We start from the raw sequence: 112,580 nt of genomic DNA, 5'->3' as shown, positions 1-112,580 counted from the left end.
GCGGCTGGCGTCCGGACAGCAGATCGGCCCCGTCCATGTCGCGTACGAGGTCTACGGGGAGCTCAACGAGGCGCGGGACAACGCCGTCTTCGTCTGCCACGCGCTGACCGGGGACTCGCACGTCACCCGGCACCACGCCGACGACACGCCCGGCTGGTGGGAACACATGGTGGGGCCCGGCAGACCGGTCGACACCGACCACCACCTGGTGATCTGCGCGAATGTGCTGGGCGGCTGCGCGGGGAGCGAAGGCCCCCGCTCCGCGGGCCCCGACGGCCGGCCCTACGGGCCCGACTTCCCCCGGATCGCCGTCGCCGACATGGTGAGCGCGCACCGCGCGCTGCTGGCCCGGCTCGGCGTCGACCGGCTGCGCGCCGTGGTCGGCGGATCGCTCGGCGGCATGCAGGCACTGGAGTGGCTGCTGCGCCACCCGCGCGACGCCGACGGCTTCCTGATCGTGGCCGCCACCAGCCGGCAGAGCGCGGACAACCTCGCGTGGAACGCGATCGCCCGGTTCGCGATCCGCAACGACGCGGAGTTCCGCGACGGCGGCTACGACCCGGGCGACGGCCCCGGGGCCGGACTGGGCACCGCGCGGATGGTCGCGCACCTGACGTATCTCTCCGAGCGGTCCCTGGAGCGCAAGTTCGGGCGGCAGCCACGCCGGGAGGGAACACGCCTGCACCCCTCGCCCCTGGTCCAGGGCGACTTCTCCGTGGAGAGCTACCTCGAACACCAGGCGGAGAAGTTCCTGCGCCGCTTCGACGCCCACAGCTACCTCCGCCTCATCGACGCCATGGACAGGTTCGACGCCTTCGCCGTGGCCGACCGGCTCGCCCTGGCCGAACCACCGCCCGAGGTCCTGCTCCACAGCTTCGAACACGACCGGCTCTTCGGCCCGGCGCACAGCGACCGCATCCAGGCCGAGCTGGCGGTACGCGGCCTGGCGGCCCGGCACGAAGTGGACCACTCCTGTGATGTCGGGCATGACGCGTTCCTGCTCGACGTACCCCCGTTCCTCGACACGGCACGGGACTTTCTGGACCGACTGGGCGACACCGGCCGGCGCGCGGACGCCGGCGCACTCCTCTCCCGGTGAGCACCGAAACACCACAGCAAAGGAAGAACACACATGAGTAGCACGCACCGGATCGGTGTGGCCCAGGGGACCGCACTGTACGTGGGCGCGGTCCTGGGCGGCGGCGTGCTCGCGCTGCCCGCCATGACCGCGCGTGAGGCGGGCCCGGCCTCCCTGGTCGCCTGGGGTCTGATGGTGGCCCTGTGCGTCCCGATCGCCGGCGCCTTCGCCTCGCTCGGCATGCGCTACCCCGACGGCGGCGGCGTCGCCACCTACGCCGCCAAGGCGTTCGGCTCCAAGGCGTCGGCCCCCGTGGGCTGGCTGTTCTACTTCGCCGTCCCGGTCGGCACCGCCAGCGCCGCCATCGTCGGCGGCGCCTACGTCGCCGACGCGCTCGGCGGCGGCTACCGGATGTCGCTGGCGATCGCGGCGGTGCTGCTGCTGGGCGCGTACATCAGCAACTGGCTCGGCCTGAAGCTGTCCGGAGGGCTGCAACTGCTCCTCGTCGGCCTGCTGGCCGCCCTCATGCTCGTGGCCATCGTGATCGCCGCCCCCGACTCCCGGGCCGAGAACTTCACCCCGTTCGCCCCGCACGGCTGGCTCGCCGTGGGACACGCCGCCACCCTGCTGTTCTTCGCCTTCTCCGGCTGGGAGGCCGTCTCCCACCTGTCCGGTGAGTTCTCCAACCCGCGCCGCCAGCTGCCCATCGTGACGGGCCTGACGGTCATCACCGTCGCCGTGCTGTACCTGGGCGTGGCCGGCACCTCGGTCGCCGTCCTCGGCTCCGACCCGGAGCGCGGCGCCGTGCCCCTGACCCTGCTGCTCGAACGGGGCATCGGCGACTCGGCACGGGCGGTCACCGCGGTCGCGGCGGCCCTGCTCACCTTCGCCACCGTCAACGCCTACATCGCCGGCGGCTCCCGCCTGGGCGCCGCGCTCGGACGCGACGGCGACCTGCCCGGCTGGCTGGCCAAGGGCAACAAGGCCGGCGAGATCCCCAAGCGCAGCCTGGTCGTCCTCGCCATCCTGACCACCTTGCTGCTCACCGCCGCCTTCATCCTGGACATCCGGCTCGACCCGATCATGACCGCCGCTTCCGCGTGCTTCGTCGCGGTGTACGTTGCGGGCCTGTCGGCGGCCGTGAAGCTGCTGCGCGGCAGCACCGCCGGCTGGCTCGGCGCGATCGTCTCGCTCATCGCCGTCCTCGTCGTCCTGGGCTTCTTCGGCTGGTACCTGCTGCTCCCCGCGGGCCTGTTCATCGGCGCGAAGATCTTCCAGCGGTGCACGGCCAACAGCCGCCCCGGGGGCCCGACCGCCCTGCCCGACGAGACGTCCACCACGGCCCCTGCCGACCCGGCGGCACCCGCGGCCATGACCGAGGAGCCCGCTCCGGCCACCGCCGCCGCCCACACCGTCGCCAACTGAACCCGCCCACACCGTCGCCGACTGACCCGCGCCACCGCCACCACTGACCGCGCCACAAGGGGGAACCCACATGAGCCACCACGAGCCCACGAATGCCGACGCCCGTCCCAAACGCCTCCAGGGCCGCCCGCTGCGGGTCGCGGTCCTGGGACACGGAGCCGTCGGCTCCCAGACGGTCCGGGCACTGACCGACCACAACGCCGCACTCGCGGCGAAGATCGGTGCCCCCGTGGACATCGCCGGTATCGCCGTGCGCAGCCCGCGCTCCGGTGTCCCCGGCGTCGACGACCGGCTGTTCACCCAGGACGCCGAAGCCCTGGTGACCCGTGGGGACGTCGATGTGGTCGTGGAGCTGATGGGCGGCATCGAACCCGCCCGGTCGCTCATCGTGGCCGCCATGGAGTCCGGCGCCTCGGTGGTGAGCGCCAACAAGGCGCTCATCGCCGAGGACGGCGTCGACCTGCACCGCATGGCCGAGAAGCAGGGCGTCGACCTCGCGTACGAGGCCGCCGTCGCCGGAGCCGTACCCCTGCTGCGTCCGCTGCGGCAGTCGCTCGCCGGGGATCGTGTGCTGCGGCTGATGGGCATCGTCAACGGCACGACGAACTTCATCCTCGACCGGATGACCGCCTTCGGCGGCACCTTCCAGGCCGCCCTGAGCGAGGCGCAGCAGCTGGGGTACGCGGAGGCCGATCCCCACGCGGACGTCTCCGGGGCGGACGCCGCCGCCAAGATGGCGATTCTGGCGCGGCTCGCCTTCGACACCGAGCTGGCGGCCGACGAGGTCCACTACGAGGGCATCGAACACATCACGGCCGCCGACATCGCCCACGCCGCCTCCAACGGCTCCGTGATCAAGCTGATCGGCATCTGTGACCGCACGCCCGACGGGGTGAGCGCCCGCGTCCACCCCATGCTGCTGCCCGCGGGCCACACACTGGCGTCGGTGCGCGGCTCGTACAACGGCATCCTCGTCGAGGCCGAGGCCGCCGGCGAACTGCTCTTCCACGGCCGGGGAGCGGGCGGACCGGCCACCTCCAGCGCCGTCCTCGGCGACCTCGTCGAAGTGGGCCGCAACCGGGTCGCCGGGCTGACCGGGGCACACCAGCCGCCCGCCGCCTACCTGCCCGTCAGGACGATGGAGCACGTCAGCAACCGCCACCACCTCAGCATGCTGGTCACCGACCGGCCGGGCGTGCTCTCGGAGATCACCGCGGTCTTCGGCCGGCACGGCATCTCCCTCGCCACCGTGCGCCAGGAGGGGCTGGGCGCGGAAGCGCAGCTGTCGGTCTCCACCCACCTCGCCACCGACGCCGCGCTCGCCGCCGTCCTGTCCGAGCTCCGGTCCGTCGACGCCGTACGCGAGATCACCCGCAGCATCCGCATGCTGAGCGGCACCACACCGGACAAGGACGCCGGCCGATGACCACCGACACCAAGAACAGTCCCCCGGCCGGGCTGACCTCACGGGCCGCCGGGCCGGTGACCGGCCCGGCGCGGGGCCGCTGGATCGAACACTGGGAGCCGGGCGACCCCGCCTTCTGGCACGGGACCGGTCGGCGGGTCGCCCGCCGCAACCTCGTGTGGTCCATCGCCTCGGAACACCTGGGCTTCACCATCTGGACCCTGTGGAGCGTCGTCGCGGTCGAGCTCGGCGACCGCCACTTCACCGCTGACCAGCTGTTCTGGCTGGTCGCGCTGCCCAGCCTCGTCGGTGCCGCGCTCCGCGTCCCCTACACCTTCGCGCCCGCGCGCTTCGGCGGCCGCAACTGGACGGTGGTCAGCACCCTGCTGCTGCTCGTGCCGGCCGTCCTGCTCGCCCTCGCGGTCGACGACCCGGACGCCCCGTACTGGTTCTTCCTGCTGTGCGCGGCGACCGCCGGTCTCGGCGGCGGCAACTTCGCCTCCAGCATGGCCAACATCACCCACTTCTACCCCGACTCCAAGCAGGGCGTCGCCCTCGGCCTGAACGCCGCCGGAGGCAACATCGGCGTCAGCTCCGTCCAGCTCGTCGTCCCGCTGGTCATCGCGACGCTGGGCGTCGCGGCAGCCGGACTTTTCTGGGTCCCGCTGATCCTGCTGTGCGCCACCGGCGCGCTCCTGCGCATGGACAACCTCCGCGGCGCCGCGTCCCACCCCGCCGAGCAGCTGCGCGTGGTGAAGGTCCCCCAGACGTGGATCGTCGCCCTGCTGTACGTCGGCACCTTCGGTTCCTTCGTCGGTTACGCCACCGCCCTCCCGCTGCTGCTCACGCTGGAGTTCCCCCAGTCCGCGGCCCTGCACCACACCTTCCTCGGCGCCCTCGCCGGCTCCTGCGCACGACCGCTGGGAGGCATGCTGGCGGACCGCTGGGGCGGGGCCCGGGTGACCCACCTGAACTTCACCGTCATGGCCGCCGCGGCCGTGGGCGCTTGGGCGTCGATCGCCGCCCACCGGCAACCGGCGTTCCTGCTCTGCTTCCTGCTGCTGTTCGTCACCGCGGGCATCGGCAACGGCTCCACGTACCACATGGTCCCGGTGATCTTCCGGATTCGGGCGCTGCGCGCCGCCGGGCACGGCACGTCCGCCGACCACCGGTCCGCGCTGGCCGCCGGCCGGCGCAGCGCCGCCGCCGCCCTCGGCATCATCTCCGCCATCGGCGCCCTCGGGGGCTTCCTGATCAACCGCGCCTTCGGGTACTCCGTCGGGGCCACCGGGGACGCGGGCGCGGCCATGCTCACCTTCACCGGCTTCTACGTGCTGTGCGCCGCGGTGACCTGGTGGTGCTACGCGCGCAGCGGCTCGGCCGTGGCACGCGCGCGGCGGGCGGCGGACGTGAAGGAATCGGCATCCGCGAGGGAATCGGCATCCGCGACGGAGTCGTCATCCGCGACGGAGCCGGCACGCGCACAGGAACCGGCGGGCGCCGATGTCTGAGACCGCTCACCCCCGCACCACCCTCCCCGTGCCGTCACCGGCGACCCCGGGCCCGCCGGCCGAGCCCGCGGACGTGGCCACGCACTGCCCGTACTGCTCGCTGCAGTGCGGCATGTGGCTGCGGCGCGAACCGGCAGGACACCTCACCGTCCACCCGCGTGACTTCCCCACCAACCGCGGCCGGCTGTGCCAGAAGGGGTGGACCGCCGCCGACCTGCTCACCTCCCCGCGGCGGCTCACCACACCCCTGGTGCGCCGGCACAAGGGCGGCAGCCTCGAACCGGCCACCTGGGACGAGGCCATGGAGCGGATCGCCCAGGGCGTCACCGCCCTCCAGGACCGCGCCGGGCGCGACGCCGTGGCGGTCTTCGGAGGTGGTGGCCTGACCAACGAGAAGGCGTACCTGCTGGGCAAGTTCGCCCGGGTGGTGCTGGGCACCTCGCAGATCGACTACAACGGCCGGTTCTGCATGTCCTCGGCCGCCGCGGCGGGTCTGCGCGCCTTCGGCATCGACCGCGGCATGCCCTTCCCGCTCGCCGACATCGCCGACGCCCGGGCGCTGATGCTCGTCGGCGCCAACCCGGCCGAGACCATGCCGCCCTTCGCCCAGTACCTCGACGCGCAGCGCGCCGCGGGCGGCAGCCTCATCGTCGTCGACCCTCGCAGCACCCCCACGGCGCAGCGGGCGACCCTGCACCTGCGGCCCGCGCCCGGCACCGACCTGGCGCTGGCCAACGCGCTGCTGCACATCGCCGTCGCGGAGGGGATCGTCGACCGGCCGTACATCGCCAAGCGCACCCACGGCTTCGACGAGGTGTGCCGCAGCGTGGCCGAGTACTGGCCGGAACGGGCCGAACGCCTCACCGGCGTGCCCGTCGCCGACCAGTACCGCGCCGTGCGGATCCTCGCCGACGCCCCACGCTCCATGGTGTTCACGGCGCGCGGCGCCGAACAGCACAGCAACGGCACCGACACGGTGTCCGGCTTCATCAACCTGGCCCTCGCGCTCGGGCTGCCCGGCACGCCCGGCTCGGGCTACGCCTGCCTGACCGGCCAGGGCAACGGCCAGGGCGGCCGGGAGCACGGGCAGAAGGCGGACCAGCTCCCCGGTTACCGGCGTATCGACGACCCGGCGGCCCGGGAACACATCGCACGCATCTGGGAGGTGCCCGCCGAATCCCTGCCGGGCCCCGGACGCAGCGCGTACGAACTGCTGACCGCACTCGGGACCCCCGCCGGCCCGCAGGGCCTGCTGCTCCTCGGCTCCAACCCGGTGGTCTCCGCGCCCAACGCCCGCCTGGTGGAACGCCACCTGCGCGCCCTGGACCTGCTCGTGGTCTGCGACCTCGTCCTCAGCGAGACGGCCGAGCTCGCCGATGTGGTGCTGCCGACCGCCCAATGGGCGGAGGAGGACGGAACCATGACCAACCTCGAGGGCAGGGTGCTGCGCCGCCGCAAGGCGCAGGACCCGCCGCCCGGCGTCCGCACCGACCTTCAGGTGCTGGCCGAGCTGAGCCGCCGGCTCGGCGTCCCCTCCGGCTTCTCCGACGTGCCGCAGGAGGTCTTCGCGGAGCTGCGCCGCGCCAGCAGCGGCGGCCCGGCGGACTACTCGGGCATCACCTACGACCGGATCGACGACCGGGACGGCGTCTTCTGGCCCTGCCCGGACACGGCGGGCGCCCCGGCACCGCGCCGGTCCGATCCGGCCGGGGCCGCACACGACACGCGGACGCGGGACGGCACGCCCCGGATGTTCCTCGACGCCTTCGCGCACCCGGACGGCCGGGCCCGCTTCGTCCCGGTGCGGCACACGCCCCCGGCGGAGGAGCCCGACGAGGACTACCCCCTCCACCTCACCACCGGCCGGATCACGGCGCACTACCAGAGCGGCGCCCAGACCCGCCGGATCACCGACCTGATGGCGCGGGCGGCGGAGCCCTTCGTGGAGATCCACCCGGACCTGGCGGCCCGGCACGGGATCGGGGCGGGGGACCGGGTGCGGGTGGTCAGCCGGCGCGGCAGCGCCGAGGCGCAGGCGCGGCTCACCGCGTCCGTGACCCCCGACACGCTGTTCATGCCCTTCCACTGGGGCGGTGCCGGGCGGGCCAACTCGGTGGTGGGCGATGCCCTCGACCCGGTGTCCCGCATGCCGGAGTTCAAGGTGTCCGCGGTGCGTCTGGAGCGTATGACATGAAGCGCGTAGTGATCATCGGCAATGGCATGGCCGGACACCGGGTGGCCGCGGAGGTGCACAGCCGCCGTCCCGAGTGGGGCATCACCGTCATCGGGGCCGAGACCCATCCCGCGTACAACCGGGTGCTCCTGACCAACCTACTGGCCGGGCGGGCCACGGAGCGGTCCATCGTGCTGCCCGAGCACGGCCCGGGCGTCACCGTGCTGACCGGGCGCCGCGTCCACTCCATCGACCGGGCCGGGCGTACGGTCTCGCTCGGGACGGGACTGACGCTCGGTTACGACCGGCTGGTCCTGGCCACCGGCGGACTGCCCTTCATGCCGCCCATCAAGGGCATGGTCGCCGACGACGGCCGCACCCACCCGGGCGTCGTCGCGTTCCGCACCCTGGAGGACTGCGCCGCCATCGTCGGGCTGGCCGAGAAGGGCCGCCGTGCCCTCGTCCTGGGGGGCGGACTGCTGGGCCTGGAGGCCGCCAGAGGTCTCGCCGAACGCGGTCTCGACGTCCATGTGCTGCACGCCGCCTCCCACCTGATGGAACGCCAACTCGACGCGCCGGGCGGGAAGATGCTGGCCCGTGCCCTCGCGGGCATGGGCATCACCACCTGGACCGACGCCGGGGTCACCAAGGTGCTGGGGGAGGCCCGGCCCCCGCGGTCCACCGACAGTGAGCCGGACGCCATCGGGCCGGCCGACACCGGGTCGGCCGACACCGGGACCCGGTCCCCGCGGCTGACCGGCGTCGAGTTGGCCGACGGGCGGCGCGTCCCGGGCGACCTGCTCGTGGTGGCCTGCGGCACCCGCCCCGACACCGACCTCGCCGCGGCCGCGGGGCTGGAGACCGGCAGAGGCGTCCTGGTCGACGACTGGCTGCGCACCAGCGACCCGGACATCCACGCCGTCGGTGACTGCGCGGAGCACCGCGGGGTGGTCCACGGCCTGGTCGCCCCGGCCTGGGAGCAGGCCCGCGTCGCGGCCGAGACGCTCACCGGCGCGAACCGTCCGGCTCCGTACGAGGGCTCGCGGCTGGTGGCCCGGCTCAAGGCCAAGGGCGTCGACCTCGCGGCGATGGGCGAGACGCAGATCGACGAGGCGGACGGCGGCGCGGACACCGCCGACACGACCGCGGACACCATGAACGGGGCCGGGGGCGGTACCGAGGTGATCCGCTACCTCGACAGCGGGCGGGGCACCTACCAGAAGGTCGTCCTGCGCGACAACCGGGTGATCGGCGCCCTCCTCCTCGGTGACACCTCCACGGCCGGCACGGTGACCCGGCTGTTCGACCAGGGCGCACCCGCGCCGCGGGACCGGCGCCTGCTCCTGTTCCCGGAGCTGGCCGAGAGCGGCGCCAAGGACGCCGGCGCGCTGCCCGGAGACACCGTGATCTGCCAGTGCAACGGCGTGACGAAGGACGCGGTCATGGCGTGCCGCGAGGCCGGCGCGAAGAGCGTGGAGGCCGTGGCCGCACGGACCCGGGCCACCACGGGGTGCGGCGGTTGCCGCCCACTGGTCGAGGAACTGCTCGACGCGCAGAGCTCGTAGAGCTCCCGCAACCCCCTTACGAAAGGACAAGTCATGGCGCTCATCGTGCAGAAGTACGGTGGTTCCTCGGTCGCCGACGCCGACTGCATCAAGCGTGTCGCCCGCCGAGTGGCGGAAACCCGGCAGGGCGGTGACGACGTCGTCGTGGTGGTCTCCGCCATGGGCGACACCACGGACGAACTCCTCCAGCTCGCCGAAGGCATCAGCGAGCGCCCCGGGCCCCGTGAGCTCGACATGCTGCTCACCGCGGGCGAACGGATATCGATGGCCCTGCTCGCCATGGCCGTCGAGGAACTCGGCCACCTGGCCTGCTCGTTCACCGGTTCCCAGGCGGGCGTGATCACGGACGCCGCCCACGGCCGAGCCAAGATCATCGACGTGGCGCCGGGCCGTATCCGCTCCGCCCTCGACGAGGGCGCGGTCGTCATCGTGGCCGGCTTCCAGGGGGTCTCCCAGGAGACCGACGACGTCACCACGCTGGGGCGCGGCGGCTCCGACACCACAGCGGTGGCCCTGGCCGCGGCCCTGGGCGCCGACCTGTGCGAGATCTACACGGATGTCGACGGCGTCTTCACCGCCGATCCGAGGATCGTTCCGGCCGCGCGCCGGATCCCCGCCATCTCCTACGAGGAGATGCTCGAACTGGCCGCCAACGGAGCGAAGATCCTGCATCTGCGCTGCGTCGAGTACGCCAGACGGTTCTCCATCCCCCTCCACGTGCGCTCCTCCTTCAGCAGGAACGAGGGCACCTACGTCACAGCCGATGCAGAAGGGAACGTCATGGAAGACGCGATCGTCTCCGGCGTCACGCACGACCGCAGCGAAGCGAAGATCACCATCGAGGGGGTGCCGGACAAGACCGGCGAGGCCGCCGCGGTCTTCACCGCCCTCGCCGAGTCCGGCATCAACATCGACATGATCGTGCAGAACGTGTCCGCGGGCGACACCGGGCTCACCGACATCTCGTTCACCCTCCCCGCCGCCGACAGCGCGACCGCCCTGCACACCCTCGAAGGCATCAAGGACCGCATCGGCTTCCGCGGGCTGCGCCACGACGACCGGATCGGCAAGCTCTCGGTGGTGGGCGCCGGCATGCGCTCCAATCCCGGGGTGTCGGCCACCCTGTTCTCCGCGCTGGCGGCCGCCGGCGTCAACATCGAGATGATCTCCACCTCGGAGATCCGCATCTCGGTCGTTGTCCACATCCACGACCTCGAGGCCGCCGCGCGCGCCGCGCACAGCGCTTTCGGTCTGGACGGCGACCAGATCGAGGCCGTGGTGTACGGGGGTACGGGCCGATGAACGCGTGCAGTTCCCTGGCGGCCGGTACGGTCCGCGAGGCCGCGATCGCCGCGCGGTCGGCGGCCGACCGGCTTGCCGCCCTCCGCGGCGCCGACCGTGACGGGGCGCTCACGGCGATCGCCGACGCCCTGACGGACCACGCGGAATACATCCTGTCCGCCAACCGCCGGGACGTGCAGGCGGCGACCGCCGCGGGCGGGTCCGAGGGCGTCCTGGACCGGCTGCGGATGGACGCCGACCAGATCGCCGCCCTGGCGGCGACCGTGCGCCACGTCGCCTCCCTGCCCAGCCCCATCGGGGAGGTGATCAGCGGCTCGCGGCTGCCCAGCGGCATGGACGTACGGTGCGAACGTGTGCCCCTCGGAGTGATCGCCATGATCTACGAGGGCCGCCCCAACGTCACCGTGGACGCGGCCGTGCTCTGCCTCAAGAGCGGCAACGCGGTGCTGTTGCGCGGCTCCTCCGTCGCCCGGCGCACCGACTCCGCCCTCATCGACGTGATGCGGGGCGCGCTGATGGGCTCGGCGGTGCACGTGGACGCCGTCCAGCTCGTCCCCGGCACCACCCATGAATCCGCGCGGGAACTGATGTCGCTCAGGGGACTGGTCGACCTGCTCATCCCGCGCGGCAGCCGGCGGCTGATCGAGTCCACGGTGCGGGAATCGGTCATCCCGGTCATCGAGACCGGCGAGGGCAACTGCCACCTGTACGTCGACAAGGACGCCGACATCCCCATGGCGCTGGAGGTCCTGCTCAACGCCAAGGCCCAGCGGCCCTCCGTCTGCAACGCCGCCGAATCCCTCCTGGTCCACGCGGACATCGCCCCCGCCTTCCTGCCGCCCGCGCTCGCCGCCCTCCGGGAGGCCGGAGTGACCGTGCACGGCGACGCGCGCGTCCGTGCCTACGACGACACGGTCGTGCCCGCCACCGACGAGGACTGGGGCAGGGAGTACCTGTCCCTGGACATCTCGGCCGCCGTGGTCGACTCGATGGAAGCCGCCGTCAACCACATCCACCGGCACGGCAGCGGCCACACCGAGGCCATCATCACCGACTCCCAGTCCACCGCCCGCGCCTTCGCGGCGTCCGTCGACACCGGGATCGTGGCCGTCAACGTCTCGACGCGGCTGATCGACGGCGCGGAGATGGGGCTCGGCTCCGAACTGGGCATCTCCACGCAGAAGACGCACGCCCGGGGTCCGATGGGCCTGGCCGCGCTGACGACGACCAAGTACGTCCTGACCGGCGACGGACACATCCGGGGCGGTAGCACCGCCGCCCCCGGGCTCAGCTGCGACGCCCTGGCCGGCCCCGGCGACTGACACCCCGCGCCCCGCCCGGCGCCGGCCCCTCGGGGTCGGCGCCGCGGACGACCGGGCCGCGCGGAGCGGCGGGTGCCGGGCGATCCCGGGGCTCCGGCCGGGTACGCGTCACCCGGCGGGCCAGCCCGCCGCCGCGCCGATCCCGGGGCACTGACGGCTGACGGCTCACGGCTGTCGGCCGACGGCTCTCCGGCGACGCGACGTCCTCCTCAGGGCTCACCAGGGGACAGGGGTGCCGCGCGGAACCCTACCGGCCGGAAACATCACGCTTCGGCTGAGATCTCACCCACGGACAAGCGACCCATAAGCGACTGCTTAGCATGTGAGGTCCCGGGAGGCCTGCGACGAAGGCAGGTCGCACGGTGTTCTGGCACGCACCGTCCACCTGGAGGGTCCATGCACAACAGTCCCGTCCTCGGCACCGCCGCGGATTCCGCCTCACTCCGGCTCTCCGGGAACGCATGCCGCCGTCTCCTCGGCCACGGTGCGGAACTCACCGACACCGTGGTGGGCAGGATCCGCGCGGAGGTGCCGTACTACGCCGACCCGGTGCTGGCACCACCCGACGTGCGGACCACCGTGGACACCGGTGTCCGCCATGGGCTCGAAGCCGGGGTCGATCCGGACCGGATCGTGGACGTCGAGCGGTAGACCAGGGAGCTGGGAACGAACCGCGCCGAACAGGGCCGCCCCCTCGACGAGGTGCTGCGCGCCTTCCGCGTCGCCGGCGCCGAGGTGTGGAACGGGATCGTCGGTGTCGTGGAGCGCGACGGACTCGGCGACACGCGCCGACTCGTCCACGTCGCCGAGCTGGTGTGGAAGAGCAACGACCGCGACGCCGCCCTGGTCGCCGACGCCTACCGGCAGGTCGCCGAAGGCCTCGCCAGCCGGCACGGCGAACGCGTCCGACTGGTCCTCGCGGCCCTGCTGGAGACCCGCGACGACCCCTCCCGGCGGCAACGGCACACTGCTGATGCTCACCGGCGAACTGGCGGGCGGCCCGGCCACCCACACCGGCGGCGCGCTTCTCGTGGTCCTGGTCTCGTCCGCCGTGTTCCTCACCACGCTCGCCGTCGTCGCGAGTGTCACACTGGCGGCGGCGGGAGCGATCGCCCACGACGTGTACACGCACGTGCTCCGCCGTGGGCGTACGACCGAGGGCCGGGAAGTGGCCGCCGCGCGCCGGGCGTCCAGCGGGGTGGGCCTGGTGAGCATCGCGCTGGCGGTCCTGGTCCAGGGAGGGAACGTACTGTTCCTGTCGGCCCTCTCCCTGGCGGTCGCCGCCTCCTGCCTCCTGCCGGCGCTCGGGTACTCCCTCTTCTGGCGCCGCTACACCCGAAGAGGGCTGCTGTGGACGCTGTACGGCGGACTGGTCTGCGCCGTCGGCCTGCAGCCGTCGGGACCCGCCTTCTCGGGAACGCCGTTGGCGCTCTTCCCCGACCTGCACCTCAACTGGTTCCCGCTCCAAACGGTCGTCCTCATATCGCTGCCCGCCGCCCTCCTGCTCGGCCGGCTGGGAAGCACCCTCGGCCGGCGGCGTACGCCCGTGCGCCCGCCGGACCGGCCGGACCCGGTGCCCGACTGGCGGGGACGGACGGACAGCGGGGGCCGGTGACGGCGAGCCGGCCGGAACCGGCGCGTGAGCGGCCCCGGCGGCGACGCGCTGTTTCCGCCCCCCCTCGCCGGGCATCCGGGGAGCGGGAGGTCCGACGTGAGCATGCGGAGCAAGGCACGGAGCACGGCGCAGGGCAAGGGCGGCAGAACCACCCTGGAGGTCGCCGGGCGTTGGGGATTCGCCGCACGGGGAGTGATCTACCTGCTGGTCGGCGTGCTGGCCCTGCGGATCGCGTTCGGCGGCGGCGGGGGCGAACAGGCCGACCGGGGAGGCGCCCTCTCAGAAGTCGCCGAGAAACCCCTGGGGTCGGTCCTGCTGTGGCTCTTGGGGATCGGGCTCGCGGGCATGGCGCTCTGGCAGCTCTCCGAGGCACTGTGGGACCGGAAGACGTCACGGCGGCTGGCGTCGGCCGGCCGGACCGTGTTCTACGCCGTGGTGGCCTGGTCCGTCTTCGTCTTCGCCGCGGGTGACCACAGCCGCGACGGCGGGGAGAGCGACCGGCAGTCCCACGACATGACGTCACGGGCGCTGGAACTGCCCGCCGGACAGTGGCTCGTCGCGGCGGTCGGCGTCGCCATCGCGGTCACCGGCGTGGTCGGCGGCGTGAAGGCAGCCCGGCGCACCTACCACAAGCACCTGAAACTGGGCGAGTTGACGCCCCGCGACCGCAGGGCCGTCGATGTGACGGGCGTGGCCGGGGGAGTGGCCCGGGGAGCGGTCTTCGTGGTGGCGGGCGCGTTCGCGCTGCGCGCCGCGATCACCTACCGGCCGAGCGAGGCCAAGGGCGTCGACGACACGCTCCGCTCCTTCGCCGGCACGCCGGTCGGCCCCTGGCTGCTCGCGGCGATAGCGCTGGGGCTCGCGCTGTACGGGTTGTTCTCCTTCGCGATGGCCCGGTGGCGCCGCGTGTGACCCGGCGGTCGGGGCGCACCGCGCCCCGGGAGGACCCTGGGGGGCTTCCCCGGGGTCCACGAGCCCGATGGCGCCGTACCCCCGGCGCCGGCCAGCGGGCCCTGTCGCCCGGGAGCCCGGCGCGTCCGAGCGCCGGGTCCGGCGAGAGGTGGCCGCCCCGGACGACGACGCAGGGCTCGCCGGCGAGCAGGGCCCGGGATTGCAGGACCCCGGGAGCGGCCCCGGCGGGCGGTACCGAGTGAGCCGGCTGCGGCCTTCGCCCGCGCCGGCGAACCGACCGAGGGAAGCGATGCGGGTCCGCGGCCATGGGAACCGCGGGGCGTCCGGAGGGAGTCATGAGGGCGTACGCATACGCGGCCCCCATCGGACAGGGCCGCCACCGATGACCCGAAAGCCCACCATGACCGCCTCCTTCAGTGAACAGTTCCGCAACCTCGCCCGGCCCCACCTCGCCTGGGTGTGCGAGCAGCTCGACCTCTTCGACACGCTCGTCCCCGCGGGTGTGGTCTCCTTCGACCTGGACGAGCCGTCCGTGACGCGCTCGGGGGTCACCCTGCGCGCCCACGTCCTCGGCACCTACGCCCTGGACGGCACCTGGATGTGGGCCTGGGCCAACGAGTCGTACCGGGACACCCCCGCGGCGGCCCGTTCACTGGAGCTGCGCGCGCTGGGTGAGCGCGCCGGCGTGCCGGAGCTGACCGAGCCGATGCCGGACCTCAACCACTTCCACGACCCCCGGCTGGCCGCCGACCACCTCCTGCTCGCGTGCATGGGGCTGCTCGACGCCCGCGGCGGTGTGATCTGCGCCGTCAACGAACGCGGCCGGCTGTTCATGGCCGTCGACGACCCGGCCGTACCGCGCGCCGAACCCCGTGCGGCCCGCCTCACCACAGCGCTGAACAACGGCGCCGCGCTCCTTCCCGGCCCCGCCCTCGAGCCGGTCCGGGGATGGTTCGCCCGGCACGGCGTCGAGCCGTCCTACGGGCCCGGCCACGTGGAGGGCACCCTTGAGGGCGGCGACCGCGTCGTCGTGCGGCTGGACGGGGAGGCCGTCTCCCGCATCGAGGTCAGCGGCCCCGGTGGCGGCGCGCCCACGTCGGACGCCGCTCCCGAGCAGGAGCTCATCGAGCCGAGGCTCTCCCCGGACGCGCCGCGCCGCCTCTTCCCGCAGCCACTGCTCGCGGTGGCCGTGCGCGAGATGGCGTACTCGATCCTGCGGACGAGGGCCATGGTGGAGTACGCCGGGGAGCACCTGGAGTTCGCGGGAAGAGCGCCCCTGTGGGACGAGGCGTCCGGCGAACTGCGCTTCCCCGGCGGCGGTCTGAAGGCGCGCCGCCTCGGCGCCTTCGACGCGGACGAGGGCTGGTTCGTCTGGGCGCCCGGCACGGAGGACATCAGGGAGCGGTGCAAGGAGGCCGCTGGCCTGGCCGCGGGCGACGACGACCTGCCGGAGCTGTCCGGCGAGCGGCTCGACCTGACCGCCTACGCGGCGCGGGAGTCGGCCGCGGTAACCCTCGCCCGCACCGCGGCCGGCGTGGCGGGCCACACCTTCACCTCCATCGGCAAGCACGTGTGGGCCGTCACGGACGAACGCCTCACCGGCACAGGGGTGATCGACCTCGACGCGGCCGGCCCGGACATCCGGGGCGCCGCCGGCTGGCTCCACGGGCTCGTCGAACACAAGGCGCGCCCGGAGACCATGCGGACCCTGGCCCAGTCGTACTTCGAGCGCACGGGCCTCCAGGTGTGGCACTACGGGCAGCCGGACTTCATCAGCGGCGTGATGGGTGTGTACGAGGTACGGGTGTACTTCGCACCCGACGGCACCATCACGGACGTCGCGCCCGGGATGCTCATGGGCGCGCCCATGTGACGCCCAGCGGCGGAAGCGGCACGCCGCTTCGAGGGCGGCCACGCTCAGGTCACCGTCCGACGCCGAGGTCACCGTCCGACGCCGAGGTCACCGTCCGACGCCGAGGGCGCCGCACGGCGCCTGGCGGTGACGCACGACCCGAGGGGCCGGCGCGGTGGGCCGGCCCCTCCGTCGTACGGTCAGCCGGAGACGGCCTGGTAGAGGCCCCGGCCGGCACGGTGGGCGCGCGAGGTCGCGACAAGCCGGTCCAGCGTGCTGCGCACGGTGTTGATGCTGTTCAGCGAAGTGTCCCGGCCGAGCGCGTGCGCCACGTCGCGGGCGCGCATGGGACTGTCCGGCTTCTGCCCCAGCACCGTGACGACCTGCTCGGTCAGGCCACCTTCGGGCTGGACCGGCTCAACCGGTGCCTTGCTCCGCGCCGAGGACGCCGCCGTGGACTTCCGCGTGGTGCGGGTGGCGGCCTTGGCCGGTCGGCGGCGCTTGGGTGCCTTCTTGCCCGCGGCCTTGTCCCGGGTCCGGCCCTTCGCCGCGGGGGCCGCGCTCGCCGTGTCGGTGTCGGTGTCGGTGGTGTCGGTGTCGGGCGTCGTAGCGGTGCCGCCGTCGACCGCCTCGGGCTGTTCGACCGCCTCGGGCTCGGGCTGCTCGACGGCCACGGCGTCGGTGGGCTCGTCCGCGGTGGTGCCGGTGCCGGTGCCGGTGCCGCTGTCGGTGGGAGTGGCGGTGACGTCGGGCGCAGTGGCGTCCTTCTCGACGGCACGCGGCCGGGGAATCGTGGTGGTGGCCAGCGTGCTGAGCGCGGACAGCGCGCCGCGCACCGATTCGAGCCGGGCGGAGACCGCCGACAACTCTGCCTGCAACCTCTGCTGGTGCTTCTCCAGTTCGGGAAGCTCCGCCTGCAGCAGCGCGGTGGTGGTGTCGATGCTGTTCGTCGGGTGGGGCGTCGGTGTCATGAGGTTGCTCTCCCGGTCTGTTCAGTGTGAGTGTGCTGTGAGACTGCCGGAGTGGTGTGATGCATGGTACGGCCGGATCGCGCCCCGGTGTTGCGGGCGGAGGCACCCCTCCCGCGTGGGCTGTTGCGTCGGCCGACGCACCACCTGCGCCAACTGCTCTCGCGTACAGGGCCTTTCGAGGCCCCTGTCCCACTGCGAAAGGTGCCCGATGTGCTCTGCGCCGGTACCGAAACGGGATGTCCCATCCGTCATCATGCGCTCCGAGGACGGGGACTTCGCCGTGAGCGTGGACGGCGCCGAAGGCGGCGCCGCCCCCCTGCGCGCCTCGGGCGCACGGCGCTCACGGGGAGGACCGGGCCGGGCCACCCGGCATGTCAGTGGTGGGTGCCATGCTTCCGGTATGGACGAGCAGATCATGCGCAGGCGGGTCTACGGAGCCGACCACGACGACCCGGACCCCGGCCCCCGGCCGGGACACGCCTACGTCGAACTGGTCGGCGGCCCGCTCGACGGCCTGCTCCTGGACGTCACCGGATGGACCGAGACGCGTCGACGGGAAGGCGCCGCTCTGCACACCGAGATCGGCCGCTACGGGCCGGGTGGGCGGGCGCTGTACGGGCCGAGGGACGGAGATCCGGAGCGGTTCGACTGGGAGGGCGACACACCATGAGCGCGCTGCCCTCCACGAACCCGTTCAGCGCCGTCTGGTGCGACCGGCCCTCCCGGGTCAGTCCACGGACGCCGTGAGTGATCCGGGCGTACGGCATTCGGGGTGACCCCAGCCCTTGTCCAGCTTGGTGATCGACGTCCCCGCCGCGTACGACGTGCCGCAGGGGCAGCGCCCGGGGAACTTCGCCTTGATCGACGCGCCGGCTCCACCGGATCCACCGGTGCTCTTCTTCGCGGTCGCACCCCGGCCGCGTGACCCGACGGCCTTCGGGCGTGCCGGAGTGGCCCGGGCGGGGTCCGGCACGGGCATCGTCGGCTGCCCGAGCGCCGTCCCGGCGGGCTGCTGGGTGGAGGCCGCGTCGCTCGCCGCCTGGTCCGCGATGGCGTTGAGAAGATCACCGTCCGCCTGGTGAGCGCGTACGTGCACGAACTCCACGTCCCTGCCGGCCAGCAGGTCGTCGATGCGCTCGATCAGCTCCCGGTTGGCGACCGGCTTCCCGCTCGCCGTCTTCCACCCGTTGCGCTTCCAGCCGGGAAGCCACTGCGTGACGGCCTTCATGGCGTACTGCGAGTCCATACGCACTTCCAGTGCCGTCGCCGGGGCGACGGACTCCAGCAGCCTGAGCAGTGCGGTCAGCTCGCCGACGTTGTTGGTGGAAGTGCCCAGCCCTCCCGACTCCCAACGCTCCGGTCTCCCCTCGCCATCGGCGATGACCCAGGCCCAGCCGGCCGGGCCGGGATTCCCCTTGGCGGCCCCGTCACATGCAGCAATGATCCGTACAGACATCCCTCGATCATGCCACCGCGTGGTGTGTGGTCCGGCCACGCGGTGGCCGTACGACAGGATCGGGACCGGGGGTCACGCACCCCCCGGCCGATCCGGCGCCGGGCCGTCGGACGCGGCGAGTGCGACGGTTGTGGTGACGCGTACGAGGGCCGGGCGGCGGGGGACGGAGCCGAAACCGAAGCCGACGGGCGGGTCGACCGGTGCGAGCACTCCGAGATCGGCGTCGCCGAACGCGGCGCGCGCCGTGACCACCGGCCGCAGGTCCCGGGCGCCGTACCACTCGCGGTGACCGGGGCCCGTGCGTCCGCGGGTGCGGACGCCGGGAAGCAGGCGCGCGGGAACACCGGTCACCGCCGCCCAGGCCGGCCGGGCGGCCACCGCGCGCGGCACCACACGCAGCGCCATCCCCAGCGGGGACCGCCGGCCGACGCCGAAGTCCAGCGTGAGCGGCCCGGCGGTGACCCGCCAGGCGGCGCCCTCCACGCGGACCACGACGGGCACGACCAGCACACGCTCGAAGCGGTAGACGTCGGCGATGAACGCGGCTGTACGTTCCGTGGGCGCCAGCAGCAGCCGCTCACCGTCCGGCCGTTGCACCATCACGTCGCTGAACGGCCCGAACGGCGAACGCGGCCAGTGCCCCAGCACCAGACGGGTGCCGGAGGACGTGCCGATCCCCGCGATCCACCCGTCGAACCGCAACAGCTCCTGTCTCATATGCGCAGTATGCGATGGCCCCCGGGAGCCCGGCGCACGCACGGCGCGGCGACCGCTGGTAACGGCCGCCGCGCGATGGGTTGCCGCGTGATCGATTGCTGCGGATCAACTGCTGCGGATCAACGGGTGACGAGGCCGTCCCACTGGCCGGCGAGGTCGGGGCTGGGCTGGGGGATGGGGCCGAAGTCGTCCAGCTGGGTGACGTCGAGTTCCTCGACGGCACCCTTGACGGCTGCCTCGGGAACGGTGACGTCGGCCGTGGGGAGTTCGTAGCGCACGCTGAGCCCGATCGCGGAGGCGGCGGACGCACCGACTTCGGTGGGAACGGGCGCGTACTGGCACGGCTCGTGTTCCAGGGCGGTGATCTGCGTGGCCCAGTAGTGGGCGTCACGCAGTTCGCCGCGCCGCAGGTGCAGGAGGTACAGGCACAGGGCACTGGTGGCGTTTCCGGCACCGGCGGCGAACTGCCACCAGAACTGCGCGCCTTCCTCCCTGTCCGCCAGGACGAGAAGGCAGGCGAAGGCGAGCGCTCCGCCCGGATCGCGGACGGTGTCGAAGCGCGCGATACGGCGGGCGGCGTCGTCGTCGTGGATGATGCCCCGGCACAGGGCGCGCAGGTCGTGCGCGGCCCGCTCGTGCAGGGCGGTGGGCAGCCGGCCGGTCCCGGGGGTGGTGGCCGGGGCGGGGTCGGCGAGGAGCTGCATCCAGCGGAACTCGTGCAGTTCCTGGGCGATGCGGGCCCGGGAGGCCTCCAGGTCGGCGCTGGTGTAGTCGCCTTCGAAGACGCGGGCGCGGCTCAGGGCCCGGTCGATGCTGCGCGGTGCGCGGGGCATCCGTGGATCACTCCTCATCGTGGGCGTCCTCGTCGAACCCGTATCCCAGATCCGCCGCGAGCCGCCGCTTGGCGGTGCGGCGGGTGGAACGGACGGTGGCCTCGCTGATGCCCATGACGAGGGCGGTGCGCCTGGTGTCGAAACCGAGCGCGCAGTGCAGGACCATGACGTCGAACTGTCGCTCGGGCAGGCGCGCCATTGCGCCGTACAGGCCCATGCTTTCCTCCAGTTCGGCGATCTGCTGGGCGTACTGCGCCTTGAAGCCGGTGCGGAAGCTGTCGAGGAGCGGGGCGGTGGCGGCGCGTATGGCGCGGGCGAAGGCGAGGGTCTCCGTGGCGGCCGGGTCACGGCCCTGGAGGGTCAGCTCCGTGGCCACGCGCTCCTTGAGCAGGGCCCAGGCGTACGAGCCGACGCTCGCCCTGGCGGTGACGTACGGCCAGATGACGGCGAGGTGGACGAAAGTGCCGTCGACGAGCGCGCGGGCCGCCGCGTTGTCGCCGAGCTGGATGCGGGTGTACTCGTAGTACGGCCGGTGGTAAAGGGCGTGGAAGGCCCAGAAGGCGGGCGGCATCTCGTCGCTGGGTTCGCGTGTGGTGTGTCCTGCGGGGTCGTGGGGCGGTCGGCCGGTCAACGGTGCCCTCCCTCGTCCAGTGGGGCGGCGCTGCGGTGTGCCATGGGCGGTTGCCGCCGCTCCATCAGGGTGGCGGCGCCGACCCGGACCCCGGCGCTGAGCACGCGCCGCACTAAGAACCACACGTCGGGCGCGAACGCTCGCGCCGCGGCTGCGAGGGCCAGCAGGAAGCCGGCTACGTCGTAGTTCACAGCGGTTGGATTCCTTCACGTTTCGGTCAGCACCCTGCCGACCCCTCCCCGCGCGGGAGCGGCTGGTGCCTGGAGCCTCGTTGCTCTGCGGACAGAAAACCGGGTGGGGGTACCGAAACGTGCAGCGCTCCGGGCACGGGTTTTTAACGGAAAGTAATATTCCACTTAGTGCAAACGCCGGGCGGGGCCGGGTGGCCCGTTCCCCGCGGCACGCCACTCCGTCCGTGGTGTTCACCTCGCACCGGACCTGCGGTTTTTTCGGGACAGGTGACGAGTGGTCGTTATTTGCGCAAACGGTCGGTTACGTTCCGACCAATTTGACTGTGATGCAGATCACTTTCGAGCGTTGAACGTCCCTTGTTGTCCGCTCGTGGTGGTGCGTCGTCCGGGTGGGAGGTCGGCCCGCTCAGGGGAGGCGTTCGCCCGTACCACGGCTGCAGACGCGAACGCCGGGCACGGTACGCAGCCCCACGGCTGACGAGGAACGCCGGGCCGACGCCGGGCACCCGGCGCGTGCGCCCGTACGGGGGCGGGTCACCGCGCGGACAGCAGCGCGGCGGCCGGGCGTATCGGGTACCGGCCCAAAGCCCGATCGGTGAGCCGGGCGAAGCCCCCGCCAGGCCGGGGCGTCGCGCGCGATCCGCTACCGGCCGGAGCCCGCCTGACCCGGTCGCCCGGCACGGTGGCGCACCAGGTGCGCGCCCGTGGCGGCGACGAGCACCGTCACGCACGTGGTGAACGTCAGTCCCGCCTCCTCCAGCCCCAGCCACATCGTCATGGCTCCCACACCCACCACAGGCAGGGAGATTCCGGTGTAGGCCACCACGAAGAACGACGAGATGGTGCCGGCCCGGTGAGCGGCGGGCGCGGCGGCGCCGAGCGCGGTCACCGCCGCCCGGAACGACAGGCCCTGGCCGAGCCCTCCGCAGACGGCGCCGGCCACCAGCAAAGGCATCGACCGCGCCCACAGCGACGCGCCGACGAGGACGAGGCCCACGACGAGCATCAGGCAGCCGAGCGGCGCCGCGACATCCAGGGCCAGCCGGCCCGTGAGTGACTGTCCCACGGTCGAGGAGAGGAACACCGAGAAGACCACCAGGCCGGCCACCGCGAGATCGGTCACGCCCAGCGCCCGGGAGAGGAAGGCCGGAGCCACCGCGGTGAACAGCCCCAGGAGTGAGAACCCGGCGAACGCGACCAGCGCCGAGGGCGCGAAGACTCCGCGCACCTCGGGCGGCACGTGGAGCCCCCGCGGCCTGAGGGGAGTCCGGCGCCGCGCCCCGCCGACCGTCTCCGGCAGCAGCAGGACGATCACGCAGGCCACCGCCACCAAGGCGAGGTGGACCAGAAACGGCGTCCGCAACGGCAGTGGCGCGTACTCCGCGAGAAGTCCGGCCAGCAGGGGCCCGCAGCCCAGGCCGCCCATGTTCGCCGCGGTCGCGGCGAGGCCCGCGCGTGACCTGTGCTCAGGTGCCGCCAGCTCCATGACGGTGACCGTGCCGACCCCACTCAGCAGCCCGGCCGAGAAGCCCGACAGCAGCCGCCCGGCGAAGAGCAGCGGAAGCCCGCCCTGCGCCAGGAAACACACGGCGCTCGCGGCGGCCAGCCCCAGGGCGTACAACAGCACGGGGCGGCGCCCCGCCCGGTCGGAGTGGTCACCGGCCACCAGGAGGGTGGCGATCACCCCGACCGCGTAGACGGCGAAGACGACCGTCACCATGAGTTCCGAGAAGCCGAGCTCCTCGCGATACAGCCCGTACAGAGGTGTGGGCAGCGTCGTGCCCGCCATGCCGATGGCGAAGACCGTGGCCGCCGCCAGGTACCCGAGGCGTCGGCTGCGGTGGGGGCTGTGTCCGGTTCGGCGGGCCGTACGGGTCATGCCCGTCACCCTAGGCGCGCGGGGGCCGCGCCCCCCGGATGCCGTGGCGGAGAGAACGCTCCCCTCGCCGACTCTCGCCTGATCGGCGGCGCGAGAGCACGGCCGATCCCCGTCAGGGCCCCGCTGCCCTCGCGTCCGGCCCAAGTCGAGGACGACTCTCGCGGTCGGCGCGATGCCGCCCACCGCGTGGGCGACCATGCCTTCGACATGCGGCTGCCCGAGGGAGAAGCGGGTGACGGGGGAGCGAAAAGTCGGTCTCCCCGGACACGAAGGGCCGGTCGTCCTCCCACGCGATGCCCATGTGGACCTGGGCGTGGACCCGCTCGTCGCGCATCACTTCGCCGAGCTCGTGCAGACCGACACGCGGATCGACGGCCTGGAAGGCCGGTTGCGGGACAGCGCCTGCCGACGCACACGGCTCCGCTGGAGCCGACGGTCGGGTGATGGTGCGTCACACCTCGCTTCCGGGGTACACGCGGGACATGACACGCACATCACTCCAGTCGCCGGCGCACAGCGGTGCGCCGGCGTGGCCCTCAATGTTCTCCACCCGCAAGGGGCGGCGGATATCAGGCTCGGCAGGGCGTGATGACACGGACGACGTCCACGACGTCTCGATCAGGAGGTTGTTACGGTGCACTGGATGACAACGGCTGCCGGGGACGCCGCGGGCGCTCCCGCCTGGCTCCATGTGATCGTCATGGCCACCGCTGTGCTGGTACTCGTCTACAGCCTGGCCAGGCACAGCAACTGACCCGCGTACCACCCCGGAACGGCGGCTCCACCGGCAGTCAGCCGCTGACGTGCCCCGCACGGGCCCACAGGGTGCCGTTCCGTCAGCAGACACATGCCATTCCAGCGGCTGCACAACTTCCGTGACCTGGGCGGCTATCGCACTTTGGGACGGTCGTACGGTGCGGTGGGGAGAGCTGTTCCGTTCCGACTTCCCGGGCAGACTCCGGGGCGAGGACTGGAACCGCTTCCTGAGCACCGGCATCAGGGCGGTCATCGTCGACCCGCGCCACCCCCTGGGAGAACGACGCCGAGGGACGGGTGCCCGAACACCGTTCCACCGCGCCTCCGGCAAGGACCGCACCGGCCTGCTCGCCGCGCTCGTTCCGGCACTGCTGGACGTCGCCGGGGCCGACATCATCGACGACTTCACCCTCACCGAGCGTGCCACCGGGCGGCTGATCGCCGACTGGCGGGGCGGACCACGCCGACCGCGCGCTCACCTCACCCGGGTACGGTCGAGCGCCCTCCGACGTGATGCGCCTGTTCCTGGCCGACCTGGCCGGCCTCGCCGAACACCACGGGACCGTGCGCGGGTACGCCTCAGGTGTGCCGGGCGTCGGCGGCGACCTGGTCGCCGCCCTGCGCGGAAGGCTGCTGAACCCGGCCGCGGTGCCACCCCTGTCCTTCCGGCGCGCGGCAGCGCCCGCCCTGACCGAACTCGTCCGGCTCCGCGACGACGCGGCACGATGGCAGATCGCTCGCGGCATCGACCAATGGGCACCCGGTGAGCTCGGCGAGGACCACTTCCCGAGCGCCTGAGGGACGGCGAGGTCTGGATCGCCGCCCTCGGCGCCCAGGGTCCGATCGCCGGCGCCTGCGAACTGTGGTGGGACGACCCGGCGGCCTGGGGCCCCCAGCCCCCGACCGCCGGCTATGCGCACCGGCTGATGAGCGACCACCGCGTCACACCCCCGGCACCGGCCACCGGATGCCGTCCGAAGCGCAACGCCGCATCGCCTCCGCCGGCCGGGCGCTGTGCCGACTGGACTGCCTGGCCGGCAACGCGAAGCTGCGGACCTACTACGAAGCCGCCGGTTACACGGTCGTCGGCGAGCAGGTGTCGAAGGCCGGGAACGCCGGGAGCACGTAAGCCGTCACCCTGCTGGAGAAACGTCCCTCACCCCGCGCTCCACGTGCAGCCGTGGCCGCGCGCCCTCCTGGATGCGCGCGTCCCCCGTACCGTTCATCAGTCGGAAGGTACGCGGCTGACCGAGCCGACCGAAGGCGTTTTCCGGTGCCGAGCAGGAGGGCCGCTCCCGCTCGGCACCGTGCCGCTTCGCCGGTCAGGTGCCCGGCTTGCGGCCCTGGACGAACACGTCGTCACCGTCGCGCAGCAGGTTCCAGTACGCCTTGGCGTCGCTCCGCCGCAGGTTGACGCAGCCGTGCGAGCCGGGCGGCGCCCACACGCTGATGCCCACGGAATGGAAGGCCTGCCCGCCGTCGAAGAACTGGGCGTAGGGCATCGGGACCTTGTAGATCGACGAGACGTGGTCGATGTTCCGCCAGTAGATCTTCTTCAGCCCCGTCCGGGTCTCGTACCCGTCGCGGCCGGTACGGACGGGGACCGGCCCGTAGACCAGCTTGCCGCCGTCCTGGATCCAGCTGAGCTGGAGGGTCAGGTCGACGCAGGCGATACGGCCCTTGTTGACCGGGCAGGTGCCGGCCCGGTTCGGGTTCTTGCCCACGGCCTTCTGCTTGTTCATCAGGTCCATTACGCCCCAGGTGACCGGACCCGCGTACCCGATGTTCGGCGTGATCGAGTGCGTGGTCTGGAAGGCGCGGATCGCCTGGCAGTCGGCCGTGGACTGCCGCCCGTCGACCGGCCGGCCGAGGAACTTCTCGACCTGCTTCTGGTACGGCCCGGCTGTGGTGGAACAGCTTGCCGCCTGTGCGTTCGTGGTTCCCGTGGCGATCGCGAGCGGGGTCACCAGAGCGGTTATCCCGAGCGCGACAAAGCCCTTTTTGCGTTGATTCATCACGATTGTCGGTTCCTTCTGCGCGTCTGCTGGTGCCACTTGGTAGACCACCCGGGCGCGCCGACGGTTGTGCTCGGTACGGAACGGTTGGGTAACGGCGGCATGCGCGGCGCGGACGGTGTTCGCGGCCTCGTTCCGGACCCGAACGCCCATCCGGAGTCACTGGCCGTCCGTTCAGCCGCGTGACGTCCGGGCGGGGGAGAGGCTCCCGTCCGGCGGCGTCGAGCGCCGGGGCGATGAGCGCGAAGGCCCGCTCGGTCAGGTCGGCGGGGTCCTCGGCGCCGTCGCTCCACCGCTGCCGCACCGCGTCGAAGGCGGCCGGCGCCATCCCGGCGGCCGGCCGCGGTACAGGTCGGGGGCGCGATCGAGGCCCAGGCGGCGCGCCGACTCGGAGCGGCCCCCGCGTGGTCACCGTGAGCTCGCTCAGCCACGGCAAGGGGCGTCTCCGCTTGGACGACCTCCGACGACCTCCGTCGACCTTCGACGACCTCACCGGCGAGCGCGCCCACCAGGCGGCCGGTTCATCGGGCCGGACGGCCCGGGCGAGCTGCGGGGCGGGCCGACACGCGTGCGGCTGCCCCCCTGCGGCGGCCGATGTCGAGACCGGCCGCCGCCCGTGGGAGCTGTCGGAACGAGCGACCGGCGTACGCTTCACGTTCCCGGCCCCCGCCTGACCCGGCGGGCACGGGGCGAGGGCGACCGGCGGGGCGACGATCAGCTCGCCGACGTCACCTTGGCCACGAAGGCATCCAGGTTGCCCCACATGCGATCGACGCGCTCCTCCAGGCCGAGCGCCTCCTCGTGGCGTCCGAAACGCAACTTCGGTTGGCGCTTGCCGCGCAGATACAGGGAGCAGGCGAGGTCGGCGCAGATGTAGGTACCCACCGTGCTGCCCTCGCGGCCCCGCGCGCCGACCAGGGGAGCGGTGAGCAGGGCCACCCCGGAGGCAGCGTGTCCCGTCAGACAGATCTGGCACAGACTCGACTGCACCGCACTGGTACGGGTCAGGGCCGGCACCCGCAGGGCGATTCCCAGCGGACCGTTCGGACGCGGCAGCACCAGATAGGCCCGCAACGGCGCGCCCGGATCCACCCACCCCAGGAAGTCCAGGTCCTCCCAGGGGAGTTCGGCGAAGCCGAGCGGCAGTCGGAGGCGTGCCGCCTCGCCCTTGGTGCAGTTCACGAAGGACGAGCGGATGTGTTTGTCACTGAGCGGTTCCACGGTCGGGAACCCTACGTACCTCCGTACCGCCCCGCATCCGAATATGCGACGCCAGGGCGGTGGGCGGGGTTCCCGTTCGCCGGGTGCGGGGCTCCGCCGAGCGCTTGCTACGCTGCGGGTGCGTCCCGTGGGGGAAGTCCGGTGAGAATCCGGCGCTGACCCGCAACGGTAAGCGCCAACGCCCAGCGGGCGGTCGCGCGAGCCCGATCACCCAGGGGACGGCATCCATTCCCGACCACTCGCCGCGGACTGCGAGGGGGATGCGCGTGGGTCCCGCCGTCCGCCGGCGGGCCGCGGGCCGTTCCTCGTGTGCGCATACGGACGCGGCCCGAAGGCGAAGGACCCGCCCTGTGACGACGATCGCGGCCGTGGAGACCGGTCCCGCTCCGCCGCGCCGGATCCCGCCGGCGCCCCTGACCGCCGTACTGGCCGCCGCACTGCTGGTCTCGCTGGTGTGCGGAGTGGGACTCGGTGCGTCCGGACTGCCGTGGGGGGAGGTGCTGCGCCTTCTGTGGGCGGGGCTGACCGGCGGCACGATCGGCCCCGACGAGGTCGCCGCGTACACCATCGTGTGGGACATCCGGCTGCCGCGCGCCGTACTGGCGGCCGTCGTCGGCGCCGGGCTCGCCGCGACCGGTGTCGCCGTGCAGGCCATGGTGCGCAACGCGCTGGCCGACCCCTTCGTACTGGGCATCTCCTCCGGGGCGGCTGTCGGCGCGAACGCCGTCATGCTGCTGGGGGCGTTCTCCGCGCTGGGCGTATGGGCGCTGTCGCTCTCGGCGTTCGGCTCGGCACTCGCCGCCATGGTGCTGGTCTACGCGGTCGCCCGTACCGCGCACGGGCTGACACCGCTGCGCCTCGTCCTGACCGGGACGGCGATGGGGTACGGGTTCTCCGCGGTCACCACGCTCATGGTCTTCGGCGCGGACCGCGGAGAGGCGGCCCGGGCGGCGATGATGTGGCTGCTGGGGAGCCTCGGCGGCGCGACGTGGGGCTCGGTGCCCATCGCGGCCGCGGCCGTCCTCGGAGGAACCGTCCATCTCGCCCTGTCGGCAGGGAGACTCAACGCCCTGGCCATGGGCGACGAGACAGCCGCCGCGCTGGGCGTCGACGCCGGACGGCTGCGCCGGGAGCTGTTCGTCGTCACGGCGGCGGTCACCGGGACGGTCGTGGCGGTCAGCGGGGCAATCGGCTTCGTCGGCCTGATGGTGCCGCATCTCGTACGGATGCTGGTGGGAGCGGACCACCGGCGGGTACTGACCGTGGCGCCCCTGGCGGGCGCGGTGCTCCTGGTGTGGGTGGACATCGTCTCGCGGATCCTGCTCGCGCCCGTGGAGCTGCCGGTGGGCGTCATCACCGCGGTGGTGGGAGTGCCGTGCTTCCTGCTGCTGATGCGGCGGCGCGGTGACGCGTTCGGGGGCCGCTGATGCGCGTCGACATCGACGGACTGTCGGTCGAGATCGCGGGCGCCCGACTGGTACACGACATCACGCTCGCCGCCGACGACGGGCAGGTCGTCGGCCTCATCGGACCGAACGGCAGCGGCAAGTCGACCCTGCTGCGGTGCGTGTACCGGGCGCTGCGCCCGATGGCGGGCACGGTCCGGCTGGGCGGGGAGGACCTGCACGCCATGGACGCGCGGGCCGGCGCCCGCCGCCTCGCCGCTCTGCCCCAGGAATCGGCGGCCGAGTTCGACTTCACCGTCGCGGAGGTCGTGGCGATGGGCCGGCTGCCGCACCGGCGCGGCTCGGGCCTGGGCGGCGCGTCGCGCGACGACAGCGCGATCTGTGCGGACGCCCTCGCCCGGGTCGGCGCGGAGCACCTCGCGGACCGCGGCTTCCTCACCCTCTCCGGTGGCGAGAGGCAGCGGGTGCTGATCGGCCGCGCCCTCGCCCAGCAGCCCCGTGTACTCGTCCTGGACGAGCCGACCAACCACCTCGACATCGCCCACCAGCTGGACGTGCTCGCACTCCTACGGGACGTGGGCCTGACCGTGCTCGTCGCGTTGCATGACCTGAACCTCGCCGCCACCCACTGCGACGCGCTGTACGTGATCGCACACGGCCGCATCGTGGCCTCCGGCGCGCCGTACGACGTCCTCACCCCGCGCCTGCTGCACGAGGTGTTCGGGGTCCGCGCCCACCGCGTACGGCATCCGGAAACCGGCGCCATGCGGCTCCTCTTCGACCGGCTCCACCACCAGGGATAGGGAAGATCACCATGCTCCGCTCGCGTTCGGCCGCCGTGGCCGCCGCGCTCGCGCTCGCCCTCACGCTGACGAGCTGCGGCGCCGAAGTGTCCTCCTCCGCCGCGCCGGGCGACGACAGCGCCGGCGCCGTCACCCTCGACAACTGCGGCCAGAAGGTGACCTTCGACACGCGGCCCGAACGGGTCGTCACCAACGACGTCGGCATCACCGAGATGATGTTCGCACTCGGACTGCAGGACCGGATGGCAGGATTCGTCATGCCCGACGACAAGGGCGACCTGTCCGGGATCCCCTGGAAGGACGGCTACGACACGGCCCGGTGGCTCTCCAAGAAGGAAATCACCAGGGAGCTGGTCGTGAACGCCCGCGCCGACATGGTGTTCGCGGGCTGGAACTACGGCTTCGGCGAGGACAAGGGACTCACCCCCGACTCCCTGCGCAAGCTCGGCATCGCCTCCTACGTCCTGACCGAGTCCTGCCGCAACGGCCGCGGGGCGGCGCGCGGCATCATGTCGCCCCTCGACGCGCTCTACACCGACCTGGCCAACCTCGGGAAGCTGTTCGGCGTCGAGGACCGGGCCGAAAAGCTCACGGCGCGCTTCAGGAAGCAGGTCGCCGACGCCCGGGCGAGGGCCCCCAAGGGCGCGGACCGGCCGACCGTCTTCCTCTACGACAGCGGCCGGGACAAGCCCTTCACCTCCGGACGCTTCGCCGCGCCGCACGACATCATCTCCAGGGCCGGAGGCGACCACATCATGCGGGACCTCGCCGACTCGTGGACGACGGTCGGCTGGGAGAGCGTCGTCCAACGCGACCCCGATGTCATCGTCATCAACGACTACGGCGACGTCACCGCCGAGCAGAAGAAGAGGTTCCTGCTGTCCTACCCGCCGCTCGCCCAGGTCGCGGCGATCAAGCACAAGCGCATCTTCGTGCTCGACTACGCGGACCTGGTCGAAAGCCCCCGCAACCCGGCGGCCATCACCGCTCTCGCCGCGTACCTGCGAACCGCCGGGACATCGCGGACCGGCGAGGGCTGACCGGGCGAGCGCTGAACCGGCGCGGAGGACACGATCCACCCCGGCCTCGGAGCCGCGGGGGGGACCGCTCACCCCGAAGTACAACGAGAACACCGAGCAGGGCGTCATCGGTACCCTCCTGCCCGGCGTTCCCGGGCGCGACAGCACGACGGCACCGGCATCGCGACACGGCCGGGTGCCTCGGCGAGCACGAGCAGCTGGCGCGACGCCCCGCACCCCCGGCCCCGGACCCGGCTGCGCGAAGCGGACAGGCGGGGCGGGGCGGGGTGACAGCGGTGACGCCTACTCGAACCGGGTGGGGTCGCCCGCTCCTTGCCGTACGATCTCGGCCTCTCCGCCGGAGAAGTCGACCACCGTGGTCGGCACCGTGCCGCAGTCGCCGGAGTCGACCACCGCGTCCACCATGTGATCGAGCCGTTCCTTGATCTCCCAGCCCTGCGTCAGCGGCTCGTCCTCCCCCGGCAGGAGCAGGGTGCTGGAGACCAGCGGCTCACCGAGTTCCGCGAGCAGCGCCTGGGTGACGACATGGTCGGGAATGCGGACCCCGACCGTCTTCTTCTTCTGGTGCAGCAACTGACGGGGCACCTCCTTCGTCGCGGGGAGGATGAAGGTGTAACTGCCCGGCGTGGCCGCCTTGATCGCGCGGAACACGTTGTTGTCGATGTGCACGAACTGCCCCAGCTGCGCGAAGTTCTGGCACACCAGCGTGAAGTGGTGACGATCGTCGAGACTCCGGATCGACCGGATCCGGCCGATGCCGTCGTGGTTGCCCAGTTGGCACCCCAGCGCGAAACAGGAGTCCGTCGGGTACGCGACGAGCGCGCCGGACCGGATGCTGTCGGCCACGGTGCTGATGGTGCGCTGCTGCGGATTGTCGGGGTGCACATCGAAGTACTTCGCCATCCGCCGACCCTACCCGCACGGGGCACCCGGCCCGGGAACCGCATCGCGGATCACGGGGGAGGCCGGCGAACCGGCCGAAGGGGCCGCCGCGGAAACCCGCTGGACGCCACCACCGCGGGCGTCTACCGTGACCACGACGCTCAGGACGGCGGAAAGGAGGCGAGTGCCGTGTACAACTCACGCTCCCCGCGCTCCCCTTCCCTTTCCCCGGCGTCCCTCACCTGACCGGGAGCGCTTCCCACAGCCTCATCCCGGAGGACCACCTCATGACCGATCCGGTCATCCGCGCGCTCGGCACGAGCGACGCTCATCTCTTCGACACGCTGCCCGACCCCCTCGGCGCGCGCCACGCACACGCCCGCACCACGCACCGGCCCGAGTGGAAGCGGGTCGCGCTGCGCGACGGCAAGGTCGTCGCACGGGGCGCCTGGTGGGGCGGCCCGGACGACACCACGCCCCTCACCATCAACTGGTTCGACGTCGCGGAGGGGGAGGAGGACGCGGGCGCCCACCTCCTGCGCACCTCCCCGTACCAGGTCGAACTGGAACTGAACCTGCCCGCTGGCTGGCGCGAGGACCCCGTCACCCGCGCGGCCGGGCAGGCCCGCATGCGCGCCGCGCACACGGCCGGTTACGAGGTGCTCGTCGAGCGGTACATGTATCTCTGGACACCCGACCTCGGCCTGCCCGAACGACCCGGGAGGCTGACCTTCGCGCCGGAACCGGATGACGGCGTGTTCTTCGACGCGCTGCGCCGTATCCACGCGGTGACGCTGGACGCGCACGCGCTGCGCGCGATCGGGCAAGGCGGGCTGGACCAGGCCGCACAGGAGGAGCTGGACTTCTTCCACTGGTGCCCGTCCCCGCGCGAGTGGTGGCAGGTGGCGTACGCGCCGGGCGGTGACCTGGCCGGCATCCACATCCCCGCGCACAATCCTTCCGGGCCGTGCGTCGGTTTCATCGGAGTCGTACCGGAACACCGCGGACGCGGCTACGCGTACGACCTGCTGGCCGAGTGCACCCACTTCCTCGTGGAGCGGGGCGCCCGGTACATCGCGGGCGCGACGGACCAGGGCAATGCCCCGATGGCGGCGAACTTCGCCAAGGCCGGCTACCCGGTGGTCCGGGAACGCGTCAACCTGGTACCCGGCGAGCGCGACTGACGACGGGCGGGGGGGGCGGGCGGTCCGGCCCGCCCCCGGGGAGGCGCATCGATGCCCGATAATCCTTCGATGCGACGCAGAGTCCCTCCGAGCCCTCCCCTCCGGCCGGCCACTGCCCCGGGGGGCAGGGACGGGCTCCCCTCGCTCACCGGCCTGCGCTTCTGGGCGGCTCTGGTCGTCGTCCTCTACCACCTGTCCCGGCAGGTCGGGCCGCTGCCCGTGGTCAGCGACACGGTCTGGTACGGCCGTAGCGGTGTGACCTTCTTCTTCGTGCTCTCGGGCTTCGTCCTGGCGTGGACCTACGACGGTGCGCGGGTGCCGGCGAAAGTCTTCCTGTGGAGGCGCTTCGCGCGCGTCTGGCCGCTGTGCGCGGTGACGATCGCTCTGTCGGTCGCCGTCTGGGCGGCGCTCGGCAGAGCCGTGTCGGCCAAGGCGGTTGTGGCCTCACTGCTGCTCGTCCATGCCTGGATCCCCGACACGGTGATACTCAAGGGCGGCAACCCGGCCGCCTGGTCGCTCAGCGACGAGGCCTGGTTCTACCTCGTCTTCCCGCTGCTCGTCGCCCTGCCCGCACTTCGCTCCGGCCGCGGGCGGCGATGGACCGCGGCTCTGGTCTGCGCCGCGGCCGTACTCGTATGGCTGGGCGGATCGCTGATCACGGACGGGACCGTCCGGGGGTGGGCCCTCGACTACCTGCCGCTGACCCGCACCCTGCACTTTCTGCTCGGCGTGGTGGCCGGACTCGCCTTCAAGCGCGGGTGGCGACCGCGTACCGGGCTGTGGCCGGCCGTCGCCCTGGTCATCGGATGGCACCTGGTGCTCATCCCCTGGTCCGGAGCGGTTCCGGACGGTCTGTGGTACAGCCCGTACACCGCGTCGCAACTGCTGTCGGCGCCTCTCTTCGCGCTGCTCGTCGCGGCGGCCGCTCAGGCTGACGCCGAAGGGCGTGTCACCGGACTCGGCGGAACATGGGCGGTCCGGCTGGGCCACTGGTCGTTCGCCTGGTACCTCGTCCACGAGATCGTGCTCCGGGTCTGCCTGGCGCGGTTCGGGCGGACCGAGACCGTCCTGTCCACGGCTCTCGTCTGGCTGGCGGTGATCGTGGTCAGCCTGACGCTGTCCGCGTGCGCCCACCGCTGGGTGGAGCACCCCCTGGAGCGTCTGCTCCGCAGGGTGGGACCCGTGCCGCCGGAGCCAGATCCCGGAGGGCACGCGGCGGAGCGAGCATTCCCGGCCCACTCCGAGCCGTCCGTACCACGCGGTTCGTGACCGATTTCCCGCGTGATGACCGAAGGCGCGAGCACCCGGCGGTATTCGCACACGTAGGAGGAGCCGACTCCACCAGGTGTTGACGGGTGAAAGGCGCTCCCGGTTACGGCAGTGTCCTGGGCACGCCACAGGAGCGATAAAAGGCCTGCGAACGCACCCATATGCTCCGGCGGTGTCACTCGGATGACGGGCACCCGGATCAAGATCCGTGGCGTTAGGGGGAATATGACGACAGCACAGGTGTCTCTCTCGTTGTCCGGGGCCGCAGGCGCATGGAGCCGCTACCACCGGGCCGCGGCCACCCGGGCAGGCAAGTGGACATTCACGCCCGCCCATTCGTCCTCGCCCATGGGTAAGGGCGCCACATTGCACCATGGTGCCGAGCGCATCGACCTGCGGTACACGTCCTCGGTGCTCGAGGACTTTCTCATGACGATGAACAGCATTCAGGACGATTTCCATCGTTCGGCCCGGCGGTACGAATCGCCGGGAGTCCATGGTGCTCCCTACCCGGGACGGAGCTGTGATGTATGAGCAGCCCGGCCGCCGGGCCCACGGGCATTCCCACGGTCAACGGGATGCCCCCCTCTTCCAGCCGACCGAGGACTACGCGCATGACGTGACCGGCAGCCGGCCGTATGTCCCACTCGACGCCCTCGATCCTCTGTGGGACCCGGCGGAGGAGTTGGCCCGTCTCCTGCGAGAGCCCGTCGCCCCCGCACAATGGGAGGCCGCGCCGGCCGGTGCGGACGGGGTTCCCGACGCAAGCGGCCCGGCCCGCCCACCGGCGGACCTGGAACAGATCACCGCCGAGCTGCCACCCGTGCGAGCCACCGCGGGGAATCACCGCCGCGCACCGCGGAGAAAGCGCGTCACCACCGTGCTGCAGACCGTCAGCGTGTGCACCGCGGCGCTCGCGGCCGTCATCGTCTCCATGGTCAGCGTCTACGGCGGCATGGTCACCTACGCCCCCCTGCGCCACGCCGCCGGACCGCGCACCTCCGACGAGGTGGTCCGGTGGTGGCCGCTGCTGGTCTACGGCCCGTGGATGGTCGCGTCCCTCTCCGTGCTGAGAGCCGCGTTCCACCAACGCCGCGCGGTGCACTCGTGGTCCGTCATCCTGCTGTTCTCGACCATCGCCATGACGCTCTGTGTCGCCCAGGCACCCAGGACGTTCTCCGACGCGGCGGCAGCCGCACTGCCCGCCGTCGCCGCACTGGCCTGCTTCCAGCAGTTGGTACGCCAGATCACCCTGACGCGTCCACCCCGCCAAGCGGCCCCACGCCACCGCAACGTCACCGCACCCCCCACCATCACATCCGGCTGACCGTCCGCCGGCCGGCGCCCTGTGCCGCCGCCCGGGGAACGGCTCGCTCCGGGCCGGTCGGGCCGGAACCGTGACGGCTTCCTCGGGCGTGGTAGCGGGCGAGGGTCACCGAGCCGAGGGAGCTGACCGTGGTCGACAGTGCCGTACGGATCGACGGCAACAGCGTGTTGCCGGGAGATGGGGCACGGGTGCGTTTCATCCGGACGCTGAGACTGCCGGAGACGGGCACCCACCCCCTGCCGCCCGGGCTCGGCGAGTTTCCCGTACGGCGCGTGGAGGACTTCCCGGACACGGTCCCGCCCGGGATGCGCCGGCGTGGTGGGGTGATGATCCCTGTGTACCTGCGCGAGGCGATGTGGCTGAGCTTCTCGGGCAGTACGCGACCGACCGCGCTCCAGGTCGGCGTGGGCAAGGTGTGCGCCGTCTCCGGCAAGCCGTGGAGCGCCACACTCTCGCGCGACCCGCAGAACTATGTGGTGCTGCCGCGGCAGCCGTGGCTGGACGGCATCAACTCCGGCAAGGGCACGGTGCGCCAGTTCGTCGCGGTGCCGCTCGGCCTCGGTGCCACGGTGGAGGGCCAGGTCACGGGGGAGGAGACCTGGGGCGGTGTGCAGCTGCAGGCGTTCCCGCTGTCGGGGCCCGCTTCGGACGCCTGGCGTGAGCATGAGCGCGTACGCCGGGAGCTCGCCGCCCGGGCCCGGCAGGCGCCGCCGATGCCCCTCGCCGCCCCGGCCGCCGGCTACGGCGCCGCCGCGTACGCCGCCGCGCCCGCCCCGGGCGCCGCCCCACGCGCCGCCGCAGGGGCCCCGGGTGCTCGCGCCGTCGCGGCGATGGGCCTGGGGGTGGGCGGTTCGATGCGCCAGGAGGTCTACCGTGACGACCGTCCCGCGACGGACTGGGCCGACGCTCCGTCGGGCCGGGTCTTCGTGCACCTGGTGACGCCGGTCGACTGGCGCCGTATCACCGGCGAGGCACCCCCGCCCTCGCCCGTCGACCGCGCCGCGTACACCGCTGCCGGGCTGCCCTGGTTCGACTACTACGACGACGACGCCACGGACCTGCCACCGGTGGACACCCTCACCGGCGTCAAGCCGGTGGGCGACTGGCTCGGCGACGACCACACGCCCTGGCAGCCCCCGGCACCGGGTCAGGTCCACCCCCTCGGCACACCGGTCCGCGACGGCGACTGGTGACGACGGCCCGGCGCGGACCCTGCGGCCGGGGGCTTCCCCGGAAGCCAAGATGGTTGTCCGAAAAAGAGCCTGCCATTTCGGTCACCTCGGGCATGTGCTGTCCCACCCCATCGGCGCTTCCTACCATGTCCGTCCAACAACGCTGCTGTTCCTCGACGCGGGTGAGGCCTGGATGCGACAGGAGTCGTGGCGTCCCGACGCCATCGACACGAAGGTGCCCAGCGTGGCACGCATGTACGACTACTTCTTGGGGGGTGAGGACAACTACCAGTCCGACCGCGACGCGTGTGAACAACTGCTGAAGCAGGTGCCCAGCACCAAAGTGCTCGCCGTCAACAACCGCAGGTTCCTGCGCCGCGTGGTACGGGTCCTGGCGACGGACTACGGCATCCGCCAGTTCATCGACCACGGGTCAGGGCTGCCCACGCAGGACAACGTCCACCAGGTCGCCCAGGCCGTCGACCCGGAGTCCCGGGTGGTGTACGTCGACAACGACCCGATCGTCCTGGCGCACGGCCGCGCGCTCCTGGAGGAGAACGACCGTACGGCGGTCATCCAGGCCGATATGCGCGACACCGAAGGCATTTTCGAACACGAGGAGACGAGGCGGCTGATCGATTTCAGCCGTCCTGTCGCGGCTCTCTTCGTGTCCGTGCTGCACTGCATCCCGGACGAGGACGACCCTGCGGGCCTCGTACGGCGCGTGGCCTCCCGTCTCGTACCGGGCAGCTTCCTCGTGATGTGCCAGCTCGTCAGCGACCGCCCGGAGATCCGGACGTTCGTGACCGACTTCATGGCCGAGGCCACCGGTGGCCACTGGGGAAGAGTGCGCGAGGAGCACGAGGTCACCGAGTACTTCAGCGGTCTGGAGATCCTCGAACCGGGGCTGGTGGAGGTGTCCACGTGGCGCCCGGACACCGAGCTCGCGCCGGTGCAGCCCTCCGACGAGTGGCTGGAGTGGGGCGGGGTGGCACGGCTGCCGTAGCCGCACGCACCACGGCTCGTACGTCGCGGTCCGCGCGCCCCTCGGGGGAACGCGCGGACCGCACGGCTGTCAGAGCCGCGAGACCCGCTCCTTCAGGGTGGCCAGCGACTCCTTCGGGGTGAGCGCGCAGGCGCCGAGCCGGTCCAGCATGTTGCGGTACTGCTCGACGATCATCGGCTTCTGGGTGAACGTACTGTCCGTCAGGTGCTCGATGTACACCGCGTCCTTGAGGTCGTCCAGCGCGAACCGGAGAAGCGTCAGGCCGGTGCCGACGCCGACGGACGCCGTCACATCCAGCGGGGCGATCTGGAGCGTCACCCGGGGGCGCTCCATCATGGCGATCAGATGCTCCAACTGCGCCCGCATCACCTCACGTCCGCCGACGGTACGCATGAGCACGGACTCGTCGATCACCGCCCACAGGCGCGGCGCGTCCGGCTGGTCGATCTGCCGCTGCCGCTCCTGCCGCAGTTCGACACGGCGCCGCACCTCGTGGTCGAGCAGGGGCCCGGGTCCGGACCGCACCACCGCCCGGGCGTAGTCGGGCGTCTGCAACAGGCCCGGCACGTAGAAGGGTTCATACGTGCGGATGGTCGCCGCCGCCCCTTCGAGCGCCACCAGAGGGGCGAAGAAGTCGGAGAGGACGTCGCTGAAGGAACGCCACCAGTCCGGTCGGCGTGACTGCTCCAGCAGGCGCAGGAATTCCGCTGTCCGTGCCGGGTCCTCCACCCCGTACAGGTCGAGCAGGGCCCGGGCGTCGGCCGGCTTGCAGCCGTGGCGGCCCAGCTCGATACGGCTGGTCTTCGAACGGGAGAACCCCAGCTTGGTGTCGACGTCCACCGGCTCCAGCCCGGCGCGCGTGCGCAGTTCGCGCAGCTTCCCGCCCAGGATCACCTTCAAGGCGGTGGGGTTGCTCTCGACCGCCCCCAGCGGCCGGACGAACAAGGACGGGCTCGGTTCGGCTGCGACCATCACGCGCTCCTGCGGACTATGGGGACATGACAGTAGCGACCCACCGCGGGGGCGGGCCAGGGATCGTCCCGCGCAGCGGCGGCTTTCAGCCGATAACCGAGTCGAAGTCGCCGTCACGGGCCCCCGCCACGAACGCCGCGACCTCCTCGCGCGTATAGACCAGAGCCGGCCCCTCCGGGTCACGGCTGTTGCGCACCGCCACCTGTCCATCCGGCAGGACCGCCATCTCCACGCAGTTTCCCGTGGCGTTGCTGTGACTGCTCTTGATCCACATCGCCGACGTCAGTGCGCTGGATCGGATGCCGTTGAACAACTCCATCCTCACTTCCCCCTCCTGGATCGCTCGCGTGTTCCCATCGAATCGGACAGTGCAATCCCACATGCAATTGCACACGCCGACCGAACTCGACGATACTCGTCCCGCACCGGCTGCCGCAGCGTCGAACCCCTAAGTCAGCAGGGAGACTTGACCGTGACGATTCACCTGCCGGACTCGTCGAGCACGTATGTCCGGCGACCGGGCCCCGGCCGGACCGCCGAGTTGCACGAGGCGCCGTCGCCCATGCCTCCCGGGGGCCTGGGTGACCTTCCTCCCGGCGGATTCGCGGCGTGCGGCCTCGACGGCCACCTCCGGAACGTCGGCCAGGCACGCCGGTTCGTCGCCCACACGCTCGACCGGTGGGCCCTGCCGACCATGGCCGCGGACGCCCAGCTGATCGTCAGCGAACTCGTCACCAACGCGGTTTGCCACGCGGTGCGGCACCCCGCGCGGCCGGAAACGGCCGACGCGGGCGGTACCGGAGGCACAGGGGACGCGGGCGATGCGGGTGACTACCCCGTGTGGCTGGGCCTGTTCCGGGACGCGACCCACCTCACCTGCGCTGTCTCCGACCCGAGCTCCGCCCCGCCGCGCCGGCCCGACGCCGACACCGAGGCGCCGGGCGGCAGGGGACTCCTGCTGATCAGCGGACTGAGCGACACGTGGTCGTGGGGGCCGACGCCGCCACGAGGCAAGACCGTCTGGGCCTCCATGGCCCTCCCCTCCTTCGCGCAGAGAAGGGGAGGCGCCCCCGGGGGAGTGCCCGCCCCTCGCCCCGGTCACGGCCTCGCCGGATGACGGGCCGACCTCAGGGCTCGGTCTCGGGTGCCGATGCGGGCGACGAGGAGCGCGATGTCGTCGTCCGCGGAGCCCGGCACCAGGTGGGTGATCAGTCTGTCGTGTCGCACAGGCACGTGAGGTCCCCGCCCGGCCGAGCAGTGGGCGAGCTCGGCGGGACGTTCGGCGATGTCCGTTCCGCGGGCCTCGACGAGATCGTCGGTGTAGAGGACGACGCTGACCGCAGGCTGTGCCGTCCCGGAGGGACCGGCCGGGACAATCCAGTTCCAGCGGGCCGCCACCCGGTGCCAGGCGATGACGGTGCCCCTCACGCCCCGCCCGGTGGCCGCGGTCTCCCACAGCCATCGGCCGAGGCTGCGGGCCGCCCCCGGGCGGAGTGGCGTGACGATGTGCCGCCCGCGGACCTCCCGGGGCGCGCAACCCGGCAGCTCCCGCGCCGAAGGCTTCCGGCGCACCACCGTGCCGTCGGCGCTCACGTCCACCGGAGCCACCGGCGGATCCCCGAACCATCCACCGGCGTCCCGCGCGGCACCGCCGTCCGCGGTCCGGTGCTCGAACGGCGCACCTTCGTCGCTCATCACCGGCATCCGTACGGCCGGGGAGCGCACCGTCCTCGGCATGGGCACGCACCCCGCCGGAGCGCGCGGCACGCCCCACGGCGCCGGGGGCGCGCGGATGTGGCCAGGAAAGGCTGATTGCTCTGTACTGCCGGGGGAGCCGACCCCGGGCGCCGTGGCGCAAGGGGGCGCGGCCGGGCGTACCGGGCCGGGCGGCCGACGGCCCGGCCCGGTACGCCGTCGCGTCCGTCAGTTGTAGCTGACGTCCGATTCCTTGTAGCGGCAGTAGGTGCCGTCGGGGCCGCTGCCCAGCTCCTTGGGCTCCTTGCCCGTGTTGTTGCCCTGGAAGCGGGTGCAGATCTTGATCTTCTTCTTGGCGTCGCCGTGGATGCGCACCTTGGTGAGCGTGGCCGTGTCACCGTAGTTCTGGTTGATGCCGACGACCGACGTGCCGGGTGCGGTGATGTCCACGTCGTTGACGACGATGGTGCGCTTGTACTGCTTGCCGCAGTTTCCGCAGGTCCGGACGAGCTTGCCGAAGTCGCTCACCTGGAAGCCGGTCACGGTCAGCTTGCCGGCGCCGTTGAACTGGAAGACCTTGTCCGATGCCTTCCGGGCCCCGCCGCCGGTCACGGTGTACGTCGCCGATGACGACGTGCCCTTGAAGGTGGCGGCGTCCTCGCCGACGTCCTCCCACCACACGTTCTCGATCGTGCAACTGCCGGAGCAGTGGATGCCGTCGGCGGCCGGCGAGCCCAGGATGACGTTCTTCAGGACGGCCCCGTCCTTGAGCTTGAACATCGGGTCCTGACCCTCGTCCTGACCGTCACCGCCCAGCTCACCGCTGCCGAAGAAGCGCTGCAGCTTGCCGTCGTAGGTGCCCGAGACCTCGATCGTCTTCGGCACCGGCTTGTCCGGGCCCTTGGCCGTGGGCCAGGACGACGCGGCACCGGCCGGGGCGAGCAAGCCGCCGCCGACGATCGCGGCCGCCGTCACGCCGACAGCGGCCACACCGCCGAACACCGCACGTCGGCCCGTCAGGCCGCGACCGTGCCTGCCACGCCGCTTTTGACTCGTACTCAACTCACGCTTTCCTTTCGAGGGGGGTGGGTCTTGCACGGTTCAGTCGCCGCCCGCGCGAGGAAGGTTGCCGCCGTGGCCATCCTTTTTTGATCCCGTCGGCCGACCGGTCGCCTCCCCGGCGGACCGAGCGGCCCCGCCCGAGCGGAGCGGTCCGTCCACCGCCCGTATCCGGACAGATTCGGCCCGGCCCGCCGGAGCAGCGTCACGCCGTTCGTCGTATCGGCTCCCCCGTACGGGGGAGAGTCACGGGGAACGCCCCCACACCCGACATCGGGGTGCCAGGCTGCCTCCCGGCCGAAGATCACGGGGTGATCGATGCGCGAACCGACTGGAGGACCCATGGGAGACCGGAACAGCCGTGTGGCGGGGCGCCGCGTCACGGCGGTGCTGGCGATGGGAGGCGGCCTCATGCTGGGCCAGGCCTTCCCGGCCCACGCCACGTCCGACGGCCTGGGACTCTCCGCGAGAAGCGCGGCCGCCGACCGGCTTGCCGAGCCCGTGTCGGCCGCCGTGGACACCGCGGGGGAGCTTCCGGCCCTCGACGCGCAGGCCCACCCCTCGGCCGGCGGGCGGTAGGGCGAGCGCTGGATCCCCGTACGTCCCGTCGAACGGGCGGACCGGCCTCACGCCCTGGTGCGAGCGAGAGGCGCCGCTCCGTCCCACGGCCTGCCCGGCGGTGACGAGACACACGGGGTGGTCGTTCTCCGTGCATGATCAGCAACCAGGCGCGCGCTGCTCACCCTCGCCCACACGGGAGTCGCTGTGACGGTTCCCTGGGATCGCACAGGCGGAGTAACTCGACCAGGAGCTGATCGACAGGGTGCATCTGTCGGTCAACCCCAATGACATCGTGGAGGGGCTGCGCGTGGGCGACGGCCACGAGGCATCCTGACGGCCCGCCGACGGCGGATGGCGGGCTCCACGGCGACGACGGCTCCCGGCCCGCGCTCGGCCGGGCTTGCGCGCCCCGGGGTCGGCCTGGGCCGGTGTTCCTGACTGGTCCGGATGACCCCATCCGCTCCCCGGGGCGGCGCCCTGACCGGGGCGCCGCACCGGGCAGGGCTGACAACGCGTCAGCGCGCGGCGAGGACGGCGTCGGCCATCGCCCGCTCACCGGCCGCGTTGGGGTGGAACGGCGCGGCGGCGTTGGTGCTGAGGGGCTCCATCCAGCGCGTGCCGACCGGCTTGCAGATGTCGTGGCCGACGGACTTGGAGTAGGTGTCGACATACCGGGCACCGTGCGCCGCGGCCTGGGCGGCGATCATGGAGTTCAGGCGCTTGTGCGTGTCCCTCAGCCAGGGCGCGTCCCCCTTGGCTATCGAGACGACCGAGGGGCAGTTGGTGCCGTCGTCGGGAAGTATCGCGGGGTACCCGGTGACCAGGATCTGGGCGTGCGGGGCGCGCCGGCGGATGCCGTCGAGGGTGGCGGCGACCTTGGGTGCCGTGGCGCTGATGGTGGCGGCGAGCCGGTCGGTGCCGCTCCAGGAGGTGTAGCTGCTCTTGCAGGGGGAGCCGGCGGGGTTGAACAGACCGAGGCTCACGCAGCGCACGATGATGCCGGCGAAGCCGATGTCATTGCCACCGATGGTGAGGGTGACCAGGTCTGTGTCGGCGTTCAGCGCGTCGAACTGCGGTGGCGCGGAGGAGTTCTGGGCCGTCGTCATGTGCACGGTGGTCGCTCCGCCGCAGGTGACGTCCTTGTGGGCGCCGGGAGCCAGCGCGGCGTTGACCAAGGCGGGGTAGTTGCGACTGGAGCGGGTGCACGCGGAGTCGACCTGCTCCGGAACACCGGCACCCGAGGCGTAGGAATCACCCAAGGCGACATAGCGGTTGACCGGGGTGTCCGCGGCCATGGCAGGGCTCGCGCCGAGGCCCGCGAGGGTGGCCAGGGCGGCTGTGGCGGCCGCGAGGACGGTGTGCGTACGGCGGCTCGATGACACTGATCGCATGACGGTGCCTCTCTCGGCTAAGAGAAGGAGGGACGTCTTCTGCCACTGGGGAAGGGCGGCCGGAAGGACGTACATGACCGGCGGCAAGGCGGCCGTGACCGCTCTGCCGTCGATGGTGCGAGGACACTGCGCGCAGTTACTGATCAGTTGTACTGGCACGTAATATGTGGGCCGAAATGACGGATCGTCAAGATGCCCGCACCTGAATTGTTCAACCGCGATCAACTCTCCCGACCCGTGGGCCCGTGCCGGACGCGCCGCTCGAAGGCCCCGGGGGAGGCGTCCGCCGCGTCCTGGCCGCCCACCCGTCCCTGGCATCCGACGGCGCGGCGCCACGTGGGCAGCGGTGCGCCAAGAACGCCGGCGACCTTTCCGGCTTCGGCGGTGAGGCTTGTCGCCCCCTACCTCCCAGTTCGGGGCGCCCCCACGTTCGCCGCAGACGGGAACCGGCCCCGGCGCCGCGCCCGCCGGCAAGGACCGCCCGCACCTGACGGCCGCCCAGGCCGCCGACCGGGAGCCCACGGACTGGCTCGGCGACTGGAACCCCACCGCCACCTGACGTAATCGGCCCGGCCTGGGCGCCGTGCGCACCACCGCGCGGTTTGTCCGCCCCGCCACGTGGAAGCACTCGTGGACTCGCGCGAGCCGTGGGTCGTCCCGTTCGTGGTCCAGCTGACCGGTGAGCACGTCCTGCAAATCCGTGAGGCCATCGGCCGCCGGCTTCCCGGGCTCGCTGTTCCGGGCTCGGCCCCGCGCCAGCCCTACGGGCCTCCTGGAGGCCTTCCGCGCATCCGCGCCGGAACAGGCATGCGCACGGTGGCCCCGCCACACACCGCCTCCGTTGGCGAATGCGGGAAGTTCGGACGCCTGAGCCGCGCCTGCCCGGACATGCCCAACGCCGGAGGGGAGGGCGCGGTTCGGGGGGTGGTGAGGTCCGGGAGCGATGAGTGACGTGGATATTCACGGGTGCTTCGAGCGCGCGCTGCCTAGTGTCTGCCGCATGACTCTCGCTTATGACGTGACCGGGGACGGTCCCGCGCTGGTGCTTCTGCATGCCGGGGTGTGTGACCGGAGGGTGTGGGATCCGCAGTGGCCGGTCCTGGCAGATGCCGGATACCGGGTGGTGCGGTGCGACTTCCGTGGCTTCGGCGGGAGCCCCTTGCCCGACCGCCGCCACAATGACGCGGAGGACGTACTGGACCTGCTCGACGCCCTCGGTATCGAGCGAGCGGCGCTGGTCGCCTCCTCGTACGGCGGACGTGTCGCCGTGGAGATCGCCGCTCGCCGACCGGACCGGATCGCCGCCATGGCGTTGCTGTGCGCCGGTCTGCCGGGGCATGAACCCACCGCCGTCCTGCGGGCGTTCGGCGAACGTGAGGACGCGCTCCTCGAAGCGGGCGATGTCGCGGGCGCCGTGGAACTGAACGTGGACACCTGGTTGGGGCCGGACGCGGAGGAAGCGGTCCGCGAGAAAGCGCGCGAGATGCAACGGCATGCGTTTGAGGTGCAACTGGCCGCCCCGGAGGGGGCCGGGCGGATCGAGGTCGAGGTCGACCTGTCCGAAATCAAGGCACGCTGCCTCGCGGTCTCGGGCGGCCGTGACCTGCCGGACTTCCGGCACATCGCGGCCCGGCTTCCGGGTCTGCTCACCGACGCCCGCCACGTGGAGCTGCCCTGGGCGGGCCACCTCCCCGCTCTGGAACGCCCGGCCGAGGTGACCGACCTGCTGACCGGGTTCCTGCACGAAGCGTTCCCGGCTGGCTGAGCGTGGCGGACCCCGGCTCAGTTACCTGATGGAATCGGCACGCCCTTGGGAGAGAAAGGCCGCGACGGTCTGTGCGAAGCGGACGGGGTCGTCAAGCCATGGGAAGTGGCCGGCGCCCGGCTGGACGGTAACTTCGGCGTGGGGGAACAACGTTGCGGTGTCAGTGGCGGTCCGGGGCCGCGGGTTGCTGTCCAATTCACCGGCGAGTACCAACACCGGCGCCTCGAAGCCGGCAAGAGCGGCGCGGGTAGCGGCTGGGTCGAAGGCACCGGAGGACGCGTGGATGTCGGCTGCGGGTTCGTTGGTCTGCTCGACCTCTCGGGCGGCACGTTCTTCGGCGGCGGCGTCCCAACGGCCGTGGAAGAAGGGGGCGGCAGCGTCGAAGTCGGTGTCGGTAGGCGATCCGAACCAGACGGCTTCATAGGCACCGTGGGCTGCCGCGAACCATGACTCGGCCGTGCGCAGCGCGGCTGCCTCCCGCCGGTGCTGGAACCGGTCGGGACCCTCACCGCAACGAACCGTCACGCGATCGACCGGACACGTCCCAGCAGCGCGCCCGGCCGGACATGTGACTCGTCGCGCCGCTCCCGCTGTTGCGGGCTTGCGCGCGGAGGTCGTACGCGCGGAGGTCTGTATGGTCGTCAGGTGCCCGGCGGGCGTTCCAGATGGGGGCGGCCGTGTCTCTCGTGTGCCCTGCTGCCGGCACCGGGACGGACGTGTTCCGTCATGCGTGGCATCGTCCGCGTACCCGGGCCGTATGTCGCCCGACTCGCCCTCCCCGGTCCTTGGCCGAGCAACCCGCCGTCCGGCGCGCGTCGGGGCGTTCCTATGCTGCGGGGATGCGAGCAGGGACAGCGAACAGGGACGGAAACAGAGGAGGGCGGCGGACGCGCGCCACTCCGCTGTCGCGGATGGGCGGGTTCGGGGTGGACCCGCGGGTGTCGTTTCGGCGGGCCTCGGGGATGGCGGCGTACGGCTGGGCCGTAGCCGGGGGAACGGCCGGGGTCATGCACGTGGTGCAGCGGGACTGGCTCGCGTTCGCGGTCGGCTTCCCGGCGGCGATGGGGTTCGCGTTCGGCCTCCTGCTGCTGCACCGGGCGGCCTGGTCGGCCGTGCTGGCGGTGGTGTTGGGGGTGTGCGTGGTGTTCGGCGCGATCGGGCAGATCGGGGTCGGCGGGCTGATCGTGGGCATGGCCGGGTGGACAGTCCTGGCCGCGGTGGCCGGTTGGCGGGGCCATGTCCGGCGCCGCCGCGGCATCACCCCGTGGTGGGACCGGTTCAGCTGACCGGGGACGCGCCGCTCCCGCGCCGTGGCCGTCGCCGGCGGGGACCTCGCCCCGCCTGTCGGGCCTCCCCGGGTGGAGGCGCGGCGAGAGCGCGTCCAGGACGACGGTGACGGCCGCCCCGGTGTTCACCGGGCGGCCGTTCGGCGGGGCAGGCGTCAGTGGCTGGACAGTTCGCCGGTGAGGCTGCCGTGGAGGCGGGCGCTGGGCTCGTTCAGGCCGACGATCTCCACGCTCTTGCCGCGCTGCGCGTACTTGCTCTCGATGGCGTCCAGGGCAGCGACCGACGAGGCGTCCCAGACGTGTGCCGCCGACAGATCGATGACGACGTGGTTCGGGTCGCGGGAGTAGTCGAACCGCCCCACCAAGTCGTTGGACGAGGCGAAGAACAGCTCGCCGGTCACCCGGTAGACCACGGTGGTGCCATCGGGGTCCCCGGCCGCGGTGACCTCGGCGAAGTGGGCCACGCGCTTCGCGAAGACGACCATGGCCGTGACCGAGCCGACGACGACGCCGATCGCCAGGTTGTGGGTGGCCACCACGACCGCGACGGTGATCACCATGACCGCGATCTCCCCGGCGGGCATTCGCTTGAGCGTCTTAGGGGCGATGGAATGCCAGTCGAACGTCGCGCACGACACCATGACCATGACGGCGACGAGCGCGCCCATGGGGATGTCCGAGACGACCGGCCCGAAGACGACGCACAGCACCATCAGGAACGCGCCGGCAAGGAAGGTGGACAGGCGGGTGCGGGCGCCGGACACCTTCACGTTGATCATCGTCTGTCCGATCATGGCGCAACCGCCCATGCCGCCGAAGAAGCCCGTGACGATGTTGGCGATGCCCTGACCGATCGACTCCCTGGTCTTGTCGGAGTGGCTGTCGGTGATGTCGTCGACGAGCTTGGCCGTCATGAGGGACTCCATCAGACCCACCAGCGCCATCGCGAACGCGTACGGGGCGATGGTCGCCAAGGTCTCCGTGGTGAACGGGACGGCGGGCAGGCCCGGCGTCGGCAGTGAGGACGGCAGCGCCCCCTTGTCACCCACCGTCGGCACCGCGATCCCGGCGGCGACGGTGATGACGGTGAGGATGACGATGGACACCAGCGGCGCCGGGATGACGGTGGTGATCCTCGGGAAGAGGACCATCAGGGCCAGTCCCGCCGCGATCAGCGGATAGACCGCCCACGGCACGTTCCGCATCTCCGGCACCTGCGCCATGAAGATCAGGATGGCGAGCGAGTTGACGAACCCGACCATGACCGACCGGGGGATGAACCGCATCAGCTTCGCCACGCCCAGAGCACCGAGCACCACCTGGAAGACGCCCGCGAGGATCACCGCGGCGACCAGGTAGCCCAGGCCGTGCTCGCGGTTCAGCGGCGCGATCACCAGCGCGACCGCCCCCGTCGCGGCCGAGATCATCGCCCGGCGCCCGCCCACGACCGCGATGGTCACGGCCATGGTGAACGAGGCGAACAGGCCGATCGCCGGGTCGACACCGGCGATGATCGAGAACGAGATCGCCTCGGGGATCAGCGCGAGGGCGACCACCAGGCCGGCCAGCACCTCGGTCCGCCACACCTTCGGATCGCTCAGCCAGTCCGGACGCAGGCCGCGCAACCGAGCGGCGGGAGAGACAACGGAAGAAGACAAGGAAGCAGGCACCTGTCGTAATCGGGCGCACCCGTGGGGGCGGGCCGGGGCGTGCGGGAGGGGGTGTCCCCGCCGGCGTACCGGGCGGGGAGGGAAGCGGTGATCCGTGCGGGCTCTCAGCAGGACGGCCGGAGGCGGGGCCGGCGTCAGGTCCGAGGCATCACGGCGGGCCGACGGCGGCGCCGGGCACCACAGGCATGCACACGCTGCTCTCCACCTGGCCTCGGGACATCCCGGCCATCCGGAAACTTCGCCGGGGAGCATCCTCGGCCCCGACAGGACACGACGAAGCCGACACGGGGCCGACCTACGCACCAAAACCCTACCCTAACGTTAGGGTAGGGATCGGCGGTGGCCCCGGGTCGCCTGCCCATTGACAAGGCTGCGATGAGCGAGGGAGACGGCCGTGGACGGCACACACATGCAGATCGGTGAAGTCGCCGCGCGGACCGAGCTGTCCCTGCGCACGATCCGGCACTACGAGGACACCGGCCTCGTCACCCCCTCGGCCCGCTCACAAGGCGGCTTCCGCCTCTACACCGAGCGGGACGTGGAGCGACTGATGGTCATCCGCCGCATGAAGCCCCTCGGATTCGCCCTGGAGCAGATGCGCGACCTGCTGGACGTCACCGAACGTCTCGACGCCGAGGACCTCACCGAGGGCGAGCGGGAGAGACTTCAGGCACGCGTACGGGAGTACGAACTCTTCGCCGCCCAGAAGATCGACGATCTGCGGGCCGAGCTGGCCCGCGCCGAGGAGTTCGCCGCATCCCTGCGCAAGCGCGCGGCACAACCCGTACCCGCCGCCTGGGCCTGACCGGCCGCGTGGACCGGGCCGGTGACCGACCCGCGTCAGAAGAGGGTGGGCGCATCGGCGTCCGTGGCGGCAGGCCCCTCCCCGTCTGCCGCGTAGGGCAATTCCTGCTGGTACGCCATGGCGTCCACGGCCGGGACCCGGCGCATACTGCCCTCGCACAGAACCAGGGCGCGGGCAGCGCGCTTGTGGTCATGGACGGACACCATGCCGAGCGTGTTGGTGGGCACGCCCGCATACACACCACCGCACACGGGGCACTGAATTCTGGGACGCTTCGCCATGGCGCCCATTGTCGTACAGGGCACTGACAACCCGGCAGGAGAAGCAGAAGCCGGATCGCGCGGCCGGTGGCCTGACTTCGGTCCGCCCGTTGCCGTGGCGCGCTTCCTCAGGCGCGGTGCCTGCAAGCGCCCTGCCGGGCCCATGGCTGGTAGTCGGCACCGACACGCCGGTCGAGGAGATGCCCGCCCTCGATGCAGACGAACACCGCCAACCCCGCTGCTGATTCCGGCCAGTCGGCGCAGGGCCGCGCCGATCGCGCGCGTACGGATTCGGCCGGCGCTCCGCCCGGAGGTTGCGCGAGGACGAGACCCGGCAGGGCACGTGTAGGGGCGAGAGTGCGGCGTGGTGGACGAGGACGCCGATGGACGCGGTGCCGAGGCAGCCACCGGACTCGCAGGACCGCCGGTCCCAGGGGGCGGCCGGCGGCGGGCGGCCACGCGTTTCGGTGGCCGGACACGCGCGAGCCCCAGCAGCCGAGGATGGCGGCCGCCGGGGCATCGAGCGGAACAATCAGGCGCGTCGTCGAGCCCACAGAGGGGTGACGAAGGCGATGAGGACGGCGGCGATGCCGATCTGGAAAACGTGGCGGATCCAGTCGATGCCGCCCGTGTCCCGTACACCGAAGGCGGTGGCGAGTGCGTTGCCGGCGACCGCGCCGACAATACCGAGGAGGACCGTCAGCCACAGGGGGATGGGCTGGCGTCCGGGCAGGACGAGCTTGGCCAGCAGACCGATGATGAGTCCCGCGATGATGGCCCACAGAAACGACACGGCCACTCCTTCCGTCTGTAATCCCGACCTTCGGGCACTTGTCGCGTGCCCCGGGGTTCACGCCCTATGCATTGCGCATCTGGCGAAAACCGTGTGGTCTCCCTGCGCGGAAGCGGGTCGGTCGTCGGCGGCCCGTCCGAGGCGGAACCACGTTCCTCCCTCGCGCTTGGCGGCACGTGAGGCGACGCCGCTCACAGGCCGGCCCCGGCGGGCGGTGTGGGGTGTGAGGGTGGGGGTGGAGGGGTGTACTCGGTGAAGCCATGGCCTCGGAGGTCGGTTCGCTCCAAGGGGCACCGGGAGGGGACGTCTACCCGACACCGCCCTCTTCCGCGGCTGCTCCGCCGTAGCGGGTGTTGGACTCCGCCTCCTGGGCGAGGCGCCGAAGGGCCAGCAGCGCGGGTTCCAGAAGGAACGTCAGGAGCACCGCGCGCTCGGCCTTCTCGAGCGGGTCGGCCGACTCCTGGAGCTGGTCGAGATCCAGGGCGGCGGTCTTCTCCGCGAGCCGGGCGTACGGGAGGAGGGACCGCCAGTCGTAGTCCATTCCGAGGGACCGCAACGTCTCCAGCGTCTGGTTGATGACCTGCCGGGCCGGGTTGTAGCCGGTCACCGGCCAGCCCATCGTCGCGAGCAACTCACCGGCTTCGGAGTGGTCCGGGTCGGGCACGGACACCTCGTGCCCGGCACCGGAAGGCCAGACGCCGAACACGACGCCCAGCAGGGTGTGCGTGTCACCCTCGACTTCCGACACGGCTTCCAGGACGTCCTTGGCGGCACTGACCGAAAGGCCGCGGACCCCGATCAGAGCGCGGATCAGCCTGAGCCGCCGTACGTGCGCTTCGCCGTACTCGGCCTGGGTCGCGGCCGTGGCACGGCCGGGTGGCAGCAGACCCTCGCGCAGGTAGTACTTGATCGTGGCGGTGGGGACGCCACTGCGGCGGCTCAGTTCCGAGATTTTCAACGTGTTTCCCGCTTTCGCCGCCCGCTGGACAGCGCTACTGTCCAATTTGGATAGTGTTACTCACCAACTTGGAGGCGAGATTACCGTGCCCACTCTTCCCTGGGCGACGCTGAACCCGGCCCGGCCCCACACGAGCGCCTTGGTCATGGCATCCCGGTTCGAAGTGCGCTCCCTGGAGGACGTACCGCGCTTCTTCCTCAAGTCCCTGTCCGCCTGGCTTCAGGTGCGGAAGGCGCCCGGGGCTCTCGGAGCGTCCCTCGAAGCGCAGTTGACCAAGGGTGTCTTCTTCACCTTGTCGGCCTGGGAGAACTGCGAGGCGCTCCACACGTACGCGAGCACCGAGCCCCACAACGGCATCATGGCGGGCCTGCGGCCCACGATGCGGGCTTCGACCTTCACCTTCTGGGAGGTGCCGGTCGAACAGTTGCCGATCTCGTGGAAGGATGCGAAGAGGCGCATCGACGACAAGGCCCGCAGCGACGCGGACAAGCATGGCACCGCCGCCGGTTGAACGACCGTCCAGACCGTCCACCCGCAGCTCGGGTCCGGGGGTGCCGGCCCCGGCCGGAATCGTTGACCATGCCGACGCCGGCGGGTGCGGCACGTGATCGTGTGGTAGGTCGTGGAGGGCTGACGGGCGGGGCGGGGCGGGGGAGCGGACGGCCGCTCGTTGCCGGGTGTTGGCGGGCGGAGTCGTCCCTGGCGGGTTCGCCGGCGGGTGCCGGCCGGCGGGGTGTCATGGAGGTTGTGGGCGGCGGCTTCGTGGCGTGAAGTGCCAGGCCCGGAATGACCTGTCAGCACGCCCCGGCGCGAGGGGGAAGGGTGCCGGGTGAGGCGGAAGAACCCGGGGGGAGGCGTGACGGTGCGCTGTGTCCCGGTGACATGTGCTTGTTCTCCTTACGGCTCGGAGAGCGGATGGGCACAAAGCTTTAACCAGTGGGAGCGCTCCCACTATGGGGAAGCGGGCTCCCGGGGGTCAAGGGGTTGAACAGTCGAAGAAATTCGACGGGGAAACGAGGTGATGGCCCTCTGTTCCTTTTCGGCTCTTGGCGCTACGGTCGGCTGCACCAGTGGGAGCGGTTCCATGTCGGTCGGCGCGTCGTCAGGACGCGCCCGGGCTGCAAGGAGTCGCTCATGCGACACCCCCCGCACTTTCGATTACTCGCCGCGCTCGCCGCGGACGGTCCTCACGGCGCCGAGCACAACGGCGCCTCGGCCGGCTGTTCCGCCCGTCCGCGCCGACTGCCGGCAACCGAGGCCGGACGCCCGGTACACCCCGGCTCCCCGGACCTCGGTAGCGCACACCGGAACGGTCGGCGCCGTTGCGGCACCCGGCCCGGCACCGCTGCGCGCGACATCGCGCGACATCGCCGGAACGCCGGACCTCCTGGACGCGGTACGGGCGACGAGCACCCGCAACCTCGTCCTCACCCCCGGGACCGCGTACTCCGGCGACCCGAGCCGGTGGCTCGCGTACGCGCCGTCCGATCCGGTCGGCGACCCGGCCGCGGTCCGGCCCCTCCCTAAGTGCGACAGCCGCTCGGACGAGGCGTGCTGGGCTCAAGCCTCGCGCCGCCCGCCGCCCGCGTACCGCTGGTGGCGGTGAAATCGGCGAGAACGGCTACGGCCACGGCTTCATCCCCCCCGCGTCATGACGTGGTGCGACGCCAGACCTGTCGGCATATCGGCCGGTCGGCACATCGGCCCGTCGTACCTCGGCCGGACCCGGAACACCTGGGACTGCTCCTCGGGCCCGGCCCTGATCACCACCTGCGACAGCACCCCCAACGCACCCTGCACCGGGCCGCGCGACCGCTCGCGCGCCCTTCACCGAGAGGACCCCATCCCCCATGAGCCGCACCACAGCACCGCCCCGCCGCCGCACCGCCCTGTTGGCCGCCTGCACCCTGATGGCGGCGGCCGGCGCGAGCGCCACCGCGATGAGCACCACGGCCGGTGCCGCCGCACCCGGCTGTACCGTCGACTACAAGGTCACCAACCAGTGGAGCGCCGGTTTCGGCGCCAACGTCACCGTCACCAACACCGGTGACCCGCTGAGCTCCTGGACCCTGGAGTGGACCTACGCCGGCAACCAGCGGATCACGCAGGGCTGGAACGCCGCCCTCACCCAGTCGGGCACGGCCGTCACCGCCAAGAACGTCTCGTACAACGGCACTCTGGCGACCGGAGCCTCCGCGTCCTTCGGCTTCAACGCCTCGTACAGCGGAACCAACGCCGTCCCCGCCACCTTCAAGCTGAACGGCGTCACCTGCAACACCCCGGGCGGGCCGACGGATCCGACCGACCCGACCGACCCCACGGACCCTCCGTCCGGGCGGGCCGACAACCCGTACGCCGGTGCCAAGGTCTACGTGAACCCGGAATGGTCCGCGAAGGCCGCCGCCGAGCCCGGCGGCACCCGGATCTCCAACCAGCCGACCGGCGTCTGGCTGGACCGCACCGCCGCCATCGCGGGGGTCAATGGCGGCATGGGCCTGCGTGCCCACCTCGACGAGGCCCTGCGCCAGAAGGGCACCGGCGAACTCGTCATCCAGCTGGTGATCTACAACCTGCCGGGCCGGGACTGCGCCGCGCTCGCCTCCAACGGTGAACTGGGCCCGACCGAGATCGACAAGTACAAGACGCAGTACATCGACCCGATCGCCGCGATACTCGCCGATCCCAAGTACGCGGGCCTGCGCATCGTCACGACGGTCGAGATCGACTCCCTGCCCAACCTCGTCACCAACACCACGCCGCGGCCGACCGCGACGCCCAACTGCGATGTGATGAAGGCGAACGGCAACTACGTCAAGGGCGTCGGATACGCACTGAACAAGCTGGGGTCGGTCGCCAACGTCTACAACTACGTGGACGCGGGCCACCACGGCTGGCTCGGCTGGGACGACAACTTCGGCCCGTCCGCCGACATCTTCAAGCAGGCGGCGACCGCCGAGGGCTCCACGCTGTCCAAGGTGCACGGCTTCATCGTCAACACCGCCAACTACAGCGCGCTCAAGGAGGAAAACTTCAAGATCGACGACACCGTGGGCGGGGTGTCCGTACGCCAGTCGAAGTGGGTCGACTGGAACCGGTACACCGACGAGCTGTCGTACGCCCAGGCCATGCGCGCCAAGCTGGTCTCGCTCGGCTTCGACCAGAACCTCGGCATGCTGATCGACACCTCCCGCAACGGCTGGGGCGGCACGGCCCGCCCGACCGGTCCCGGCGCGCTGACCAACGTCGACACATACGTCAACGGAGGTCGTTACGACCGGCGCATCCACCTCGGCAACTGGTGCAACCAGTCCGGCGCCGGCCTCGGTGAACGGCCGAAGGCGGCTCCGGCCGCGGGCATCGACGCCTACGTCTGGATGAAGCCCCCGGGCGAGTCGGACGGCGCGAGCACCGAGATCCCGAACAACGAGGGCAAGGGATTCGACCGCATGTGCGACCCGACGTACACGGGCAACGCCCGTAACGGCAACAGCATGTCCGGCGCCCTCCCGAACGCCCCGCTGTCGGGCCACTGGTTCTCGGCCCAGTTCCAGGAGCTCATGAAGAACGCGTACCCGGCGCTCTGACCTCCGGGCCCCGGCACCGGGGCTCCGCGCCGGAACACCACGGTCTCCCCTTGGCCGTGATCGACTGCCCCGCCCCCGGCGTCATCGCCGGGGGCGGGGTCCGTTGTGGGGGTGGCGGAGCACCGCATGTGTCAACGAGGCCGGCCGGTATATCCGCCGGGCCTGGAACTCTGCGGAGAGGGCTTAGATTTTTCGTCCATCAGTAGATATTCTGTCCAGTGAGTCGGCAAGTCGCCGACGCGGAAGGAGAGCCCGCCGTGGAGCGCCAGGACCCCCGAGGGACGAGCCCGTACCTCGTCGACGCACGCTCCGGCCGTACCTACGACCTGGATCCCCTGCGCTGGCGCGGCGAGGACGGCGCACCCCTGACGGTGTCGCCGCTGCCCGGCCTCACCCCCTCCGGCGTGGACACCGGGACCCGCTCGCTGTGGCGGTACCGGGCGGCGCTGCCCGCCGTCTGCGGAGAACGGCCCGTCAGTCTCGGCGAGGGCCGCACCCCGCTGATCGAGAGGGCGTGGGACGGCGGGCAGGTCCTGTTCAAGCTGGAGTGGTTCAGCCCCACCGGCAGCTTCAAGGACCGGGGCAGCAGTGTCATGATCTCCGCGCTGGCCGCCGGCGGGGTGCGCGAGGCCATCGAGGACAGCTCGGGCAACGGCGGGTCGTCCGTCGCCGCCTACGGCGCCGCGGCCGGAATCGGCGTCACCATCCTCGTACCCGAGGGAACGTCACCCGCGAAGGTCCTGCAGACCCGGGCGTACGGCGCGGCCGTCGAGACGGTGCCGGGCAGCCGTGACGAGACCGCCGCAGAGGCCCTGCGCCGGTCGGCCGGCACGTGCTACGCGGGGCACAACTGGCACCCGTTCTTCCTGCAGGGCACCAAAACCCTCGCCTACGAGCTCTGGGAGGACCTCGGCTTCCAGGCCCCCGACGCCGTGGTCACGGTCGCGGGGGCGGGCAGCATCGTCCTCGGGTGCGATCTCGGCTTCTCGGAGCTGCTCACCGCCGGGCAGATTCCCCGACTGCCCCGTCTGCTGGTCGCGCAGCCCGCCGCCTGCGCCCCGCTGCACGCGGCGTTCCAGGGCACGCCGACCCCTGCCTTCGGACCGACGATCGCCGAGGGCACGGCCATCCGGGAGCCGGTGCGGAAGCCCGAGGTGGTCGACGCGATCCGCCGCTCGGGCGGCGACACCGTCGCGGTGCCCGAGGAGGCCATCATGGCGGCCGCCCGGCGTCTCGCGGCATCGGGCCTGTACGCGGAGCCCACCAGCGCGACCGCCGCGGCCGCGGTGGCGCTGTTCCGTGAGCGGGGGGCGATCCGGGACGGCGAGACGACGGTGGTCGTACTGACCGGCTCGGGACTCAAGGCCCCCGCCGCGACGGACCGCCTGTTTTCCGGCACCGGCACCGGGGCCGGGGCCGGGGCCGGAGCCGGCGCGGGGGCCGGGGCTGCGGCCGGGGATGGTGCCGCGTGACGGCCGGGCCGGGCGGCTCCGGATACGGGCCCGAGCGCGCCTCCTCCCTCCCCGCCGCGCCGATGAGCGAGGACGACCTGCTGCTGCGTGAGGCGGAGAAGATCGTCACCGCGCTGGGCGCCATGTTCCCCGGGCTGTGCGAGGTGGTGTTGCACGACCTGCGGGACCCGCGCCACGCGGTGCGCGCCATTGAGAACAACCTCTCCGGCCGCCGGGTCGGCGACGGGGCCACCGAGCTCGGACTCGCCCGCATCAAGGACCCGGACTACCCCGGCATCCTGCAGAATTACCCCAACAGCTTCCCCGACGGCCGGCCCGCCAAGAGCACGTCGATCGGGCTCAAGAACAGCCGGGGCGAGTACGTGGCGGCCATCTGCCTCAACCTCGACGTCTCCCTCCTCGGCACCGCGGCCCGCAGCCTTGCCAACCTCGTACGCACCGACTCCCGCGACGAACCGGTGGAGGAGACACTCCGCGCGCAGACGGTCGGCGAACTGCGCGCGGTCGTCGAGGAGTTCGCCGCTGCCCGGGGGAGTACGCCACGCGGACTGGACCCGGCCGCCCGACGGGAACTGGTCCGTTCCCTCAAGGACCGCGGTTTCCTGCGGGTGAAGCACTCCGTCCAGGCCCTCACCGAACTCCTCGGCATCTCCCGCGCCACCGTCTACAACTACCTGCGCTGACGACCGGTTGACCGGGTGCGTGCCTCTCGCTGAGGCCTCGGGCTGTGCGGTCTCGGTCTCCGTCTCGGTCTCGGTCCCCGTCTCGGTCTTGGTCCCCGTCTGGGTCTCCGTCCCACCGGCGGCCGCCGGTGCCGAGCCGGTGGATCATCCTGATGATCCGGGCCGTCGGCGACAGCCCGCGCCCGCCGCCGACCGCTGACTGCCGGCCCCCGGCGGTGGGCCACGCGGACGCGGGTGGAAAACCATGGGGGCGGCCACGCATCCGACCGGCAGAATGCACCCATGAACGACCCGATGGACGGCGTCCCCGGCGCCCCCACCACGGCCCGGACGACGGACCGGATCACCATGCCCATCACCACGCCCATCACCGCAGGCCTCCTGCGCGGCGCCCTTGATCTGGAGCGCACCGAGCATGGGGTGCTGCCGCACCGGCTGCCCGCCAAGGCCCGTGCGCAGTGCGCCGACGGGCAGCTGGCCATGGCGGAGGCCCAACCCTCCGGCGTACGGCTGGTCTTCCGTACCCGGGCCACCGCCGTCGAGCTGGACGCACTCCGTACCAGGAACGCCTACCAGGGCGCCCCGCCCCGCCCCGATGGCGTGTACGACCTGCTCGTCGACGGCCGGCCGGCCGCGCAGGCCAGTGTGACCGGCGGCAACGTCCTGATGATGGACATGAGCACCGGGTCCACGGAAACCCGGCCGGGACCGGTCGGCACCGTCCGTTTCTCCGGCCTCCCCGACCGCTTCAAGGACGTCGAGATCTGGCTGCCGTACAACGAGATAACCGAGCTGGTCGCCCTGCGCACCGACGCCCCTGTCGAGCCCCTACCGGACGGGGGCCGCAAGCAGTGGGTGCACCACGGCAGTTCGATCAGCCACGGCTCCGACGCCGCGAGCCCCAGCACCACCTGGCCCGCCCTGGCCGCATCCCTCGGCGGCGTCGACCTGACCAACCTGGGTCTGGGCGGCAGCGCCCTGCTCGACCCGTTCACCGCCAGAACCCTGCGCGACGTCCCCGCGGACCTGATCAGCGTCAAGATCGGCATCAACCTCGTCAACACCGACCTGATGCGCCTGCGCGCCTTCGGTCCCGCGGTGCACGGCTTCCTCGACACCATCCGCGAGGGCCACCCCACCACTCCGCTTCTGGTCGTCTCGCCTCTCCTGTGCCCCATCCACGAGGACACCCCCGGCCCCAGCGCTCCGGACTTCAGCAGCCTCAGCGCGGGAAGGCTCCGGTTCAGAGCTGCGGGCGACCCCGCGGAACGGGCCGGCGGAAAGCTGACCCTCAACATCATCCGGGACGAGCTGGCCCGCATCGTCAAGCAGCGGGCCGTCGACGACCCGAACCTGCACCACCTCGACGGCCGGGACCTCTACGGCGAGGCGGACTTCGCCGAACTGCCGCTGCCCGACCAGCTCCACCCGGACGCCGCCGCACACCGCCGCATCGGCGAACGTTTCGCCACCCTGGCCTTCGGCCCCGGCGGCCCGTTCGCAACCGCGCCCACGTGAGTCCGGGACGCCGCCCCGCCACCTGAGCCCCTGCGCGGGACCTGTCGCCGGGAGGGGTGGCTATCGGCGGCGTCGCGCGCCCAGACTCACCCGCGGCTTGCGCCCAGACTCACGCGCGGCTTGCGCCCACGCTCACGCGCGTCTTCTCGTCATCCGACGAGCCGACCGACCCCTGTTGGCCCGTGCCCCGTCACTTCTTGTGGTTGTTCTTCGGAGGCTTGGCCTTCATCGGCGGCACGTCCGTCTTCTTGCGCCCCGGGCCGCCTCCTACCGCGTTGCCCTGCGAACTGCCGTGCTCCCCCCGGGAGGCGGCGGGAGCGGGGGCGGGGGCGGGGCCGGGAGCCGCACGCTCGCCGACCGCCGGACTGGTCTTTCCGGTCGCCTCCTCGGGGGTCGGCTCCTCGGCGGCGGCGGTGGGGGACCTCCTCAGCGGATCAGGGTGGGAAGCCGGTACGGCAGGGGAGGAGGACGACGGACCCGGATGACCCGCCGGGGCCGACGGCGGTTCCGTCGCGGTCTGGCGCGGTGGCCGGGAGGCCGCGTCCTCCGCCTCGGCAGGCCGGCCATCGATGGAGCCGGTCAGCGTGGTTCCGAACACGGCCAGGGCCGCCCCCGCCGTCAGCAGGGCGCGGCCGGCACGGAAGGAAGCGAGCGCCGGGAAGGGCGGCTTCGGGGCCGCGTGCCCATCACTCCGTGTCGCCGCGACCACCGGACCGGCGACGCCACCCGTGCGGGCACTGGACACTTCCGACCGGAGCGTGTCGCCGGCCGGGTCCCGGTCGTCTCCCCGGCGGCCGACCTCGAAGGAGGACGGCGCGGGGTGCCCGCCCGGCACGACGGACAGTGCCCGCAAGCAGGCGTGGGCGTCCGGCCGGTTGTTCTCGTCCGGATCCGTCATGGCCTCCAGCAGCTCGACGAGATCGCCCGGGAGGTCCGACGGGATGACCGGCGGCCGGTGCAACCGCGCGATGGCGGCTTCCAGAGGCGCGCCGCCCCCGTACTCCAGTTCGCCCTTCAGCGCCTCGAGGAGCACCAGGCCGAGGCTGTAGATGTCCGCGGCCGGTCCCGCTCCTTTGCCCAGTACCTGCTCAGGCGCCATATAGGCGGCCGTCCCCACCAGCGTGCCGGTGGCGGTGTGGGTGGTCGTGTCGAGCAGCCGGGAGATGCCGAAGTCGGTCAGGTGCGGGGCGCCCGTCTCGTCCAGGAGGATGTTCGACGGCTTGACGTCGCGGTGCACGACACCGGCCGCGTGGACGTGTGCCAGTGCCGAGGCCAGCGCGGAACCGATCCGGCAGACCTCGACGGGCGTCATCGGGGCCACGGCGATGCGCCGGCGCAGCGTCGTCCCCTTGATGAGCTGCATCACCAGATAGGGCCGTCCGTCCTCCTGGCCGGAGTCGTACACGGTGACCAGCCCGGGGTGCTGCAACTGGGCCAGCAAGCGGCCCTCGTCAGTGAAGCGCTCCTCCGCCTGTGCCTCGCCCTCCGGGCGGAAGACCTTCACCGCCACCGGTCGCCGCAGACGCAGGTCGAGCCCCTCGTACACGTCAGCCGCGCCGCCCCGCCCGAGCAGGTCGTCGAGCCGGTAGCGGCCGGCGACCACATGGGCCGTGAGCCGGAGATCCGGTCGGATGGACCACGGGCGGACCTTCATCTGTGCTCCCTGCGCTCTGCCGTCACCTTCCGCTGTCCGCCCGCCCACGTGCGTGCGTGCCGGGCCGATGCCCGGCCGCATCGCCGCCGGGCATCGGCCCGGCGCCGAACGGCAGGCCGCAGCCCGCCCGTGTGCGAGCACGGACTACGCGTGCCCCCTCAGCGCTCGTGCATCCGCGGAGACACCGGAAAATCCGGATGAGGGCCGGCACCGGACCGGCCGCGGCACGCCCCCGGCATGACGCCGACGCAACCAGTGGGACCGGTGAGGCGTCCTTCCGGTGTGACATCCATGCACCACGCGCTGCGGCAACTGCTTCTGTTCGGGTGGCAGCAGGCGCGCTGCTGCGCGTTCGCGGTGGCGCTCGTGGCGGGCGTGGCCGCGTCCGGCCTGCTGCCTCAGCTGCCGGTGGCACGCTATGACCTGCTCCTTCTCTACGGTGTCCTGCTGACGGTTCTGGCCCTCCGTCTGGGCTGGGACACCGCACGGGACACGGCGGTGATCGCCGCCTGCCACCTCATCGGGTTGCTGTTCGAGCTGGTCAAGGTACGGCTCGGCTCGTGGAGCTACCCCGAGGACGCCGTCACCAAAATCGGGGGAGTGCCGCTGTACGGCGGTTTCCTCTACTCCGCCGTCGGCAGCTACGTATGCCGTGCCTGGCGGCTGATGTCGATCGACCTGATCGGCTACCGGCCGCGGGCGATGCTGCCGCTGGCAGCAGCCGTGTACGTCAATTTCTTCACGCACCACTGGCTGCCCGACGCCCGTTGGGTCCTCGCCGCCCTCATGCTGCCGGCCACCGCGGGCACGTGGGTCGAGTACGCGGTGGGGCAGCGGCGATACCGGATGCCGCTCGCGCTCGGCTTCACCCTGGTCGGGTTCTTCCTGTGGGTGGCCGAGAACGCCGCGACCTATGTGGGGGCGTGGAGCTACCCGGACCAACTGGACGGCTGGCAGCCGGTCTCGCTCATGAAGGTCGGCGCGTGGTCCCTGCTGATCAGCGTCACGTTCGTCATGGTGGCGGGGCGCCGACGAGTCACCACCACTTTGGTGAGCAGACCCTTTCCGCAGGTCCGTAGCGACCGGTGAGGCAGTCCCCCTCGCGACATCCCCGGCTGACACCCGGATCTCGTGGACGGCCCCGCACGGGTGCTGTGCGGTCCGAGTCCTCCGGCCGTCACGCGAGTCTCCGACGCACTTCGGCGGCCGGCCTCATCGGCGTCGTCGAGCGCGGCGGAGAGGGTCTCCGGCCTCGTGCCGAGGGCGGAGAACATCAGGGTGATGCGTGCCCCGCGCCCGGCTGCCTCCCAGGCACGCACCGACGGCGCCGCTGATGCCGGTGAGCCCGATTTCGCGATTTCAGCCAAGCGATCCACAGCCCGGAGCGTGCCCGGACCGGATGACGGGCCGTCAGCGACTTGTCCGCGACCTCAGCCTGCCGCCACCGCCGGGGCGCCGTCCGGGCGGGGTGGCCGCGCCGCCCCCCGCCCCCGACCGGCCTCCTCCGCCCGTAGCGCGGCGCAGCGCCCACGGAGCGGAATTGACCCGTGATCCCGGCATCGAAATGCACCCTCCACCAGGTCTTTCGGCTCCCTAGAGTCGTAGTCACAAGGGCTGCGGGAAACCCCCGGCCCAAGCGCAGCCCAGGGAGTACGACCATGAACACCGCCGCGATGACGCCGGTCCTCACCCGCGCCGCCTCCGCCGAGACCACCAGCGACCCGAGCAGCGTCATCACCCTGCTGGCCGACTGCGGCACCGACGGCAGCTCGCTCACCAGCTACCGGTCGCAGTTCGTCAAGGGAGCGGCGGGCGCCCCGGCTCACTTCCACACCAGGGCCTCAGAGCTCTTCTTCGTCATCGGCGGTTCGCTGCGGGTGCTCGTCGACGACGAGGTGAAAGTCCTGGACGAGGGTGACTTCCTGCTCGTACCGCCGCACACTCCGCACGCCTTCACGGCTGCTCCCGGCGCCGAAGCCGACGTACTGTTCGTCTTCACCCCTGGCATGCCGCGCTTCGACTACCTCCGGCTGCTCGGCCGGGTGATGCGCGGCGAGGCCGACGCGCAGGAGATCCGCGAGTCCTCCGAGCACTTCGACAACCACTACGTCGACAGCCCCGTGTGGCGCGCCGCCCTGGCGGGCGCGGCCTGATCGACAGGCCCGGCGGACTCGGCGTGATCGGCTCCACGGCACGCACGCACGCGTGGCGGCGCCCTCGTTGAGCGGGCAGCAGTTGGCGGCGACGGCGGGCGTCGACGCGTGACACGCCGCGCCATACGAGCATGCCGTTCCACGGCGGCTCGCCCTCGCCCGGGTTGAGGGTAAGCCCTGGCCGGACTCGTCGGAGGGCGTGTCCTGGGCGAAATCGAGCGAAATCGACGGCCTCGGCGCCGCCGATCGGCGAGTGGATCCTGCCGAAGGCCAGGACCCGGGTGACCCACCGCGGCAGCGAGCGCCGACGGTCCGCCGTCGTCCCGGAGCAGCGGAGCCGAGCACCCGACCAGGCGGCCGAGCGCCGGGCGGCCCCGGCGGTGGTGTCACCGACGGGACGTCAGGCCCGCGCGTCGCCGCTTTCGGGTCGTGCCCGTCGCCCCACCGACGGGCGGTCGGCCCGCGCCCGTGCGGACTCGCCGCGCGCGAGTCACCCGTCCGTCACGTGATCGCGGCACCCCGCCACACCAGCAGCGCGACATCGATGCCCGCCACGACGATCGCGGCGATGAACGGCACCGTGACCCGGCGGCGCCCGATGACGGCACCGCCCACGGCCGCCACCACCGCGACCGCCACGGCGGCCGGCCCGGCGGCGCCAGAGCCGCCCGGCCCGCCGAGCGCCAGGAGGGCGGAAGCCGCCACCAGGGGAACCGGCAGGAGCAGCCGCACCGGGGCCGGGCCCAGCCGTTGCGGCCAGCCGCGCACCCCGGTAACCAGGTCGGAGGCGATGTCCGGCAGCACATTGCCCAGGTGCGCTCCCACGCCCAGCAGCGCCCCGGCCGCGAGGACCCACCAACCCGGCCATGGGCTCCCCGGCAGGCTCAGCGTGACGAAGGCGGGCAGAGCGGCGAATCCGATCGCGTACGGCACCCACGACAGCACCGTCGCCTTCCCACCGAGGTTGTACGCCCACGCGGCACCGACACCGGCGAGGTGGACGCCTCCGGCGAGCACGCCGCAGGCCAGCGACAGCGGCACGCTGCACACCAGGGCCACGAAGGCCGCGCCCCATACGGCCGGCGCCCCGACCGAGCCGGCCACGACCGGTTTGCCCGACCGCCCGACGGCCCGGTCGCGCAGCGCGTCGACGGCGTCATTGCTCCACCCCACCGACAACTGCCCCGCCAGCACCGCGGCGCCGACCAGCAGACAACGCGGCGCGTCGTGCCCGACCGATGCCGCAAGGACGGTCACCAGCACGGTGACCGCCACCGCCGGCCCCGGGTGGCAGGCCATCAGCAGTCCGGCCACGATCCCCCGGGCACGTACGACACCACCGGTGTCCCGGTGACCGACGGCGGCCTGCTGGGTGGCGTCCACGCGCCGATCGTAGGTGCTCAACGGGCGAACGGGCGGTACGACGACACGGCACGAGGGCACACATGGATGACCGATGCCCCCGACCTGGAGCGCTGATGACCCGGATCGCCGCCGTTCACGGAGTTCTGGCCCCGCACCGGCACACCCAGCGCGAGATCACCGACATGGTCGCCCGGCATTGCCTGCCCGCCGGCGCCGACCGGAGGGTCCTCGACCGGCTGCACCAAGGAGCGCAGGTGCGTTCGCGTCATACGGTGCTCCCACTCGACCGGTACGGCGAACTGCGCGACTTCGGCGCGGTCAACGACGCGTTCATCGCCGGCGCCGTGGAGCTGGGTGCCGAGGCGGTCACCGAGGCGCTGCGCACGGCGGAGCTGTCCCCGAGGGACGTGGACCTGCTGATCTTTACCTCCGTGACCGGCATCGCCGCGCCGTCCGTGGACGCCCGGCTCGCCGGGCGGCTCGGGCTGCGGCCGGACGTCAAACGGCTGCCCATCTTCGGCCTGGGGTGCGTCGCGGGCGCGACCGGGATCGCGCGGCTGCACGACTACCTGCTGGGCCGGCCCGACCACGTCGCCGTGCTGCTCTCCGTCGAGCTGTGCTCGCTGACCTTCCAGCGGGCCGACACGTCCCCGGCCAACCTGGCCGCGACCGCGCTGTTCGGCGACGGTGCCGCCGCCGTCGTCGCGTGCGGAGCCCGGCGGCATACGGCGGCGACCGCGACCGGCCCGACGGTGGTGGCGAGCCGCAGCCACCTGTACCCGGACACCGAGCGGCTGCTGGGCTGGGACATCACCGGCTCCGGCTTCCGCGTCGTACTCGACCCCGCCGTCCCCGACGTCGTGCGCAAGAACCTCGCCTGCGACGTCGACGGCTTCCTGACGGACCACGGACTGGGCCGGGACGAGGTGACCGCCTGGGTGAGCCACGCCGGGGGCCCGCGGATCCTGGAAGCGGTGGCGGAGGCGCTCGACCTGCCGGACGACGCCCTCGACGTCTCCCGCCGCTCGCTCGCGCAGGTCGGCAACCTCTCGTCGGCCTCCGTCCTCCACATCCTGCGCGACACCCTGGAGGCCGGTCGCAGGCCGCCACCCGGCACTCCCGGGGTGCTGCTCGCCATGGGGCCGGGGTTCTGCACCGAACTCGTCCTGTTGCGCTGGTAGAAACGGGAGAGACACGTGAACTGGTACACCCTGCTGGTCCTGGCCGTCGGCGCGGAACGCGTCGCCGAACTCGTCGTCGCCCGTCGCAACGCCCGCTGGAGCAGGGCCCGCGGCGCGGTGGAGTCCGGACGGGGGCACTACCCCGTGATGGTGGTGCTCCACACGGGGCTCCTCGCGGGTTCCCTACTGGAAGTGTGGGCGCTCGGACGGCCGTTCCACCCTTGGCTCGGCTGGCCCCTGCTGGCGGTGGTCGTCGCGGCGCAGGGCCTGCGCTGGTGGTGCGTACGGACCTTGGGGCCGCGCTGGAACACCCGCGTGTTCGTGGTGCCCGGCCTGCCGTTGGTGTCCGGCGGGCCGTACCGGTGGCTGCGCCACCCGAACTACGTGGCGGTGGTGGCGGAGGGCCTCGCGCTGCCGCTGCTCCACGGGGCGTGGCTGACCGCGGCGCTGTTCACGCTGGTCAACGCCGCGCTGCTCACGGTACGGATCCGCTGCGAGGAGGCGGCGCTCGAATCGGCGCTCGAATCGGCGCACGGACCGGCGTACGATCCGGCGCTCGGCGTGCCGCCGGCGGCGGCGACCGGCCCCGCCCGCGCGCGCCGGTGATCGACCTGCTGGTGGCCGGCGGCGGGCCCGCCGGGCTGGCCACGGCGATCCATGCCGCGCTGGCCGGGATGGAAGCCGTCGTCATCGAGCCGCGCCCCGGCCCGGTGGACAAGGCGTGCGGGGAGGGCGTCATGCCGGGCGGAGTACACGCCCTGCGGGCCCTCGGCGTGGACCCCGCCGGCCATGACCTGCGCGGCATCCGGTACCTGGACGGCCCCCACCGCGCACAGGCCGATTTCCGTGACGGCACCGGCCTGGGGGTGCGTCGAACCGTCCTGAGTACGGCACTGGCCCGGCGCGCCGCCGAACTGGGCGTCGTGGTGCTGCCCGGCAAGGTCGGCGAGGTACGGCAGTTCCCGGACGCGGTGACGGCCGCGGGGCTGCGGGCCCGGTGGCTCGTCGCGGCGGACGGTCTGCACTCGCCCGTGCGCCGGGTGCTCGGCCTGGACCTGCCTGACCGCCGGCCCCGCCGCTACGGCCTGCGGAGGCACTACGCCCTGGCGCCATGGTCGGACTTCGTCGAGGTGCACTGGTCACGGAGCGGCGAGGCGTATGTGACGCCGGTCGCCGACGACCTCGTGGGGGTGGCCGTGCTGAGCACGGCGCGGCGCCCCTACGACTCGCACGTGGACCACTTTCCCGAGCTTGCGGCCCGCCTTCGCGGCGGGGCGGTCGTGGGCGGCGTACGCGGTGCGGGCCCTCTGCGGCAGCGGGTTCGCGGCAGGGTGGCGGGCCGCGTCCTGCTCGTCGGCGACGCGGCCGGCTACGTCGACGCGCTCACCGGGGAGGGCATCTCGCTCGCGGTGGCGTCGGCCGGGGCGGCGGTGAGATGCCTCCGTGCGGGCCGCCCGCAGGCGTACGAGAAGGCCTGGCGGCGTCTGTCGCTCCGGCACCGGCTGCTGACGGAGGCGCTGGTCCGGGTCGGCTGCCGACGGGACACGTCCCGCCTGATCGTGCCGGCGGCGGCCCGGATGCCACCGGTGTTCGCAGCAGCCGTGCACGCCCTGCAGTAGCGGGCGGGCCGCCGAAGTCCGTGACGGGCCGGTCGGAACGATCACCTGAAAGCTCCCCGGACCGCGGTCCCTCGTCCAGTGGGCGAGAGCCGACAGCTCGTGGAGCACACCGACGAGGCGGTCCACGAGCCGGGGTTCGGGGGCGGCGGCGTGATCCGCGGCTGCGGCGAGGTGATGAGGCGGCGGCCCAAGGCGTCGTCCAACGTCACCGGCGGCTGCGGAGCCGTCCCCCGGGACGCGCCCGCGCAGGCCGTCCCGGAGGACGACGGCCACACCGACACGATGACCGTGGTCAGGCCTACGCGGCAGGCTCTAACCCTTCACGTCGAGCGCCGTTCCGTACAGCCGCCGCACTTTCAGTCGGATGACCACCCGACGCTCGGCGACCAATTGTTCCAGGAACGCGTTCTCGTCTTCCGGCTTCGCCGCGTCCGGGACCATCGCGAGCAGTTCCCGCCCGACGGCGTCGCCCGGGACCTCGGTGATCTCGGAAACCTCTGCCTCACCCTCGGCGACGGCGAACGACCACACAGCGCCGCCCGGTACATGCACGGCCGCACGCGGGTCGCGTCGCAGTTGCTCGACCTTGACGCGGTCTGCCGTGGTGGAGAACCGGATGACTCGCGTGTCGGGAGCCCAGTTGTAGAGCATGGTGGTCAGATGAGGGTGACCACTGCGCTTGTTGGTGGCAAGGGTGCCGAATCGCTGCTGAGCCAGCAGGTCGGAGAGGGCTTCGTCGGACAAGGCGCGGGGTGCGGGTCCTTGAGTCATGACGTGATCAACTCCCCGCAGTGCCCTGGCATTCCCCACCGGCCCCGAGCCCGGATCACAAGTGCTCGGCACACCGCCACCGCCACCGCCTGCGCTACGCCGGACCCGGGGGCCGGGATGAGACCGCGCGAAGCACCGGCCCAGGTCACGTGCGGCTTGTTTCCCCCACCCCGCCCCCCGTGTGGGAAGGCTGGGATGGGGTGGGGGAAACAAGCCTCACGTGACCTGGTGCGCGAGCTCGTCGGGTGTCTAGTGAGCGAAGGCGGCGAGGGAGTCGGGGAGCTGCCCCGTCGGCGGCGTCGGCTTGCCGGCCGGGGCCGGGATCCTGCCGCAGAACTCCGCCTCGATCACGTTGGCGTAGAGCGATCCATCCTGCAGCCAGTCACCGTTGACGTTGAACGTCAGCTGGTGCTTGCCGTCCTTTGTGCCCACCATCGCGGACATGGAGCCGTTCGTACGGCCGCCCTTGCCCACCACCTTCACGCCGCAGGACAGCTCCGCGAACTCGACCCCGAGCCCGTACCCGAGCCCGTCGCCCGCCGGCACCTCGTCGAGCATTGCCTTCATCTGCGTGGAGGGCAGCAACTCGCCCCGCATCAGGGCGCGGTGGAAGCGGTTGAGGTCACCGCTGGTGGAGATGATGTCACCGGCCGCGCCCAGCCAGGTCATGTTCTGCTCGGTGGCGTCATGGATGGTGGCGTCGGGGGCATCCTGGTGGAGCCGGGAGTAGGCGACGGGGTGCGGTTTCGGCATCCGGGGCGCGGTGCCGGGAAACGACGTCCCCCGCAACCTCAACGGCTTGATGATGCGACGGGTGACCTCCTGCTCGTACGAACGGCCCGTCGCCCTCTCGATGACCATCCCGGCGATCACGAAGTTGGTGTTCGAGTACAACGGCACCCTCTCCGGATCGGGCTGCGGCGGGTACCTGAGCGCGATCGCCACGAGTTCCTCGGGCGTATGGGTGTCGTACCGGTGCTCCGGGAAGCCCGGGCCCGCGGCGTTGTGCCGGAACGCGCGATCGTCGGTGTAGTTGGCGATGCCGCTGGTGTGGTTGAGGAGCTGCCGCAGAGTGATCTCGCTGCCGTCGTATCCGTTGCCCTGCACCAAGCCGGGCAGCCATGTCTCGACGGTGTCGTCCAGGCTCAGCCTCCCCTCGGCCTCCAATTGGAGCAGTACGGTCGCGATGAACGTCTTGGTGATGCTGGCCCCGCGGAAGTGGTCGCCGGGCGAACGCTCGCGGCCCGTGGCGGTGTCCGCGTGACCCGTCTCGCCGAACCACCTCCCCTTGCCGTTCTGGACCTTGGCGGCCACCCCGGGAAGTCCGCCTTTCTCGACCAGGTCATGCAGCGCGGTCCGGGTCGCTTCGTGTCCGCGCTCCGACTGCGCCGCGTGGGCGGTGGGGGTGAGCGTGGCCGCTCCCACGGCTGCGGCCAGCGCCAGGACGAGTAAGGGGGTACGCGCAGCCCGCTGTTTCATAGGTGTGCCCTCCAGGTCATCGAGGGGACCGGTCGTGCCCCCTGCGGTGGGAGAGACGCCGAACGCGCACTAAAGGGTTGACCGTTGGGGTGCAGGGTGCTGGGCGCTGGGTTGGGCCTTGTGGGGGTCGATCGCGTGCGGAGTCGGATGACGATGGCTGCTGTTGTCGCGGTGGCGATCAGCGCGTGGCCGCCTTCGTCGTCTCGGATGGTCACTGCGCAACGGCAAGGGGCTGTCGGTGCGCGGCCGACGCCCTCGCCGGCTCGTCCTCCGCTGCGCGGGCTCACAGAGCGGTGGGACACGCTCACTTCCCGCCGGCCGGCCGGTCGGCAGGCGCGGTGAAGGCCAGGTGGCAGGGTCGAGCGCCCGCAGGAAGTCCGCGGCGTCGAAGACTTCTCCGGCGGCGCCCACCCCGACCCCGTGGACCCCGGCCGCCGAGGATCCGCGCGGCGGCCTCCACGACGATGGGAGCCGTGACGGCGTAGATGTCACGGCCGGACGCTGTCGCGCGGCGCCGCGCACCGGCCGCTCCCGGAGCGGGCCGCTCCTCAGCGGCCGTAGGTGAGCAGCAGCGACACGACGACGGTGACCACGCACCCGCAGAGCATGACCGCCCGGACCCGTCCCGCGCTCCCACCGGTGAACGCCTCCGACGCGCGCTGCCGCGCCGTGAGCGCTTCTCCCGCCGGCTGTTCCCCGGCGCCGCTCCCGGCGCGCAGGCTGGCGCAATGTGGGCACGGTGGTCCATCGGTCTCGAGCCAGGCGCCGTCCAGCACCGCGTAGTCAGTGGTCCGCATGCCTGGTCAACTCGACGATCAGGCCCGAAGCAATGCCGTGACGTCCTTTCGACACCCAATCGCGATTTCGCCCATACCCGGGGCATAAACGGCCGCGCGGCTCTGGTGCGGGTCATGCGCTGTGGGACGGGTGAGGCCCCGGTGGCAGCCCGGGCATGTCCGTCAAGGCGCCGAGCCCGGTTGCGGGTGAGTATCCGTACTCATGCCCCTCGCCGCGCGCACCCGCAGGGTGGTGGGCATGAGCAACGTGCCCGGCCCGCCTGCGGCCTTCGACGCCTCGGTCAAGCCCCGTGCGGAACGGGGTGCCGATGTGGGGGCCTCGTGCGCGCTGGTGTTCGTCGAGGTGGCCGCATTGGTGGCGATCCTGGTCGTCTGGCCGTTCCTGGACCATTTCGACCTTGACCCGGCCCGGACCATGGAGCCGGTGTCGTTGTGGCGCTACCTGCCCGCGGCCGGTGGAGTGGGGGTGGTGACAGTCACCGCCGCCGTGATCGCCTTCCGTGCCGGGGCCGTGGTGACGGTCGTGAGCCAAGGCGTCATGGCCATGGTCGTCGCTTCTGTCGTCTTCGGCGGAGGCGCGCTGCAGAGCCATGAGGACGAGCGCGACCGGCCCGTCCCCGCACCGAGTGGGGGTGCGCCGGGATGCCGTAGTGGCGGCGACAACAGCGAGTGCACGAAGTACGGCGGATGACCACGCTGCCCCGCACCGGCCGGCTGTTCAGGCGGCCGGTCCGGGCACTTCCAGCGCGTCAGCCGGGGCTCACGGCCGTCGGGACCGGCGAGACAGGTCCTGATCGCGTGTCGCTTCGGATGCGGCCGGGGCCCGCCCAGCAGATCGTCGACGACAGTCCGCACATTGGTGTTGCGGCAGTATGGCGCCACTTCCGGCCCTGGCGCGTCCCCGCTCTGACCTGCGTGTTCGTGGCCGACGATCGAAGATCCGCCACACCCGGCGGCGCACGGCAGCGAGGGCCGGCCGCTCAGGCGCCCTCGACCAGGTGGTCGACCGTGAGATCGCCCGGCTGCGGGCGGCTCTGCGCCCATCCTGGCCGGTGTCCCCCGGCCGCCCCCGCACCCGACCGGGATGCCGTCGTGCGGGTCGACGGCCCGCGGGGTACGCGTATGCGCGGGCGAAGGGTGACATCAGTCGTCGCATGACCGAGCCGACGCTGCTGAGCGACCTGACGGCGGCCCGCCGGCTGCTGGCGGGCCATACGCGGGGTGACTCCTCGCCTGTCGAGGTGACCCGCGCGGTGCTCGACCCGTTCGAAGCCGTACAGCAGCTGGTCAACGCGTTCGTCCGGGTGGACGCCGAGGCGGCCCCCGGCCTGGCGGTGGCGTCCGAGAGTCGCTTGCGGCACGGCCGGCCACAGAGCCTGCTCGACGGGGTACCGGCCCGATTGCCTCGGTGCCCCCACGGGGCCCGACGTGGTGGACATCCCCCGGGCGGCGGTCACCGGGTTGGCCGTATGTGCGTGACCCCGGGCGGGCGTGCGGTGTTGTCGGTGCAGTCCAGGCCGCGGGTTCCCGCGGCACGTTCCTGCCTTCAGGGAGATCACTATGTCGCGTATGAACAGGGCGGTCGTTGTTGCCGCCACCGCCGGTTCCGTCCTCATGGGCGGTGCCGGTATGGCCGGCGCGGACGCCAAGGCCGACGCCGCGGCGGTCGGCTCCCCGGGCGTCCTGTCCGGCAACATCGTTCAGGTGCCGATCCACATTCCGATCAACGTCTGCGGTAACACGGTCAACCTCGTTGGCCTGCTGAACCCGGCGTTCGGCAACACCTGCATCAACGGCGGTGACTGGAAGAAGAACGGTGACGCCAAGCAGGCCGACGACGGCAAGCACAGCGACGACGGCAAGCACGGCGAGAAGGGCAAGCACGGCGACAATGCCAAGCAGGGCGACAACGAGCCCGGTGGGTACGGCGACGAGCGCTGACAGCGCAGCCGACGCCGCGACCGAGGTGCCACCGAAGCCGATGGGGGCCTCCAGCGGCGAGGCCGGACCGCGAAGGGGTCGCGGTACGGCCACTCGGTGACAACCGAGCCCGGCATCGTTTCCGTAGTCCACACGCGTGGCCTGCGCTCTGCGCGGTACGACGACGGCGCGGCCGGGGGCAGGGTCGCCCCATGGGGCTCCTGCCCCCCCTGCTCCGGGCCGGCCCGGCATCCCGGCCCCGGTCATCTCCACCGCGCTTGCGGGGGTACGCCCCGCAGCCGCAGGATCTGACCTCTCCGACAACAAGGCCCCTGCGCCGGCCGAAACGACATCATGGCGCTGCACGAGAAGAACCGCCTCGGTAGCGCGCGGTCGGCGGCGCCACGCGGTTGAGGCCGGACGCAGCCCGGCAAAGCGCCCACCGTCTCACCGAGAGCGGCTCCGGCCAAGCGGCGGACGGGCGTCCGGTTCACCACCGCTCGGATGGCCGGACACGCTCGCCCCGCTCTGGTCCTCCCCGCCCGGTCGCGGAGGTCGGCGTCGACACCGCCACGTTCCGGGGAGCGGGGTGACACGGTGGGACCCGCACGACTTGCGGGGTACCGCGATGGGCGCTGGTGTGGGAGTGAGCCCCTCACACCCGACTCCCGACTCACCCCCCGAGGCACATGCCCCCCACAGACTTCGATCGAGCGCCGCAGCGCAGTGCCTACGCGAGTTATCTGTGCCTGTCGGAGCTGTTGGCTTTGCAGCATCCGCGCACCCCTTCGCCGCAGGGCACCCAGTGGGTGGATGAGCACCTGTTCATCACGGTGCATCAGGCAGCGGAAGTCCTGCTCGGCCATGCGCTGGTCGAGCTGAGAAGAGCCGGCCGGCGAGCCGAGGACGAGGCCGACGCCGACTGGCCCGTGGTGTCGCTGCGCCGGGTGACGGCCTTGTTCGGTCAGTTGGAGGGACTGCTGGGCCTCCTCGACACCCTGACGGCGGAGAGTTTCGCCGCCTTCCGTCCCCTCCTGGGGGACGCCAGCGCCGGTCAGTCGTCGCAGTTCGCCCAGTTGTTCGGGCAGATGAGTGAACCGCACTGCGGCGTGCCCTCGTCCCAGGCAGACAGGCCCGAAGTGAGCGCCGCGCTGACAGACCTGCGCTCCGCGGCCACCACCTGGAAGAGGCGGCATCTGGCACTGGTGGAGAGGATGATCGGTGACGCCCCCGGCACCGGCGGCACAGCCGGGCTGGCCTACCTGCGTTCCCGAATCTGACAACCTCCAGTGGCCTCTCGGTCAAGCGCGGCTGAGCAGCCGCACCCGTGTAAAGGGAGCCGTCCGGATCTGGGGGCTGGCAACGGGCCAGGGGACACAACGGGACGGTGGCCTGGAGCAGCCAGGCCACCACGTTTGCGCGCGGAGGCACTGAGGCCGACGCGGCGAGACGTCGAGCGTGCCGGCGGCGCAGGGATCGTCCCGACGGGGTCAGCCTGGCGGCGGAGTACGCGGGACACGGCGTCTAGCGGCCGTTTGGCTCAGGGACGAGGCGGTCGGCGACCAGGCCGGCGAGTACGGCATCGCCCAAGGCCCGCACTGCCGACCATGGACGGACCATCACGGTGAACTCCTTGATCCTGTTCGTCTGGTCGAACTGGAGCAGGTCGATGCCGTGGATGTGTTTGCCACGGACGGTCGCCCGGAAGAGGAGGATCGCCGACGGAGCCTCCTCGCCGTCGCTGCCTGTCTCGGCCGCGCCCTTGAAGCGTCCGACATGGCGGAAGTCCTCGAAGGTGCGCAGCAGGACGCCGAAGAGTCCCACCACCATGGGCTTCCCCTCGAAGGGGGTGAACTTCACCGGGCTGTAGAGGCGGATGTCCTCGGTGAACAGGTCCTCCAGCGCGGTGAGATCACGCTTGAGCACGGCCGAGCTGAAACGTTCCGCGGTCTCCATGGTTCCTCCCGATACTCAAGAAAGTGACTAGTCAGTTTCTTGAGTATGATGCGTCTACCGACCAACCAGGGGAAGGGGGCCATGTCGATGCCCTTGCGACATGCGGTGCTGGCGTCGCTGCTGGACGGCGAGTACAGCGGATACCAGTTGGCCAAGGCCTTCGACGTCGGCGTCGCCAACTTCTGGCACGCCCTGCCCCAGCAGCTGTACGCCGAGCTGACCAAGCTGGAGAAGGAAGGGCTGATCTCGGGCCGGGAGGTGGTCCAGGAGGCCCGCCCCAACAAACGGCTGTTCCGGGTCACCGACGCCGGCCTTGCCGAACTGGAGAACTTCGCCGCAGCCGTGTCGAAGCCCTCATTCATCCGCGATGACCTGCTCGTCAAGGTCCAAGCCGTCGACCGCATCGGTACGGCGCCGGTGATCGAGCAGCTCGAAGAGCGGGCATCCGCCGCCGAAGCCAGGATCGAGCTCTTCAGCAACCTGCTGCGACGGACGCGCGGTGACGTGGACGAGGAGGAGTTCCTGCGCCGAGGCGAGCGGATCGGGCCGTACCTGACCTGCCTGCGCGGCCTGGCCTTCGAACGGGACCACCGGACATGGTGCCTGCGGACCGCGGCCGTCCTGCGCGAGAGGCGGGCGACTCATGCCCAGCGGTGAGTACCTGCGCTACGTGGCCCTGGGTGACAGCCAGACCGAAGGACTCGGCGACGGTGACGACACCATCGGCCTGCGGGGCTTCGCCGACCGGCTCGCCGAGCACCTCGCGGCCATCACCCCTTCCTTCCGGTACGCGAATCTGGCCGTACGAGGACGCGTCAGCGCCCAGGTCCGCAGGGAACAACTGGCACCCGCCCTGGCCCTCCGCCCCGACCTGGCCACCGTCGTCGCCGGGGTCAATGACCTGCTCCGGCCCCGGTTCAACGCCGAGGAGGTAGCCGGCCACCTGGAAGACATGTTCGCCGCGCTCACGACCGCCGGGGCCCACGTCGTGACGCTCACCTTCCCCGACGTCGGAAAGATCACCCCGCTCGCCCGGCCACTCACATCGCGCGTCGCCGACCTCAACGACCGCATCCGCGCCGCGGCGGCCCGTCACGGCGTCACGGTCGCCGACACCGCCCGTCACGCCGTCACCGGCGACCCACGACTGTGGAGCCCGGACCGACTCCACGCCGGCCCCCTTGGCCACGAACGGATCGCCGCAGCCATCGCCCACGCCATTGGCCTGCCCGGAAGCGACGACACCTGGACGCTCCCGCTGCCACCACGGACCCTCCCCGCCGGCCGGCACGCCGTGGCAGCCGAACTGCGCTGGGCGGCCGCCTTCCTCGGCCCCTGGCTCGTACGCCGTCTACGAAACCAGTCCTCAGGAGACGGCCGCACCGCGAAGCGCTCGCACCTACTGCCTCTGAATACCGCGCCTCTCGGCCCGGCAGGGAGCGGCCCGCGGGAATCGCCGTAAACCGACCCCCGCGAAGCCGACGGTCGGAACGCCGGGAGCAGCATCACGGGCAGACGTTGCCACGGCGAGCGTTGGGAGGCCCGGGCGACAAGCCTCATGGGCCTCCGGCGGCTCACCCCCGCCCGGCCGGGCGCGCCATCACCGTCCTGGGCACCGGGGCCATGGCACGGGTGTCCGCGCCCGTGGCGCCGAGGGCCACGGCCACGTGGCGAAGCATCGCCTCGTCTATGGGGTGGGGCTTCAGGGCTCCCTGGTCGTCGAAGCGCTGGTACTTCATGAGGTTGTAGCCGATCGCGACCTGTCGCCGGCCGTCCTCGGTGGACAGCGCCCAGGTGCCGGCGCCGAAGACGGCTCCGTCGTGGCCCCAGTACCACCGGCCGTCGGGCATCTTCAGCGTGTAGAGGCCGAGGCCGTAGCGCAGACGGGCCTCCTCACCCGCCGGCGGCTCGTACCCGGGGACGGTGGTCTTCATGGCGCCGAGTTCGGCGGGACCGAGCAGCCGGCCGCTGAGGAGCTGACGATAGAAGGAGTTCAGGTCCTCGACGGTCGACACCAGGGAACCGGCGACGCCGCACCATGACATGTCGTAGACGCTGTAGTCGCGGACCGGCTCTATCAGGCCGTACATCGACTCGTACATCTTCGCGTGCGGTCCGGTCAGGAAGGGGGTGCGCGGGAAGTAGGTGCGCCGCAGCCCGGCCTTGCGGATGACGTGCCGGGTGATGTACTCCTCCGGCTCCTGGCCGGTGACCTCACGCAGCAGCAGGCCCGCGATGACGTAGTTGGTGTTGGAGTACGCGTGCGTGCCACGCGGCGCCGCGGGGGGTGCCGCCAGCCCGAGGCGTACGAGCTCCTCGGGGGTGAAGCGGTGGAAGCGACGCGCGTCGAGGGCCTTGGCCGGGTTCTCCACGAGGCCGGGGAAGGCGCCGAGGACATGGTCACCGAGACCACTGGTGTGGTTGAGCAGCATCCGGACGGTGATGGAGCGGCCGCGCTCGCCCGGTATCAGCTCGGGCAGGTAACGGCCGATCGGCGCGTCCAGTTCGAGGCGGCCCTGGGCGACCTGCTGCAGCACGGCCACGGAGGTGAAGGTCTTCGTGATGCTGCCGACCCGGTGCTCGAAGTCGGGTCGTACCTTGCGCTTGGTGTCGATGTCCGCCACTCCCGTGGCGCCCCGCCAGGATGCGGAGCCGTCACGGACGGCCGAGTAGGTGCCGTACATGCCGGCCTGACGCATCGCTTCGAGCGAGGTGCGCAGCGCCCCGCGGTCGAGGCCGTGACCCGCGACCGGCTTCTCGGCGGCGATCCTCGCGGTTGCCGCGGGAGCCGTGGCAGCCGTGCCAGCCGTGGGCGCGGCGTGCGCCGGCAGTGTGCCGGCGGCCAGTGAGAGCAGGACGGCGCTCGAGGTGAGCGCGGTGAGGCGTATGCCGCGGCGGAACGCGGAGGGGGCGGGGCGGGGGGTGAGGTCCATGGGCCTTCCTGCGTGGTCGATGGCGCACTGGTATGTGCTGACCCATCGTCACCGGGCCGCGGGGGCCGCTGCCTCCACCTACGGACCGATTGACCGCACAAGAACACATGACTTTTGTCAGATGCGTGGAGGGCCGTGATGTGCGAAGGGGAGGCGTGGCGCGACCAGTGGCAGGACGCTTCGTCCCGCCCGGGGCCGGGCCCGCAGACCGCGCGTCCTCACGGCCGGCTGGGCTGCGTCGGCCGGTGACGCCGGTCCGCTGCGGCGCGCGGGGGGCGCGCGCCTTCAACCGGTTGTCCGTTCTTCCCCCGTTGTCACTCGTTCGAAGGCTTCCGGCGGGCGATGCGCATCCTTGCGGCCGACTGGTGTGTCATGCGGGTAGCGGTCTTTTTCGGGCAGCGGCGCCGCGGCTGCATGTGCGGGAGTGTTGACTTTGAACCGTAGGAACCTCAGCCGCCTGGCGGCGGTATGCGTCACCATCTGGGCCATGCCGGCGATCGGGGCGACCCTCGCCCCGGCCCAGGCAGCCCCGGTGCGGGAACCCTCGATCACCGCCAAGGGCGGCTTTCTGATGAACGCCGGCACAGGGGCGGCCTTGTACGGGAAGGGTGCCGACAGCCGTCTTCCCACCGGGTCGACGGCCAAGATCATGACAGCTCAGGTCGTCCTCGCACAGAAAAACCTCAACCTGGATGCGAAGGTCACCATCCAGATGGCGTACAGCGACTACATCGTGGCCAAGACGGCATCGTCGGCAAGGTTGATCGTGGGCGACAAAGTGACCGTTCGCCAACTGCTGTACGGGTTGCTGCTTCCCTCCGGGTGCGACGCCGCGTACGCGCTGGCCGACACCTACGGCACCGGCTCCACCCGGGCAGCCCGCGTGCAGTCCTTCGTCGGGAAGATGAACGCCGCAGCCACCAGCCTGGGGCTGAAGAACACCCACTTCGACTCCTTCGACGGCATCGGCAACGGAAAGAACTACTCGACACCGCGCGATCTGAGCAAGCTCGCGAGCCGGGCCATGAAGAACCCGACATTCCGCGCCATCGTGAAGACGAAGTCGACCAAACAGAGGGTCACGACGAAAAGCGGCGGCTACCGCGACATGTCATGGACCAACACCAACAGACTGCTCAGCTCGTACAAGGGGACCATCGGCGTCAAGACCGGCTCCGGCCCCGAGGCGAAGTACTGCCTGCTCTTCGCCGCCACCCGGGGCGGCAAAACACTGATCGGCACCGTCCTGGCCTCCTCTTCGGAGGCCAATCGCAACGCGGATGCGACCAAGCTCCTGGACCACGGATTCAGAAAGTAGCCCACGCGACTGCAGCAGCCGGCCGGACCACTGGCCGCCTTGCAGCGGACCGGAGAGGAAATGACCGTCCTCCCGCGCGACACCGGGTGCGGCTCCGAGCGGGACTTCGGCCCGAACGCCCAACGGGCCACGACGTGAAGCGGGTCGCTGGGGCTTGCCTGCGGAGCTCGCGCGAAGCGGTGCGCACGAGCGCCTCTGCACCAGGCAGGACCGCGGCATCCCGACGAGGGCCTCATAGCCCTCGCCGTACCGTTCGGAATGCGGTGGCGCGCTCATTGCGGTCGCGGAGGACGGCCGGGAGGCACTGACATTCGGACGGCGGAGTGGCGGAACGACAGAACGGCGGAACGGCTGGACGGCGGTGGCAAGCGCGGTTGTGGTCTCGCAGGCCTCCTGGGAGGCCTCTTGCTTCGTGAAACTGTTCTCCTTCGGGTTCTTTTCGTCGATCGGCCCGCGTGGCCGTGCCTGCTCCGGCATCCTCGTCCTGCGCGGCTTGGGTGACGGGCCGTGGGAGGGCACTGCCTGCCTGGATCGGGGAGGGCGACCATGGACATGGAGTGGTACGAGGACGGTCAGCGCTGGCACAGCGAGGACTTCGGCCGAGCTCACCAGGGCCGGGTCCGGGCCTTGCTCGCCGACGGCTGCGAGCCCAAGCCGGTCTTCTTCGCCGTCGGCAGCTCCGGGCACGTACCCAGTAGTGACGAGTGGTGGATCTACGACGGCACACTGGGCGCCCCCCGCGCCGACACGCTGTGTGCCGCCTGTGCCTGCGGCTGGCGCGGCACCGGGCGTCTCGCTCTCGACTGGGACCGCACCGAGAACCTGCGCGATGACGTCGATGTGCACGCACTGCGCGAGGAGTGGACCAGCCACCTCGCCCGGGTCGAGGCACGCACCGTGCCCCTGCCCGAGGGGCTCGATGACCAACTTGCCCTCCTGACCGACACCCTGGGCCGCCTGGCCGACGACGCCCCCCTCGCGGCCATGAAGGCGGCTGCCAGGCTGGAGCGCCTGGCTCATGGTGTCGGTCACCGGGCGGCGTACGGCCTGGACGTTGACGATGAGACCTCGTGGGAGACGATGGCCACCGGTCTGGGCACGACTGTCGAAGAGGCACGCGCCCGCTGGAGGACGTACCTCCTGGACAGGTGAGACGCGGGTACGAGAACGGGGGCCTGCCGGACGCCCTGTGCTGGTTCCCCCGCTCTCGCCCACGGGGATGTGGAGTCGGTCAGCCGCGTCGGGTGGGGCGTCGCGTCAGACGGCCACCCGGCGCTGGTCACCGCACGACCACCACGCGGGGTGCGGGATGGCGACGGCTTCGCGGCTGTCGTGCGTGCAACCGTGTCCTGAGGAGACGTGGGGCGTTGCTCCCGGTATGACCAAGACTCAGCGTGTTCTTGCCGCACTCGCCGTTGCCGCCGGGGCTTCCGCAGTGACCGCCCCTGTCGCGGAAGCAGCCATCGTGCCCATCAATCGCGGGGCTCAGGGACCGTCTCTCCTCAGCCAGGTGGACAGCCTCTCCGCCATCGCCATCGCCGTCGCTCCGGAACACCGCTCCAGCGTGCCCAAGGTGACCGAGCAGTTCGGCGGTCTGAGCGGGGTGCAGCGTCTGGGCGAACTCCGGCAGCTCGTCGCCCCGGTGGCGCCGGTGGTCGGACTGGTTCCGGGCGTGCACTAGCCGGCGCCTTTCCGACGGCGGGGCCGGTGAGGCGGTCACGAGACGCATCGGCCCAACGGGCAGGCCGTGATACGGCCGCGCTGGGCGCCGTAGGGCTCCGAAACCGCCGAACGCCCTGGCGGCGCGGCTCCCCACCGGGAAGCCGCGCCGCACCCCTTTCCCCACCGGCACTGAAGACGCCCCCGACGCGGCTTCCCCGCCCATCGAGACGACCCCCGCGTCGACCGGTCGCCGACCCGGCCGACCCGGCCGACCACGCCGCCACAGAGCGCCGGCGCCGGCCGACTGGGCCCAGCCTTCAGGGCACCGAAGGCGCGGTGTCCTGGTACGGGTTGACCGGCACGGGCACACGCTCCACCGTCCGGGCGTCGACCGCCACCGCGGCCCTCGCCGTCCCGAGCCCGCCGCCGTCGCCAGGGTGCCACGTGCCCGTCACGGCCACCCAGGTGTCGGCGGGGGGCGCGGGCCTGCCGTACACGCGGACGCGCAGCGACCGGGAGTCGGCCGCACAACAGCTGACGACGAGCCGGCTGAGGTACCAGGTGCCGGTGCCGTCCTGCGCGGGCGTGACGAACCCGGTCATGAGGACCGTACGCCCGGACAGGCTCCGCTCGCGGTCCTGCTGAACCCGCGCGATGAAGCCCGACAGGGCGAGCGGCGCCGGGTCGGCGTCCGGGAGCGGGGCGAACTGCGACACCTGGGCGACCGCGTTGTCCGTCTCGCGCGCAGCCGTGTACGAGCCGAGTGCGGGCGGGGCGTACAGCAGAAGGGCGAGGACGGGCAGGAAAAGCACCCAGGCGACGCGCGGGCCACCGTCGTGCCCGTGCCCATGTCCGTCGTCCACGTCCTCGCTCTCCGGCCGCCGGGCTGCGAAGGGAAGGCCGTCGCGTACGGCGCTGACGACGCCCAGGACGGCCAGCAGGACGCCGGACGCGATCAGGAAGGGCCGCAACCCTTCCTTCACGTACCGCAGATAGATCTGGCTCAGCAGCGAGATGTGCAGGACGGCGGAGCCGGTGAGCAGGAGCAGGACCGCCTGGATGTGCCGTCTCACAGCAGCCACCACCCGGTCAGGCCCGCGCAGGCCACGGCGACCACCGCGGTCGCCGCCGAGAAGCGCACCGCGAAGGCCCGTCCGAAGGTTCCGGCCTGCAGGGCGATCAACTTCACGTCGACCATCGGGCCCACCACCATGAACGTCAGCCGCGCGGTGGGGGAGAAGCCGGTGAGCGACGCGGCGACGAAGGCGTCGGCCTCCGAGCAGACGGCGAGCACGATGGCGAGCACGGCGAGGAACAGTACCGACAGCCAGGGGGAGTCGGCGAAGACGTCCAGGACCGAGCGCGGTACGAGCACGTTGAAGGTGGCCGCGGCCATGGCGCCGACGACGAGGAAGCCGCCCGCGTGCAGGAAGTCGTGCTGGAACCCCACCCGGAACTCCTCCCACCGGCTGTGCCCGGCCCGGTGCCCGGTGTGCCGCGCGGGCATCTTCAGCCACTCGGCCCGGCCCCACTTCAGCCACAGCCAGCCCATGGTGGCCGCCGTGGCAAGCGATGCGACCAGCCGGGCGGCGACCATCTCCGGCCGCCCGGGGAAGGCGACGGCGGTCGAGACCAGCACGACGGGGTTGACCGCCGGAGCGGAGAGCAGGAACGCGAACGCCGCGGCCGGGGTGACCCCGCGCCGGATCAGGCTCCCCGCGACCGGTACGGAGGCGCACTCGCAGCCGGGCAGTACCACACCGGCGGCGCTCGCCACGGGGACGGCGAGCGCGGGTTTGCGGGGGAGTGCCCTCCTGAACACCCGTGCCGGCACGAAGGCGTTGACGGCCCCGGAGATGATGGTGCCGAACAGAAGGAAGGGCAGCGCCTGCACGGTGAGCGCCACACAGACGGTCTGCCATGCCCGGAAACCCGGCTGGTTCAGCACGGGCAGCGCGAACGCGGCGATCAGCAGCAGCGATACGGCCCCGAGGACGGCGACGGACATCGGTATCGGGCCGGGCGGGCGCTCCCGCGCGGGTGCGGCTCGGTTCATGGGGCCACACCTTAGCGGCGATGACAATCACTTCATCTGCGCGGGCGTCCACCACGCACTGTTCCCGTTTCCTGCTCGGCCTTCGCCTTGGCGCCGACGACGGTTTGGACGACCTCGACGCCTTGGTGGACGTTCATGGTGGGGACAGCAGTAGGAGCCGCCCGCCCAGCAGCAGCCAGCCTGCAAGCCCGGCCTTCTCGACTCCCGGCTCCACCGGCCCCGGTCGGCGGAGACCCGGTTCCAGCTCGTCAACGTGTCCCACTGGGAAAGCCGGGAGGCGTGCGAGGCCGCCACCATGGACACCGAGCTCCAGGAACGCACCCGAGCCGCGCGCGAGGACAGCAGACACACCTGTCACGTCCAGCCCGGGCTTGTACGACGTCGCCGCCGAGGCCTCCGCCGTAGCGGCGGAGCCGGGATGAGCCCGCCCCCGGTGGGTTCGGCGACGGGGATCAGCGGGCGCGTACGCCCCTGGGACCCGTGGTGTCCTGACCCGGGTGGTACGGGGCTGTGCCGGTTCGGGCGGGGTGGCAGTCGCGTCCGTCAGGAGGGGCGCGATGGCGGACCGCTGCCGGACCTGCCAGGTCAGGTGGTTACCGGTCAGGACGCCATCCGCGTGCCCGCAGCCGAGAGGCTGGGCCCGCGCCCGCGTCGGGCCCTGTCCGCCCGCTTTCGCCAGGAGACCGTCCTAACCATGTGTGCTGTCCCGGTGGCATTGTGTGCGCGACCCTGCTCTTGGGGATGGCGGACCTCACGCGCGGGAACCCTGTTATGGATACATTCGATCGACTACCGTCCATTTGCCCGATAGGCGCAGTCCCCCGCCGTGGTGCGACCGCCTGGCCCTCAATCCGGAATGCCATGCTGAGTCACCGAACCGTCCCAGCCGCGCTCGCCGCCGCTGTCATCGTCGCGCTGGTCGGCTGCTCCACCGGAGCCGACGCGGCGAGCGACGACGGCAGGCCTGCCGTCGCCCCCGTCGAGGTCTCCTCCGCGAACACGGCGACCACCCCGACGGCGACCACCTCGATCGGCGTGTCGCCGGCTGCTCCGACCCCGGGCGCCACCATGGCTTCGACCGCCGCGCCCGCCATTGCCGTCGCGCCGTCGCCCGAACCCTCGCCCTCGAAGAGCGACGGGCGCACCCGGGCCGCCCTGCTCGCCATCCCGGAGCTCGGCCTGGAGGACCTGCGCGTCGTCCCGTACGAGGGCACCACCGACGACTGGCCCGGCACGCGGATCCAGAACAAGGGCTTCGCCGCCAGCCCGTACGGCGACAAGGGTGGTGTAGGCCCCGGCGAGATCGGAAACTACCTGGTCACGGCGCACCGGCTCTCCGCGGGCGGGCCGCTGCGCGATCTTCCGTCCCTGGACACCGGCGACTCCGTCTTCGTCACGGCAGGCGGCGTGGTCCACGAGTACCGGATCACGGAGACCAGGAAGACCTCCTTCCGCTCGGCGCGGTCCCTGGCCGAGCAGCGGGCCGCAGTCCCGGGCGAGCCCGGGAAGAAGCCCACCAAGGCGATGATCACGGTCTCCACCTGCGCGACTCCCGAGGACAACGCCGCCGGCAACTTCTGGCGCGATGACCGCGGCAACCCGGAGCACCGCATCGACAAGGTCGGCGTCCTGGTCTCCTCAAGGCCCGGGGCCGACGCACCGAACGCCTCCTAGAACCTGGCGTGAACGTCCTGCGCGCCCACGCTTCCGGACGGCACGCACGGTCGACGGGATCCCCGGCGCGCGCGGTCGGGACAGGGCTCTGCCCTCCTGCCCCGGTGTGACGGCGATCCACCGCTCGCGTTTCCTCCACGCCGCCCCGGCGGAGCCGCCATCCGTCGCGACGTGCGCTCCCTCCGGCCGCGGCGCTCCCACACGGTCACCCCAGAGCCCGCGCCTCCTCACCAGCCCGATGACCGGGATGAGTGCTGTCCTGAGGAGTGGGTGCCTCGCGGGCGGCCCGTCGGAACGATCCCGGCGGCGTGCCGTACTCGCGTTCTCAGGCGTGGGCGAAAGCGTATTCGGAGGTGTAGCCGACCCGACGGGCGACCGAGGCGATCGGCGCGTCGGTCTCACGCAGCAGACGTGAGGCCGTGGTCATGCGCCACCACGTGAGGTAGGCGATGGGAGACTGGCCGACATGGGCGGTGAAGCGACCCGCGAAGGTCGTGCGTGACAGCCCGACACTCTCCGCGAGTTCGCGGACGCTTCAGGAGTGGGCGGGGTCGCGGTGCAGACGGTCCAGTGCCGCACCGACGGCAGGGTCCTTGAGCGCGGCACACCACCCGCCGGACTCCTGCGGGCACTGCGCCTCCAGCCAGACCCTCAGGGCGTACAACAACACAAGATCGAGAAGGGCCGGCAAGGCGGCGTCCGCCCCGGGACGGTCCTCGATGGTGTCGGCGCTCAGCAGATCGACCGCCGCGCTGAGTTCGGTGTGCCGACCCGGACGCGCCGATATGTGTACGAAATCCGGCAGGCCCCGAAGAAAGGGATGCATGGCGTCGCGCTCGAGCCGGTAGGCGCCGCACAGCAGGAACGTGTCGTCGACGGCCGGCCCCGCATCCGGGAACGCGTGGCGGCTGACCCTGCCGACGAGTGCGTCCGTCCCCAAGAGGGCCGCGGGCAGGCCTTCCAAGGGGCGGTCCGGTGTGTCGCTCATTCCGTGGATGCTTCCCCTCGGCAGGAAGGCGACATCCCCGGCGGACAGGCGGACGTTCCGCGGCGCGTATGTGCCCGCCGCTGGCCTTGAGCCACTTGTCGCGGGCCTCCTGACGGACAACCGGCCCGGAGTCGTGGCATGGGCGGACCTGGATGAGGTGGAGAACTGCTCGGAGCAGAGCGCGCCGGGGCCGGAAGCCGCCCCTCTGCGTGTCTGGGTCAGCAGCGTCGGAACCACTTCACACTGAGCGGTCTCGCCTGTCCGCACGGTGAGGCGGCGACGGTTCCGTGGCCCGGTCATGGCTCGCGCGGCCAGAATTGCACGAGGTACCGTTCGACGCCCGCAGCGGTCCCCTTGTCATCGATGACGCGGACCACCTCCTCCCGGCCCGTGCAGTACACCCGCACTTTCCACTGCCTGCCCGGGTCTCCGAGCTCGATCTCGTCGGGGATGGGGCCACAGGAGACGCCCCAGATCTGAAGCGAGCCGGATTCGCACCGTATCCCGGCCTCGTCCTGTGCTTCCCACGTCTGGCTGGTGTCGGCCGGCGGTTCGTTGTCCCATACCTCCGCGGTCATCACCGCTGTGTGCGTATGGCCCGCGCTCTCGATGTCCACCCTCCCCGCGTGCGGGTGCAGGAAGTCCTCGCTGACCCGGGCGCCCGGATACGGCTCCGGCACCCTGGACAGGTCAGCGTCCTGGAGACACAGCCCGTAGAAGTCGATCTCAGGCTCGATGCGCTGCCTTCGCACCAACCTCGGCCGGGCCACGCGGCACTCCTCACTCGTACGATCCGGTGCCCATCATGAACCGCCCGGCAAGGCGCCGGCTGTACATGCTCCCCGTCTCCCGCGAGATCCGGCCGGTCACCGCCAGGCGGGCGGCCCGTCCGGGCGGAGGCCCTTGCCGGAACCGGCGGGCGGCGGGCACCTGGCCGGCAAGGGCTCGGGGCTTGGCCGGCCCTGCGAAGGGTAACCACAGAGCAGGATCCCATCGGGCGGCACTGACGGGGGACCACCTGATGAAGCGTCTCACCGGCATCGCCGTCGCGGTGGCCCTCCTCGCCCTCGTCAGCGCGTGCGGCTACGACGAGGGGCCGGCCGGGCGTGTCATCGACAAGGACGCCGCGTACACCGGCCTCGGCTACATCCACACGCTCACCGTACGCACGGCCGACGGTGAGGAGGCGGAGCTCAACGTCTCCAGGCTCGACCACCACCTGTGCTACCGCGGTTCCGCCTACCCCTCCTGCACCGCGCGCTGACCACAGTACGTACGCCAAGGGGCTGGCCGTGAAGGACGGCTCACGAACCCGGGAACTGGTTGAGACGTTCATCCGGTACCTGGAGCGGAGTGGGCGGCCGTTCGACCGATCGGGCGCCCGACACCTGGCACGCGACCTCGCCCGGGTCTACGACCTGGGCTCCCACGACGCCCGCTTCCTCGCTCTGGCAGAAGCCCGCGATACGGCCGGCCTCGACCTGCGGCCCGTTTCGCAGCGGCCCGGAAGCAGTTCCTCAGGGACTGCACGGGCGCCTCCAACGACCTCGAATTCATGTCGGACGCCTCGCCCTGGAGCGGTCAGGAACGTTTGTCCCAAGCACAACTCGCCAACTCCGATGCCCAGAAGAGCCACGTCTTCCACGCGGTCGCGTTCCGGCATCTGCCCGGGATCATCCGCCGCATCGACCGTGACCTGGCCCGCGAGGCGGTGGCCGCCCGCGCGCGGGGTGTCGTGGGTGACCGGCGTCTCGCGGCGCCTGGTCGAACTGCGCGTCGGACGGGTCACCCGGGAGCGGGCACGGCGCCGGAGGCGGTACTGGTCGGAACTGGACGAGCCGGCACGCGGTAACCATCCGCGCCGCTCCCAACTGCGCTACGCCGTCACGGTGCTGCGTTCCTCCTGACCCACCTCGGACCTCGATTTCGGCGTGCGATCCTGCAAGTGCCCCTCAGCGCTCGCTGGAACGATCCCTTCAGTCGGGCGGGGACCGTTCCCTTCCGCCGACCGCGCCGACCGCGCCGACCGCGCCGACCGCGCCGACCCGATCGGCGGACGCCGACGGCCTCGACGAACGCGCCGGCGCGCCCCACCGCACCTTGACCTCAAGGATGATTGAGGTCCTACGTTCGTCTCCATGAGCATGGAGACCACAGCGTGGACGCAGCTCCACAGCGTCATGAACGCCCAGCAGGAACGCCGTCCCCTCGCCCGCGCAACGCTCCGCCGCATCGGCGCGTATGCCCGGCCCCACCGCCGCCGTATCGCGTTGTTCGTCATGCTCGGGATGGCGACCGCCCTGCTTGCCGTCGCGACTCCTGTGCTGGCCGGGCGCGTCGTCGACGCGATCGTCTCGGGTGGCGACGCGGGCACCGTCGTACGCCTGGCCCTGATCATCGCCCTGATCGCGCTGGCCGAGGCGGCGCTGGGCATCCTCGGTCGACGGCTGTCGGCGACTCTCGGTGAAGGGCTCATCCTCGACCTGCGGACAGCCGTCTTCGACCACGTGCAGCGCATGCCCGTCGCGTTCTTCACCCGTACGCGCACCGGCGCGCTCGTCAGTCGTCTCAACAACGACGTCATCGGAGCTCAGCGGGCGTTCAGCAACACCCTGTCCGGTGTGGTCAGCAACATCGTCACACTGGTGCTGACCCTCGCCGTCATGCTCACCCTGTCCTGGCAGGTCACTCTGCTCGCGCTGGTGCTCCTGCCGGTGTTCGTGGTGCCGGCCCGGCGCATGGGCAGCCGGATGGCACGCATGCAGCGGGAGGCGGCGACGCTCAACGCGGCGATGGCCACCCGCATGACCGAGCGTTTCTCGGCACCCGGCGCCACCCTGGTCAAGCTCTTCGGCCGCCCGGACGAGGAATCGGCCGAGTTCGCCGCCCGCGCCCGCCGGGTCGCCGACATCGGGGTACGCACGGCGACCGCCCAGTCGGCCTTCATCACGGCGCTGACCCTGGTGTCGGCCCTGGCCCTGGCCCTCGTCTACGGCCTGGGCGGCTGGTTCGCCCTGCGCGGCACGCTGGAAGCGGGCGCCGTGGTGTCGCTGGCGCTGCTGCTGACGCGCCTCTACGCGCCGCTCACGGCCCTCGCCGGGGCGCGCGTGGAGGTCATGAGCGCGCTGGTCAGCTTCGAGCGCGTCTTCGAGGTACTCGACCTCAAGCCGCTCATCCAGGACAATCCGGACGCCCGCGCGGTGCCCGACGGCCCTGTCGCGATCGAGTTCGACGACGTCCGGTTCGCCTACCCCTCCGCGAACAAGGTCTCCCTGGCCAGCCTCGAGGAGGTGGCCTCACTGGACACCCGGGACGGCGCCGCGGTCCTGCACGGCGTCTCCTTCCGGGCGCGGCCGGGGCAGACCGTCGCCCTGGTGGGTTCCTCCGGGGCGGGCAAGTCGACCATCGCTCAGCTGCTGCCCCGCCTGTACGACGTGGACGGAGGCGCCGTCCGCGTCGCCGGCGTCGACGTCCGCGACCTGCGCGCGGACTCGCTGCGCGGCACCATCGGCATGGTCACCCAGGACGGCCACCTCTTCCACGACACCGTGCGGGCCAACCTGCTGCTGGCGCGCCCCACCGCGACCGAGGACGACCTGTGGGACGCCCTTGGCCGCGCCCGCCTCGACGACCTGGTGCGCACCCTGCCTGACGGCCTCGACACGGTGGTCGGCGAACGCGGCTACCGCCTGTCCGGCGGTGAGCGCCAGCGCATGACCATCGCCCGCCTCCTCCTCGCCCGCCAGCGCGTGGTCATCCTCGACGAGGCGACAGCCCATCTCGACAACACCTCGGAAGCCGCGGTCCAGGAGGCACTCACGGAAGCCCTGGATGGCCGCACGGCGATCGTCATCGCCCACCGGCTGTCCACGGTGCGCGCCGCGGACCAGATCCTGGTCCTCGAAGCCGGCCGGATCGTCGAACGAGGAACACACGACGAGCTCCTGGCCGCCGGCGGACGGTACGCGGAGCTGTACCGGACCCAGTTCGCGCAGCGCTCCGGCGAGGCGGCGGAGATGGCGGCGTAGCGGCCGCCGTCCCGGCGCCGTGCCGCTCGCCGGCCGCGGCACCCGCCGCCAGGGCCCGCGGGGATCCGCCCCTGCGTCAACCGGAGGCCGGCGTTGCGCCACGACGTCAGCGGGGGCGGGTGTTGTCCTGCGCCCGTTGCCCCATGCGTTCCCAGAACCGGCGCAGCTCGGCGACGTCCGTGCGTCGCTGCCAGGGGGCCTGAGGGTGGAGGAAGGACCGCGACAGCAGGGAGGACTGCGCCCGGCAGAAGGCCTCACTCAGCTCGACCCGGTGACCGTCGAGCCCCTTGGGCGGGTAGGGGCACAGCTCGAACGCGCAGTCGTCACGACAGTTGGATCCGGCCTGGGAGCCGGCCGTACGGACGACCGTACGACCCGGGTCGAGCGGACTGCGGTCCCGGGTCAGGCACGGCGGCAGGTCCGGTCGTGCCGTGTGCCGAAGGCGCCGGAGGCGGTCCTTGGGCCAGTCGCCCCGCTCGGCGAGGTTGAGGAGCAGCAGCACGTCCGCGAGGAGTTGCTGGGCGCGCGGGTGCAGGGTGCTCCAGCCGGTGGAGGGCGGAATCCACAACTGGTGCTTGCGTGCCTCGCCCCGCGGTGCCGTCTGCGAACCGACGTGAGCGGCGACACCCGATTCGTCGATCCAGAGGAACCGCTCCGGCTGCCCCGTCTCCAAGGCCCACACGCAGAGCTGGGCGGCCTCCTCGACGAACGGGTGCTGCTCCTTGCCATCCGGGAGGGCCAGCCACTGACGGACCTGTTCCGCGGGGTCCGAACCCTGTCCCTGTGCGGGGCGCGTCACCGTGACCCCGTCGGGCAGATCCCACAGCGTCAGCGCGTGCAGGAGGGTGAGGCGGCTGAACCAGAACCGGGTGCGCTTGAGCATGTCCCAGGCCTGCCCGCTGAGGTACTCGCGGGCCTCCGCGTGGGCATGTGGATGCCGGTGGCGGCGGTTCGCCGCGTACTTGAAGCCCTGGGCGAGCGCGACCTCCACGGTCAGGTCGAGTGCGGGTGCGCCCGACCCGTCCGGCGCGCCGACCCGGCGTACCCAGCCTTCCAGGAACTCGTACGGCGTGTTCTGGTGGCGCTGTGTCGTGACCGAGCCGACGAGTAGGGGGACCAGCCAGGCGCACATGGTGTTGTCCCGCCACTGCTGTTCCTCCCCCTCACGTTCGGACTCCTCCCGTCGGCGCTCCTCGCGCCGCCGTTGCTCGCGTTCCCGCAACTCCCCTGGGGTGTGCCCCCTGTCGCCCTCCGCCCGAAGGTGTCCCCGGTGCTCCTCCTGCGCGTCCGCCTCCGCCTCCGGCTCCTGTGCGCCCCACAGCTCCAGCATCCAGTCCGGGTCGCGCTCCATCCGCTCGTCCCGGTCGAGTTCCGGGCCGCGCAACCGGGCCTGCAACACCGCGAAGGCGCTGTCACCACCCGCGCCGATCTCCTGCGCGATGGCGACGCGGATGGGGTACGACGGCTCCAGGCGCGCGATCTCGAACAGTTCCAGGTACGCGGGGACCAGCGTGCGCCTCCGCGCGACGCCGCGCATGGCGTCACCGAAACGGGAGACCAGCAGCCCCTTGGCCACGCGCAGCGTGTGCGGATCACGGGCGCGCAAGTCCGGCCACGCCGTGGCCAGCCGCATGGCGATGAGGTGCTGCTGCGGTTCGGCGTCCACGCTGTCGATCTCCAGGGCGGCGGCGTACAGCTCGAGTGCCTTGGCGTGCAGCGTCCGACCGAACAGCCGCCGCGCGTCCGGGGCAGCCCCTTGGAATTCCGGGCTCCGCCCATGTGGTTCCGGGCCGCCGGGTGAATCGGGTGCGTCCTCCCTGGCCGCCATCTGTGCCTTGCAGGCCGCCCGTACCAGAAGATCACGCGCGGCGGACACGGGACACCACGGCTCGCCGCCGTGCGCCTCCACTGCTTCCCCCTCGCCGTGCGCCTCCTCCTCGTAGCGGCATGAACCCTCGGGCGTACGGGAGTAGAGCACCATGGCGATCAGCAATTCCCGGCCCGGCTTCTCCAGCGCCACGGGGAAGACGCGTCCCTCCGTGTAGTCGGCGGGGACGTCCGGATGGATCACGGCATTCATGAACCGGGCGCCGAGGTGGGCCTGGATCACGCTGTGCTGGAAGCGGACCTTGTCACCACCGACCTCCACCAGCCCCATGCGCGCCCCCCAGTGTGCGGCGAGACGGATGTCCAGCCCGCTGTCCTCGACCCTTCGCACCAGCTCCTCCAGGATCTCGGGGTAGCGGGGCCGCAGGGGGTTCTGCTCGTCCACGACGTCGGTGAAGTGCACCTCGCAGGAGTCCGAGGCCAGGCCGGCGCACGCGAGCGCGGACAGGTAGTGGACGGCCGCCCGCCGCTCATCCTGGCCGAGTGGCAGTTCGGGCCGGAAGCGTCCGCTGATGAGGGCGGCGATCCAGGTGTCGAGCAGGTGGTGGCGCAGTGCCGCCCGGTCCCCGCCGCGCGTCTCCACCGCCTCGTCCTCGGAGCGGGCGGTCAGGGCGCGCTCCAGCAGGCCCTCCTCGTGGAGTTCACTGGCGATCTGCAGATACGTGGGCGCCTCGGCGATGCCGGCCTTTTCGACGATCCAGTCCAGTCGCTGCCGGTCCTCCCAAGCATGCGGTCGCCGGCGAGCATGCTGAGACGCATGCCAGGAAAAGCCACAAAGCTGTGCTCATTACGTAAGGCTCCATTCGGCGGGGCGCATGGAGGCCGGCGCCGGTGGATAAAAGGACTTTCCCGGTAGCTGTCATCCGGCAGGGTGACGAATCTTGCGTGGTCGATCTTGAAATGGGGAGACTGGCCGCGTGAGTCGGTGAGGCACCCCTCCTGACGGCGGGCCGGAGCGCCGGTACTGCCGGCAGGAGGGACGTCCTACTCACCGGGGGTCGATATGCGGGTGGGGTGCAGAGGCGGCGGTCGTCTGCTGGGGAGGGCGGGTCGAAATACGGTGGCGGCGTTTTGCCTTGCGAGGCGGTCTCGTCAGAGTGATGAAGCGGACCAACTGGTGAAAACAAGCCAGTGACGCAGCGGTGGGCAAGGCAGCCGCTGCCACGTCGGTGTAACTCCAGTCGGCCTGCGCTACGCAGAGCAGCATCGCCATGAGGGAGAAGAACAGGACGACGAGCCAGGAGTGCGCAGCGCGGCGCTGGTGGAAAGCGGAGCGCAGGATGGACAGAGAAGCAACCACCCACGGACCGTAGACAAGGAGTGGCCACCACGCGACCATGTCGGCAGGAGCACTGGGATCGGCAATGCGCAGCAGAGGACCGTACGCGATCACACCGCTGAGCACGCTGACTACACACACGAGAAGCGCCCCGAGCGATGCGGTGAAGAAGCTGACCACCCGCTCCCAGCTCACGGTGACAGGGCGAGCTTTGCGGTGGCCGTTCCCCACAGAGCGCACCGGTGGCAGGTCGGCTGTGATCCGGGCGAGGCTTTCCAGACGGTCGCGGTCGGGCGCGTAGCCCTCGGCGCCGGGCAACCGGGCCGAGGAGGGGACCTGCTCGGCCTGCATGGCCTCCTGGAGGAGAAGGGCAAGCTCCTCAGCCGGATCCCACACCGTCTCCGGCAGGCTGTCCGACGGGCCCAGCCCGTGAAAGTCCCCTTGAGGGATGGTCTGATCCTGAGCAGAAGCCCACAGCCCGTCCCCAGCCTGATGGTAGTAGCCCGAACCCGGACCCAGCGCTTCCTCAGCATGCCGCTCACGCATGACAGTCCCGTTCCGCCCATCCTTGTGTCGGTGTCGGTGTCGGTGTCGGTGTCGGTGTCGGTGTCGGTGCCTCCGCCTCCGTATCTGTCGGCAGGTCGGCTTTCCACCAGGCACGGAGGAACTCCCCCTCAACACGAGCCATGACGGCCACGAACTCCTCCAGAGCCGGCGCCGACCATGTCAGGGAAATCACTCCACCGATCCCTTTGAGGCTTCCGTTGCCACCTGCGGAAAGCGGGGAAGCCGGAAGGAACAGAAAGTCGCCTATGGCCACGGAGCTGTCCGCCCACGAAGGCATTCTGGCGCCTCTGGCGGTGGAGCGGTCAGGAAGCGTTGCTGTCATAACCGATCTAACGCCTACCCGAATCCCCCGGATGCGAGGCATCCGGGTGACCGCGCGCCTCCATCCGGGGGATCCTCTGGCGTTTTATCGGTTCTGCAAATTCCTTCACGGGCGGCCAAAAACGTACTGTGCGAGACAACCCCCGGCAATTCCGACAGCGGTCTCGTCGATGGACGGAAGCTGCGGGTGCAGCGGCGGCGGCATCCCGACGGCAAGCACATGGCCGGCGTCACGGGACCTGGGCCATCACCCACGTCCGCGCCGACGCTTTGGGTGGGGGAGAGGCTGAGCAGAGGCGCCGCTGCCGGCAACTGCTCGTCCCCTCACGGGGTGACACAGACGACCGGCTGCACGCCGTCGGGGGAGCAGCTGTAGCCGAACGAGCCCGGCGCCTCACCGCCCATTTCCCCGCCACCGTCGGGCGCTTCGAACCTCCTCCCTCCTCCCACCCGCCACGATCACCGCGCTGGCCGCCGTCCGGCCGCGCCCTGTGCGGCCGCCGTGGCGCCAGGCCTGTCCGGCTGCTTTCCGGTGTTTTGGTCAACGAGTGTGCGGGCGCGGAGGAGTCATGTTCAGATCACCTCAGGCGACGTTGGTTCTCCTGGCGGAGTGGGACGCGCCGATCATGCTTGCACCGCATCTACTGCTTCCGCACACGCCGGCTGTTGACGGCGATGGGTACCGCAGCGGCCACGGCGGCCAGGGTCCTGGCGACCACCACTCCGGCTTCGGCGGCGGTGACGAGGTTGTGTACCCAGGCGTTCGCCAAGGCCGGGTTCGCATGCTTCTCCCCCTCCGACGACCGGATCGAGGTGCTCGACAACTACGCGGACGGGCTCCGGGCGGTCGTCGTCCGGTACGTCGCGGACAACGCCAACGGCGCGGGCAGGACGGCCACCTGCGCTTACGACTTCCGTGTGGGGCGGAGCGTTTTCATCACTTTCGCGGTCGTGGCCAGGGCGGCGCCAACCGTGGGGATCAGTACCCCACCAACCCGGTCATCGGATACATTTCCGGCCGTTAGGCGGCCGAGCAGGAGCAGGAAGAGAAAGGGTGCGCCGGATTGCTGTCCGGCCCACCTTTCGGGCGTTCGGCCCAGGGTCGCGCTGAACCAGCGTTTGGCCCGTTGCCGCTCCGGGCCCGAGGGGGTGGTGGCGGACGTCCACGTACACCCGGCCCCCGGACCCCCGCTTCACCCGGCGCACGCCATACCGTGTGATTCCGGAGGTTGCCCACTGCTGCCGGCGGGTGTCCACGACCGTACGGACGGTGTCCTCATCGGTGGAGCCCGCCCCCTTTCCCGGCGCGGGCGTTGGGCCACGGGCAGGGCTCCCACCCGCGCGTCCACACGCGAGCATGCTCCTCGGATTCGGACGCCTCCGCCCTCTCCGCAGACGGTGTGCTGCGCGCCTGCCGCCGCTCCTGCTCTCCGAAGCGGCGCCGAGCTGATCCGGCAGTCCGCGTCCTTGTGCCCCCACCGTCCGGCCACGTCGCCGACGAGTTGTGCTCAGCGCCATGACGGCCGGTCATGGCCCGCCTCGCGCGACGGCGTTGTCAGTGGTGGCCGATAGCTTCGGGGTGTTGGAAGGACCGTTTCCCGACAGGAGTGGACGATGACCGAGAACCGTGTGGAGCCCGAGCTCAGGGTGGTGCTGACCGATGTCAACGAGCGTGTGGTGGAGGCGTGGCGAGCAGCCTTCGCCGACACCCCCGGGATCGAGATCCACCGGGGCTCGATCCTCGATCAGGACGTCGACGCGTGGGTCACCCCGACCAACTCCCGGGGCCGGATGGACGGCGGGGTCGACGCCGTCATCAAACGGCACCTCGGAGCGGGTATCCAACTGCGTGTGCAGCGGGCGATCCGTGACCGGTTCGCCGGGAACCTCCCGGTGGGCAGCGCGGTGTGCGTCCCGTCGGGGGCGACCGTCCCGCGGTACCTGATATCGACGCCGACCATGGTGCACTCCTCGCAGAACGTGAGTGAGACGCTGAACGTGGCCATGGCCTGCGCCGCCGCGTTCCAGGCCATTCACCGGCAGAACCGCCAGGTGCCGGGCGGTATCCGCTCGGTGGCGCTGGTCGGGATGGGCGCGCAGACCGGCCGGGTGCCGGCCCGGGTCTGCGCCAACCTGATGTGGACCGGCTACACCCTCTTCCACGACTACTGGTTCGAGGACGACGACGAACTGCGTGACACGATCACCGCGCAGCTCGACGGCATCGAGAACGCACCGGTCGCGAAGCGGGTGCGCATCGTGCCGCCGAAAGGGCATTCCTTTCGCCCCTGATCACGCCCACCCAGCCGCCCACTCGGCCGGTGAGTCGGCCGGCCACCTCCATCCCTCAGGTACGACGACCGGGAGCCCTTCCCCCATGAGCGACGCCGCCCCCACCACCCCGGCACAGCCCGACGCAGACGACCCGCTGGGCCTCACCGCACTCTTCAAGGGCGGCGGTGAACCCTGGCTTCCGCTCCTGAAGCCCGTCATCGAGGCGCAGCCGGACGCCGCCGAGTTCATCGGCCAGGGCCGCAGCCCGGAGGTCGTCCCGGTACGGGAGCTGACCTTCCAGGCGCTCAAGCCCAACCCGCCGCACAAGTGGAAAGTCGTCGTCTTCGGCCAGAACCCGTACCCGCGCCCGGAGAGCGCCACCGGCATAGCCATGTTCGACAACACCTTCAACGACTGGAAGGACAGCCAGTTCGGCAGGGTCGTCAGTATCCGCTGCATCATCAAGGCGGCGGCGATGTGGAAGTACGGCATCGCCAAGAAGACGCCCATCGCCGACGTCCGCGCTCTGTTGAGGGAGCGGGAGACCGTCCAGCCACCGGAGTGGTTCCAGGCGATGCTCACGCAGGGCGTGCTGCTGCTGAACGCCTCGCTCACCGCCAGTGGTGACGGTGCCATGGGAGCCGACCGGCACACCGCGTTCTGGCGGCCCGTCGCCGAACGGATCGTCGAGGAAATCCTCAAGGCCAAGCAGGACGCGGACGAGGAGGACCGCGGCGTCGTCTTCGCCTGGTGGGGCGCCCACGCCCGCAACCTGAAGAAGGTCGTCCTGCGGCTCCAGGAGAAGTACCCGGACGTCGCGGTGCGGCACATCGACCACGCCAACCCCGCGGCCCAGGGCGACATCTTCTGCGAGGGCGACCACTTCGCCACCGTGAACGCGGCCCTCGCTTCGCTGGGCGCGGAGGAGATCGACTGGCTGCCGAGCAAGGGGTGGAACGAGGAGGCGGCCGGCGCCGGCGGTGCGGACGGCGACGTCGCGGCACGCATGGGCGCCTTCATCGCGTCGACCATGGAACTGCACCAGCTGTACCTGGAGCGGCTTACCGGCGTCAAGGACGAGGGACTCGTCCTCCCGGCGATCAGTGGTGTGTTCGACACCCCGCTGATGGACTTCCAGGACGCCGTCGCCCCGGTCGCCGAAGTGCTGTCCGGACTCTTCCGGCACATCGACCGGTCCCACGAATTCGGCAAGCGACGGGCCGACGAGACGGCCGGAGGCCTGTCCGCCGACGCGATCGCCGCGCTCTACCTCTACACCTGCGAGTCCACCTTCTACCGCGAGATCAACGCCGTCCTCCGCTCCCCGGACCGGGCCAGGGTCGTGCCCTACTTCCCGTATCTGCGGCTGCTGTTCTCCGCGGTCTCGGGGTTGCCGGCCCACACCCGGCCGCTGTGGCGAGGCGTGTCGCTGGACCTGCGGGCGCAGTACCCGGTCGGGCGGACGGTGACCTGGTGGGGCGTGTCCTCGTGCACCTCCGAGCTGAGCGTGGCCCGGTCCTTCCTGGGCAACCGCGGCAAGCGGACGCTCTTCGAGGTGCACCCCGCACGGGCGGTGGGGATCCGGAGTTTCTCCGCCTTCACGGGGGAGGAGGAGTACATCCTCGCTCCCGGCACCCAGCTCAAGGTGACGGACGTGAAGACCGAGCGCGGCGGCCTGTGCACGGTCAAGCTGACCGAAATGGACACCGCCCCCCTCGTCTCCTGACCGCCCGCCGGACCCCCGCCCGCGGCCCTGCACTCCTGGCGCGGGCCGCGGCCGCACCGCCCGGTCGAGGCCGACCATCTGCACGGCATGTCCCCGGAGGAGGTGAACGGCCTGGTGGGCGACCCCGCCCATTGGCGCGGGCGCATCCCGCCACGGCGTACTGCACCCGCATCCCTCCGCCGGTACTGGCGCACGGCTTTCTCCAGGGCGAGCCCGACAGCCATTGGAACTGGGTGTCCGTGCGCGGCACCGGAGCGCTGAGCGAGTCGGTCCGTGCACCCGGCGAGCGGACCGGGGCGGTCAGGATCAGAGCCGAGGGCTGGGCAGCATCGGACGGCCGCACCCGTGACGAGGGACGCCTTCCGCCCGATCCCGGTGCCCACCATCCCCGGGGTTGTCCAGGCAACCCATTCGGTTCAGGGGGCCGACGGGAAGGAGACGCCTGCGACGTGCAGTCAGTCCGGCGAGGTAGAAGGGTGCGGTCATCTCGTAGCGGGTGCGATGCCGCGCCACCGCTTCAGGGGGGTTGATGCACCGCCTGTAGGTCTCCCGATCGAAGGACGGTGACCTGCCGCCTCGGCTGTCCCATCACAGCCGTTTACTGTTCCGCCGGGACCGGGATCGCCGCCACGGATGCCGCGGTTGCGCAGGTGCTCACCGATCGTCCGGGAGGAACACGCCTTGCCGGCCGGGACCATCTCCGGCCTGGTTCGGGGCCGTCCTCGCCGTCGGGGAGCGCGTAGTCGAAACGCGGCATCGGTGAAGGCGAGCGCGTCGCCGGCCTGTCCGGCGGTGAGGGCGAAGGTCAGGGATCGGCAGTTGCCGTCAGCGGCGAGATGGATCGTCCTGGTCTCACGAGGCCGGGCCGCGCCAATGCTTGAGCCGACGACCGGCTCTCGGGTGGTCTCCGTACACTGACGGGCATGGCATGCCGCATCAGTGAGCTGGTCATCGACGCCGCCGACCCCGACCGGCTCGCCGCGTTCTGGAGCAAAGTCCTCGGCTACGCGGAACTCGGCCGGGAGGACGACGGAAGCATCGCGATCGGGCCGCCCGACGCCGGTTTCGGCGGCCCGCAGCCCATCCTCGTCCTCAGCCCCAGCAGCGACCGGCGGGCCGGGAAGCTCCGATTGCACATCGACGTCAACGCCACCGACCGCGACCAGGACGCCGAGCTGGAGCGGCTGCTCGCTCTCGGCGCCGAACCCGTCGACGTCGGCCAGACCGGCACCGAGAGCTGGCACGTCCTGGCCGACCCAGAAGGCAACGAATTCTGCCTCCTGCACACCCGGCTCCAGCCCCTCTGAACGCGTGCGTCCTTGCGCCAGGCCGCTCGGCCGTTCGAGTGAGGCCGGGGGGCTCGTCGGTGTCAGCGCCCGAGCTGCGCTTGAGTTCCGCCTGTTCATCGACGAGCCGCCGCGGAGGTTGCGGCGGCGGGCCTCCGCGTGGAGTTGGTCGTAGGGTCGGACGGCCAAGTGGGAGCGGATGACCGGTGGGTGCCCGCAACGGTCGCCGCCACCCGGCCCTCGCCGCGCAGGGCGGCATCGCCCGCAGCAGCCCGCCGAACGAAGCCGAAACTGGGGCAGGCCGGGGCTGTCGACGCCCCGGCCCCGGCCGCGCTCGGACGCTCGATGCCAGAGCTGCGTACATACCCGGCACATCCTGGCCCGCGTGTTGGCGCAGCGCATGACGGTCAGTCTCGGTCCCGTTCCCCTCTCCATACGGTGCCGCGTGCTTCGTACTCGAGCATCTGCTCCAGGCCGATCGCCGCGTCGACGCTCAACTCGCGGCGAACGAGCCATAGGGCAAGGTCCAGTCCCGAGGTGACGCCGCCGGCGGTGACCAGGTCACCGTCGTCGACGACACGAGCGTTCTTCAGCACGCCACCCTGCTGCTCGAGGTCGGCGCGCGCCCGGTGGTGGGTGGTGCACGGGCGCCCCCGGGTCAGTCCAGCGGCTGACAGCAACATCACCCCCGTACAGAGGGCGCTGATGGTGAGGCCTTCGCGCCGTGCGGCGGCCAGCGCCCGGGGGAGGACGCCACGTCGGATCTCCGCCCACACACCCGGGTCCTCGCGGCGCGCGTACCCGCCGCCGGGGACCACGAGGATGTCCGCTTGGTCGGGTGCCCAGCGGTGCTCGACGCGCACCTTTGTTCCATACGCGCACGTGACGGTGCGGGCGTCGGTCACGCTGACGTAGTGAACCTCGACCGTGCGATCGGTGAAGTGACCGGATGCGGAGAGCACCTCGTAGGGCGCGATGAAGTCGAGTTCCTCCACACCGTCGAACAGCACGACGTGTGCGCGCAGCGGTCCTTCACTTCGTGGTGCACGAGGTGGTGTCGCTGCGGCGCGGTCCGCCGCGCCGGTCGCCAGTGTCGCGGCACCGAGTGCCGTCGTGGTGCGCAGCAGTGTTCGTCGCTTCATGTCATTCTTCCTTCGCGTAAAAGGGCGCGACAGCGATGAGCAGGGGGGTACCGGACCCGGGTGCCTTTCGGCCCGCCTCCCTGCAGATGGCGTCTGCCTGACGGCATCGGCAGTCGCGAGAGGTGACCATCGCCCGGCGGTCGGAACAGCAGGCAGGGCAGCGCCACGCATCGGTCCAGAGCGCGGCCGCATGACGCTGTGACCGCGTGGCACGAACCGGCGGAGAAGCGGCGCCGGTCACTAGCCGAGTGGCTCATCCGCCAGGTACGGGGGCGCGGGGTCATACTGCAGGGCGCGCCGCACGGCGCGGGCGTGGTCCCGGCCATGCAGATGGCCGACGAGCCATAGCGTGCTGTCGATACCGGCCGAGACTCCCTGGCTGGTGAGCAGTTTGCCGTCCACGACATAGCGGGCATCGCGTACGACGGTGACGTCGCCGCGTGCCTCAAGTGCTTCCTCGTACTGCCAGTGCGTGGCCACCCGGTGCCCCCGTGCCGGTCCGGCGGCGTGCAACAGGAAGGCCCCGGTGCAGACTCCGGCGATCCACGCGGCTTGCGAGGAGGTCTTGGCGATCCAGCCGGTGACGCGCTGGTTGTGTGGCTCGGTCTCCCGGGCTCCGCGGCCTCCCGGGACGAGCAGCACGTCCAGCGGGGGATGGTTGTCGAGAGTGTGGTCCGGCAGGACCCGCATGCCCTTGGCGCAGCGCACCGGATCGGATCGCTCGGCGATGAGCACGGTGTCGTCGGCGCCGTCACGCAGAGCGGACGAGGTGGTCAGCACTTCCCAGGGGCCGGTGAAGTCGAGTTCTTCGGCCGTGTCGAAGAGCAGGATTCCATACGTCGTCATGGCCGGTCGCTCCAGTCATCGCAGGGTAGGTGGAGAAGACGGTTACGAGTCGCCCGAGCGTGGTGGTGATCAGGCACGCCACACGGTTCCGCGGCGCTCGTACTCGAGCACTTCCTCGGCGAACACAGCCATGTCCGGTCCGAAGAAGCGCTCGACCAACCACAGCCCCAGGTCGATGCCGGACGTGACTCCGCCGCACGTGACCAGGTCACCGTCATCGACGACTCGGCCGCCGACCACGTGGCCGCCTTGCGCCTTGAGGTCTTCCAGGGCGACGTGGTGGGTGGTGCACGGACGGCCGGCTGTGATCCCGGCGGCGGACAGAAGCATCGTCCCGCTGCACACCGCGCCCAGAACCAGACCTCGTCGACGCGCAGCGGCCAGTGCCCGGGGCAACACACCGCGCTGCACCTCTCGCTGGAGACCGGACCCGTCGCCGTACCCGGCACCGGGCACCACGATCAGGTCAGCCGACCGCGGCGACCACGGGGTACGGCAGACGATTTCCATACCGGCGGCCGTCGTCAGTGCCCGTGCGCCGTCGACGCACACGAAGGACTGCGTGACGCGCTCCTCCCCGACGATCCCGAAGACCTCGACATGACCGGCGAAGTCCTGCTCCTCCACTCCGTCGTACAGCACGGTGTGAACGCGCAGCGGTCCGCCCTGCCGACGGGTTGACGCAGGCGCAGGCGTGGAGGACGCCGCTGTGGGGACCGATGCCGTCATGGGTGACGCCGTTCCTGCGAGGCCGGCACCGACCGCTACGGCGGCGCCGGTACGCAGTATCTGTCGTCTGTGCACAGGGGACATGTGGTTCCTCCGGAAAGGCACGTGAGCGCGCTGCCCGGGCCTGTGGGTGTCGTGGTGCCCGGGCTGCGAGGACACGTTCAGTCTTCCGGCAGGCGATGACCGGCGACAGCGGCACCAGTGCCTATGACGCGCAAGATGCTGCCATGTCAAACCGACGGTCAGGGCCGCACGCGGAACGCCGCCCGGTATGCGGAGGGCGTGGTTCCCACCTGGCGCGCGAAGTGGTGACGAAGGGTTTCGACCGATCCGAACCCGGTGGCCTCCGCTACCGACCGCATGGGGGCGTCGGTGGTTTCCAGCAGTTCCCGTGCGCGCTGTATACGGTGAGCCAGCAGCCAACGCAGTGGGGTACTGCCTGTCTGCGCCTGGAAGTGCCTTGCCAAGCTGCGCTTGCTCATCATCGCGTGCGCCGCGATGTCGGCGATCGTCAGCGGCTCGTGCAACCTGCTCCGCATCCACTGCAACGTGTCACCGAGGTCAGCGGAATCGCTCTCCGGGGCCCGGTGGTCGATGAACTGCGCCTGCCCGCCGGTGCGCTGCGGCGCCATGACCATCAGGCGGGCGACACCCGCCGCCATCGCCGCGCCGTGGTCCCTGCGCACCATGTGCAAACACAGGTCGAGCCCCGCCGCCACTCCCGCGGAGGTCAGAACCTGCCCGTCGTCGACGAACAGCACGGACGGGTCGACGTGCGTCCCCGGAAACTCCTCGGCCAGCGCCTCGGCGAACCGCCAGTGTGTCGTGGCACGCCGCCCGTCGAGCAATCCCGCCCGAGCGAGCACGAAGGCTCCCGTGCAGATGGAAGCCACCCGCGCTCCGCGAGCCGCGGCCCGGGTGAGTAACCGCACGGCCCGCGGATGCGGCTCCTGCTCCGCCGGAACACCGGGAACGACGATGGTGTCCGCATCGCGGGCGTCATCCCACTGGTACGAAGACGAGACCTGGAACGGCTGTGCCGGGCCGGCCATGGTCGTCACCGTACTCTCGGCGCAGACCCGCACCTCGTATGCCGGACTTCCGTCCGAGTGCGCCGCGAAAGCGAACACCTGGCAAGGAATGGCCAGATCAAAAGCCGACACGGAGTCAAGGGCCAGAATCGCAACAATATGCATACGACCGGACCCTACGGCAGCGGCCAACGGGCCCGTCCGCGGGTACTGCACGGCGGCTGACCCGCCCCTGTACCGGTCTTTGCACGCGTCTGGCTCCGACCCGGTCGTGTGCGAGAAGTGGTGCTGATCGGCCGTCCTCAGTGCCGGACCAGACAGAAAGGATGCCCGGCCGGATCGGCATAGACGCGCCAGCTCCGCCCGCCGGAACCGGAGTCCAGTACCGTCGCCCCCAGAGCCACCACATGTTCGTGGGCCCGGCCCAAGTCCGTAACGCCGAAGTCGAGATGGAACTGCTGGGGCTTGGACGGGTCGGGCCACAGGGGCGGCTGATAGTCCGCTGTCCCCTGGAAGGCGAGGACGAGGCCGGACGGCGTGTGCAACGTTGCCCAGTCGTCGGAGAGTGCCCATCGCCGATCTCGCTGGTTGACGGCCCCACCGAGCAGCGACTGGTAGAACGCGGCGAGTTCCGCCGGATCAGAACAGTCCAGCACCACACACTGCAGGTCAGCGATCACGAGCCGATCCTAAGCGGTCACCCGGAGGGGTCCCGGTCCTCGACGTCCAAGGTCGCGGAGACAGGAGCTGTACCGTCCGGCCGCCGTGGGATTGTGCGCCGCACGCGGTGGGGGCAGGGTCCCCGGCCACGTGTGCGTTCGCCGGCTGTCTGCCGCGTCCCACCCGGGTGCCGGCCGTTCCGTCCCCCGGTGCGGCCCGTTACCGTGCCGCTGCTCGTGGCCGGGCTCCGCCGCACCTCTGTCGTTCCGTCCGTCGCCGCACGGCCGGTCCACGCCGCCGTGGTTCACCTCGTCGTTCGTTCAACGTCCGAGGGGGTGCGCTTGATCGGTCCTTCGTTCGGGGTACGCCGGAGGAGGGAGCGTATGGCGAAGCCCGGGACCTCCGTAGGGCTGTCGGCCGATCGGCTGCCGGGAGGGGAATGCGGCCGGGGGGCGGATGGTCGGGGAGTGCCGGAAGACCGCCCGGGTATCAGCGGGGCGGGGTGGTCAGTCCTCGAGTTCGAATTCGGGGACAAGGGTGACGTCACTGCCCGTGCGCACGCGGTAGAGGATCTGCAGGCCTTCGGGCCCGAGGGCGCGAATTGTGCCCCAGGGGATGGTTTGAGCGGTCTTGAGGCCAGTGAAGTTGCGATTGTCCTCGATCAGGTCGAGGTTGACGCCGTTCTTGCGGCGACTGAGCGTCAGGGTGTCGCGGGGTCGGCGGATCTCGACGGTGCACTGTTTCGCCACGGAGAGGTGGAGCTGCACGATCCCGCTCGATCCGATGGTGGCGCTCTTGTCCCGGACAGCCATGACGGCACCTCACCTCACGTGTGGCTTGTCGCCTGCGGACGCGACAAGCTGCCTTCGCGCAGTACCGTACGGGGCGCTTCGCGTGATCCGAGCATGCAACGCCGATCAAAGCGAGTGACCAGCCTTTACGCACATGGCGCGTCCTCTGTCCCCGTGCTGTGGATGAGGCAGGGAGGGATGCCGGCCTGAGGGTATCGGCCTGAGGGGGCCGGCCTGTGTGCGTCGCGGGGAGCGCGGCTTCCACGGGGACTTCGGTACGGCCACCGGAGCGGGCACGGACCTGCGCCATCTGCGCCCGGAGGGCCTGACGGTCAACTCCATCCGCAGCGACAAGGGCTGCGACGACAGCGGTGCGCCGATCGCCGGAGCGGCCGGCAACCACACGGACGCCGACCCGGGCGACGGCTTCGCCGACCTGGAGCCGAACGACAGGGTGGCCAACGGCGCCCTCCCAGCGATGGTGCGCCTCGGTGTCCTCGAGCAGTGGTCGCTCCAGTGGCCCGCCGGACGCCTTCGCGGAGCGGCCCAACGAAAGCATCCGCACCACCGACCGGCACAACCGGACGGCGCGCGCTCAGCGGTGCGGCCGGGGACCGGGCCGATGCGCGGCGGTCCCCGGCCGTGGGGACTACTTCCTCCCCGACCGGCGCCCCATCACGACGCCGGCCACGACCGCCACCAGCGCCACGATCACCAGCACCGTGCCTGCCGTGCCGTCGGGGAACCAGATGGCCGCCTGGGACGTCATGACGCCTCCTCGTCTCGTGCTCCGGTCGTGGAAGAACGGGTTTCCGGGTTCATCCGACGTACGCCTCCTTGGCCTCGTCGCCGGCGGCCGAGCCGAGGAGCGCGCAGCCACCCGCGACCACCGCGCCGCCCAGACCGGCGGTGGCGGCGCCGGCCGCTCCGGCCGCGAACATGCAGGCGGATTCGACCGCGAGACCGGTGACCGCGCTGACCAGGTCGCCTTCCAGGGCCTTCCCGTCCCCGTTCAGCGCGTCCGTGCCCAGTTCCGTGAGGTCCTTCACGAGCAGGAACTTGTCCACGAAGCCGAGCCCGCTGGGGTCGATGCGGTTGAGCGGATCCCCCTCGGCGTAGAGGTACGGGTTCGTCTCCTTGCCCGACGGGTCCAGCTGAGTGAACCGCACGGTGTGCGGGTCGTAGTACCGGGCACCGAGGTGGTACAGACCGGTGGGATCCCGGTAGCCGCCGGCGAACCGGTAGGGCTGGGGCACGGCCTCCACGGTGCCGGTGCGGTGCAGGCCGCCCGGCGTGTAGGTGTAGGTGTTCACACGCTTGCCCGACTCGTCCACCAGGCCGACGACCGATCCGAGGGCGTCCGTCAGGTAGTAGTGACTCCGGCCGCCCGTGGAGACGGAGTTGAGCGTGCCGTCCGGTTCCCGGACGAACTCGGTGTCCTGCCCGGCGGTCGTCTGGCCGGACAGTCCGAGCGGCCCGTTGTGGAAGACCGTTCCGCCCAGCCGGGTGCGCTCGCTGCTGTCGGTGCTCGCGTACTGGGCGGAGTAGGTGGTGCCCCCCGTGGCCAGCGACTTCAGCTGGTTGTGGTCGGTGTACTGCTCACCGGAGCGGGCCGCGTCCGGTACCGGCGCGGCGGCGGTCTCGTTGCCCGCCCCGTCGTAGGACCAGCCGGAGGTTACGCCGTTCCTGGCGATCAGCTGGGAGGCGTCGTTGTAGGTGTACGCAGCGGTCCTGCCGGGGCAGCCGGGGGCCGTGCCCTGTGAGGTGAGGTTGCCCGCCGCGTCGAAGCAGTACTGCCAGGACGTACGGCGGCCCGCCGGGTCGGTCTCGGCTGCCAGGGACAGCCGGCCCGCCCCGTCGTAGTCGTACGTGGTCCGGGTCTTCGCCAGGTGGTCGGTGCGGACACGGATCTTCGCCCCGTCGAGCGACTGGCCGTTGGCCACATAACCGTACTCGTAGGACAGGTTGTTGAGGATGACGCCCGACGGCGCGATCGCCTTGATGTTCTGGGGCCGCCCGGAGTTGTCCAGGGTGCGCGCCTCGACGGTGCCGCCGGGGTACGTCGTGCGGGTGCGGCGGTCGTTGTTGTCGTAGGCGTACGTGGTCGCCTTGCCCTGGGGCCCGACGAGCCGGGTCAGCCGGTCGGCGGCGTCCCAGGCGTAAGCCGTCGTGCCACCCGGATCGGTGTAGGTGTCCACGTTGCCGTCGGCGGTGTACGCCAGTACGGTCTGGGATCCGTTCTGCAGGGTGCGGACCGTCTCCCGGCTCAGGGCGTCGAACTGGTAGCGCTGGGTGCCGGTGGCGTCGGTGCGCACGGACAGGTTGCCGTCGCCGTCGTAGCCGTAGGTCACCGCGACGGAGGTGGTGCTCTCCACCCTCACCACCCGGTCGCGCCGGTCGTAGGTGTAGCTGATCCGCACCCCCCGCCCGTCGGTCACGGTCGCCGTGCGGCCGAGGGCGTCGTAGGTGTAGGTGGTGCGGCCCAGCGGAGCGGGCGGCGTGGCGCTCTCCAGGTTTCCCGAGGAGTCGTAACGGAACTCGGTGCGCTTGCCGTTGGCGTCGGTGGCGGAGCACCGCTGGCCCTGGAAGCCACCGCAGGTGGGCGCCGCCTCGTTGTAGGTGAACGTGCGGGTGCCGCCACCGGTGCCGGTGGTCGTGACCGAGGCGGTGTTCCCGGCGGCGTCGTAGGCGTACTCGGTCTTCTCCCCGTCGGTGCCGGTGGCACTGGTGAGTCGCTCCGCCCCGGCGACGGACTGCCAGCTCCCGGACGAGGTGGCCCCGGTGGGAAGCCTGGCCGAGGTGGGGTTGTTGCGGGCGTCCCAGCCGTAGGTGGTCACGTTCCCGCCGGGGCCGCCGTTGCCGGTGCCCATGGCGTCGGTGGCGGTCTGCAGGAGGTGGTTCTGGTACGTCGACGAGCGCTCGTGGCCCAGGCCGTCGATGGCCTTGAGCACCTCCCCGTCGGCGTTGTGCTCGTAGGTGGTGGTGTGGCCGAGCGGGTCGGTCACCCTGGTGGTGCCCTGCTCCGCCGGGGTTGCGGCGCTGTAGGCGTACGTGTACGTGGGGCCCTGCCCGCCGCCGCTCTCGGCGTACCGGCGGATGGAGGTGACGCGGTCCGCGGCGTCGTAGGTGAAGGCGGTGGAGCGCCCCTCCGGCGTGGTCACCTTGACGATCCGGCCGTCGGCGTCGTACCCGTACGACGTCGCCCTGCCCGCGCTGTCGGTGGTGCGCAGGACGTCGCCGTGGGCGGTGGTGAGGTCGAGGGTGACGGTCCGTCCGGCGTTGTCCCTCGCCTCCCATCGGGTGGTGGTGGGGCGGGTGAGGTCGATCCAGCGGCCGGAGCGGGTCTCGGTGAGTTTGAAGCCGGCGTCGCTCCCGCCGTCCCGGTGCGGGGTGACGGTGAGCACACCGCCGTTGCGGTCGGTGACCTTCGTCAGCCTGCCCGAGGTGTCATAGGTGTCGGCGGACCCGGACGCGCGGTCGGTGAGGGTGTAGGTGCCGTCGGCGTTCCTGCGCAGATCCTGGGAGTACCCGGCCGGGGTGGTCAGGGCGCCGTCGGCGGCGCGGCCGAACTCCACGGTGGCGCCGGTCCCGTCGTAGTGGACGACGGAATCCGCTCCGGTCACGTCGAGGTTGCGCTCGTACCCGAGCCACCAGGGGTGGCTCACCTGGCCGACCGGGGCGTCGAAGGAGTTGTACGTCCGGGTGAGCCGAAGCGGCTGCCCGACGCCCGCGATGTCGAAGTCGGTGGCGGCGAGCATCAGATTGCCGGTGGAGTGGTCGACCCGCCCCGCCAGGGCGTCGGTGATGCGGAAGTCGGATATCCGGTGCCAGGGCACCTCACCCTGACCGCGCGGCACGAAAGCCGCCGTGCGCGCGGCTGCGGGAGGCCGGGCGGCGGGGCGCCGGCCGTCGCGCAGCCGCTGCGACTCGCGCTGCCACCATGCCCGTTCGACGGCCGAGGGGGTGTCGGACGGCAGAGCGCGGGGTGGCCGCGTCCGCCCCTCGCGTACGGGGGGCACCGGGGCACGGCCGTGGTCGCGCCAGTGCGATCCTCCCGGTGCCGGAGCGGGCTCCTGCCCTGGCGCGGCCGTGGCGGGGGACGCCGTGGCGCCGAGGGCGAGGACGGCCGCCAGCGCCGTGAACAGGCGGACGGAGCGGTGGCCGGCGGGGCGCGTGGGTCTGCGAGGCGGGCGTGAGAAGAGCATGTTCCCCCCTGGAGTGAGTGAGGCCCAGTGGCCCATCGGCTCACTGAGCTCCCTCAACGTGACATGTACTCCGCAGAATCGGTCGCGCCGGGCCCGGGATAAGGGAAAACAAACAGGCTGGTTGCCGCCAATCCTGAGCAGGGGCGACGCAGGTGCGTCACCTTCCGGGCGAGCGTGAGCTGCGGCGCGTGTCGGTCGGGCTTCGCGTGAACTAGGCGTGATCACGCTCCCGGAAGTCTCGCTTCCCTTCCCCCGGCGCCGGTAGAACGGTCCGGGGCCCCTCGGCAGCCCGGGTCGGCCCTCGGGTCGGCAGGCCGGCGGGTCCCCACAGCGCCTCCCGCTCCGTGTTCCCCCGGCCGTTCCCACCCCGCTGTTCAGCCTCTCCCCGCCCGTCTCCGCCGACTTCCGCTACTTCTCCTGCCCCTTCGGCTCCCTGTTCCTTCGGCTTCGCTGCCCCCTCGGCCCCTCGGCCCCTCGGCCACCTCTGCCCTTCGCCCCTCCAGCCCCTCCACCCGCCTGCCGACTTTCCCTTGTTCGCTCCTCCCTCCCCCTCCGCACCGAACACCCCAGGAGCACACCGTGCGTACCTCCACGCTCGTCACCGCCGCCCTGTCCGCCACTTTCGCCACTCTGACCGTCCTGGCCCCAGCGGCCTCCGCCGAACCCGACCCGTCCGGCTGCCCGAAGGAGAACTTCTGCGTCTACGCGGGGGAGGGGCAGACGGGCGCGCTGGTGCTCAAGGTCACGGACAACTGGACCGGCAGCGTGTCCGGCCGGTCGGTCTTCAACAACGGCATCCCCTACCCCAATGCCGACCACGTCCAGCTCACCTGGACGTACAACGGCGGCACCTGGGAGGAGTGCCTGCACTACAACCCCGGCCCCGGGGCGTACAGCCTGGACTTCGCACCCGGAGTGACCTTCACCAAGGTGGTCTGGCGCGGGGAGTGCTGACCTGCCCCGCACGTGGTCCCGCAGTGCCCGGTGACAGGTCCCGCCGGGGTGCCGTCGCGCCGACCGATCGGCCGGGGCGGGGAGGGGGCGCGGACGCCCCCGTGTCCGCGCCGTCGTGAACCGGTTCCGGCCCGCGATCGTATGAGTCCGATCAGTGCCGACGCGTCCGCGCCGGTGGCCGACCGGGCATCCCGCCCTCGGCAACCCCGGCCTGCCCGGCGGCAAGCCGGACGACCGCGGGGCCTGGCTGGACCACCAGCCAGGCCCCGCGGTCGTTCGTGTCAACCTGGCAGCGGGGGACGCAACGAGATGGACCGCGTGGACGTACTCGACGCCGCCGGGGTCGATGACCAAGCGCGGGGGCGGGAAGGCCTCGGCCGCCTGCTGCCGCAGCTGCGATATCCGGTGGCGGACGCCGCCGGCGCCCACGACGATGCCCGCATGGACTCAGGTGAGCGCGTCAATGAATCAGCGGTATCTCGGTGGACGCAGTCAACCACCTACTCCGACATGTGGGTCGATCCGGACGACGACCCGCGCGAGAGCGGTGCCGAGACGTCCGATGAACGCGGCGCGCTGCTCGACGGCCTGCGTCACTACCGCCTGACCATGGAGATGAAATGCGCGGGCCTGGACGCCGAACAGATGGCCCGGCGCTCCGTACCGCCGTCGACGATGTCCCTGCTGGGGCTGGTGCGGCACATGGCCGAGGACGAACGACACTTTCGCCGGATGGCCGGCGAGGAATCGCCCAGGATCTACCGCACCGCCGAAGACCGCGAAGCCGACTGGAACGGCGCCACCGCCGACCCGGCGGTCGTGGAGGACGCCTGGCGTCAGTGGCGGGCCGAGAGGGAACTGACCGACCGGTTCATAGCCGGCTTCGCCGACCTCGGCACCCGACCCGGCGGGGACGCGCAGCTTCGCGACATCCTGGTGATGCAGATCGCGGAGTACGCGCGGCACTGCGGCCACGCCGACCTCATGCGTGAGCGGATCGACGGCCGGGTAGGCCAGTGACCGCGCACCCCGGCGTACTTCGTCCATCCACCCCCAACCCTCACCGTTCAGGACGGAAGCCCGAGTCCACCTCCTGCGAGGCCCATCCCCGCAGGAGTGCACTCGTCGTGCCCGCCGCAAGGGCCCTTCCCGTGACCGAGACATGCTGGCCGTCGGTCCAACTGCCCGCCGAGCGTCGGGCGGGGTACTGCATCGAGTTGGCGCCGACGAAGCTGTGGTGCCCATGGATGGACCATGTCTTCGAGTCGCTGGAGGCGGCTCGCCACGCCGCACCCCCACCGCAACCCGCACGCGCTGACGGACCCTTGCACGTACGAACCGGGGTGGCACGAAGAGATACGGGCTATGCGTCGGCTGCGCTGCGCGGTTCGCGCCACATCCCCCTCAGCACCGGCCCGCCCCCCGGCAACCGCACCTCCTCGCGCACGGTGAAGCCGAAGTACTGGTAGAACGGGATGTTCTCGGGCTTGGACGACTCCAGGTAGGCGGGCATACCCGCCGCATCCGCCTTGGCCAGCCCCGAGCGCAGCAGGGCGGCCCCGTGTCCTTGGCCCTGGGCGGCCGGGTCGGCGCCGATCACCGCGAGGTACCAGTGCGGTTCCTGGGGCGTGTGCTCGCCGGCCGTCTCCACGGCGTCCCTGAACACAGGAGCCCGGTCGCCGAGGATGTTCAGGAGATCGTGGATGGTCTGCGCGTCAGGAACGGCGTTGCCCTTGGCCTCCGGCGGTACCCAGAACGCGGCCGCCGCCTCCGTGTGCTCGCAGACGCCGTGGCGGACGTACTGCCGGGCGAAGATCGTGGCGAAGTAGCGCTCAAGCCCGGCTTGGCGCGACGCCCCGTCGGGGAAAAACCAGCACATCATCGGGTCGTCGTGAAAAGCACGGGCCAAGGTGCGGCTGATCAGTGGAGCGTCGTCGATCGTCGTCGTCTTCGGAAGGCTCGATATCGGCATAGGGACCATTCTGTACCCGATGATCTCGGGCTTGGGGAGAGGGTCCGATCCCGCCTGCGGTGTTCAAAAGGACGGCTCGACCGGGACGTTCGGAAGGGCCGGGCCGCTGCGGACCGGTCGCTGTGGCCGCAGTCCTGTCATCGGGCTGCTGCGCGCGCGTCCGGCCGCCCTGTCGCCGGCCTGCCCGCAGATCCCCGCCCGTCGCCAAGGGACTGAAGAAGCCCGCGGCACTGCATGCCGGGGCCTCCCTCTACCCGGCCGCCATGGCGGACCGCGCGTACCGAATCGGCGCCGCAGGGGAACAGCCGCGCTCGGGCGGCACAAGCTCGGGCGGCACACGCTCGGGCACGCCACCGTGGCCGCCCCGCGTGCCACGCGGGCCAGGACGGAAAGTGCGCCCCCGTACGTCCGACGGCATCCCCTGGGGTGCACCGAAGAAAGGCCGAACCGCCGGCCGGCGGGTTGCTTTCCGCGGGGGACCGGTGACCGGGGGGACCGGGACCACCGCCGGACCTGCCGAACTCCCACACGCACAGGCGGACCGGGCGTCCGATTGTCCGATGCCGATGTGGGACGTAAACCGGCGAATTCCGGCCACGATGAGAGCGGTTCCGACAGGGTCCGTGTGTCGCTCGTCGTCCGCGCATAGCCGGGCCCACCAGGCCTGACGCGAGAAAAGTTCATCCGATCGACTGACTTGATCCACATCTTGTTCTGGCGAAGTTCAACTGCCTAGCATCCTCAAGATCGGTAACAGCCGGGCAGTCAGCGACGTCCAGCCACACCACAACTGGGCGCATTCAACAGGGGAGTCAGCTCAGCGTGAGTCTGAATGATCAGGGTTTTGCCATCATCGACACTCCTCCGCTCGACGAATACACACTCAAGGAGTTCGAGAACCTGCCGCTCGATCCCTACACCGGCTCCACCCAGCGATACCGGCGCTTCTCGCAGTTCCGCCTCATCCACGACGGCACGTGGAAGCTGGAACTCCTGCCGCACCGTCACTTCGCCCAGCCGCGGCAGTACAACGACCTGGTCGGCGGTCAGCTGCGCACGCTGGAGCCCCTGTCCACGGATCCCACGCCTCTGATCGCAGCCGGCGCGGAGGCCCTCGGGCTGGACAAGGGAACCCACTGGCAGCTCAACGTGCACCAGTGCCGGGTCGTCTCCACCCCGGACGTCCAGGGCGTCGCAGCCCCGGAAGGCCCGCACCGCGACGGCCACCACTACGGCATCGTCGCCGTCACCCGCCGCCACAACATATCCGGCGGCGAGACCCAACTCATGCCCCTCGGCGGCGGTGAGCCCTTCTTCCGCACCACCCTCCAGGACGGCCAGGCGATCGCCTTCGACGACCGTCTGATGTTCCACCACGTCACCGACATCGAGCACCTGACGGACGAGGGCGGCCACCGGGACGTCTGGTTGGTGGCGGTCAACCCTTGGGACGAACGCCGCTACGGCGAGGAGTACGAGGCCGCCGTTCTCGCCAGTGCCAAGGCCTGATACGCGTGACGAACCCACTGATCACAGCCTCGGCCACCGTCCCCACCACCCAGGGCACCGCCGCCGTCTACGACCGGATCGGCATCGGATACTCCTCCGTGCGCCGCCCGGACCCCCGCTGGGCGGCCGTGATCCGCGCCGCCCTCGGAGACGCCCGTACGGTACTCAACGTGGGAGCCGGGTCCGGGGCCTACGAGCCCACCGACGTCACGCTCCTCTCCGTCGAACCGTCGCAGGAGATGCGGGCGCAGCGTCCGGCGGGCTCCGCGCCATGCGTCGCGGCGAGCGCGGAACACCTGCCGTTCGACGACCAGAGCTTCGACGCGGCCATGGCCGTCCTCACCGTCCACCACTGGTCGGACCTGAAGGCGGGGCTCGCCGAACTCCAGCGGGTCGCGGCCCGCTTCGCCATCGTCACGTACGACATGGACGTCCAGGAGAACTTCTGGTTCACGCGCGACTACGTGCCCGAGATCGCGGCCGCCGAGCGGTCGCGCGTCCCCTCCATGGAGCGCCTCACCGAGCTGCTCGGCCCCTGTGAGGTCATCGAGCTGCCGGTGTGGCACGACTTCACCGACGGCTTCATGACCGCGTTCTGGCGCCGGCCCACGGCCTACCTCGACCCCGCCACCCGCCGGGCCTGCTCGGCGTTCGCGCTGACGAGCCAGTCGGCCGTCGCCCGCGGTGTCGCCCGGCTCGAGGAGGATCTCGCCTCCGGAGCCTGGCAACGCCGCTACGCCGATCTCTGGGATCGGGATCACATCGATGCCGGCTTCCGGCTGGTGACCGGTGTCTCGCCACACGCCGTCGCCCGGGAAAGCGGTGCCCGGGAAAGCGGTGCCCGGGAAAGCAGTGCCCGGGAGAGCGATGCCGAGGGGGGCGCATGAGCGGGGATCACGAGCGTCTCACGAGCCTCGCGGAGCGGCACTCCACGCCGTTCCACGTCCTGGACTGCGCGCGGCTCGACGAGGCCGCGGACCGGCTGGACGGCGTCCTCGCCACCATGGGCAGGCCGACGCGGGTCTACTACTCGGTCAAGACGAACTACCTGCCGTTCATCCTCCGCCGGCTGGCCGCCCGCGGCATGGGCGCCGACGTGGTGTCGGGCTACGAACTGGACGCGGCGCTGGCGGCCGGGTTCGACCCGGCCGACATCGTGTTCAACGGGCCGGTGAAGACCGAGGAGGAACTGGCCACCGCGGTACGCCACGGGGTACGGGTCCACATCGACGGCGAGCAGGAGATCGAGGCCCTGGAGAGGCTGGCCGCGCGGGCCGGGCACGAGGTCGAGGTGGGCATCCGGATCTCCTCGGGTGTGCCGGTCTCGACCTCCTCCGATCCCTCGTACCGCGCCCAGGCCGCGACCGCCGCGCTGCGCAGCCGTTTCGGCTGGCCCGCGGGCTCGGCCGAACTGGCCCGGATCGTCGGCGCGATCGCCGACTCGCCCCACCTGCGGCTCACCGCCGTGCACGCCCATCTGAGCAGCCAGATCGTCCATGAGGACCTCCTGCTCCGAGCGCTGGAAAGGGTGGTGCACGAGGCAGCGGGACTTCACCGGCGGTTCGGGCTGGACGAGGTCAACATTGGCGGCGGGTTCGGCGTACCCGGAATCCGGCGCCCGCGCACCGGCCCGCTGACGGCACTGTGGACTCTCCAGGGCGGCACCCCGGTGCCGGACGAGGAACCGTTCCTCGACATCGCGCGGGTGCTGCCCGCCGTCGACCGGCTGCTGGAGCGGTCGGGCCTGCGCGGAGTGCGCCTCGCCTGCGAGCCGGGCCGCTGGCTCGTCTCCGACGCCATGAGCATGGTGACCCGGGTGATGTCGCGGAAGGAACTGCCCGACGCGCGCTGGCTCATCCTCGACGGCGGCAACAACGTCGCCCCGTGGGCGGGTACCGGCGAGGTCCACCGCATGGAGCCGATCGGGCGGACGTACTCCTCCCGGCACAGCACCTGGTCGGTCTCCGGCCCGCTGTGCTACGAGAACGACATCCACGCGACGGCTGTGGACCTGCCGGATGACATCGGCGTCGGCGACCTGTTGTGTCTGCGCGACACGGGGGCCTACTCCCTCGGCCGCAGCAACAACTTCATCCGCACCCGTGCGGCGGTCGTCGCCGTCGATGGTGAGTCCGAGACGGTGGTCTGGCGGGCGGAGTCCGGTGCGGACGTCTTCCTGCTGGCGGACCCGGCACCGGACCTGGACCCGGCACCGGCGGGGCGGGCGGCCACCGCTGCCGCTCCGGCCGCCGGCACGGGCGCGCCGGCCGGGGAGACGCGGGTTGCCGCCGCCACCACCGCGGTGACTCCGGGCGGGGCCTCCTCTCTCATGGCGACTCCGGCCGCGGCCGGTGCCGTCGCTCCCGAGGGCACTCCACACGGACCGGCACGGTGATCAAGGGCTACGTGGAGCTTCTGCGGCTCCCGGGCGCGAGCGCGGCGGCGGGGCCCGCCGC

Annotated in this window: 101 protein-coding genes, 3 pseudogenes and 1 riboswitch (1 of these 105 running past the window's edge); of the genes and pseudogenes, 59 read left to right on the top strand and 45 right to left on the bottom strand. The window is 71.6% G+C overall.

Annotated elements, in window-relative coordinates; genetic code table 11:
* The 8 genes from ABZZ38_RS05585 to ABZZ38_RS05550 form a co-directional block, all read left to right on the top strand.
* Positions 1 to 1,099: the 3' portion of a homoserine O-acetyltransferase gene (locus ABZZ38_RS05585; RefSeq protein ID WP_356736053.1), read on the top strand. Its footprint begins 74 nt before the window's first position; only the last 1,099 of its 1,173 coding nucleotides appear in the window; its start codon lies beyond the left edge, outside the window; its stop codon occupies positions 1,097 to 1,099.
* Positions 1,100 to 1,132: 33 nt separating this feature from the next.
* On the top strand, positions 1,133 to 2,503 hold the full coding sequence (locus ABZZ38_RS05580; protein WP_356736051.1) for an amino acid permease: 1,371 nt from the start codon (positions 1,133 to 1,135) through the stop codon (positions 2,501 to 2,503).
* Between the two features lie 70 nt (positions 2,504 to 2,573).
* Positions 2,574 to 3,929 carry a homoserine dehydrogenase gene (locus tag ABZZ38_RS05575; RefSeq protein ID WP_356736049.1) on the top strand — a complete coding sequence of 452 codons (1,356 nt, stop codon included), beginning with the start codon at positions 2,574 to 2,576 and terminating at the stop codon, positions 3,927 to 3,929.
* Positions 3,926 to 5,419 carry an MFS transporter gene (locus ABZZ38_RS05570; protein WP_356736047.1) on the top strand — a complete coding sequence of 498 codons (1,494 nt, stop codon included), beginning with the start codon at positions 3,926 to 3,928 and terminating at the stop codon, positions 5,417 to 5,419. The genes ABZZ38_RS05575 and ABZZ38_RS05570 overlap by 4 nt, the downstream gene beginning before the upstream one ends.
* The gene (locus ABZZ38_RS05565; RefSeq protein WP_356736045.1) at positions 5,412 to 7,613 is read left to right on the top strand and encodes a molybdopterin-dependent oxidoreductase; all 2,202 of its coding nucleotides are present in this window, start codon (positions 5,412 to 5,414) and stop codon (positions 7,611 to 7,613) included. Before ABZZ38_RS05570 ends, ABZZ38_RS05565 begins: the two co-directional genes overlap by 8 nt.
* Positions 7,610 to 9,157 carry an FAD-dependent oxidoreductase gene (locus tag ABZZ38_RS05560; RefSeq protein ID WP_356736043.1) on the top strand — a complete coding sequence of 516 codons (1,548 nt, stop codon included), beginning with the start codon at positions 7,610 to 7,612 and terminating at the stop codon, positions 9,155 to 9,157. Before ABZZ38_RS05565 ends, ABZZ38_RS05560 begins: the two co-directional genes overlap by 4 nt.
* A 33-nt stretch (positions 9,158 to 9,190) precedes the next feature.
* Entirely contained in the window at positions 9,191 to 10,459 is a 1,269-nt protein-coding gene (locus ABZZ38_RS05555; RefSeq protein ID WP_356736041.1) for an aspartate kinase, read from the top strand.
* A complete protein-coding gene (locus ABZZ38_RS05550) occupies positions 10,456 to 11,781 on the top strand; it encodes a glutamate-5-semialdehyde dehydrogenase (protein ID WP_356736039.1) in 1,326 nt (441 codons plus the stop codon). Before ABZZ38_RS05555 ends, ABZZ38_RS05550 begins: the two co-directional genes overlap by 4 nt.
* Before the next feature lie 438 nt (positions 11,782 to 12,219).
* Here the strand turns inward: ABZZ38_RS05550 and ABZZ38_RS05545 are convergent, their stop codons facing one another.
* Complete coding sequence (locus tag ABZZ38_RS05545) at positions 12,220 to 12,762, bottom strand: hypothetical protein (protein ID WP_356736037.1); 543 nt, start codon at positions 12,760 to 12,762, stop codon at positions 12,220 to 12,222.
* Here ABZZ38_RS05545 and ABZZ38_RS05540 point away from each other — a divergent pair.
* The 3 genes from ABZZ38_RS05540 (at position 12,755) to ABZZ38_RS05530 (ending at position 16,181) form a co-directional block, all read left to right on the top strand.
* Complete coding sequence (locus ABZZ38_RS05540) at positions 12,755 to 13,396, top strand: hypothetical protein (protein WP_356736036.1); 642 nt, start codon at positions 12,755 to 12,757, stop codon at positions 13,394 to 13,396. The two genes, ABZZ38_RS05545 and ABZZ38_RS05540, sit on opposite strands and share 8 nt — an antisense overlap.
* Positions 13,397 to 13,498: 102 nt before the next feature.
* Positions 13,499 to 14,308, top strand: a complete 810-nt coding sequence (locus tag ABZZ38_RS05535; RefSeq protein WP_356736248.1) for a DUF1206 domain-containing protein — start codon at positions 13,499 to 13,501, stop codon at positions 14,306 to 14,308.
* A gap of 382 nt (positions 14,309 to 14,690) precedes the next feature.
* On the top strand, positions 14,691 to 16,181 hold the full coding sequence (locus ABZZ38_RS05530; protein WP_356736034.1) for a DUF6882 domain-containing protein: 1,491 nt from the start codon (positions 14,691 to 14,693) through the stop codon (positions 16,179 to 16,181).
* 179 nt (positions 16,182 to 16,360) lie between these two features.
* On the opposite strand, the gene ABZZ38_RS05525 is transcribed toward ABZZ38_RS05530, so the two are convergent.
* On the bottom strand, positions 16,361 to 17,131 hold the full coding sequence (locus tag ABZZ38_RS05525; protein WP_356736032.1) for a hypothetical protein: 771 nt from the start codon (positions 17,129 to 17,131) through the stop codon (positions 16,361 to 16,363).
* Between the two features lie 400 nt (positions 17,132 to 17,531).
* On the opposite strand from ABZZ38_RS05525, the gene ABZZ38_RS05520 reads away from it, so the two are divergent.
* A complete protein-coding gene (locus ABZZ38_RS05520) occupies positions 17,532 to 17,801 on the top strand; it encodes a hypothetical protein (RefSeq protein WP_356736030.1) in 270 nt (89 codons plus the stop codon).
* Positions 17,802 to 17,858: 57 nt separating this feature from the next.
* Here the strand turns inward: ABZZ38_RS05520 and ABZZ38_RS05515 are convergent, their stop codons facing one another.
* The 6 genes from ABZZ38_RS05515 to ABZZ38_RS05490 all read right to left on the bottom strand — a co-directional run bounded on the left by ABZZ38_RS05515 (position 17,859) and on the right by ABZZ38_RS05490 (position 22,838).
* Positions 17,859 to 18,587: a ribonuclease H gene (locus ABZZ38_RS05515; protein ID WP_356736028.1), complete on the bottom strand. Its 729-nt coding sequence runs from the start codon at positions 18,585 to 18,587 to the stop codon at positions 17,859 to 17,861.
* A gap of 72 nt (positions 18,588 to 18,659) precedes the next feature.
* Positions 18,660 to 19,304, bottom strand: coding sequence for a hypothetical protein (locus ABZZ38_RS05510; RefSeq protein ID WP_356736026.1), 645 nt, complete (start codon positions 19,302 to 19,304; stop codon positions 18,660 to 18,662).
* 119 nt (positions 19,305 to 19,423) lie between these two features.
* Complete coding sequence (locus ABZZ38_RS05505) at positions 19,424 to 20,137, bottom strand: hypothetical protein (protein WP_356736024.1); 714 nt, start codon at positions 20,135 to 20,137, stop codon at positions 19,424 to 19,426.
* A gap of 7 nt (positions 20,138 to 20,144) precedes the next feature.
* Positions 20,145 to 20,768, bottom strand: coding sequence for a sigma-70 family RNA polymerase sigma factor (locus ABZZ38_RS05500; protein ID WP_356736022.1), 624 nt, complete (start codon positions 20,766 to 20,768; stop codon positions 20,145 to 20,147).
* Entirely contained in the window at positions 20,765 to 20,959 is a 195-nt protein-coding gene (locus ABZZ38_RS05495) for a hypothetical protein (protein ID WP_356736020.1), read from the bottom strand. Before ABZZ38_RS05495 ends, ABZZ38_RS05500 begins: the two co-directional genes overlap by 4 nt.
* A 643-nt stretch (positions 20,960 to 21,602) precedes the next feature.
* On the bottom strand, positions 21,603 to 22,838 hold the full coding sequence (locus tag ABZZ38_RS05490; protein WP_356736018.1) for an MFS transporter: 1,236 nt from the start codon (positions 22,836 to 22,838) through the stop codon (positions 21,603 to 21,605).
* A gap of 803 nt (positions 22,839 to 23,641) precedes the next feature.
* Between ABZZ38_RS05490 and ABZZ38_RS05485 the strand changes: the two are divergent.
* From ABZZ38_RS05485 to ABZZ38_RS05475, 3 genes and pseudogenes are all read left to right on the top strand, one after another.
* Positions 23,642 to 23,983: pseudogene (locus ABZZ38_RS05485) on the top strand (tyrosine-protein phosphatase); the annotation flags it as partial.
* Between the two features lie 124 nt (positions 23,984 to 24,107).
* Positions 24,108 to 24,392, top strand: coding sequence for a hypothetical protein (locus ABZZ38_RS05480; protein WP_356736270.1), 285 nt, complete (start codon positions 24,108 to 24,110; stop codon positions 24,390 to 24,392).
* Between the two features lie 169 nt (positions 24,393 to 24,561).
* Positions 24,562 to 24,723 (top strand): hypothetical protein, encoded by a 162-nt coding sequence (locus tag ABZZ38_RS05475; protein WP_356736016.1) that lies wholly within the window; start codon positions 24,562 to 24,564, stop codon positions 24,721 to 24,723.
* 193 nt (positions 24,724 to 24,916) lie between these two features.
* Here ABZZ38_RS05475 and ABZZ38_RS05470 read toward each other — a convergent pair whose 3' ends face one another.
* Both ABZZ38_RS05470 and ABZZ38_RS05465 read right to left on the bottom strand, forming a co-directional pair.
* Positions 24,917 to 25,612, bottom strand: a complete 696-nt coding sequence (locus ABZZ38_RS05470) for a L,D-transpeptidase (protein WP_356736014.1) — start codon at positions 25,610 to 25,612, stop codon at positions 24,917 to 24,919.
* Positions 25,613 to 26,323: 711 nt separating this feature from the next.
* Complete coding sequence (locus tag ABZZ38_RS05465; RefSeq protein ID WP_356736012.1) at positions 26,324 to 26,830, bottom strand: FBP domain-containing protein; 507 nt, start codon at positions 26,828 to 26,830, stop codon at positions 26,324 to 26,326.
* A 130-nt stretch (positions 26,831 to 26,960) separates the two neighbouring features.
* Positions 26,961 to 27,043, top strand: a riboswitch (cobalamin riboswitch).
* Between the two features lie 137 nt (positions 27,044 to 27,180).
* Here ABZZ38_RS05465 and ABZZ38_RS05460 point away from each other — a divergent pair.
* Genes ABZZ38_RS05460 through ABZZ38_RS05450 form a run of 3 tightly spaced genes read left to right on the top strand, consistent with a single transcriptional unit; the run spans position 27,181 to position 30,079 of the window.
* Positions 27,181 to 28,257: an iron ABC transporter permease gene (locus ABZZ38_RS05460; RefSeq protein WP_356736010.1), complete on the top strand. Its 1,077-nt coding sequence runs from the start codon at positions 27,181 to 27,183 to the stop codon at positions 28,255 to 28,257.
* Complete coding sequence (locus ABZZ38_RS05455; RefSeq protein ID WP_356736008.1) at positions 28,257 to 29,039, top strand: ABC transporter ATP-binding protein; 783 nt, start codon at positions 28,257 to 28,259, stop codon at positions 29,037 to 29,039. The genes ABZZ38_RS05460 and ABZZ38_RS05455 overlap by 1 nt, the downstream gene beginning before the upstream one ends.
* Positions 29,040 to 29,050: 11 nt before the next feature.
* On the top strand, positions 29,051 to 30,079 hold the full coding sequence (locus tag ABZZ38_RS05450; RefSeq protein WP_356736006.1) for an ABC transporter substrate-binding protein: 1,029 nt from the start codon (positions 29,051 to 29,053) through the stop codon (positions 30,077 to 30,079).
* A gap of 282 nt (positions 30,080 to 30,361) precedes the next feature.
* Here ABZZ38_RS05450 and ABZZ38_RS05445 read toward each other — a convergent pair whose 3' ends face one another.
* Entirely contained in the window at positions 30,362 to 30,982 is a 621-nt protein-coding gene (locus ABZZ38_RS05445) for an L-threonylcarbamoyladenylate synthase (protein WP_356736004.1), read from the bottom strand.
* A 266-nt stretch (positions 30,983 to 31,248) separates the two neighbouring features.
* On the opposite strand from ABZZ38_RS05445, the gene ABZZ38_RS05440 reads away from it, so the two are divergent.
* From ABZZ38_RS05440 to ABZZ38_RS05420, 5 genes are all read left to right on the top strand, one after another.
* Complete coding sequence (locus tag ABZZ38_RS05440; RefSeq protein ID WP_356736002.1) at positions 31,249 to 32,145, top strand: GNAT family N-acetyltransferase; 897 nt, start codon at positions 31,249 to 31,251, stop codon at positions 32,143 to 32,145.
* A 69-nt stretch (positions 32,146 to 32,214) separates the two neighbouring features.
* A complete protein-coding gene (locus tag ABZZ38_RS05435; RefSeq protein WP_356736000.1) occupies positions 32,215 to 33,414 on the top strand; it encodes an acyltransferase in 1,200 nt (399 codons plus the stop codon).
* Positions 33,415 to 34,294: 880 nt separating this feature from the next.
* Entirely contained in the window at positions 34,295 to 34,741 is a 447-nt protein-coding gene (locus ABZZ38_RS05430) for a DUF2637 domain-containing protein (RefSeq protein WP_356735998.1), read from the top strand.
* 128 nt (positions 34,742 to 34,869) lie between these two features.
* The gene (locus ABZZ38_RS05425; protein WP_356735996.1) at positions 34,870 to 35,934 is read left to right on the top strand and encodes a hypothetical protein; all 1,065 of its coding nucleotides are present in this window, start codon (positions 34,870 to 34,872) and stop codon (positions 35,932 to 35,934) included.
* Positions 35,935 to 36,106: 172 nt separating this feature from the next.
* The gene (locus tag ABZZ38_RS05420; protein ID WP_356736246.1) at positions 36,107 to 36,919 is read left to right on the top strand and encodes an SAM-dependent methyltransferase; all 813 of its coding nucleotides are present in this window, start codon (positions 36,107 to 36,109) and stop codon (positions 36,917 to 36,919) included.
* A gap of 69 nt (positions 36,920 to 36,988) precedes the next feature.
* On the opposite strand, the gene ABZZ38_RS05415 is transcribed toward ABZZ38_RS05420, so the two are convergent.
* On the bottom strand, positions 36,989 to 37,891 hold the full coding sequence (locus ABZZ38_RS05415; RefSeq protein ID WP_356735994.1) for a helix-turn-helix transcriptional regulator: 903 nt from the start codon (positions 37,889 to 37,891) through the stop codon (positions 36,989 to 36,991).
* Between the two features lie 85 nt (positions 37,892 to 37,976).
* A complete protein-coding gene (locus tag ABZZ38_RS05410; RefSeq protein WP_356735992.1) occupies positions 37,977 to 38,210 on the bottom strand; it encodes a DUF397 domain-containing protein in 234 nt (77 codons plus the stop codon).
* Positions 38,211 to 38,363: 153 nt separating this feature from the next.
* Between ABZZ38_RS05410 and ABZZ38_RS05405 the strand changes: the two genes are divergently transcribed.
* Entirely contained in the window at positions 38,364 to 39,008 is a 645-nt protein-coding gene (locus tag ABZZ38_RS05405; RefSeq protein WP_356735990.1) for an ATP-binding protein, read from the top strand.
* Here ABZZ38_RS05405 and ABZZ38_RS05400 read toward each other — a convergent pair.
* Positions 38,990 to 39,628, bottom strand: coding sequence for a hypothetical protein (locus ABZZ38_RS05400; RefSeq protein ID WP_356735988.1), 639 nt, complete (start codon positions 39,626 to 39,628; stop codon positions 38,990 to 38,992). The genes ABZZ38_RS05405 and ABZZ38_RS05400 overlap by 19 nt on opposite strands.
* 186 nt (positions 39,629 to 39,814) lie before the next feature.
* Complete coding sequence (locus ABZZ38_RS05395) at positions 39,815 to 40,648, bottom strand: pectate lyase (RefSeq protein ID WP_356735987.1); 834 nt, start codon at positions 40,646 to 40,648, stop codon at positions 39,815 to 39,817.
* Between the two features lie 339 nt (positions 40,649 to 40,987).
* Between ABZZ38_RS05395 and ABZZ38_RS05390 the strand changes: the two genes are divergently transcribed.
* Positions 40,988 to 41,224, top strand: a complete 237-nt coding sequence (locus ABZZ38_RS05390; RefSeq protein ID WP_356735985.1) for a hypothetical protein — start codon at positions 40,988 to 40,990, stop codon at positions 41,222 to 41,224.
* A gap of 497 nt (positions 41,225 to 41,721) precedes the next feature.
* Here the strand turns inward: ABZZ38_RS05390 and ABZZ38_RS05385 are convergent, their stop codons facing one another.
* The gene (locus tag ABZZ38_RS05385) at positions 41,722 to 42,597 is read right to left on the bottom strand and encodes an SGNH/GDSL hydrolase family protein (RefSeq protein WP_356735983.1); all 876 of its coding nucleotides are present in this window, start codon (positions 42,595 to 42,597) and stop codon (positions 41,722 to 41,724) included.
* A 391-nt stretch (positions 42,598 to 42,988) separates the two neighbouring features.
* Between ABZZ38_RS05385 and ABZZ38_RS05380 the strand changes: the two genes are divergently transcribed.
* Both ABZZ38_RS05380 and ABZZ38_RS05375 read left to right on the top strand, forming a co-directional pair.
* Entirely contained in the window at positions 42,989 to 43,156 is a 168-nt protein-coding gene (locus ABZZ38_RS05380) for a hypothetical protein (RefSeq protein ID WP_356735981.1), read from the top strand.
* 441 nt (positions 43,157 to 43,597) lie between these two features.
* Positions 43,598 to 44,362 (top strand): alpha/beta hydrolase, encoded by a 765-nt coding sequence (locus ABZZ38_RS05375; protein WP_356735979.1) that lies wholly within the window; start codon positions 43,598 to 43,600, stop codon positions 44,360 to 44,362.
* Between the two features lie 21 nt (positions 44,363 to 44,383).
* Here ABZZ38_RS05375 and ABZZ38_RS05370 read toward each other — a convergent pair whose 3' ends face one another.
* Positions 44,384 to 44,887: an alpha/beta hydrolase gene (locus ABZZ38_RS05370; RefSeq protein ID WP_356735977.1), complete on the bottom strand. Its 504-nt coding sequence runs from the start codon at positions 44,885 to 44,887 to the stop codon at positions 44,384 to 44,386.
* 482 nt (positions 44,888 to 45,369) lie between these two features.
* Here ABZZ38_RS05370 and ABZZ38_RS05365 point away from each other — a divergent pair, with 482 nt between their 5' ends.
* Positions 45,370 to 45,648: a hypothetical protein gene (locus ABZZ38_RS05365; protein ID WP_356735975.1), complete on the top strand. Its 279-nt coding sequence runs from the start codon at positions 45,370 to 45,372 to the stop codon at positions 45,646 to 45,648.
* A gap of 155 nt (positions 45,649 to 45,803) precedes the next feature.
* Here the strand turns inward: ABZZ38_RS05365 and ABZZ38_RS05360 are convergent, their stop codons facing one another.
* On the bottom strand, positions 45,804 to 47,306 hold the full coding sequence (locus tag ABZZ38_RS05360; RefSeq protein WP_356735974.1) for a SulP family inorganic anion transporter: 1,503 nt from the start codon (positions 47,304 to 47,306) through the stop codon (positions 45,804 to 45,806).
* 406 nt (positions 47,307 to 47,712) lie between these two features.
* Between ABZZ38_RS05360 and ABZZ38_RS05355 the strand changes: the two genes are divergently transcribed.
* Positions 47,713 to 48,123, top strand: a complete 411-nt coding sequence (locus ABZZ38_RS05355; RefSeq protein WP_356735972.1) for a MerR family transcriptional regulator — start codon at positions 47,713 to 47,715, stop codon at positions 48,121 to 48,123.
* Between the two features lie 35 nt (positions 48,124 to 48,158).
* Here ABZZ38_RS05355 and ABZZ38_RS05350 read toward each other — a convergent pair whose 3' ends face one another.
* From ABZZ38_RS05350 to ABZZ38_RS05340, 3 genes are all read right to left on the bottom strand, one after another.
* Positions 48,159 to 48,350 (bottom strand): hypothetical protein, encoded by a 192-nt coding sequence (locus ABZZ38_RS05350; protein WP_356735970.1) that lies wholly within the window; start codon positions 48,348 to 48,350, stop codon positions 48,159 to 48,161.
* Positions 48,351 to 48,915: 565 nt separating this feature from the next.
* Positions 48,916 to 49,176 carry a GlsB/YeaQ/YmgE family stress response membrane protein gene (locus tag ABZZ38_RS05345; protein ID WP_356735968.1) on the bottom strand — a complete coding sequence of 87 codons (261 nt, stop codon included), beginning with the start codon at positions 49,174 to 49,176 and terminating at the stop codon, positions 48,916 to 48,918.
* A 307-nt stretch (positions 49,177 to 49,483) separates the two neighbouring features.
* Positions 49,484 to 50,134, bottom strand: a complete 651-nt coding sequence (locus ABZZ38_RS05340; protein ID WP_356735966.1) for a MerR family transcriptional regulator — start codon at positions 50,132 to 50,134, stop codon at positions 49,484 to 49,486.
* Between the two features lie 85 nt (positions 50,135 to 50,219).
* Between ABZZ38_RS05340 and ABZZ38_RS05335 the strand changes: the two genes are divergently transcribed.
* The 5 genes from ABZZ38_RS05335 (at position 50,220) to ABZZ38_RS05315 (ending at position 57,391) form a co-directional block, all read left to right on the top strand.
* Complete coding sequence (locus ABZZ38_RS05335; protein WP_356735964.1) at positions 50,220 to 50,645, top strand: DUF3291 domain-containing protein; 426 nt, start codon at positions 50,220 to 50,222, stop codon at positions 50,643 to 50,645.
* Positions 50,646 to 51,984: 1,339 nt separating this feature from the next.
* On the top strand, positions 51,985 to 53,718 hold the full coding sequence (locus ABZZ38_RS05330; protein WP_356735962.1) for a glycoside hydrolase family 6 protein: 1,734 nt from the start codon (positions 51,985 to 51,987) through the stop codon (positions 53,716 to 53,718).
* A 257-nt stretch (positions 53,719 to 53,975) separates the two neighbouring features.
* The gene (locus tag ABZZ38_RS05325; RefSeq protein WP_356735960.1) at positions 53,976 to 55,190 is read left to right on the top strand and encodes a pyridoxal-phosphate dependent enzyme; all 1,215 of its coding nucleotides are present in this window, start codon (positions 53,976 to 53,978) and stop codon (positions 55,188 to 55,190) included.
* A 62-nt stretch (positions 55,191 to 55,252) separates the two neighbouring features.
* Entirely contained in the window at positions 55,253 to 55,873 is a 621-nt protein-coding gene (locus ABZZ38_RS05320; RefSeq protein ID WP_356736244.1) for a PAS domain-containing protein, read from the top strand.
* Between the two features lie 348 nt (positions 55,874 to 56,221).
* A complete protein-coding gene (locus ABZZ38_RS05315) occupies positions 56,222 to 57,391 on the top strand; it encodes a GDSL-type esterase/lipase family protein (protein WP_356736242.1) in 1,170 nt (389 codons plus the stop codon).
* Between the two features lie 190 nt (positions 57,392 to 57,581).
* Here ABZZ38_RS05315 and ABZZ38_RS05310 read toward each other — a convergent pair whose 3' ends face one another.
* A complete protein-coding gene (locus tag ABZZ38_RS05310) occupies positions 57,582 to 59,045 on the bottom strand; it encodes a serine/threonine-protein kinase (RefSeq protein ID WP_356735958.1) in 1,464 nt (487 codons plus the stop codon).
* Between the two features lie 291 nt (positions 59,046 to 59,336).
* Here ABZZ38_RS05310 and ABZZ38_RS05305 point away from each other — a divergent pair, with 291 nt between their 5' ends.
* Positions 59,337 to 60,134 carry a DUF817 domain-containing protein gene (locus ABZZ38_RS05305; protein ID WP_356736240.1) on the top strand — a complete coding sequence of 266 codons (798 nt, stop codon included), beginning with the start codon at positions 59,337 to 59,339 and terminating at the stop codon, positions 60,132 to 60,134.
* 569 nt (positions 60,135 to 60,703) lie between these two features.
* A complete protein-coding gene (locus ABZZ38_RS05300; RefSeq protein ID WP_356735956.1) occupies positions 60,704 to 61,198 on the top strand; it encodes a cupin domain-containing protein in 495 nt (164 codons plus the stop codon).
* A gap of 501 nt (positions 61,199 to 61,699) precedes the next feature.
* Here the strand turns inward: ABZZ38_RS05300 and ABZZ38_RS05295 are convergent.
* On the bottom strand, positions 61,700 to 62,515 hold the full coding sequence (locus ABZZ38_RS05295) for a UbiA family prenyltransferase (protein WP_356736238.1): 816 nt from the start codon (positions 62,513 to 62,515) through the stop codon (positions 61,700 to 61,702).
* Between the two features lie 161 nt (positions 62,516 to 62,676).
* Here ABZZ38_RS05295 and ABZZ38_RS05290 point away from each other — a divergent pair, with 161 nt between their 5' ends.
* From ABZZ38_RS05290 to ABZZ38_RS05280, 3 genes are read left to right on the top strand one after another with little or no spacing between them, the layout of a single operon-like run.
* Complete coding sequence (locus tag ABZZ38_RS05290; RefSeq protein ID WP_356735954.1) at positions 62,677 to 63,744, top strand: 3-oxoacyl-[acyl-carrier-protein] synthase III C-terminal domain-containing protein; 1,068 nt, start codon at positions 62,677 to 62,679, stop codon at positions 63,742 to 63,744.
* Between the two features lie 15 nt (positions 63,745 to 63,759).
* A complete protein-coding gene (locus ABZZ38_RS05285) occupies positions 63,760 to 64,350 on the top strand; it encodes an isoprenylcysteine carboxyl methyltransferase family protein (protein ID WP_356735952.1) in 591 nt (196 codons plus the stop codon).
* Positions 64,347 to 65,363: an NAD(P)/FAD-dependent oxidoreductase gene (locus ABZZ38_RS05280; protein WP_356735950.1), complete on the top strand. Its 1,017-nt coding sequence runs from the start codon at positions 64,347 to 64,349 to the stop codon at positions 65,361 to 65,363. The genes ABZZ38_RS05285 and ABZZ38_RS05280 overlap by 4 nt, the downstream gene beginning before the upstream one ends.
* Before the next feature lie 312 nt (positions 65,364 to 65,675).
* Here the strand turns inward: ABZZ38_RS05280 and ABZZ38_RS05275 are convergent, their stop codons facing one another.
* The 4 genes and pseudogenes from ABZZ38_RS05275 to ABZZ38_RS05260 form a co-directional block, all read right to left on the bottom strand.
* Positions 65,676 to 66,134, bottom strand: a complete 459-nt coding sequence (locus ABZZ38_RS05275; protein ID WP_356735948.1) for a TIGR03618 family F420-dependent PPOX class oxidoreductase — start codon at positions 66,132 to 66,134, stop codon at positions 65,676 to 65,678.
* A 249-nt stretch (positions 66,135 to 66,383) separates the two neighbouring features.
* Complete coding sequence (locus ABZZ38_RS05270; protein WP_356735946.1) at positions 66,384 to 67,613, bottom strand: serine hydrolase domain-containing protein; 1,230 nt, start codon at positions 67,611 to 67,613, stop codon at positions 66,384 to 66,386.
* 354 nt (positions 67,614 to 67,967) lie between these two features.
* Positions 67,968 to 68,142 (bottom strand): annotated as a pseudogene (locus ABZZ38_RS05265) (saccharopine dehydrogenase); the annotation flags it as partial.
* 19 nt (positions 68,143 to 68,161) lie between these two features.
* Positions 68,162 to 68,410 (bottom strand): hypothetical protein, encoded by a 249-nt coding sequence (locus ABZZ38_RS05260; protein WP_356736268.1) that lies wholly within the window; start codon positions 68,408 to 68,410, stop codon positions 68,162 to 68,164.
* A gap of 238 nt (positions 68,411 to 68,648) precedes the next feature.
* Between ABZZ38_RS05260 and ABZZ38_RS05255 the strand changes: the two genes are divergently transcribed.
* The 3 genes from ABZZ38_RS05255 (at position 68,649) to ABZZ38_RS05245 (ending at position 71,610) form a co-directional block, all read left to right on the top strand.
* Positions 68,649 to 69,101: a DUF6234 family protein gene (locus tag ABZZ38_RS05255; protein WP_356735944.1), complete on the top strand. Its 453-nt coding sequence runs from the start codon at positions 68,649 to 68,651 to the stop codon at positions 69,099 to 69,101.
* Positions 69,102 to 69,970: 869 nt separating this feature from the next.
* On the top strand, positions 69,971 to 70,351 hold the full coding sequence (locus ABZZ38_RS05250; protein WP_356735942.1) for a chaplin: 381 nt from the start codon (positions 69,971 to 69,973) through the stop codon (positions 70,349 to 70,351).
* Between the two features lie 668 nt (positions 70,352 to 71,019).
* A complete protein-coding gene (locus ABZZ38_RS05245) occupies positions 71,020 to 71,610 on the top strand; it encodes a tryptophan 2,3-dioxygenase family protein (protein ID WP_356735940.1) in 591 nt (196 codons plus the stop codon).
* Between the two features lie 244 nt (positions 71,611 to 71,854).
* On the opposite strand, the gene ABZZ38_RS05240 is transcribed toward ABZZ38_RS05245, so the two are convergent.
* A complete protein-coding gene (locus tag ABZZ38_RS05240; RefSeq protein ID WP_356735938.1) occupies positions 71,855 to 72,286 on the bottom strand; it encodes a nuclear transport factor 2 family protein in 432 nt (143 codons plus the stop codon).
* Between the two features lie 87 nt (positions 72,287 to 72,373).
* Between ABZZ38_RS05240 and ABZZ38_RS05235 the strand changes: the two genes are divergently transcribed.
* Positions 72,374 to 72,943, top strand: coding sequence for a PadR family transcriptional regulator (locus tag ABZZ38_RS05235; RefSeq protein WP_356735936.1), 570 nt, complete (start codon positions 72,374 to 72,376; stop codon positions 72,941 to 72,943).
* Positions 72,930 to 73,748 carry an SGNH/GDSL hydrolase family protein gene (locus ABZZ38_RS05230; RefSeq protein WP_356735934.1) on the top strand — a complete coding sequence of 273 codons (819 nt, stop codon included), beginning with the start codon at positions 72,930 to 72,932 and terminating at the stop codon, positions 73,746 to 73,748. The genes ABZZ38_RS05235 and ABZZ38_RS05230 overlap by 14 nt, the downstream gene beginning before the upstream one ends.
* A gap of 112 nt (positions 73,749 to 73,860) precedes the next feature.
* Here the strand turns inward: ABZZ38_RS05230 and ABZZ38_RS05225 are convergent, their stop codons facing one another.
* Complete coding sequence (locus tag ABZZ38_RS05225; protein ID WP_356735932.1) at positions 73,861 to 75,219, bottom strand: serine hydrolase domain-containing protein; 1,359 nt, start codon at positions 75,217 to 75,219, stop codon at positions 73,861 to 73,863.
* Positions 75,220 to 75,706: 487 nt separating this feature from the next.
* Between ABZZ38_RS05225 and ABZZ38_RS05220 the strand changes: the two genes are divergently transcribed.
* The 3 genes from ABZZ38_RS05220 (at position 75,707) to ABZZ38_RS05210 (ending at position 78,218) form a co-directional block, all read left to right on the top strand.
* Entirely contained in the window at positions 75,707 to 76,537 is an 831-nt protein-coding gene (locus tag ABZZ38_RS05220) for a D-alanyl-D-alanine carboxypeptidase (RefSeq protein WP_356735930.1), read from the top strand.
* Positions 76,538 to 77,083: 546 nt separating this feature from the next.
* Complete coding sequence (locus ABZZ38_RS05215) at positions 77,084 to 77,689, top strand: hypothetical protein (RefSeq protein ID WP_356735928.1); 606 nt, start codon at positions 77,084 to 77,086, stop codon at positions 77,687 to 77,689.
* 358 nt (positions 77,690 to 78,047) lie between these two features.
* Positions 78,048 to 78,218 (top strand): hypothetical protein, encoded by a 171-nt coding sequence (locus ABZZ38_RS05210; protein ID WP_356735926.1) that lies wholly within the window; start codon positions 78,048 to 78,050, stop codon positions 78,216 to 78,218.
* 298 nt (positions 78,219 to 78,516) lie between these two features.
* On the opposite strand, the gene ABZZ38_RS05205 is transcribed toward ABZZ38_RS05210, so the two are convergent.
* Entirely contained in the window at positions 78,517 to 79,272 is a 756-nt protein-coding gene (locus ABZZ38_RS05205; RefSeq protein WP_356735924.1) for a TIGR03943 family protein, read from the bottom strand.
* Positions 79,269 to 80,255 (bottom strand): permease, encoded by a 987-nt coding sequence (locus tag ABZZ38_RS05200; protein ID WP_356735922.1) that lies wholly within the window; start codon positions 80,253 to 80,255, stop codon positions 79,269 to 79,271. Before ABZZ38_RS05200 ends, ABZZ38_RS05205 begins: the two co-directional genes overlap by 4 nt.
* A gap of 861 nt (positions 80,256 to 81,116) precedes the next feature.
* Here ABZZ38_RS05200 and ABZZ38_RS05195 point away from each other — a divergent pair.
* Complete coding sequence (locus tag ABZZ38_RS05195) at positions 81,117 to 81,929, top strand: class E sortase (protein WP_356735920.1); 813 nt, start codon at positions 81,117 to 81,119, stop codon at positions 81,927 to 81,929.
* A gap of 325 nt (positions 81,930 to 82,254) precedes the next feature.
* Here ABZZ38_RS05195 and ABZZ38_RS05190 read toward each other — a convergent pair.
* From ABZZ38_RS05190 to ABZZ38_RS05180, 3 genes and pseudogenes are all read right to left on the bottom strand, one after another.
* Positions 82,255 to 82,452 (bottom strand): annotated as a pseudogene (locus tag ABZZ38_RS05190) (helix-turn-helix transcriptional regulator); the annotation flags it as partial.
* 12 nt (positions 82,453 to 82,464) lie between these two features.
* A complete protein-coding gene (locus ABZZ38_RS05185) occupies positions 82,465 to 83,217 on the bottom strand; it encodes a cupin domain-containing protein (RefSeq protein WP_356735918.1) in 753 nt (250 codons plus the stop codon).
* Positions 83,214 to 83,687, bottom strand: a complete 474-nt coding sequence (locus ABZZ38_RS05180) for a hypothetical protein (RefSeq protein WP_356735916.1) — start codon at positions 83,685 to 83,687, stop codon at positions 83,214 to 83,216. Before ABZZ38_RS05180 ends, ABZZ38_RS05185 begins: the two co-directional genes overlap by 4 nt.
* A gap of 251 nt (positions 83,688 to 83,938) precedes the next feature.
* Here ABZZ38_RS05180 and ABZZ38_RS05175 point away from each other — a divergent pair, with 251 nt between their 5' ends.
* The 3 genes from ABZZ38_RS05175 (at position 83,939) to ABZZ38_RS05165 (ending at position 86,945) form a co-directional block, all read left to right on the top strand.
* Positions 83,939 to 84,181, top strand: coding sequence for a hypothetical protein (locus ABZZ38_RS05175; RefSeq protein ID WP_356735914.1), 243 nt, complete (start codon positions 83,939 to 83,941; stop codon positions 84,179 to 84,181).
* A gap of 475 nt (positions 84,182 to 84,656) precedes the next feature.
* Positions 84,657 to 84,824: a hypothetical protein gene (locus ABZZ38_RS05170; RefSeq protein ID WP_356735912.1), complete on the top strand. Its 168-nt coding sequence runs from the start codon at positions 84,657 to 84,659 to the stop codon at positions 84,822 to 84,824.
* 237 nt (positions 84,825 to 85,061) lie between these two features.
* Complete coding sequence (locus ABZZ38_RS05165) at positions 85,062 to 86,945, top strand: ABC transporter ATP-binding protein (protein WP_356736236.1); 1,884 nt, start codon at positions 85,062 to 85,064, stop codon at positions 86,943 to 86,945.
* 106 nt (positions 86,946 to 87,051) lie between these two features.
* On the opposite strand, the gene ABZZ38_RS05160 is transcribed toward ABZZ38_RS05165, so the two are convergent.
* From ABZZ38_RS05160 to ABZZ38_RS05150, 3 genes are all read right to left on the bottom strand, one after another.
* A complete protein-coding gene (locus tag ABZZ38_RS05160; RefSeq protein WP_356735910.1) occupies positions 87,052 to 89,415 on the bottom strand; it encodes a hypothetical protein in 2,364 nt (787 codons plus the stop codon).
* A gap of 405 nt (positions 89,416 to 89,820) precedes the next feature.
* Entirely contained in the window at positions 89,821 to 90,657 is an 837-nt protein-coding gene (locus tag ABZZ38_RS05155; protein WP_356735908.1) for a DUF2637 domain-containing protein, read from the bottom strand.
* A gap of 983 nt (positions 90,658 to 91,640) precedes the next feature.
* Positions 91,641 to 91,769 (bottom strand): hypothetical protein, encoded by a 129-nt coding sequence (locus tag ABZZ38_RS05150; protein WP_356735906.1) that lies wholly within the window; start codon positions 91,767 to 91,769, stop codon positions 91,641 to 91,643.
* 844 nt (positions 91,770 to 92,613) lie between these two features.
* Here ABZZ38_RS05150 and ABZZ38_RS05145 point away from each other — a divergent pair.
* From ABZZ38_RS05145 to ABZZ38_RS05135, 3 genes are all read left to right on the top strand, one after another.
* Positions 92,614 to 93,291, top strand: coding sequence for a macro domain-containing protein (locus ABZZ38_RS05145; protein WP_356735904.1), 678 nt, complete (start codon positions 92,614 to 92,616; stop codon positions 93,289 to 93,291).
* 85 nt (positions 93,292 to 93,376) lie between these two features.
* Complete coding sequence (locus tag ABZZ38_RS05140) at positions 93,377 to 94,999, top strand: ADP-ribosyltransferase domain-containing protein (RefSeq protein ID WP_356735902.1); 1,623 nt, start codon at positions 93,377 to 93,379, stop codon at positions 94,997 to 94,999.
* Positions 95,000 to 95,922: 923 nt separating this feature from the next.
* On the top strand, positions 95,923 to 96,306 hold the full coding sequence (locus tag ABZZ38_RS05135) for a VOC family protein (protein WP_356735900.1): 384 nt from the start codon (positions 95,923 to 95,925) through the stop codon (positions 96,304 to 96,306).
* A gap of 386 nt (positions 96,307 to 96,692) precedes the next feature.
* On the opposite strand, the gene ABZZ38_RS05130 is transcribed toward ABZZ38_RS05135, so the two are convergent.
* The 7 genes from ABZZ38_RS05130 to ABZZ38_RS05100 form a co-directional block, all read right to left on the bottom strand.
* Entirely contained in the window at positions 96,693 to 97,427 is a 735-nt protein-coding gene (locus tag ABZZ38_RS05130; RefSeq protein ID WP_356735898.1) for a DJ-1/PfpI family protein, read from the bottom strand.
* 240 nt (positions 97,428 to 97,667) lie between these two features.
* Entirely contained in the window at positions 97,668 to 98,273 is a 606-nt protein-coding gene (locus ABZZ38_RS05125) for a DJ-1/PfpI family protein (protein ID WP_356735896.1), read from the bottom strand.
* A gap of 69 nt (positions 98,274 to 98,342) precedes the next feature.
* Positions 98,343 to 99,002 (bottom strand): DJ-1/PfpI family protein, encoded by a 660-nt coding sequence (locus tag ABZZ38_RS05120; RefSeq protein ID WP_356736234.1) that lies wholly within the window; start codon positions 99,000 to 99,002, stop codon positions 98,343 to 98,345.
* Between the two features lie 242 nt (positions 99,003 to 99,244).
* Positions 99,245 to 100,198 carry a helix-turn-helix domain-containing protein gene (locus ABZZ38_RS05115; RefSeq protein ID WP_356735895.1) on the bottom strand — a complete coding sequence of 318 codons (954 nt, stop codon included), beginning with the start codon at positions 100,196 to 100,198 and terminating at the stop codon, positions 99,245 to 99,247.
* Between the two features lie 137 nt (positions 100,199 to 100,335).
* On the bottom strand, positions 100,336 to 100,713 hold the full coding sequence (locus tag ABZZ38_RS05110; protein WP_356735893.1) for a VOC family protein: 378 nt from the start codon (positions 100,711 to 100,713) through the stop codon (positions 100,336 to 100,338).
* A 486-nt stretch (positions 100,714 to 101,199) separates the two neighbouring features.
* Positions 101,200 to 101,505, bottom strand: coding sequence for a hypothetical protein (locus ABZZ38_RS05105; RefSeq protein ID WP_356735891.1), 306 nt, complete (start codon positions 101,503 to 101,505; stop codon positions 101,200 to 101,202).
* 797 nt (positions 101,506 to 102,302) lie between these two features.
* Positions 102,303 to 105,689 (bottom strand): RHS repeat-associated core domain-containing protein, encoded by a 3,387-nt coding sequence (locus ABZZ38_RS05100; protein ID WP_356735889.1) that lies wholly within the window; start codon positions 105,687 to 105,689, stop codon positions 102,303 to 102,305.
* Positions 105,690 to 106,268: 579 nt separating this feature from the next.
* Here ABZZ38_RS05100 and ABZZ38_RS05095 point away from each other — a divergent pair.
* Together ABZZ38_RS05095 and ABZZ38_RS05090 are read left to right on the top strand one after the other, a co-directional pair.
* On the top strand, positions 106,269 to 106,643 hold the full coding sequence (locus tag ABZZ38_RS05095; protein WP_356735887.1) for a hypothetical protein: 375 nt from the start codon (positions 106,269 to 106,271) through the stop codon (positions 106,641 to 106,643).
* A 441-nt stretch (positions 106,644 to 107,084) separates the two neighbouring features.
* The gene (locus tag ABZZ38_RS05090) at positions 107,085 to 107,663 is read left to right on the top strand and encodes a DinB family protein (RefSeq protein ID WP_356736232.1); all 579 of its coding nucleotides are present in this window, start codon (positions 107,085 to 107,087) and stop codon (positions 107,661 to 107,663) included.
* 343 nt (positions 107,664 to 108,006) lie between these two features.
* On the opposite strand, the gene ABZZ38_RS05085 is transcribed toward ABZZ38_RS05090, so the two are convergent.
* The gene (locus ABZZ38_RS05085) at positions 108,007 to 108,615 is read right to left on the bottom strand and encodes a GNAT family N-acetyltransferase (protein WP_356735885.1); all 609 of its coding nucleotides are present in this window, start codon (positions 108,613 to 108,615) and stop codon (positions 108,007 to 108,009) included.
* Positions 108,616 to 109,437: 822 nt separating this feature from the next.
* Between ABZZ38_RS05085 and ABZZ38_RS05080 the strand changes: the two genes are divergently transcribed.
* From ABZZ38_RS05080 to ABZZ38_RS05070, 3 genes are read left to right on the top strand one after another with little or no spacing between them, the layout of a single operon-like run.
* Positions 109,438 to 110,124 carry a 2OG-Fe dioxygenase family protein gene (locus ABZZ38_RS05080; RefSeq protein ID WP_356735883.1) on the top strand — a complete coding sequence of 229 codons (687 nt, stop codon included), beginning with the start codon at positions 109,438 to 109,440 and terminating at the stop codon, positions 110,122 to 110,124.
* A 5-nt stretch (positions 110,125 to 110,129) separates the two neighbouring features.
* Positions 110,130 to 111,011: a class I SAM-dependent methyltransferase gene (locus ABZZ38_RS05075; protein ID WP_356735881.1), complete on the top strand. Its 882-nt coding sequence runs from the start codon at positions 110,130 to 110,132 to the stop codon at positions 111,009 to 111,011.
* Complete coding sequence (locus tag ABZZ38_RS05070) at positions 111,008 to 112,519, top strand: alanine racemase (protein WP_356735879.1); 1,512 nt, start codon at positions 111,008 to 111,010, stop codon at positions 112,517 to 112,519. The genes ABZZ38_RS05075 and ABZZ38_RS05070 overlap by 4 nt, the downstream gene beginning before the upstream one ends.
* Positions 112,520 to 112,580: the final 61 nt, after the last annotated feature.

This window comes from Streptomyces sp. NPDC006368, from assembly GCF_040612535.1.
Lineage (GTDB): Bacteria > Actinomycetota > Actinomycetes > Streptomycetales > Streptomycetaceae > Streptomyces.
The sequence above is the reverse complement of the archived record's forward strand: the minus strand, read 5'-3'. Positions and strand labels throughout refer to the sequence as shown.

Excerpts from the sequence above, each read along its gene's own strand:
- ABZZ38_RS05480 (WP_356736270.1), top strand. The coding sequence starts at position 24,108 with ATGCGCCTGTTCCTGGCCGACCTGGCCGGCCTCGCCGAACACCACGGG.
- ABZZ38_RS05525 (WP_356736032.1), bottom strand. The coding sequence starts at position 17,131 with ATGACACCGACGCCCCACCCGACGAACAGCATCGACACCACCACCGCG.
- ABZZ38_RS05365 (WP_356735975.1), top strand. The coding sequence starts at position 45,370 with ATGCACGTGGTGCAGCGGGACTGGCTCGCGTTCGCGGTCGGCTTCCCG.
- ABZZ38_RS05250 (WP_356735942.1), top strand. The coding sequence starts at position 69,971 with ATGTCGCGTATGAACAGGGCGGTCGTTGTTGCCGCCACCGCCGGTTCC.
- ABZZ38_RS05415 (WP_356735994.1), bottom strand. The coding sequence starts at position 37,891 with ATGGTCGCAGCCGAACCGAGCCCGTCCTTGTTCGTCCGGCCGCTGGGG.
- ABZZ38_RS05290 (WP_356735954.1), top strand. The coding sequence starts at position 62,677 with ATGACCCGGATCGCCGCCGTTCACGGAGTTCTGGCCCCGCACCGGCAC.
- ABZZ38_RS05400 (WP_356735988.1), bottom strand. The coding sequence starts at position 39,628 with ATGCCGAGGACGGTGCGCTCCCCGGCCGTACGGATGCCGGTGATGAGC.
- ABZZ38_RS05520 (WP_356736030.1), top strand. The coding sequence starts at position 17,532 with ATGGACGAGCAGATCATGCGCAGGCGGGTCTACGGAGCCGACCACGAC.
- ABZZ38_RS05215 (WP_356735928.1), top strand. The coding sequence starts at position 77,084 with ATGGACATGGAGTGGTACGAGGACGGTCAGCGCTGGCACAGCGAGGAC.
- ABZZ38_RS05270 (WP_356735946.1), bottom strand. The coding sequence starts at position 67,613 with ATGAAACAGCGGGCTGCGCGTACCCCCTTACTCGTCCTGGCGCTGGCC.
- ABZZ38_RS05310 (WP_356735958.1), bottom strand. The coding sequence starts at position 59,045 with ATGAAGGTCCGCCCGTGGTCCATCCGACCGGATCTCCGGCTCACGGCC.
- ABZZ38_RS05200 (WP_356735922.1), bottom strand. The coding sequence starts at position 80,255 with ATGAACCGAGCCGCACCCGCGCGGGAGCGCCCGCCCGGCCCGATACCG.
- ABZZ38_RS05130 (WP_356735898.1), bottom strand. The coding sequence starts at position 97,427 with ATGAAGCGACGAACACTGCTGCGCACCACGACGGCACTCGGTGCCGCG.
- ABZZ38_RS05510 (WP_356736026.1), bottom strand. The coding sequence starts at position 19,304 with ATGAGACAGGAGCTGTTGCGGTTCGACGGGTGGATCGCGGGGATCGGC.
- ABZZ38_RS05575 (WP_356736049.1), top strand. The coding sequence starts at position 2,574 with ATGAGCCACCACGAGCCCACGAATGCCGACGCCCGTCCCAAACGCCTC.
- ABZZ38_RS05375 (WP_356735979.1), top strand. The coding sequence starts at position 43,598 with ATGACTCTCGCTTATGACGTGACCGGGGACGGTCCCGCGCTGGTGCTT.
- ABZZ38_RS05580 (WP_356736051.1), top strand. The coding sequence starts at position 1,133 with ATGAGTAGCACGCACCGGATCGGTGTGGCCCAGGGGACCGCACTGTAC.
- ABZZ38_RS05115 (WP_356735895.1), bottom strand. The coding sequence starts at position 100,198 with ATGCATATTGTTGCGATTCTGGCCCTTGACTCCGTGTCGGCTTTTGAT.
- ABZZ38_RS05450 (WP_356736006.1), top strand. The coding sequence starts at position 29,051 with ATGCTCCGCTCGCGTTCGGCCGCCGTGGCCGCCGCGCTCGCGCTCGCC.
- ABZZ38_RS05070 (WP_356735879.1), top strand. The coding sequence starts at position 111,008 with ATGAGCGGGGATCACGAGCGTCTCACGAGCCTCGCGGAGCGGCACTCC.
- ABZZ38_RS05225 (WP_356735932.1), bottom strand. The coding sequence starts at position 75,219 with ATGGACCTCACCCCCCGCCCCGCCCCCTCCGCGTTCCGCCGCGGCATA.
- ABZZ38_RS05140 (WP_356735902.1), top strand. The coding sequence starts at position 93,377 with ATGAGCGACGCCGCCCCCACCACCCCGGCACAGCCCGACGCAGACGAC.
- ABZZ38_RS05090 (WP_356736232.1), top strand. The coding sequence starts at position 107,085 with ATGGACTCAGGTGAGCGCGTCAATGAATCAGCGGTATCTCGGTGGACG.
- ABZZ38_RS05330 (WP_356735962.1), top strand. The coding sequence starts at position 51,985 with ATGAGCCGCACCACAGCACCGCCCCGCCGCCGCACCGCCCTGTTGGCC.
- ABZZ38_RS05245 (WP_356735940.1), top strand. The coding sequence starts at position 71,020 with ATGCCCCCCACAGACTTCGATCGAGCGCCGCAGCGCAGTGCCTACGCG.
- ABZZ38_RS05560 (WP_356736043.1), top strand. The coding sequence starts at position 7,610 with ATGAAGCGCGTAGTGATCATCGGCAATGGCATGGCCGGACACCGGGTG.
- ABZZ38_RS05555 (WP_356736041.1), top strand. The coding sequence starts at position 9,191 with ATGGCGCTCATCGTGCAGAAGTACGGTGGTTCCTCGGTCGCCGACGCC.
- ABZZ38_RS05565 (WP_356736045.1), top strand. The coding sequence starts at position 5,412 with ATGTCTGAGACCGCTCACCCCCGCACCACCCTCCCCGTGCCGTCACCG.
- ABZZ38_RS05155 (WP_356735908.1), bottom strand. The coding sequence starts at position 90,657 with ATGCGTGAGCGGCATGCTGAGGAAGCGCTGGGTCCGGGTTCGGGCTAC.
- ABZZ38_RS05275 (WP_356735948.1), bottom strand. The coding sequence starts at position 66,134 with ATGACTCAAGGACCCGCACCCCGCGCCTTGTCCGACGAAGCCCTCTCC.
- ABZZ38_RS05475 (WP_356736016.1), top strand. The coding sequence starts at position 24,562 with ATGCCGTCCGAAGCGCAACGCCGCATCGCCTCCGCCGGCCGGGCGCTG.
- ABZZ38_RS05195 (WP_356735920.1), top strand. The coding sequence starts at position 81,117 with ATGCTGAGTCACCGAACCGTCCCAGCCGCGCTCGCCGCCGCTGTCATC.
- ABZZ38_RS05385 (WP_356735983.1), bottom strand. The coding sequence starts at position 42,597 with ATGCGATCAGTGTCATCGAGCCGCCGTACGCACACCGTCCTCGCGGCC.
- ABZZ38_RS05135 (WP_356735900.1), top strand. The coding sequence starts at position 95,923 with ATGGCATGCCGCATCAGTGAGCTGGTCATCGACGCCGCCGACCCCGAC.
- ABZZ38_RS05185 (WP_356735918.1), bottom strand. The coding sequence starts at position 83,217 with ATGACCGGGCCACGGAACCGTCGCCGCCTCACCGTGCGGACAGGCGAG.
- ABZZ38_RS05540 (WP_356736036.1), top strand. The coding sequence starts at position 12,755 with ATGCTCACCGGCGAACTGGCGGGCGGCCCGGCCACCCACACCGGCGGC.
- ABZZ38_RS05530 (WP_356736034.1), top strand. The coding sequence starts at position 14,691 with ATGACCCGAAAGCCCACCATGACCGCCTCCTTCAGTGAACAGTTCCGC.
- ABZZ38_RS05085 (WP_356735885.1), bottom strand. The coding sequence starts at position 108,615 with ATGCCGATATCGAGCCTTCCGAAGACGACGACGATCGACGACGCTCCA.
- ABZZ38_RS05240 (WP_356735938.1), bottom strand. The coding sequence starts at position 72,286 with ATGGAGACCGCGGAACGTTTCAGCTCGGCCGTGCTCAAGCGTGATCTC.
- ABZZ38_RS05535 (WP_356736248.1), top strand. The coding sequence starts at position 13,499 with ATGCGGAGCAAGGCACGGAGCACGGCGCAGGGCAAGGGCGGCAGAACC.
- ABZZ38_RS05125 (WP_356735896.1), bottom strand. The coding sequence starts at position 98,273 with ATGACGACGTATGGAATCCTGCTCTTCGACACGGCCGAAGAACTCGAC.
- ABZZ38_RS05100 (WP_356735889.1), bottom strand. The coding sequence starts at position 105,689 with ATGCTCTTCTCACGCCCGCCTCGCAGACCCACGCGCCCCGCCGGCCAC.
- ABZZ38_RS05445 (WP_356736004.1), bottom strand. The coding sequence starts at position 30,982 with ATGGCGAAGTACTTCGATGTGCACCCCGACAATCCGCAGCAGCGCACC.
- ABZZ38_RS05175 (WP_356735914.1), top strand. The coding sequence starts at position 83,939 with ATGAAGCGTCTCACCGGCATCGCCGTCGCGGTGGCCCTCCTCGCCCTC.
- ABZZ38_RS05120 (WP_356736234.1), bottom strand. The coding sequence starts at position 99,002 with ATGACGGCATCGGTCCCCACAGCGGCGTCCTCCACGCCTGCGCCTGCG.
- ABZZ38_RS05230 (WP_356735934.1), top strand. The coding sequence starts at position 72,930 with ATGCCCAGCGGTGAGTACCTGCGCTACGTGGCCCTGGGTGACAGCCAG.
- ABZZ38_RS05315 (WP_356736242.1), top strand. The coding sequence starts at position 56,222 with ATGCCCATCACCACGCCCATCACCGCAGGCCTCCTGCGCGGCGCCCTT.
- ABZZ38_RS05320 (WP_356736244.1), top strand. The coding sequence starts at position 55,253 with ATGAGCGAGGACGACCTGCTGCTGCGTGAGGCGGAGAAGATCGTCACC.
- ABZZ38_RS05145 (WP_356735904.1), top strand. The coding sequence starts at position 92,614 with ATGACCGAGAACCGTGTGGAGCCCGAGCTCAGGGTGGTGCTGACCGAT.
- ABZZ38_RS05305 (WP_356736240.1), top strand. The coding sequence starts at position 59,337 with ATGCACCACGCGCTGCGGCAACTGCTTCTGTTCGGGTGGCAGCAGGCG.
- ABZZ38_RS05435 (WP_356736000.1), top strand. The coding sequence starts at position 32,215 with ATGCGACGCAGAGTCCCTCCGAGCCCTCCCCTCCGGCCGGCCACTGCC.
- ABZZ38_RS05300 (WP_356735956.1), top strand. The coding sequence starts at position 60,704 with ATGAACACCGCCGCGATGACGCCGGTCCTCACCCGCGCCGCCTCCGCC.
- ABZZ38_RS05105 (WP_356735891.1), bottom strand. The coding sequence starts at position 101,505 with ATGGCTGTCCGGGACAAGAGCGCCACCATCGGATCGAGCGGGATCGTG.
- ABZZ38_RS05550 (WP_356736039.1), top strand. The coding sequence starts at position 10,456 with ATGAACGCGTGCAGTTCCCTGGCGGCCGGTACGGTCCGCGAGGCCGCG.
- ABZZ38_RS05515 (WP_356736028.1), bottom strand. The coding sequence starts at position 18,587 with ATGTCTGTACGGATCATTGCTGCATGTGACGGGGCCGCCAAGGGGAAT.
- ABZZ38_RS05455 (WP_356736008.1), top strand. The coding sequence starts at position 28,257 with ATGCGCGTCGACATCGACGGACTGTCGGTCGAGATCGCGGGCGCCCGA.
- ABZZ38_RS05390 (WP_356735985.1), top strand. The coding sequence starts at position 40,988 with ATGGGAGACCGGAACAGCCGTGTGGCGGGGCGCCGCGTCACGGCGGTG.
- ABZZ38_RS05440 (WP_356736002.1), top strand. The coding sequence starts at position 31,249 with ATGACCGATCCGGTCATCCGCGCGCTCGGCACGAGCGACGCTCATCTC.
- ABZZ38_RS05220 (WP_356735930.1), top strand. The coding sequence starts at position 75,707 with ATGCCGGCGATCGGGGCGACCCTCGCCCCGGCCCAGGCAGCCCCGGTG.
- ABZZ38_RS05235 (WP_356735936.1), top strand. The coding sequence starts at position 72,374 with ATGCCCTTGCGACATGCGGTGCTGGCGTCGCTGCTGGACGGCGAGTAC.
- ABZZ38_RS05420 (WP_356736246.1), top strand. The coding sequence starts at position 36,107 with ATGCGACAGGAGTCGTGGCGTCCCGACGCCATCGACACGAAGGTGCCC.
- ABZZ38_RS05260 (WP_356736268.1), bottom strand. The coding sequence starts at position 68,410 with ATGCGGACCACTGACTACGCGGTGCTGGACGGCGCCTGGCTCGAGACC.
- ABZZ38_RS05490 (WP_356736018.1), bottom strand. The coding sequence starts at position 22,838 with ATGACCCGTACGGCCCGCCGAACCGGACACAGCCCCCACCGCAGCCGA.
- ABZZ38_RS05570 (WP_356736047.1), top strand. The coding sequence starts at position 3,926 with ATGACCACCGACACCAAGAACAGTCCCCCGGCCGGGCTGACCTCACGG.
- ABZZ38_RS05255 (WP_356735944.1), top strand. The coding sequence starts at position 68,649 with ATGAGCAACGTGCCCGGCCCGCCTGCGGCCTTCGACGCCTCGGTCAAG.
- ABZZ38_RS05505 (WP_356736024.1), bottom strand. The coding sequence starts at position 20,137 with ATGCCCCGCGCACCGCGCAGCATCGACCGGGCCCTGAGCCGCGCCCGC.
- ABZZ38_RS05410 (WP_356735992.1), bottom strand. The coding sequence starts at position 38,210 with ATGGAGTTGTTCAACGGCATCCGATCCAGCGCACTGACGTCGGCGATG.
- ABZZ38_RS05165 (WP_356736236.1), top strand. The coding sequence starts at position 85,062 with ATGGAGACCACAGCGTGGACGCAGCTCCACAGCGTCATGAACGCCCAG.